This is a genomic window from Paenibacillus sp. LT-B23 (genome assembly GCF_059417685.1).
The window spans coordinates 1-114,778 of the sequence record NZ_JBSQBM010000021.1 but is presented as its reverse complement, the minus strand read 5'-3'; the positions used below and the strand labels follow the sequence as shown (position 1 = coordinate 114,778).

Sequence of the window (114,778 nt, the reverse complement as noted above, 5' to 3'; positions counted from 1 at the left end):
GCTGGATCGGAGCTGATCTGTCCCGAGTTAATCGCCCCGATGTTAGCGAGCTTGGCGGCATAGGACAAGCGTTGATCCACTTCGGGCTTGGATGAATAACGGCGTGTCCAGTCATCCATCGCGTAGCCTGCCAGCGAGGTGGTGTACTGGAAGTTCCACCAATTTTCCCCGGTAATCGTGACCGGATCGGCGTAGTAGTACCACACAGGCATATGTCCGCGTGCAGCGCGTGTTTTGGCGTTGATTTTACTCATCATCGTCGTATTGCTGTTCATTTTGGCGAGCGTATATACCGCTTCCTCGCCTGTATTGTCATAGTTATACTCGGAGCCGTAGGGATAGGTGGTGTTTTTGAAATTGTTGTACTTGGTAGCCATTTTGGCAATCAGGTCGTTAGCCTCGGTGGTCAAGCCTTCTTCCTGTAGCGCTTTAATGATATCTGGCGTGGTCAGTTCACCCATGAGCCCTGTGTTCCAGTTGTAGGCGACAGGGCCTTCATACAATGCCTTGAAAATACGATAAGCGCGCAGCAAATACGTGTTTTTGCTATTGCGGTAGCTAATCAGGTTCGGATACAGCTTGGTGAGCTTATACATGCTGAAAAACGTGTTGTAAATATGCGGATAGGCATAGCCCCGGTACGTCGGTGTTGTGTTGGGCTGCGGCATCAGGAAATCGGGAACCAGATAATCGGTATGATGGCCTTCCATCAGATTCGTCCAGACGGCAACCTCCAGATAATCATCGACCGCCTTGATCTCGGATGCGACGGGCTTCTGAACGTTTTTCTCAGCCAGGAACTGGCCATGGGTTAATCCCCAATCGTCACCCCACCCCCAGTAGCCTGCAAAGCTGTTGCGCTTGGCCTTATATTGCATCATCCAGTCGTCAAACACTTTGTCCCGCAGGTCGCCCGGCATGTTCCATTGGGTGCTGTTGACCATGAAGGTAGAGTGGCGCTGAAGTGCAGCGTCGACTGGCTCGATGGCATAGAATTGGAGAACAGTTTTTTCGCCGTTACCGTAGTTCACGGTAATATTGTTGTGCCCCAGTCGTCCCAGTGTAAGTTCATATATTTTATGGTTTGTAGGGGCTGTTTCCAGATAGCTGATGGTCGTTTCGGACGGGTATTGCGCTGTGACAGAGGTAATGGATTTGCTGGTATGCAGATCGAATTTAGCCTTGAGATTCGTCGGGAAAATCATGCCCGGAACCACGGTCACATCCACATGTCCCTCGCTGTACAGCCTGTCCTTCACGGCCTGCTCGTCCGCTACCTTGTAAAATTTAAAGGCATACGTTTTGCTTTCGCCTGGAGCCAGCGACAGACTGGTGTTGGAAAGATAGCCACGGTTGGTGCTCTTAATGACATTGGAGTGGATATAGAACACATTTAGTCCTTCGGACCAGCCGCCTTGATCCATAGCCCACGTGCTGCCCGGGTGCTCCTCGACCCTCCAATGGTCCTGATATTCAAGACCTGCGCCTGTAGAGGAATCAGGGACGAGCAGTAGATATGGCCCGATGCCGCTAGGCCGTCCAGCGGTAATAAAAGAACTGTTATGCCCTACAAAGGAGTGGGAAAGTACCCTTGTTTCATAGATTTGTTCGTTATTGCCGCCAGACCAATACTCGTTAAAAGGCAGCGGCAGCCCCCAATCTCCAATTTCGAGCGTTTGATTGGAAGTATTCGTTACTTTCATTTGCCAATGCAAGTAATCGTTAACCAGTGAATATGTTTCATTTAATGTGAAGTTACGTATTCCCTGATTGTTTGACGAATTTTGGTATGATACTTGAACACTACTGCCGGATGAAGTGGTTGTGCGTGCATCCGCAGAGTTGCTTGTCCATGCCCGAGTCCACGCCCCGTTACCGAGACGGTAGGTAAACATGAGTTCACCAAGCCACTGATGATCCGCCGTATTCTGTTTGGGTGCGTTGGAGCTGTTCATGACATAGTTCGTATTGAATGTGTCTCCTACCAGACGTAAGGAAGAGATATCGCCGTAATCTCCGACCGAGATGGAGAACACATTATTGGATAGCTGTACTGCCATGCTATCAACCTCCTAAAAAAAGTTCGTGAGTATACTCACAACGTTAATATATGTGACAGAAATGCTTTTGCTACGCTATGTGTGGAGATTGATAGAAAATAGATTCGTATATTAGGGTACAGGAACGACAGATTGTAATAGTGGCTAGGTTAGGTACGTGTATAAAGCCATTGTTACTGCGCTGCATCATCATATAAACTAGACATATGCCGGAATAAGCACTCAGAAGGTGGAGATAGCTATGGAAATTAAGATAGAGTTGCCGAAAATTCCTTCAGACTTACCTGTATTAACCGATGAAATGTACTCCTTACGATCCAAGGATGAATTTAACACGGGGTCTGTAGAGGATATGACCATGGATAATGTGGAAGCTACCAGAGTTTCGTTTGAGAAGATGACTTTTAAAAATGTTACGATTATGGAATCGTCATTGCCGGAAAGTGAATGGACAGATGTTATTTTCGATAAATGCGACCTGTCTAATATTAACTTTTCCGGTTCCTTTATTCACCGGGTAGAGTTTAGAAATTGCAAACTGCTCGGAACAGACTTCTCCAGAAGCAGACTCCAAAATGTTCGTTTTCTGGATTGCTTAGGGGATTATTCAATGTTTCGCTTTGCCAATTTCAAGCAGGTTGGTTTTGAGGATTGTTCATTGATAAGCTCCGACCTTTATCATTTGACGCTACAGAAAACCTTTTTTACCCGTTGCAATATGGATCAGGCCATGCTGTCGGGGTCCAAGCTCAAGGGGATTGATCTGAGCGATTGCGAATTTGATGGGCTACAGGTGGATATCGAAGACCTGGATGGGTGCATGATCTCTCCACATCAAGCTTCGTCTTTTGTGGGGCTGTTAGGGCTAGTGATTAAATAAGGGGGATCATTATGTTTCAGTATCAGGAGCAGCAATATAAGGGCATTGATTATAGCGGTAAAGATTTAAGGGATGGTGAACTTATTCGTTGCACCTTTGAACGTTGTACCTTTACGAACGGTTCGTTGGAGGAAATCATGACCAGCGAATGTCGTTTTATCGAATGTGATTTTCAAGGGGCACTGTTGAACGGTTCTATTCATACTGAATCGGCTTTTATAAATTGTAACTTTATTGAAGCCAATCTGTTCGTCTCCAAATTCAGCAATTGTAAAATGACGGGCTCGGACTTTTCAAAAGCAAAAATAGACGGCATTACGCTCGTTCAGGGGGATTGGTCTTATACCAATTTGCGGCAGGCCCGGCTGGAAAAGCAGGATTTGAGAGGAGTGCGCTTTTATGAAGCGGATCTCTCGGATGCCAATCTGCAGAAGGCAGACCTCAGAGATTGCGACCTGACCAGAGCTATTTTAGCTCATGCCAAGCTACAGGGAGCCGATTTGCGTGGTGCTACTATGGATGGAGTCGATTTTAAAGCACTTGTTGTCAAAGGTGCACGGATGGATCGAGACCAGGGGCTGGCGTTCTTGCGTTCATATGGTGCGAAGGTCGATTGAGGCGAAGGTTCCACTCATTTTTTAATACTATCCCAAGCCTGGCGCAGACGGTTAATGCCTTCAATCATTTGGTGTTCCGTTAAATGGGCAAAAATAAAACAGGCGGATGGGGGGCCTGGCGTCAGTTGGTAATCGGCTGCATCACGCCATGTGACTCCGAAAGACCGGGCCGCCTGCATCAATTGCTGATACTGAGCAGGCTCATGCTCCCAGACCGCATAGGCATGCAGGCCGCAGTCAGTCTGATGCCAGTGAAACAGTCCACTCAACTGCTGCATTTCGCGCTGGAACACCTCGTAACGTGATCTGTACATCCGGGTCATCCGGCGCAGATGGCGAACATAGTCGCCGCGTATCATAAATCGTGCCAGTGCGCGCTGTTCCAGACGGGCAGGCGGCAGCGGGTCATATAGCCGTTTGGCGGCTGTTAGCGCTTGAGCCAGTGCAGCGGGCAGAATAGCGTAGCCCAGTCGAAGACTGCTGAACATGCTTTTGGAAAAGGAACCGACATAGATGACACAATCCGCGCGATCCAGTGCTTTCAGCGGTTCAATCGGTCGTCCTGCCCAACGGAATTCGCTGTCATAATCATCTTCGATAATCCACGCGCCTCTGGACACCGCCCATTGCAAAATATGCTGACGGCGTGCTAATGGCAATACAGCTCCGGTTGGAAACTGTCGTCCCGGTGTAACAAATAGTAATCTGGAATCCCAATCCTGCGGAATAATTCCTTGTTGATCCAGCTCAGCAGCTTGCACCTGTCCGCCCGATGCGGTAACCGCACGGTGAATACCGGGATAACAGGGATTTTCCAGCACGATGGGATCTTGCTCATTAATAAGCAACTGGCATAATAACGTGATCACTTCCATGGAGCCACTGCATAATACGACTTGGTCCGGGTGGGCCATAATTCCCCGCGTTCTTCCAACATGCTGACAAATCGCTTCACGCAACCATTCATCGCCATTCACGGGTGCTGTCATCAAGGCAGACGAAGGCTTTTGCAAGTCTTTGCCAGCGGCAGCCATTGCGCTTTTCCATGCGGTCAGTGAATTGCCTTCCAACACCACTTCTCCTGCCTGAAAAGAAATCAGGGGTTGTTGAGCCGCATCTTCATTTACACCAGAAGCAGAAGATGGCTGTGACTCTCCTTCCATCTGCATAATCCGTTGTCCCCATGTGGACAAAGCTGGGGTTGTTTGTTTTACAGAAGGTGCTTGCCGGGTCTGCTTATCAATCGATGATGTGTTGGGTAGCAACGCGGTTTGTTCAATCACAAAAGTCCCTCTGCCTACCGCGGTTTCCACATACCCTTCTGCCAATAGCATATCGTAGGCTTCTGCAACACTGCCCCGCGAAATTCCATACATCACAGCCAGATCACGACTGGAAGGCAGGCGCGTACCGCTGGCAAGTGATCCGTTCAGAATTCCTTCCCGAAGAGCATGATACAAGGCCAAATATTTATGATGATACAGTTGAATAGCACGCTGATAAGCAATCGTAATATCCATAACCTTCTCCTTCCATTGGACTATTCATTTTCGATCATATTGGATCTATTCATTGATCCATTTTCAACATAATCTGAAATGTATCGCTGGTCAATAGACGAAAGGAGCATGATCCATGAGAAGAAAAGAATTTACGGTGGCAGAAGAAGAGGAAATAGAGCTATTTCTGAGCGAGGTCAGTTTCGGTTTTCTGGGCATGAACAGCGAGGATGGGTTCCCGCGGGTTGTACCCTTGAATTTTGCTTATGGAAATGGTGTTTTTTATATTCATGGCAGCCGTGCCGGAGAGAAGATGGAACGTATGATGGAGGACAACCGGGTCACGTTTTCCGCTGCCAAAGAGTATGCGCTCATCCCGTCTTATTTTACGGATGAACATATGGCATGTCCGGCAACATCATTTTTTAAAAGTATTACCGTGCGAGGTCATGCGGAACAGGTAGTGGAACTGGAAGAAAAGGCATCTGCCTTTTCCATTTTTATGAGTAAGCTGCAACCGGAGGGCGGCTATGAACCTATCGATGCCAGCGATCCCCGGTATGCTTCACGTCTGAAAGGAGTCGCACTGATCAAAATTGTACCGGATGAGTGGACCGCCAAATTCAAATTCGGGCAGAATGTTAAAGAGCAGGAACGTCAACAGATTATCGACGGTTTGCAAAACCGAGGGCGGGATGATGATCTGACAACCATTGAAATGATGCGCAAATATTGTCCTCACCACTGATCCGGCGTCATCATTCTTGCTTGCTCATGGTCTAATTGGTTAATACTACCTTAAAGAGAGAGGCCCTTATATTTTCAAAACCTTCATTTCTTCTGTATTAGGACTTTGGAAGGACAGGCATATATCATCCTCAAGCCCATTGTTCTTACCGCAAGGGAACTTTATAATACGATAGATTTGTGGAGTAAGGGGGCAGGGACCGTGACGAGAGCAGGAGTCAGAAGTCGGGAAGGTCGACGGTTGTTACTGGAGGCGGGGGCTGAGGAGTTCGCTCAGACCGGTTTTTATCAGACCAAGGTAAGTTCGATCGCGGCGCGTGCGGGATTGACGCAGCCGGATTTTTATATTCATTTTGAGAGTAAGGAACAAATGTATGAGGAGCTTGTTGAGAGCTTCCGGGTGTTGGTGAATGAGACGGTCCAATGCATGAAGGTGGAACCGGATCAAAGCCAAGCTGAAATTTTGAGCCGGGGGCTAGTGTTTCTGGAATCCATTTTTCGTATGTTATCCAATAATTCGGCGATAACCCGTGTCGGATTTTACCAGGCGTCGGACTCGGTGCGTATCAAGGCAGAAATGGCAGGTCATATTAAAAAACATCTGCTTGCGGCACAACGATGTGGTTCTTGCCGTGAGGAATTGGACCCGGAGCTGACGGCGGAATGCGTCGTTGGTTTGATTGAACGGTTGACGTTAACCAAATTGCTGACTGGACGCGAAAGTCCATCCGTGCTTGCCAAGCAGACGCGAAGCCTGCTGTATCACGGCATGCTAGCGCATGAAGGATAACGGAACCAAAGCGAAAGACCTACATTTGGGCGGGAGGCCCGGCATCTGTACCTATCATGGTTGGCAACATACGCATAAAATGCTTTTGTAAACCATGAAGGGAGGAATCAGTATGTCTGGAGTAGGCGCTGGTTATGGAGCTTTCACATCTACAGGAGCGATTCTGGTACTTTTCATTTTGCTCGTTATTATCACTAAAGCATTCTTTATCTAATTCGTTGCTAAACAATCTGCATTCGAGCGATTTGTTTGTAATCAACGGAGGGAGGAGGAATTTGAGATGGGTGAAGTAGACAGAGGTTATGGCGGTGGTGGCTACGGCATGTGGACTTCCACTGGTGTTATTCTGGTACTCTTCATTTTGCTGGTTATCATCACTCGCACTATTTTCATCTAAATTATATATTTCATGGGCTTGAGCGCCGATGCTTCGGGCTTATGAACATGCAAGTCGAAACAGGAACCGTCTCTAATAGGAGCGGTTTCTTTTTTTTCTCCAAAGTTAACGTTGACGTTAACGTTAGATAGGCGTAGTATTTATATATAAACTTTTTCATAAGGTGGGTGTCATGGTTACGTATAAAATTGACGAGGTCGCCAAGCAATGCGGTTTGACCAAGCGAACCATTCGTTATTATGAGGAAATCGGTCTCTTGCCCTCCCCGCAGCGCAGCGAAGGGAATATGCGGCTGTATACGCAGGAGGATGTGGATTTACTGAAAAAAATTGTGAGTGCCAAGGAAGTGCTTGGTTTCTCCCTGCAAGAGCTTCAGCGTTACATGTCCGCAGCAGAAATGCTCAAGGGTCAGCGGGAGGAATATCGTGAGCGAACGGATATCCTGCATCCTGTTGAGCGCCGGGCCATGTTGGAGGATATGGAGGTAACACTGAATGAACAGTTGGAGCTGATGGAGGGAAAAATCAACAGCATCCGTATGCTCCAGACCGAACTGGAGGAGCTGCGGGTCAGGGTTCGCGAACGAAAGGTTTTGCTTGATAAGGAGCTTGGCAGCGAACCATCATAAGCGAATCATTTTACATTTAGATTTGGAGGTTACATCCTATTATGAGTTCACAACACGCATTACCTGATGAGTTAAAAAAACAGGCAGGCTTGCTGTCTCAGCCCAAGGCGGTATGGGCGGTTGCTTTTGCCTGCGTTATTTCATTTATGGGACTGGGATTAGTCGATCCTATCCTTCCGGCCATCGCCGATCAGCTTCATGCCACCAAGAGTCAGGTGTCACTGCTGTTCACCAGCTATAATCTGGTGACAGGTGTAGCTATGCTGATTACGGGCGTAGTGTCCAGCCGATTGGGTGTCAAATGGACGCTGCTGACCGGGATATTGTTGATTATTGTGTTTGCCGGGTTGGGAGGTACAGCCGATACGGTTGGCGGGATTGTGGGCTACCGGGCAGGCTGGGGGCTGGGGAACGCACTGTTTATTGCAACGGCGCTATCCGCCATTGTTGGTCTGTCCACTTCGGGAACAGCCAAAGCCATTATTTTGTATGAGGCGGCCCTGGGTCTAGGGATTTCGGTCGGCCCGCTGCTTGGCGGTGAGCTAGGCTCCATTTCTTGGCGCGGTCCGTTCTTCGGTGTAGCTGCGCTGATGGTCGTGGGATTTTTGTTCATTACATTTATGCTGCCTTCGATTCCGAAGCCTAAAAAGCGTGGTTCGATTGCTGATCCGTTCAAAGCGCTCACTTATCCGGCCTTGCTAACGCTGGGCATTGTGGCTTTGTTGTATAATTTTGGATTTTTTACGCTGATGGCGTATTCTCCATACGTGATGCATCTGGACGAGCATGGTTTGGGCTATGTCTTTTTCGGCTGGGGGATTATGCTGGCCTTTACCTCAGTGTTTGTAGCACCGAAGATTCAAGCACGCTTTAGCGTGGTATCTTCCATTAGTGTCATGCTGACGCTGTTTGCCATTGATTTAGGCGTTATGGCGATAGGAACGGTCGCAGGCTCACCGAAGACTGTCATTGTTGCGGTGATCGTGGCTGGTATTTTTCTGGGGATTAACAATACATTGATCACAACGGCTGTGATGCAAGCAGCTCCGGTGGAGCGCTCCACGGCATCTGCGGCTTACAGCTTCATGCGCTTTTTGGGTGGGGCGATCTCGCCGTGGCTTGCAGGGAAGCTGTCCGAGTGGTATACGGCGGAGACTCCATTTTATTTTGGCGCATTGATGGTACTGCTGGGTGTAGTGGTACTGATCGTACGTCGTCGACATATGCAGGATATACAGATTGATGCTCACTAAGAATGAACTTCTGAGGAGGAAAAGAGTATGAGCGAATACAAGCATATTCTGGTCGCGATCGATGGTTCGGAACACGCTATGAAGGCGTTGGAGACAGCCAAAGCGCTGTCCAAACAGCTTCAGGGTGAACCGCGTCTGACCGTATTGCATGTGAATCCGGCTTTATCCATGAATGAGCCCCCGGTTGGGGTGGACGTGGATGAGCGAATTGAGGAGGAAGGGCGCCATATTTTGGAGCCAGCATCCGATTATTTGAAGGACGGGGGTATTTCTTACCGTATGCTGGCGGGTCATGGTGATCCGGCGAGTGTTATTTGCAAAAGTGCAGGGCAAGAGCAGGTGGATCTGATCATTATGGGAACACGGGGCAAAGGGCTGGTTTCCGAAATGATCCTGGGCAGCGTCAGCCATCATGTGATCCAGCATGCACCTTGCCCTGTGCTCACGGTAAAATAAACGGTAGAATAAACGTTAATATAGGGAGAAGGAGGCCATAAGTATGCAGCAGCATTTATTTATTGGCGGTGAATGGAAAGCAGCACAATCGTATACGGCACTGAAATCACCGTATTCCGGTGAGGTGATTGCTGAGGTGGCAGAGGCCACAGCAGAGGATGCCAAGGCTGCCATTCAGGCGGCATCTGATGCCCGCGCTGAAATGCGGGCTATGCCTGCGCATCAGCGGTCAGCCATTTTGGAGAAGCTGGCTGATTTGCTGGACGCGCGGCGTGATGATGCGGCGCGTATCATTGCACGCGAGGCGTCCAAACCGTGGAAGGCTGCGCTGGCAGAGGTTGACCGGACAGTGCAAACCTACAAGTTTGCAGCCGAGGAAGCCAAGCGGATTCACGGGGAAACGATCCCGATGGATGCCGCACCGGGGGGTGAGGGGCGTATGGCCTACGCCCTCAAGGAGCCTGTCGGCGTTGTGGGAGCCATCACGCCGTTTAACTTCCCGATGAACCTGGTCGCTCACAAGGTGGGTCCCGCTTTGGCGGCAGGCAATACGGTCGTATTGAAGCCAGCGGAGCAGACGCCGCTGTCGGCTTACTTGATCGCGGAGCTGCTGGAGCAGGCAGGATTGCCTGCAGGCGCTCTTAACGTGATCAGCGGCGACGGTAAAACGATCGGCGACGTTCTCGTTACCGATCCGCGCGTCAGCTATATCACCTTTACCGGTAGCCCGGCGGTAGGTACGGAAATCCGCTCCAAGGCGGGCTTGAAGCGGGTCACATTGGAGCTAGGCTCCAATGCAGCGGTCATCGTCGACAGCGATACGGACGTGGACGCAGTCATTGACCGCTGTGTGAGCGGAGCTTTTGCCAATCAGGGACAGGTATGTATCTCGGTTCAGCGTATTTACGTCGTGGACGAGCTGTATGATACTTTTGTATCCCGATTCGTAGAGGCGGCCCAACGCTTGAAAACAGGTGATCCCCTTGATCCGGACACGGATGTATCTGCGCTTATTTCAGCGAAGGACGTCAAACGTGTTCGTGAATGGCTGGATGAAGCCGTTCAGGCGGGCGCGAAGATCGCTCTGGGCGGTCAAGCCGAAGGCGGGATTTTGGAGCCGACCGTTCTGCTGAATGTGGACCCGACTTCCAAGGTATCCTGCCGTGAGGTGTTTGCCCCACTGGTGCTGATTCATTCGGTAAGCTCTATAGATGAAGCCATTCATCATGTGAATGATTCGATTTATGGCTTGCAGGCGGGGATTTACACCCGTAATATAACGACTGCGCTGGATGCGGCGGACAAGCTTCAGGTCGGCGGTGTGATGATCAATGATATTCCGAGCTTCCGCGTCGATCATATGCCGTATGGCGGTGTGAAGCAAAGCGGTACCGGACGCGAAGGCGTGAAGTACGCTATGGAAGAAATGCTGGAAGTGAAGCTGGTCGTGATTAAAAGATAAAAAAAGCCTGTCTGAGAAGGGAAGGAGATACACATAATGTGTACCTACCCAGATTCGGCGGGCTTTTTTAGTAAGGATCTTTAGCGCAAAATTTTCCGAACCCACTTGAGTTTATCGCTGTAAGGCGGGAATAGAAGCTTATTGTTGAACCTGGAGTTTTTTTTCATGATGCTTTTGGTGTGAGAAAAGAGATCAAAGCTATATTTTCCATGGTAACCGCCCATACCGGCTGCTCCAACGCCTCCGAAGGGCATGTGAGGATTAGCAATATGAGACACCGTATCGTTCACACATCCACCTCCAAAGGACAGGCGGGTAAGCACTTCATGTTCAACCTGTTTATCTTCTGTAAATAAATACAGTGCCAGTGGCTTCGGATGATCCATTACCGTCTGGATGGCCTCTTCCAACTGTTCAAATTCCAGCATCGGCAGGATCGGACCGAATATTTCATCCTGCATCGCAGCATCAGACCAGGATTGGGACTCCAGAAGGGTAGGCTCAATATAGAGGTCTTCCCGAATCGTTGTGCCCCCAAAGCGTATATTCTCTCGATCCTGCTCAATCATGGCAGCCAATCGGTCAAACTGGCGCTCATTAACGATACGGCCGTAATCGCTGCTTTGCTGAGCATCCTGACCATAAAAGCTTGTAATTGCAGCTTTCATCTGCTCCATTAGTTCCTGCTTAACCTCTTTATGCACAAGCACATAATCGGGGGCAATGCAGGTCTGCCCTGTATTCATCATTTTCCCCCAAATAATACGTTTGGCGGCCATTTCGATCTTTGCGGATCGATCTACAATGACCGGACTTTTTCCCCCAAGCTCCAGAGTGACAGGTACCAGATTTTTGGCCGCCGCCTCCATGACAATTTTGCCAACCCCCACGCTTCCTGTGAAGAAAATATAATCAAACGGGGCGTTAATCAACGCGGAAGTGACTTCCTTTTCGCCTTCAATCACCCGGATATAAGACTCATCGAAGGTTTCATGTATCAGCTTCTTGATGACGGCGGCAACGGCAGGCGTATTTTCGGATGGCTTCAGAACGACTCCGTTCCCTCCGGCGAGGGCACCAATGAGCGGCTCAATTAACAATTGAAATGGATAGTTAAACGGCCCGACAATCAGTACCGTTCCGTAAGGCTCCTTGTACATATAGCTTTTGGTTAGCGGATGATAAATAGGTGTTTTTACCTTTTGCGGCTTCATCCACTGCTTGAGGTGCTTTGTCATATAACGAATACTGTCCAGGGTAAAGCCGATTTCCGTAGTGTAGGCTTCAAATTCATTTTTGCGCAAATCCTGATTCAAGGCGATCATAATCAGTTGCTCGTATCGTTGGATGGCATGGGCCAGCTTCCGTAGCTGCTCCAAACGAAACTCAACACTGCGGGTCTGCCCACTGTGAAAAAATTGACGATGCTGCTGTAAAATGTGGCTGACCTGCTCTGATGTTAGCTGCTCCATAAAGTACGTATCCTCCTATTCATCCTTCTATTAAAGGCAATCCCGCTCCAGCACGGTGACCAGGTTTTTCAATAACTGTATCGAATCCTCCAAGGCTAAAAAATAATGATGCTCCGTGCCTCGTTGTTCCAGTTGGACGACTCCTGCATTTTTCAGAAGCTTCAAATGGTGGGAAACGGCAGGCCGTGACAAAACCAAATGCTCCGTAATATCGTTAACAGTCATCTTGCCATTCTCTGAAAGTAACAGCAGAATGTCCTGACGGTGCGGTTCGCTTAAAGTCTGAAAAGTAGGAATGCATTCTCGAAGCAGTTTCATTGCTTGTTTTCCCATATGTATAAGTTCTCCTTAAATGTTTAATCATTTAAACCTAATAGAAGGAGTATAGAGTTTTGGATAAGATTTTTCAAGTTGAAAAAGTTTTTGTTCTTACTCTTTAAAACTCAGGCTATAAAGATGAAATAGAAGGCCGAGGGAGGAATACGTTCTTATTAGCTTGAAAAACACTAGATATAAAAAAACCACCGGATACAGGTTATTCGCCTGAACATCGTCCGGTGGTTCTTTATGCCTAGTATGAAATTCTCGCCATGGTGGTCCATGGATTTTGTTGGTTAGCTAAGGTGCTGTGTATCATGGTTCAAACATAATTGTCCATGGAATTTGTGATGTATACCTATGTAGGGTAGCAAGCTGTAGTTATAGCAATTTTTTGAGCTGGGATATACGGGCTTGGGAAACCTCAAGTATCTTTGCATATTCGTGCTGTGCTGCATTGGGTTGCTTCTGCATCAATTCTTTTAGGCTTTCGATCATTTGTTGCGTCGAACGGCGCAGACGTTTGGAATGCTTCATTGGCCTTTCTCCGTTGGAGAAATTCGATTTGGACGGCCTTGTGATAGGGGTGGAATTTGTACCATTCTTCAAATTATGAATACATTCCCCACAAATAAAGCTGTCTCTAAAATAAGTCAATTGCTCCGTAGAACCACACATTTTACACGTCACCCCGGTATATTTTCGTAAGGCGAGAAGACCCATTTCCTCATCAGCAAAAATCTCAACTGGATCACCCATATTGTAATCCATTGAAATACGCATCTCTTTGGGAATGACGATACGACCTAACGAATCTAAGGGACGTGTCATACCTGTACTTTTCAAATGATAACCTCCTTTGTTTATATCCTTATAATACTAAATAAAGAGGAGAAAAAAAAATAGGCTTAGAGGAGCAATCGCATATATTAAGTAAACTGTTGAAAAGTATACAAGAAAATTCTATAAAATGGTATACTATTTTGTAGAAAAAACAATGATTCTAGTACAGCTTGCGTCTAATACCAGATTGTAATCGGATTTGTTGCCACAGAGCAGCATCGTAACTTTATCCTATGAACGTTAAAGGGGTTGTTTATTGTGAACCATACAACCACGATTCGAGCAGAGCTTGATACATACATGAAGACAAACGGACTGAACATTACCCGACTTGGACGAACAGCAGGACTAAATGCAGGTACGGTGAGTACCTTGGTAAATGGAAATCGTACGTTTTCCGTCGATCAACTGGATCGGATTACGGCAGTTATGGGACATCCCAGGGGGCATTATTACAAGCAATATATGCAGGAATATTTAACGGATATCACGCCTAACTGGCGGAGGGTCAGACCTTTTTTGTATAATTGCGCCGAGTTGGACAAGCTGGACTGTATCCAGCAAATGGCCGATTTGTTAATGGACAATCTGGTGTATTCCGTGTTGCTGTTTAATGTGGCAGAAGACTTCTTCAAAGACGGCAAACATGCGGCGGCAGCCATTCTTTACGAGAGCGTGGCGATCAGCGAGAGAAAGCAATATTCGGAACGACTGGCCCTTTGCCAGTATCGTTTGTTTACAATTAACATCGGAGATGACCAAAATCAAAATTTCGAAGCAGCATGCCATTTTCATCCCTTCGTAGAGCGGCTTGATGAAATAGACCAGCTTGATGCGCTGAAAGATCTGGCAAATGTGTATCGTTCCTTGCGTCAGTGGGGGAAGGTTGATAAGACAGTTCAAAAAATGCGGGATAAAGCCAAAATCCAATACTCCCTAGACCATCGTCAGCATAAGCGAAAGAAAAGGGACCTTCACAAAAAAGCGAGCCGACCCATGTTTGTATACATCGCTTACGCTGATTTGTTATGCGCAAGTGTTTGCGAAGCACAGGGAGATTATAGGCAGGCATTACAACATACTTACGCGTATGCTGATCTAAGTTGGGTTAAAGAGACGGATGAAGATACGCGGTATTGGATGGAATTATTTCAGCATTGGGCGCAGGGTAATATCTATGTAAACAAGCTTTTATCTGGAGATGTAAGTGTCCTCACTAATTATGTGGAGTATATTTGCGCACCCCCCGATAAATCGGAAAAAGAATTGGTTACAGAGCTTTTGAATATTATGATGGCGGCTAACCGCTATCAAATAGATGTGGATGATGTACTTCAACGATTTGAAACGGAGATTGATTCTATTACCCAACATCAACCATCTGCGGACATGTATACTTATCAAGTGATACCAGAACAATCAACGCGTTTTAAATATGAACTGGCTAAATATTATTTAAATAGAGGTACGTACGAACATGGTTTTAAATACTTACTGGACGTATTGTCTATATCATTTACGATAAATCACGAAGCCTTTTTTATCAGGTGTGTAAGATTATTTGAGAGTTTTCAAGATTTTGCAGATGATCAGACCTATTTAGACTTCGAAAGTCTAGTGAGGGAAGGGCAGAAAGAAAAATTATTTTATTATTAAAATGCTTCTCGTTGCTCATGCCCAAGTTTCTGGTAAAAAGGTTGTAATCTGGGTACAAAGGCGAACGCTAGCGCTTGTACAGCACCATTCCGTCTACTGCATTCTCGTTCTACTTGTTCTATATTTTTAGTTTATCTTAATATAGCGACATACTCTTAAACTAGATTTAGGTTCTGAGATAGGCTTTTCTGAGCAGGTCTTTTTTAATAGAACTGACTAAATAAAGTTCAACCAATTATAGTCATAACATACGATGATTGATTTAGAGAAGGAAAAGTTTAGCCGATTTGGGTTAAGTGTTGATTTTTTGTTGTAACTTAGGAAGAAATAAATTCTATATCTTTAATCTGTGATTATGAAGAATCTTCCGATTGATAATGTGACGTAATGAAGTTGTTTGATCTTCTGAGCGATGGCTCAAGCATCTGGTTGTGGTGGCGAAGGTTTTATAAATAAAGAGAAGGCAGGCTATTATCATGAAAAACAATAAAAAAATTTCTGTTCTTGCCATTTTGTCTTTAGCTGTCGCACTACCATTAACTGTTTCTGCTTCAGCTGCTACTGATGTTAAATCAGTTACAGCAGACCCAGGAGCAATAGTTCAACCTGCAAATGGATCGAGTGATGTAAATACGCCAAAAGCAGATGATCACGTCATCACTCCTCAATCTACACAGCCTGCGTTCGATACAACATTGTCTGGTCAACAAACAGTATCGTATTTCTCTATTCCCGCAGGTTTGGGTTATGTTAAATTGTGGGTAAGAAATACAGGGAGTGAAGCAATAAAATTCGCTGTACACAAAGGATCAGCTAGTGGTTCGGTTATGAGCGGAACTGATGTGAAGATAGCTCCTGGAGATACTTTTAGTTGGATAAGCAGTTCGGCTTGGTCTACAGGTGAGTTTTATGCTACTTTTAACACTAGTAACACTAAAATGTCAGGTCAGGCGTACGGTAAATTAGCTTCGTCAAGAAGTGAGCTGTAATCAACATGATACAAGCGCGGTAAACAGAATTATAATTACTAGGGAATTTAAAGATGGTTTATCAGTATATGAATTGGCTGTAGTGGGTTATTAAGCTTTAATTTTTTCTTCACTTGATCTGATTAATTAAATTGGCTATACGTCTTCTCTAGTCTTGACGGAAAAGATCAGCTCTCTGAGCTGGTCTTTTTCGTTGCAAATTAACAGAATTTCTGAATTAAACTTTCATCAAATATAGTCATAATATTCCAAAATGAGGTTAAATAAGGAGGGGAAAGGATGGAAAAACAAGAACTTTTGAAACTAAGATTAGAGAAGGCAAGACAAAAGCTCTACGATCTGCAAGCGAAATACGGATTAGAAGATGCACTTGTGCTCAATCAATCTATGATTCTGGATGAGTTGATTAATCAATACAATCGAACATTTTATAGGCGAGTCAAAAAGCCACCGGCTTAAAGTAATTGACTCTGGGGCGAGAAACCTTCGTGGGTCACTCGCTCTTTTTTAGTATATTTCTCATTACTTTGCACTCTTTTCTATGAAAACTTATACTTATAGTTAAAGCTGACTTTAAGAAGTACAACAATAACGAGGAGGGGAATGAGAATGTACTCCATCAGAGAAGTTCAAATCAAGAGCGGACTGCCTGCATCTACACTTCGTTATTATGAAAAAGAGGGGATATTACCTGAAGTGGGGCGGGATGAGGGTGGAAGAAGAGTATATACGGAAAAACAAATTGACTGGTTAAGGTTTGTTATGGCTATGAAAGATACGGGGATGACGATTGAAGAGATTAAGGCATACCTTGAGCTTAATGCAAAAGGCGAAGCCACCGTACATGAAAGAAGAGATCTTCTCGTAGCTCATAAGAAAAAGGTAGAAGAACATATGGCGCAAACGCAGCATAACTTAGAAAAAATCATTCAAAAGATAGCTTTTTACGATCATGTGGTTATGGGAAAAGGCTTCTCTTAAGGGACGATTTGGCTTGAAGCTTACTTTAAGATGTAGGATAAGAGTATCAACTTAAAGGAGTGATTGAATTGTCTCAAAACGAGAAGGTATGGTTTATTACAGGCAGCTCTACAGGTTTCGGACGTGACCAAGCCAGAGCAAATTACAAGCGCAGTCAGTAAAGCGATCGAGAAATTCGGCAGAATTGATTGATATGCTTGTGAATAATGCGGGGATTGGTTACTTCAGTTCTGTTGAAGAAAGTGTGGAAGAAGAAACACGTAAAATGTTCGAAATTAACTCCTGGGGCCTGATGAATGTCACCAATAAATTCACGAACCTGCTCTAAAGTATTGAAGAGTGGAAAGAAACTACGATCAACGCTGATTTCAAAAAATAATATCATATACTTTTTGAAAGAATACCTATATCTTTAATTTGTAGGTATTCTTCATTTTGCTTTTAAGGAGGCCAAGGCATGGATTATGTGAAACTTGGAAATACAGGATTGGATGTATCCAGAATTGCTCTGGGCTGTATGAGTTACGGTGATCCTGAGCGCGGCGTGCATAAGTGGACGTTAAATGAAGAACAAAGCCGTCCCTTTATCAAAAAGGCTCTCGATCTGGGCATTAATTTTTTTGATACAGCCAATGCTTACCAAGGTGGAAGTAGCGAGGAAATCGTTGGTAAGGCTCTAAAAGAGTATGCAAATCGCGATGACGTGGTGATTGCCACCAAAGTATTTATGACGACGCGTGAGGGGCAGAACGCCGGAGGTTTATCCCGCAAAGCCATTATGACCGAAATAGATCATAGCCTGCGTCGCCTCGGTACCGATTATATTGATCTGTATCAAATTCACCGTTGGGATTACAACACGCCGATTGAGGAGACAATGGAAGCTCTTCATGATGTAGTAAAGGCAGGCAAAGCACGATATATCGGGGCTTCCTCCATGTACACCTGGCAATTTCAAAAAGCGCTGTACACCGCCGAGCGTCATGGGTGGACTCGTTTTGTGAGTATGCAGAATTATCTGAATCTCCTGTATCGGGAAGAGGAAAGAGAGATGCTTCCTTTCTGCGCTGAGGAGAAGATCGGTGTGATCCCATGGAGTCCGCTGGCACGAGGTCGGTTAACCCGGGATTGGGAAACGACAAGTACACGCTCCGAAAATGATGCCTTTGGCAAATCGCTTTATGAGGCAACGGCTGAGACAGATCGAAAGGTCGTCGAGGCTGTTAAAGAAATTTCCGAACAGCGTGGTGTTTCTCGCGCTCAAGTAGCGTTAGCATGGGTGCTGCAAAAGCAACCTGTCTCCGCTCCGATTATTGGAGCAACAAAGGAGCACCATTTGACGGATGCAGTCGCTGCGCTGGATATTAAATTGACGCCTGACGAAATCGAACAGCTTGAAAAGCCCTACATCCCTCATGAGGTAAAGGGCTTTGTGTGATCTAATGATGCTTAACGCCTATTGCATCCTTAACCTTTTGGCTTAATCAGCAAGGCTGCCAAAAATGAGAAAATAATGGCTGCCGAAATACCTGCGCTGGTGACCTTGAATATGCCGGTAATGACTCCGATCCATCCGTCTTTCTGTAATTCCTCCAAAGCGCCGTGAACCAGAGAGTTTCCAAAACTAGTGATTGGAACGGAAGCTCCGGCTCCGGCAATTCTAACGAGCGGGTCATACAAGCCAAGTCCATCCGCGACTGCTCCCAGCACGACGAGTAACGTCATGGTATGGGCTGGAGTCAGTTTAAACACATCGAAACAAAGCTGTCCGAAGACGCAAATTGCGCCCCCTACAAGAAAGGCCCATAAAAAGATCATGTCAGATTCCCCCTCCTGATTCGATCGCTACAGCATGCGCGATACAAGGAATACTTTCTCCTTGTTGAAACGAAAGCGGCGATAAGAGCGCCCCTGTAGCAACAACAAGCATGCGTTTGATTTCTCCCATTCGCATACGTTTGATTAAATGACCGTACGTGACAACGGCCGAACAGCCGCAACCGCTTGCCCCCGCCTGTACCATCTGAGTATCATAGTCGTAAATCATCATGCCACAGTCGGCATACTCCGTTTGATGAATCGGAATGTTATGTTTTTCAAACAATTTGCAGGCAATCTCATAGCCTACCTTGGCCAGATCGCCTGTGACGATCAGATCATAATAACCGGGCTCGATTTGTAAATCTCGAAAATGAGCTTGAATGGTGTCAACCGCAGCAGGTGCCATGGCCGCCCCCATATTAAACGGATCCGTAATCCCCATATCGATAACTCGGCCAATTGTCGCTGACGTGACGACAGGTCCTTCCCCTTCCTGCGAAACGATCGCTGCACCGGCGCCGGTGACGGTGTATTGGGCAGTTGGCGGCTTTTGCGAACCGTATTCTGTCGGATACCGGAACTGCTTCTCTACGCTCGAATTATGACTGCAGGTCCCTGCCAGTATGAATTTCGCTGCTCCACCATTGACGAGTGCGGACGCAAGAGCCAAGCTTTCCATCGAGGTTGAACAGGCGCCGAACACGCCAAGATAGGGGATGGACAGAGTACGAGCGGCAAAGCTGGTGCTGATTATCTGATTCATCAAATCGCCGCCGATATGAAACTGAACTTGCTCCTTGGTTAACCCTGCTTTTTCAATCGCCAGTTTTGCAGCTTGCTCGATCAAAACTTTCTCAGCTTTTTCCCAGCTTTCTTCTTCCAGCATGGAGTCACCATGTATGATGTCAAAATCGGAGGCAAGGGGCCCCCTGCCTTCAAACGGGCCAACTACGGTAGCCGAAGCCCGAATCACCGGTTTATTTTCAAAGATCCAACTTTGATGCCCTTTTAGCATATCAATGTCCTCCTCCAGTACCCTTAAACACAAACGTGATGATACCCACGAAAAATGCCGCTACAGTTCCAAAAACAATAACCGACCCTGCAAGTTTAAACATTTTTCCGCCGACGCCTAAAACAAATCCTTCACTGCGATGTTCAATAGCGGCGGATGCCATTGAATTTGCAAAACCAGTAACGGGAACAGCCGAACCGGCACCCGCCCATTGCGCGAATTTGTCATATAAGCCGAGACTCGTTAAAATAACGGAAATGAGAATTAACACGGCCACAGTGGGATTAGCTGCTTTTTTCTCATCAAAGCCGGCCCAATGAACAAACATTTCCTGAATTGCTTGTCCAATCACACAAATCGTCCCCCCGGCAAGAAACGCACGCCAGCAGTTTTGGAATAAGGGCCGTTTTGGTTCAAGCTGCTTGGCGAGTTTTTGATACTCCTGTTGGACCGGCGTTGCTTTTTTCATCTTGTTATTGCTCATTTTTAATCCTCCTGATCATCTGATCTAACGAATGAGTAGCGGTTTGACTTCTTCAATGACTCGTTCCAGCTTTTTTGCACATTCTTCATACATTTTTTTTGCATTTGGCGCTTTTGTGGATAGGCTGAACATTTCAAGATCCGCTTCACATTTTTTTAAAGTCGACAGCAAAGAAGCTTTACTCTGAGGCTTAGGAACTTTGATCTGATCGTCAAATAAGTCAACATAAAGCTGGCCATAGGTATCTACCTGGCCAAGAAGCACGTTTTCAATTGCAACGCCTACCTTTTCGAGTTCTGTATCTAGCCAACCCCGGTTGAGTCCCATCATAGCTAATGGTTCATCCATGACATTTCCATCCATAATGACTACCTGCGGCTCCTTTTCAGGCCCCACTTTGATGCCTAGGTGCTTGGGTGTTAGGGATTGATTTTCTTTCGTTAGCAGGACGTTGATATCTCCATTCGGTTCCATAATCGCAAATTCGACATCCGTCGCTAGGAAAACATCTTTTTTTCGCAGCTGTTCCATCAGTTCGTCGGTGGTAAGCCGTTCCTTCTTAAGGTTATCCTCCAGAATTTTCCCGTCTTTAATTATGACCCTTGGTTTACCATCGATAAAATCCCTTGCTTTTTTACTCTTAATTTGTAAAAATTCGATTCCTAAAGAGACGCCTACCCATACAGACAATGAAATGACGCTTAAATGCCATTTTTGATCCATCTCTAATGAAGTATAGGCTGCCAAGCTTCCGATCGTGATCCCCGTTATGTACTCAAAAAAGGATAACTGGGAAACCTGTCTCTTTCCCAATAGCTTAGTCATTATAAAAAGTACGACAATCGCTAACAATGTCCGTAATGAAATAACTAACCAATCTGGCATCATTTAAGCCCCCTTTATTCTTTGTACCAAGTACATGTTTCCACTTGATGGTAAATCATATATAAGCAAGATCGTCAGTTTTTCGTCTTTTTATTCATTGAAATGCAAATGTTTACCTATTTGTTCCAGATCACTTTCCTTTTGATTTGGCTTTTTAACGCTTTTCTTCGTGTATGATTTCGAAAAAAAGGGATACATTATATATGTTACCTCGGCAGGAATAGCAGTATTTTCGTTCCTTACGCCTTTAATCCGTTAAAGGAGGTGAATCGAAATGACCGTAGCTTCTGATGTCAAAACGTGTGTTGCTTCATTAAAAAGCGCTCAGGCTAGCTTAGAACAATTCGCTTTGAGCACCCAAAGTCAAGAGGCAAAAACTCTTTTTACAAACGCGGCTCAGCAAACACAACAAGTTCTGCAGCAGGTCGAAGGTCGAGTACAGCAGTTAGAGAATGAAGAACCACAATACAAAGGTTTCTAAGAACCAGTAAACAAAAACAGCCATGTTCATAAGAGCAACAGCCATGTTCATAAGAGCATGGCTGTTCTTCTGTCCTAAAAAACATGAAGTGGGTGAACCAATCGTTGAAATATAAAGAGAAAGTTCGGCCTTTGGCTGGCTAAGCGGGAATTAAGCTAACAGAGACTGGCGAAAAGGCTGTAAAGAATATAAAAAGGGATGAACAGCAAGCTAATTTAATGGCTTGGTATTCATCCCTTTTGCGTGTAAAGCAGTTTTACATGCTGCTGTGTGTCGCTCTCATGCCTTGCTGGCTGTTGTTACCGTAGTGTTGCATGTTACCGCTGCCTGCATAATGCTGCCCAGTTGCACCCATGTGTTGCGGAAAGCTTTGATTCATGTGGCTTCCCATACCATAGGAGGATGGTTGCATACTACGGGAGGCGTAGTTATCGCCAAAGCCAGGTTGAGTCATCTGACTGCTGGAGCGGATGGTGTTTTCCAACTGACTACACAATTGAATGACTTGCTGGCATTGCTGCACAGCTTGTTGATGGTGCTGGATTGCGGTTTGGATCATTTGAGCTGCATTACGTTCACGTTGCACCAGATCCTCTAGATTGGATGCATTTTGTTGCTCCTGTTGCAGTAACTGCTGATACATGGCAGTTCCTTGCTGTGTTTGTTGTACCAATTGCTGCATAATTTGTTCACATTGACGAAGCTGCTGTTGTGGAGCCATGGTGTTGTTGTACATTGTCATCAATCTCCTTCACCGGATGGTTTTGGGTTCCAGACCCTCATATATTGTGGCGAAGGAAGACGATGATTATACGCGGATTTTGATTACAAACTGGTTACCAGAATAGCCGTAAATTCCTCTAGGAATACACGATCTTCGTGGTCAAAGCGGGCTTTTAGCGGGCTGTCAATGTCCAGCACTCCCAGCAGTTCCCCGTTCTTGATGAGGGGGATGACGATTTCGCTGTTGGAAGCCGCGTCACAGGCGATATGGCCCGGGAACGCATGGACATCTTCTACGACAAGGGTCCGTCGCTCTACTGCGGCTGTACCGCATACACCGCGTCCCAGCGGAATTCGTATACACGCAGGCTGACCCTGAAATGGACCGAGTACAAGCTCGGTTCCATCATAGAGATAGAAGCCGCTCCAGTTAATATCCGGCAGAAAATGACCAAGCAATGCAGAAGCGTTCGCCAGGTTTGCAATAGTATTGGGTTCATCATGAATGAGTGCCCGGAGTTGTCCAAGAACCGATTCAAATTGTTCGTGACGTGTGCCTTCGTAAGGGATAGCCTGAAACATGTAGTCCACGCTCCTATCAGTGAATTTTTTACCATTATCTGTTGTATATGTGGGCAGAAAAAGGTAATTCTGCAAGCTACTTTTACCATTGGTTAATTAATTTAAGATATAACGATTGTATATATTCAGTCAAGAGGAAAATACATCTGTAACCTTTTCAGCGACCTTCGTACTCTAATCTTTGTACAGCGTAATTTCAGGAGAAGAACAGGAGTTGTCAGGTATGAAAAAGGTACATAGTTCAATCAGCTCAGGGGTGGTGGTCAGTCTGATTCTGACGGTAGTCGTACATTTTATGAAAAGTGGATCGCCTTCGCTGCTTGGTTCCTACAATTCAAAAGGGTTGGCACTCATTTGTTTCCGGCTTGTTTCCTATGGGTAAAAACAATATAACAATGTTGGCCTCAAGCCGGGAAGGAGCTACAACCATGCATGCAGATGTTCAAAATTTGTTTATCCGTATACAGATGCTTTCCTATGCACATCAAAACGATTTGACGGTGAGAGATATTCAACCTGTACTCGAAGAACGCGGGTACCGCGTAGGAGAACGTGAGGTCAAGCAGGAGCTGGAGAACCTGACGCAGGAAAACTTCCTGACCCCGCATGAAGATTTGTTCAGCATTACAGGCGCAGGAATTGAAGAATTGAAAGAAATTCAGACGATGCTGGGCGTATTGTACAAGGATGTTGTGAAGAAACCGGCCCGAGCGGCTTCTCGTGCCTCCTCCTAAAGTGGCATTGGAATGCAGAGTATAGTCATCATTCATGTCTGCCTAACTACTTGGAAATGAGCGGCTCAAAACATACCCTCCTTTTCTCATGGATGCCGGATCGGCGCATTTGTGGAGCAGGGGGGTGTTTGCGTTTGTTGAAGGGGTATGCTTAAATGTAGCGTATATTTATTGTCACTTTGATGCTGGAAGGATGATTGAACATGTGTGCATATGCATGTAAGGGGCATATACCACCGCTGGAAAGCCCGCGTCTTCGGCTCCGAAAGATGGAAACCGGGGATGCGGCTACGATGTTTGCCTGCTGGTCTGATCCGGAGGTTCACCGTTATATGAACCTGACGGGGATGTCCGGACGTGAGGATGCGGAGGATATGATCGAGTTGTTGAATGAGCTGGCGAGGACGGAGGATGCGTTGCGCTGGGGCATAGAGCTGAAGGAGGACGGGAAGCTGATCGGCAGCTGTGGCTTTAATTATTGGCAGACCGAGGGAGCCTACAAAGCCGAAATCGGCTACGAGCTGGCTAAGCCCTATTGGAGAAAGGGCTATATGTCGGAGGCGCTGCGGCTGGTGCTGTCTTTCGGGTATGACACGATTCGGCTGAATCGGATGGAAGCGCTGGTGGACCCGCGAAATACGGGATCGCAAGCTCTATTGTCCTCTATGGGCTGGACGCAGGAAGGGCTGTTACGGCAAGTGCAGCATACGTCTACAGGCTTTAAGGATATGCTGATGTACTCCTTGCTACATGAAGAATGGCTCAGACTGGAGGCGAAGCGAAATGCTGTTTCAGTATAACGGAGGGGCGTCCCCGCTGCACAGGCTGGGGCCATTAAGTAAACTGATTCTGGTGGGATGCTTTAGCCTGTTGTCGATGGCATGGGATTCAACACTGCATGAAGCGGCACTGCTGGTTGTATTGATCATTGCGGCTTGGTTTGGGGCAGGCTTAACGTTGGCACGCCAGCTTCGGGCCATGTCATTTCTGATTGGTCTGGGTATTCCGTATTTTATATTATCTATTCTGGCGATTCGGGAAGGACATATCGTGGCAGCCTGGGGGCCGATTTGGATTACAGCGGAAGGACTGGATATTGCAGGGGCGTTGACGCTTCGCATTTTTGTGCTGTTTTTGGCCTCGTATATTTATTTGTCGACAACCGATCCCAGAGATTTTGTACAGGCTTTGAATCTGCGTTTGCATGTTCCTTATCGGTTTGCGTTCGGTATTTCTGTGGCGCTGACGTTTCTCCCCTTATTGGAAGAGGAAGGACGTACTATAATGGCGGCACGGCGTGTGCGTGGACAGGAACCGCCGCGAGGGCTGCGGAACCGGCTATTATGGTGGGGCGGGTATGTCGGTGCTATGCTGGTGAATGCCGTGAGGCGAGTTCAGCAGACGGCGCTGGCGATGGAGGGCAAAGGCTTTGGTGCTTATGCTGATCGTACCTATCTCCGTTCGCTGGAGAAGGGGCGCTCCGGTTATGTATGTGCTGTGGTTGCTGTATTAGGTACTGCTGTTTTATGGTGGAGCTTATAGGGAGCAGCCTCTTTTTTTGATCTTATTGTCAACCATAAAAATAAATATAGGTTGACAATAAGAACTTGTATGAATACATTTAGAATGTGCTAGTTTATATTTGGAGAGGAGATAGGGAATTACATATGAAGGAATCTCGTATTTTTGCAAAGTTTACGACGCTGGATATCGTATTGATGGCGATGCTGGCAACGCTGAATGGAGTCATGACCGTTTATTTGTCGATGATTAACAAAACATTAAACAGTCTGGGAGGGCCTATCGCGACTTCCTCCATTGTCGGCCTGTACATGATATATGGTTTGCTGGCCTATTATATTATTCGTAAGCCGGGGACGGCGGTAATTGCCTATTCATTAGGCGCAGTGGTGCAGTCCTTTATGGGTTCAGTCTACGGAATCGCATCTATCATCGCGGCTGCGGTCTGCTATATGATTGCCGCTGAACTGGTATTTGCTGTACTGCGCTATCGACGCTGGAATGCCGTTTCGCTGATGCTGGCAGGCGGGGCTATGGTGCCGTTATGGTTTATCGTGGCAGCCAATATGTTCGGATATATGCATTGGGGCTGGAAGGTGCTAACGATTGCACTGGTCGTGCGCATCCTGAGCGGTATCGTATTGTGCGGTCTGCTTACTAAGATGTTGGGCGATGCATTAAATCGGACAGGACTGTTAAAGCGTTTTGAGCTGGGTCGTGCTTCGCGTGCATAGCACTTGCCATGGCGAGACTGTATTCTTCAAGAACAGGGATAGAGGGTATTTCGGTTATGAATGAACATAGCGATAATGGTTCTGGATGTAAAATAGCTGTGTCTATGAAGGATTTTGGCTATCGATATGATGATCAGGAGGAACACGCGTTACATGGCTTGACGCTGGATATTGCGGTAGGCGAGCATGTTGCGATTGTCGGGGCCAGCGGAAGTGGAAAATCTACGCTGTGCCAGCTTCTCCACGGCGGATTGTCTCGTTCCGGTGAAGGAGAACGGGTTGGGGAGCTGACCGTGTACGGGATGGACCCGGACACGGCTGACCTGGCGGCTGTCGCTTCCACCGTCGGCGTCGTGCTTCAGGACCCGGATGCCCAACTGGTGCAGGGAATCGTCGAAGACGAGATTGCCTTTGGGCCGGAGAACCTGCGCGTGCCTCCGGCGGAAATAGCGCAGCGCCTGACGGCTGCGTTGGAGGCCGTCGGCCTTGCCTCCGAGAGCGGCTCCTTCGTGCGCCGCCTCTCGGGAGGCCAGCGCCAACGCACCGCTATCGCTGCGGTGCTGGCGCTGGAAGCGCCGCTCGTCGTGTTCGACGACGCAGCGGCGCAACTGGACCCGCCGGCCCAAAGCGACTTCGCCCTGCTATGCCGGCGGCTCCATGCCGCAGGCCGGACAGTGGTCACCGTGTCCGGCCGCATGGACGATGCCGCGCGTGCAGCGCAGCGCGTCATCGTGCTGGAGGGCGGGGCTGTGCAACTGCAAGGCCCGCCCGACAAGCTGCTGCGCGAGCATGGCGCGCAGCTTGCCGCCTTGGGGCTGCTGCCCTCTCCCGCAGGGAGGGGAGGCGTGCCCCAAGGGCCGGGGGCGAAGCCCGGCCTGCCGTTGCTGGAGGTGAAGGGGCTGGCCTTCACCTATCCCGGCAGTGGCCGGGCAGCACTGGCAGGCGTGAGCCTTGCCCTTGCGCCCGGCGAACGAGCCGTCCTGCTGGGCGAGAACGGCTCCGGCAAAACAACGCTCGGCAAGCTGCTGATGGGCCTCCTGCCTGCACCTAAGGGGTGCATGTGGTGGGAGGGTCAGGATATGGCGAAGCTGCCGATCCATCAACTGGCCGCCGGGATCGGCTACGTGTTCCAGCAGCCGGAGCATCAGTTTGCGGCTACAACGGTGTGGGACGAATGCTTGTACAGCGTTCGCGTCAAGCTTGGATTACGGGCTGGGGAGGCGATTCCTGCTGCGTATGAGAAACGGGCGCAGCGGTTGCTGACAGCCGCCCGACTGGATCACAGGCTGAATGCCTCTCCGTACCTGCTGAGTGGCGGTGAAAAAAGGCTCTTAAGCGTAGCCGCGCAGTTCATTCTGCCCAAAAAGCTTTACATTTTGGATGAGCCTACTGCTGGAACGGATTATGAAGGAGCGAACATCCTGCTTCGCATGTGCGCTGAACAAGCGGACCAGGGAGCAGCCTTTCTGATCATCACTCACGATATGCAGTTCGCTGAAAGCTTTTCCAGCCATATTCTGTACATGGAAAAGGGGCAGATCAAAGAAGCGTAGAGTGCCCGTGATTTACTATTCGATTACAGTTGACAAAATTTAAGTATGTGTAGACAATAATATATATACATCGTATAAAACAGGCGGCCTATATAGGCCGCCTGTTTACGATTATGCAGTGCGGGTAATACCCATTCTGTGCAATCGAATTGCATAGGTGCAACCAGTTTACACAAGGAAAGGATTTGTGATTTGCTTGGGAAAAGATAAACCCATGAAGCGCGGACTCGTGCTGACCGGTGTTCTGTTGGCCACCTTTCTGGCCGCGATTGAGGGAACCGTCATCGGTCCTGCCGGACCGACTATTGTTAGTGAACTGGGCAGCGTGAATTTGCTCAGCTGGATTTTTACGGCCTATTTGCTGACGATGGCTGTAACTACACCTATTTTCGGCAAGCTTAGCGATTTATTTGGTCGCAAACCGATTTTTCTGATCGGCTGTTCATTGTTTGTACTCGGTTCTTTGCTTTGTATGCTGGCTGGTAGTATGGAGCAGCTTATTTTGTACCGGGCTATTCAAGGGATTGGAGCGGGCGGCGTGATTCCCGTTACCTTTACCATTATCGGAGATATATACAAAATGGAGGAACGCGGAAAAGTTCAGGGAATGATCAGCTCGGTATGGGGGATTTCTTCCCTGATCGGGCCTTTGCTGGGCGGTTACGTGGTCACTTATTTTGGCTGGGAATGGATTTTCGGTTTTAACGTCCCTTTTGGACTGCTTGCAATGTTCTTCATCGCTCGTTACCTGCGGGAGCAGGTAGCCAAGCGTACCGCGCGCATCGACGTGCCGGGAGCTGTTACCTTTACCATTGGAATGACGTCCCTTTTGCTCGTATTGGCACTGGGCGGACAATATATCGGTTGGGCTTCTCCTGAACTCCTGGCCTTGGCAGCCGTTGCTATTTTATTCCTGATTCTGTTTTTGGTTATCGAAAAACGCGCTCAGGAACCGATGGTGCCACTAAAGCTGTTTCGGATACGGGATATCGCTTTTTCCTGCGCCGCAGCACTGCTGGTCAGTTCTCTGCTGATCGGGCTGACCAGCTACCTGCCGCTTTGGATTCAGGGCGTACACGGTGGAGATGCCGCTTCATCCGGTCTGGCGCTGGCTCCGATGTCAGTAGGATGGCTGTTCGGCTCCATGATCGGGGGACGCATTTTGCTGACTTTGGGTTCGCGTCGAACCTCATTAGTCGGACTGACCCTGATTGTACTGGGTGCCTTCGTGATGACCCTGATGGGCGAAACGGCGCCAATCGGGCTGCTGTTCCTATCCACATTATTGTATGGATTGGGCTTTGGCTTCTCCATGACCGTGTTTACCATTATTGCCCAGTCTTCGGTCGGGTTTCAGTTGCGTGGTGCATCTACAGCATTGAATACGTTCCTGCGAACATTGGGGCAAACCATTGGTGTGGCAGCCTTCGGTTCATGGCTGAATTATCGCATTGCTGCCCAGACAGCAGATGGACAGCTTACACAGCAGGGGGTTACGCAGGAGGATATTAACGGTTTGCTTGCACCTCATGCATCACAAAGTTTGAATCACAAGACCGCTGGCTTGCTCCGTTCCGTGCTGGAAAACAGTCTGCATTCCCTGTTCATCATCATGGTTGTTATTGCAGTCATTAGTTGGTTTGTCGTCCTCGGGTTGCGGAACCGTCCACCGGGTACGGAGGAAGAAGCAAGCAAGCCTGCAAAGGCGGCACAGGAAGGAACTGCATAGGAATAAAGGAATCGTAGATCGTTTCCTTGTTACATGTGGCGCTTGCCAACAGAATGTTTATTGCTTGTATAGCGGTATGAAAATACAGAATATACAGGGAAATAGCGGTAGCTTGGGACAGGGAAATAGCGTCCAGAGCTACTGCTATTTTTTTAATCGTCATTTCCTGATAGTTTAATAGGTTTAGTTTTTTTCTCACATAGATAAGCAGAAAGTTCAGTTTATATAGTTGGGCTAATGAGCATCAGAAGTGTATTTTTTATGTCAGAAATACCGTATGTGAATAATTACATAAGTAAATTAATGGTAGAATAGTCTTATTACACATGTATCTAATATTTTTCTCAAAAAATAAAGGGGCCCTAAAGTACCATTTTTCTGAATTCGTTTGCAAATGGATTTTTTGATGAATGTTTTTGAATGATTTTGAAGGAAAATGAAGCGACCTACCTAGCAAAATTGAATATGCAAAAAAAGCAAGGAACGAACTTATTTAAATGTAAATGAAATGAAAGAAATGGTATTTTCAGAAATTAAATAGGAAAATATGAGGATAGAGTTCGACGTGTCTCCTTCTTTTAGCCTTGAATAAAAGGGGATATCTAGTCTATATCAATCGTTAAGCATTAAATATAGAATGGCCCTACCAACATAAAAGTTGGGTATCTGATACAGGGAAGAATAATCAGAAAAGGGAGATGGCTTACTTGAAGTTTAACAAATGGTTCAGAAAAGCAGCTACCGTAACAGTAGCAACTACCTTGCTGTTAGGGGGCGGCTTTCAAGCTTTTGCGAAGGAAAAAGACAGTGCTGATCTCGAGGAAGACAGCAGATTTACTCAAATCACACGTCATGATATGCTGAACATTTTCAATCAGCAGGGCAAAGAAAAATTCGAAGTGCCATCCTTTGATGCATCTACCATCAAAAATATTCCTTCGGCAAAAGGCCGCGACGGGTTGGGCAAGCTCATTGATTTTGATGTGTGGGATACTTGGCCGCTACAAAATGCCGATGGTACGATAGCTAATTACAAGGGGTACAATATTGTTTTTGGGCTGGCGGGCGATCCTAAAAGAGCAGAGGATACATTTATTTATCTGTTCTATCAAAAAGCCGGCAATACCTCGCTGGAAGGCTGGAAAAATGCCGGAAGAGTATTTAAGGATAACGATAAAATCCTAGCCAATGATCCGATCCTGAAAAATCAGGCGGAGGAATGGTCCGGTTCTGCTACTTTAACATCGGATGGAGAAGTGCGTTTATTCTATACCAGCAGACAGCCTTATGAGCCGGAAAACAAACTATACGGCAAGCAAACTTTGGCTACGGCCCAAATTAATCTCTCTCAACCCGATGACGAAAGCTTAAAAGTGGACGGTGTAGAGGATCTCAAATCCATTTACGATGGTGGCGACGGAAAAATTTATCAGAATGTCCTGCAAAGCGTGGGAGTAAACCTGGATAACCACACATTCAGAGACCCTCATTATATTGAGGACCAAGGGAAGAAATACATCATATTTGAAGCGAACACAGGTACAGAGACGGGCTACCAGGGAGAGGATTCCCTTTATAAATCTGCGTATTATGGCGGGAATAACAAATTTTTCACGGAAGAGCTACATAATCTGCAGCAAAGTCCCAAGAAAAACGGGGCCGAAGTGGCGAACGGTGCTTTGGGAATCGTGGAATTAAATAATGACTATACGTTGAAAAAAGTTATGGACCCGCTAATTGCATCCAATCTGGTAACTGATGAGATTGAGCGGGCGAATGTTTTCAAAATGAATGGTTTGTGGTATTTGTTTACAAGCACCAGAGGTTCCAAAGTTACCGTTGATGCCATTGGAAGCGACGATATTTACATGCTAGGTTACGTATCGACTTCTTTGACAGGGCCTTATAAGCCCCTGAATGGAACCGGTCTCGTTCTTCACCAAAATCTGGATCGTGATGATATTACCTGGACGTATGCCCATTTTGCTATTCCGCAAGGCAAAGGAAATAACGTTGTAGTAACCAGCTATATGACAAACCGGGGGCTTTTCGCGGATCACAAATCCACTTTTGCGCCAAGCTTCCTGCTGAACATTAAAGGCTCCAAAACTTCTGTTGTGAAGAAAAGAATTCTGGAGCAAGGGCAAATCACGATTGACCCAACGGACGACAAGGAAGTTCCACCCTATGACTATGGGAAGAAGTAAGCAGGTATTCGCTTAAGCGAGAGAGTGCAGCAAAAAAAGAAAGTGAAGGAAAACTCGGCGCTCTATAGGCGTTTTTCTTCACTTAGTAAGTCCGGTGGGACGATATCGGGGACTGAGATTTGATTTACCGAGCCGTCCCATACCGGACGATACATATCGTGCAGTGAGAGGGTGGGAACCGACCGTTCCTGCATGCTCGTCTGACAATCCAGACAAAGAGAGTTGGGAGGATCGTCATGATGAAAAACATAGCTTCTAAGAGCATTTGGATACGATCCATCGTGGTCATCGTGGGCTTAAGTATTTTATTAGCGATAGGCTGGAGTCTTTATCACCCTGCTAAAAGTGAAAGTCTAGAAACACAGAAGAGACCAACCTACCGGGCTTCCTATCATTTTACCGTTCCGGATAAGTGGAAGAATGATCCTCAACGCCCCATTTATTTCGATGGAAAATATCATTATTACTATTTATATAATCGTGACTATCCCAAAAAGAACGGTACAGAATGGCGACATGCCACATCTACCGACCTGGTTCATTGGAAAGATGAAGGGGTGGCGATTCCCAAATATACTAACCCGAATGGAGATCCTTGGTCCGGTTCAGTCGTGATCGACGATAATAACACCGCAGGTTTTGGAAAAGGCACGCTGGTAGCCATTGTGACACAGCCCTCCGCAGATGGAGGAAAGCAGGAACAATTTTTGTGGTACAGTAAGGACAAAGGCAAGACGTTTACTTCTTACCGCAACAAGCCTGTGATGCCCAACCCCGGTACAAAAGACTTCAGAGATCCTAAAATCATCCGAGATATTCAACGTAATCAATGGGTGATGGTCATGGCGGAAGGAACAAAGATTGGCTTTTATGAGTCTGATAATTTAAAGGATTGGCGTTATACGAGCGGCTTTCAAACGAAAAATATCGGGCTTGTGGAATGTCCTGACCTTTACCAGATGCGGGCGGATGATGGAAGCTATCAATGGATTCTGGGCGTGAGCGCAAATAGCAAATCGACAGGTGGACCCAACACATATGCCTACTGGACGGGAGATTTTAATGGAGAAGCATTTCTCCCTGATCGCAGTGAGCCTGAGTGGCTGGATTATGGCTTTGACTGGTATGGTGCAGTTACGTTTGAGGATGGGAAAGACAAAGATAAATACAGTCACCGTTATGCTCTGGCCTGGATGAACAATTGGGATTATGCCCATAACACGCCTACCCTGAAGGAAGGCTTTAATGGAATGGATTCGATTGTTCGTCAAATTCGGCTGAAGCATACAGCAGATGCCGGCTATCGCTTGGTTTCACAGCCGATAAAAGCTTTGGAGCAATTCCAAACTTCAAAGAAATCATTTGGACAGATCAAGGTAGAGGGTGCTCACCCGCTTCCGGCAGCAGGCGATGCTTATCAGTTAGAGGCGGATGTATCTTGGTCAATGATCAAAAATGCGGGATTCAGGCTTCGAGAGTCAGCGGACGGCAAGCGTCATGTGGATGTGGGTGTTTCGGTGGATGGGCAATACTCCTACGTAAATAGAGCCAACACCGGGCAGCCGGATCAGAGTGGAAAATATATAGAGAGCAGGGCACCTTTTGATGCCACTAAGAAAAACGTTCACCTGAAAATTCTCGTCGATAAAACCAGTATTGAAGTCTTTGTAGATGACGGAGAAGTAGCGTATTCCAGTTTAATATTCCCGCGATTAGAGGATCAGGGAATTACTCTTTTTACCGATGGCGGCCCGGCTATTTTTAACAATGTAGTGATCAAGCATTTTAATCGTTAGCGGGTATCGTAGAAGTATAACGTTCCAGCACCACAATACCATGGGTATGACCCACAAAGGCTATCTTTTTAAAAGTGAAGAGAATTCTCTATAAAAAGAGGCAGTTCGGGCACCAAAATAAGGTCCGAGCTGCCTCTTTATTCAACTATTGTACTTTTCAGCCTTAACTAAATTATTTTCTGGATTTGCTCGGTAGAATAAAGTTCCTACTAGAATAATAACGATCATGGTCATAAAAAGTCCTATCCCACCTAACTGATTCAGCAAAAAACCACCTAGTATAGGACCAATAAATTTCCCGGTGTACAAAAAGGATTGGGCACCGTAATAAGTACCTCTCAAATGATCAGGAGCAATTTTATCGACCATAGAACTGGAAGCAGGGAAATAAAATATTTCTCCTATGGTAAATATAAACATGGATATAAGCAGAAGTATTAAATGTGGTGAAAAACAAAAACCTATAAATCCTATGGATATTAGTATATTCCCAAATACTACAGCGTTTAATGCCCCCTTTTTTTCAATCCAAGCTGTTAGAGGCATTTGTAGTATTACAACTAATAATGCATTCAAGCTCAACATTAACGCATAAAACTTAACCCCATCTGTAAAATTTTCAGATAGGAACTGTGGCAAAGTAGAATCTAATTGGGAGTAGGCAATCGTAACAATAATCCCGCCAATTAGCAGGTACCGGTAGATAGAATCCCTGAAAATAATACTAGCAGCAGCAGAAAAAGTGACATTTGGTTTTGAATTGCTTTCAATTTCTTTGATATTAAAGAAATTCAATAATAAAGATAAGAGAATTGCATAAACGAAATAAAATGTTCCGGTTATTAAGAAGGCAAAAGAACTTTGTTCTAATGCTATATATGCCCCCACTAGAGGCCCTATTGTAACGCCTACATTAATAGCAAGATAACGCAAAGAAAAAATTTTGACTCTTCTTTCACTTTCCGTTAGATCAGACATTAAGGCCTGAGCGACGGGTTCAAAAAAAGTTCTACATACACCATTTAAAATGTTCAATACCAGAAAGACCATGGCTAACTTTGTATAGAAGAAACCAACGAAAACAGCCCCCCACACATAAAGGGCAAAGAGCATAATTTTTTTTCGACCAAAACGATCTGATAGAACGCCACCAAAAAAACCTCCTAAAGCACTTGCAAGAGCACCTGATCCAACAATTAAACCAATTAAGGTTTTATCCATTTCAGTAGTTGTACTGAGATAAATCGCTAAAAACGGCATGCTCATTGCATTTGCAGCTCTTGCAAGTGCTGTACCAGCCAAAAGGATGTATACAATGGGGTGGAACCCTTTCAGATCCAGAATCCCTTTTTTTATATTGTTTATCATAGGTCTCTCCTTCATGTCTTGATAATATCTTAAAAGCTGTAGGGAGAAGGGAGAAGAGGTTTGTTAGTCTTCCCGCTAACTGTTAAAGGGAACTTATCCAGCCTAACAACATGGTTAGGAACCATAAAAGAAGGTAAAAATTGATTCAGAAACTCTTTTAAATGAAGGGAGTTTATCTCCGCTTCAGATAAATAATATGCACATAACTGGTCTTGATTTTGTGGGTTTTGAATAACTTTCACACAGGCGTCTAGAATATCAGGGTAGGTCTTGAGGTAGTGTTCTATTTCACCGATTTCAATACGATAGCCTCTAATTTTGACTTGATCATCTACTCGTCCTAAATAAAGTAGATTATCGTCATCTAATTTTTTTGCATGATCTCCTGTTTTATATAAATACATGTTTAAATGATTATTGAAGACAAATTTTTTCTTTGTCATTTCTTCATTATTAAGATATCCGATCGCTAGATTAACTCCTCCAATACATAACTCGCCTGATTGACCTCGAGGGACTTCATTGTGGTTTTCATCCATTACAAAAGCACTACAGTTTTGAATTGGTTTACCAATAGGTATAGAATCATATTGGTGAGATTTTTGATTTTTCCAGATCGTAGCGCAGATTGTTGTTTCGGTGGGGCCATAAGCATTTACATACTCAAAGTCCGACCATTTTTTCACTAACTCAGATGAAACTTGGGAACCTGCTGTTATTACCAGCCTTAGATTTCTAACCTTTGTAGGATCAAGATATGAAAGATATGTAGGACCAAGAGTAACAACAGTAATTTCATTAGTAGTTAAATATGTTTCAAAATGTTTTGGGTTCATTATAATATTCTGAGGGACAATAAATAAGCTGGCTCCGATAAAAAGAGCCATGAATATTTCCCATACAGATGCATCAAAAGAAATGCTAGCAAATTGCAAAATTTTATCTGTTCGATAAATATATAAGTCATTAGTAAAAACTGATTTTAAATTACATAGTCCTTTATGTTTTATTAGCACACCTTTAGGTGTACCTGTTGATCCTGAGGTATAAATTATATAAGCAGGATCGGAAGGATTAGCAGTAATTTTAATTTTTTCCTCGACTTTAGGTATATTTACGATATCATCTAATAATATTATCTTACTTGTTAATTCGTCATATATTTGCTGATGCTTATGCGAGGTTACGATAATTTTTGCCATGCTATCATTGATCATGTACTTAATTCTATTAATAGGGAGGGACGGATCTATAGGAAGAAATACTCCCCCACTTTTTAAAATGGCCAGCATTGCAATAATGGTTTCAATTGAACGATCATTAAGTATAGCAACTACTTGATTACTCTTGAGATTATGCGTATAGATCAAATGGTATGCCAAGCTATTTGCATTTTCATTCAATTCTTCATATGAAATCGACTTATCATAATCCTTTACTGCTAGGCTGGTCGAATATTTCAAGGCAATTTCTTCAAAAAGCGCATTAGTTAATGAGCCATTTGTTGATTCTGCTTCTCTCATTAAGTCCATTACATTTTCCCTCCAGCCTAAATTATTTATTAGAACAAACAGGACAATGAGGATTTCTAACGATATCTACTTTTCTAATCGTTGTCGATAATAAATCAAAATATATTAATTTATGATTTAATGATTCACCGATATTTAATAGATACTTTATAACTTCTGTAGCTTGAAGGACCCCAACTAAGCCGGGAGTTACACCTATTACTCCAAATTCTTGTTTTTTTAGATTTGTAGGAGCTTCAGGATACAAGCACCGATAGCAAGGCCCCTTACCAGGTTCTATAAGCATTATTTGTCCTTCAAAATGAAATATGCTGCCCTCAATTAGAGGCTTGCCTAATTCAACACAAACATCATTTAGCATATATCTGGTTTCGAGATTATCTACTGCATTAACAACAATATCGTAATCGGGAACAATTTCTAAGGCGATTTCTCTTACAAGTCTGTCTGTTGATATTTCTATAGAAATATTAGGATTCAATTCTGATAATGTTTCTTTTGCAGAATTCGCCTTTTTTTGATCAATGTTCTTATGACTATGAAGTATTTGTCTATTTAGGTTCGTTAATTCAACATGATCGTTATCAAAAACTTTTATATGGCCAATACCTGCTGCTGCTAGATAAAGAAGTAGGGGAGAACCGATACCTCCAGCTCCGACAACCAACACTTTTGAATGCTTCAGTATTTCCTGCCCTTTTTCTCCTATTTCAGGCAGTATAAGTTGTCTTCTATAACGTAATTTTTCTTCTTCAATTAACGTATTTAATGTGCTCATGCTTATGATCTCCTTTTAGGTATAATTAAATTTCATAAAATCTGAGTTTTAAAATTAACTTTTTTCAATCAGCTTTGATAAACTTGCAATATTATTTATAGAATTAACATCAAATTTCTCATAATCGAATTCGATGTGCAGCATTTGTTCAAGCTTTACAACTAAAGAAATAGTAGACATTGAATCAAAACCAAGTTGGTTTAAAGGAGTGTCACTGTATTTTGTATAATTATTATTGATATCTTGTAATACATCGTCAGGTATTAGATCAGTTAATAGCTCGATAATTTTATCTTTCATATATTTTTCCCCTTATTAACATATTTAATAAATTAGCATTGAGCTCTTGATAATTTTGCATAAGTAAAATTAACTGATCTAAGGATTTAAAGTATAATTCCAAAGACCGTTCACTTGGTTGCTTGACAACCATACTTGAGAAAAATTGCAATTTACTTATGGCTTCATCAATGTTCTTAATACTGACTTCCAGGTGAGTGCGAAATTCTTTATCAAGAAAAAAATTTTGATGCAGCACATATTTCAAAAAATGTTTAATTGGATGTAGTTTACTGTTTATTTGTTTGCAAAGAATTTGTTGGTCCAATTTAGATATAGAGGGAGATAAAAATTGTTCAGAATTTTTTTGAATATATTCTTTTAAATCGTAAAAGCCTGTTAAGGAAGTTGAAATTTTTTTTCCGGCTTTAATAAAATCATTTTCTCGGATATCCATTTGGTATAATTCATGAAAAATAAATTTTACAGATTCAAGTAAAGTGGTGTTTTTTAACTTATCTAGAATGGGTGAATAATTATAGATCGTTAAATTTATAGTATTTTCGTTATTATGAATTTTAGAATTGAATGTATTTATATCCATGTATAATTTTGTTGTTTTGTTCGCTTCGTTTATGTGGGTATATATAACTCTGTCTTGCTCAATTCTTTCTAATAGTACGGTTGTGTAATATTTAGAACCATCAAGATGTTCCATTTGCATTATTAGAGATACATAATAGCCTTCCTTAAAATGGTTATGGATAATTTTCTCTATATTTTGTACATCAGTTGAAATCTCTTGTTTTATATAATTATCAAGAAAAGTTTCTAAACCATTAACTAATGGAAGAAAAGGCTCTCCTGCTGTGTTGAATTTCCATCCTATAAATCGGTCTAAATAAAAAAGAGGGTAGGATTCAATTTGATAAATCTGGGTAAAAAGGTAGTGGTAAGTTCTTTCATAACAAACATACCCCAATGCTTCTTCTAGATATTGTTGGGGTAGCTCTTTGGAATCCGCTGTAACAAGTTTAGTCATATTAGCCTCCTGCAAATTGGAGAATAATATTTAGTTCATCATCTTTTTGAAAGTTAACTGTTTCGTAATTCTCATATTTAAGAAGCTCGTCATTTAAGACTAACAATACATTCCTTTTCACTTTTCCATCCTGATCCCAAAGTTTATCTTCTAAATCTGGAAAGCTCGTGATTAAGTTATTTTTAAGCTCATGAAAGTTGTTTGCTTTAACTAATAACTCTTGTTGGTTGTTAGCAAGGCTTGTTAAAAATTGCGGCAAGGTTAATGTAATCATTTGAAGTTCCTCCTTAGTGTTTAACTAATCTAAAACCAAGATCGTAACCGTAAAAAGCTGCAGGCTCATGATGACGAAAAGTACTTCTACACATGTCTATAAATGAATGAAAGCTTCCTCCACGACAAACTCTGTTCGAGGCCTCTGCTTCATTGACAGGATTTTTTTTATTTGAATAGTTATAAAAATTTGGGGCGTAGGTATCCAAACACCATTCCCATACATTTCCTTTCATATCGTATAAACCATATGGATTGGGTTTTAATTGAGCTATTTTATGCAATTTGCCCCCGGAGTTATCACTGAACCATGCATAGTTAGTTAGCATAGACTCTTCGCACGGAAAATTATCGTTTACTCCACCATTAGCTGCATTTTCCCACTGTGCTTCTGTAGGAAGTTGAGAATCACACCATAGCGAAAACATAAAAGCGTCATACCAGGTTATATTAACTGCTGGATAATCATGTTGATCAACTTGGTAAGTATGTTCAAATTCTTTATATAATTCTTTTGAAATAGTTTTTGACATTATAGAGTAGGTAGATAAGAATACTTCATGCTGAGGCTCTTCCCCGCAATATATATATTTAGCATCTGCTCTAGCTCCCATATTAAATGAACCTTCCGGTAACTCTACCAGTAATGGAGATATAAATTCCTTAAATCTTTTATCTTTATCCTTGTAAAATCTGGTATAAAGAATTTCCTGCTCAATATGTGAGGGCATTTTTTTTAATATTTGAAAACCTTGATACAGAATTTCATTGTTTGATACTCTAGGCTTTCCAAATCTGTCAGTATCAAATATGTTTCTAAGAAATTTAATCAGCTCATCAGTAGTAGGTCTATCTTCAGATTTAGTTAAATGCATAGCTTGGTTCACTTTCACTCTCCTCCTTTAAAATATGAATTTTAATCTCGCTAACTCTTTTTACAGGGCTTACTTCAAAAGCTCTTAATTGAGGATACTCGAAAGTTCTTAAAGAAATTAATAGATGCCAAACACTGGAGGAAGGATGCAAGTCGACATCTACTCTGGCTAATATTGCAGGATGTCGCTGATGACTGTGGAAAACGCCTACTTTAAAAAGCTTGTTTTTTCTTATATATTTTTCTACTTTTATAGTTTCTTCTGGTGAGGTTAAGAAACCAGCATCATGATGGTCCTTGTAATAATTACCGTAAATTGAGAAATAGTCCATAAACAAATCTTTTACATCTTCTTGCATAATTATATATTCTGTAGGGCTTCCGCTGGGTTCATTCGATAAGAAATAACCATATGCTTTCTTAGGAAATTGAGATTTAACATCCCTTACAAAGTTATCTAATATTTTTTTGGGAAAAGTTATATTTTTTTCATATTCAATCATTTAATATAATCACTCCTTATTTTGAATAATATCCGTAGAAAGTAATATAAAAATAATCCTTATTCAATTTAGCGTGATACTATCATCAAGAATAATCTTACACAAGTTGATAAATCATACATTGATTTAACCTTGAGTTAACAAAAGTTAACACAGAATTAACAATAGAATGATTTTTCTGGTTTTTTCGACATGATTAGATATAAAGCTACAGATTTCATCACTTTCATAGATATAATTGATAAAAAAAATTTCTCAAATCAAAAAAAATATTAATCAATATTTTCTCTGTGATTTATGCACATTTCTTAAATTTTAAAATATTTTGTTGATGCGTTTTTTCTATTCGCTAATTGGGTATGCATAATACCGCCTTTTCAGGTATATAAAAAGTCCACCCATTATAAAAGGGTGGACTTTCCTGGTGTAAATCAAATTTATTTTCAGCGAGCTATATGGTTGTTTGGTTCAACACAGTTGATAATTTTCTAAAATTACTATTCATTCTATTTGTGATAAGGTGACAGGTTGTCAGCGCTACGGCCTAGCTTTTTGAGCAGACCAATGAGCTGATCTCTTTCGGATTCACTGATTCCGCTAAAAGCACGTTCAATCTGACGTGTATAGTCCGGGTAAATTTCGTCCATGACGCGTTGTCCCTCGTCCGTCAATTCCGCATATATAATCCGACGATCCTGGTCGCACGGGTGACGGTGCAGATAACCGCGGCTCTCCAGTTTGTCAATAACATAGGTGACATTTCCGCTTTGCAGTAGCAGCTTTGCTCCAATTTGCTGGATCGGCTGCGCACCCTTGTGATATAAAACTTCCATCACGGCGAAGGCCGTTGGGTTAAAGCCCACCGTTTTGATGCCAGCAACCGCATGTTCATTTACACTTTTGAATGACTTGCCAAACACGCTATACAAATGCATGGATTGCTGTGTCACCAGTGTTCGGTAATCTATCATCTTCATTCCGCCTTTATGTATGGATTTGGGCATCCTTTGACCGCTCGGCTCGGATGACCGGGCAACCATACCCTTGTTACTAGCATAAAGGGATTTACGTAGGGAAAACATGCGTTTTGTCACAGTAGCTGTTTTTTTAACTATTTAATTTCAAAGCTTTAAAGTAAATTTTTGAAAAATAAAGGTTTTGAATGTAAAAATGCCGTCCCAGATGGTTATATTAAAAAATAATATATATTTTGGAACCAAAATAAGATACAGCAGAGGAGATGAGGCACATGGAGACGGGCTCTTTCCGTTTTCAATTTCGTGATCCGCAGCAGGCGGCCCATGCCTGTGAAACATTAAAAGAAATTGGGTACACCGCCAGCACAAACGGTGACACTGGTCTGAGTGTTCATATTGAGAATCAGGATGTACTGTCTGCACTGGAAATTTGCCAAGCCTATGAAGGTAGTATGATCGAGGCAGGGAACCTTTCTTCTGAACCGGGCGCAATCCCCGGCTTGCAGGGAAGTGTGAGCACACACAACCCAGGCTATAGCCCGGATGACTGGATTATCCCCGCACATACCATCAACGAAGATTGGAGCGAAGCCTATAAAAACGGCTCATCCTCAACGAACAGCATCCCGACAAAGGAGCACAACGTCAGCTCCGATCAACAACCCGAGGAAGATGTGGACGGCTTCTCTGGCAGCATCCATATCTGACCCCATGAATGAGCGTAATGACCAGCCAGGTGGATGCTTCTGATTGTTCATTGCGGCTAAAAGCGGAATCCAAAACTTTGTCCTTGCGCTGACAGTGTCAACCGGGCCCTTGGACAGTTTTAAGAAGTAAAAAGCACCAGCAAACCTTGAGAGAGTTTGCTGGTGCTATTTTATGGATAAAGAAGAGCTATGTTAATCACTCAGTATCACTAAACGACGGAAAGAATGGACAGCCACACGAAATGTAGTGGAAAGGGCAATCTAAAGAAGACACAAAAAAATCAAACATCCATAAAAAAGCTTTGATAAATGGGGTATCAAGCGCGATTTGAGTGTCGGCGTACCCTATCGGGAAGATGGCTATGATTCTGGACAACAGCCGGATTCATCATGCCACGGGGTTGTAACCTTTTTTTAAAGGAGCATCCGCGTCTGCAACTCGTCTTTCTGCCGCCTTACAGATCCAAACCTGAATCCGGTTGGAGGATTAGGGTTGTGGCTCAAATCCGATGTGGTCAACAACGTCTTTTTTGAGAAGTTTTATAAGATTAAGCTTCACGTCAGCCAGTTTATGAAGCGAATTAATAAGCAACCGATCGAAACGATTGATCGCCTGTTGATTAGGTTTTAATCTTAATTGCGGTTTATATAGTTGCTGTTATTTTTGCTGCTATTTCGGCAGCGGTGGGTATCTAATAAATCAAGCGCAGACCCCCTGTCTTTTAGAGACAAGGGGTCTTTCTGTGTCCAGAGAAGGAATGCCCCTCCCTGTATGTATGGATGAATGCTCACTTCTTTCCCATGTATAGTGCATAAGTTTACGTGGAAAATGAATAATATGGATAGCATTTTCCTAAGGAGGAAATAAACTTGATGCTTGCTGATAACAGATTACTCATTGCTGCTCTAGGCGGTGTTAATGAAATCGGGAAAAACATGTATTTCATCCAATACGATCAAGATATTGTTGTTATCGATTGTGGCTCCAAGTTTCCTGATGAAAATTTGCCTGGTATTGATCTCATTGTGCCGGATGTCACCTATCTACTGGAACATAAAGACAAAGTCAGAGCGCTCATCGTGACTCATGGGCATGAGGATCACATCGGAGGTATTCCTTATTTACTGAAACAGATCAACATTCCCGTTTATGGGACAAAGCTCACCATCGAATTGATTAAGATAAAGCTAAAGGAGCATAACCTTTTACGTGATGCCGAGCTTCATCTTATAGATGCGAATTCAATCGTTCAGGCTGGCACGATCCAGGCCTCCTTTTTTACCACCGTCCACAGCATCCCTGATTGCTTGGGAGTCTTTTTTCAGACACCGGAAGGAAATGTGGTTCATACCGGGGATTTCAAATTCGATATGTCTCCCGTGAGCGGACCCTTTCCGGATCTTCATCGAATGGCCGAAATTGGAAAACAGGGAGTTAAAGTGCTTCTTTCCGAAAGTACAAATGCCGAAAGACCAGGATTTACTCCATCAGAACGTTTGGTTGGCGGGCATATTTTAGACGCATTCGCCAGAGCCAAACAGCAAGTATTTATCTCTACGTTTGCTTCCAATGTTAACCGAGTCCAACAAGTCATTGACGCGGCTGTGGAAACAGGACGCAAACTGGTTTTACTCGGACGAAGTATGATAAATGTGGTATCGGTAGCTAAGGAACTGGGCTTCTTAAGCATGCCAGAAGATCTGCTGATCGAGGCGGGAGAAACAGAGCGGTTTCCTGCAGAAGAAATCGCCATTTTATGTACAGGAAGTCAGGGTGAACCGATGGCTGCACTGTCCCGGCTAGCCAATTCGATGCATTCAAAAATCGAAATTTTGCCCGGTGATACTGTAATCATTGCCGCAGGAGCCATACCTGGGAATGAACGGAATCTTGCCCAAGTAATTGACAATCTGTACGTACTGGGCGCCAACGTTATTTATGGATCAGGCAGCACCACAGGGATGCACGTATCCGGTCATGGCAGCCAGGAAGAGTTAAAATTAATGATGACCCTGATGAAACCCCAGTATTTGATCCCCATACATGGTGAATTCAGAATGCTGTATCAGCATCGTCAGCTAGCAGAGTCTGTGGGGATTCCTATAGAGAATGTATTTATTGTCCATAACGGTGACACTATTCAAATCGAAGAGGGAAGGACATCCCTGGGACCCAAAGTACCATCCGGCAATAGTCTAGTAGACGGTCTGGTAACAGGTGACGTAGGTAATATTGTACTGCGAGACCGTAAAAAGCTTTCTTCAGACGGAATGCTGATCATTGTTATGACTTTGAGCAAAAACGAGAAGCATATGCTCGCAACGCCAGAGGTCATTTCAAGGGGCTTTGTGTTTGTTAGGGATTCCGAAGCCCTCATGAATCAAATCCACGAGACGATCATGTCCACAGTGAACGAGTTAACAGAAATCGAAATGAGCCAGTGGGGTCTGATTAAGCAGATGTTAAAAGATGATGTTGGCCGGTTCATTTACAGTCAGACCAAGAGAAGACCCATGATTTTGCCTATCATTATTGAGGTTTAAGAAATGGCATGGATTTTGTTCATTACGCTTATCAAAAAAAGACTTAAATCAGTCGTATTACTGATTTAAGTCTTTTTTCATCTCCTTTTCCTACCTCCCCCAAAAAACGAGGATGCGGTGGCGGTATGCAGCGAAGCGGAGGATTTGAATCTGAAGAAGCGACAGCGTTCGCCTTTGCCACGGGATTCTTACCCTTAAATGTTTTATATAATCAAAAGAATCCCGTGGCAACAGCGATCGTAAGATCAAAGCCTACGCGTAGCGTCTCCACACTCCTAAAGCATTTCGTTTAAAGCCGCCTGTGTTCCCGCCGTATGCCCCGTGGTAAACGCCGCCGTAATATTATAGCCGCCCGTGTACCCGTGAATATCCAAAATCTCACCGCAGAAAAACAATCCCGGCATCAGCTTGGACTCCATCGTTTTCGGATTGATTTCCTTCAAATTTACACCGCCTCCGGTAACGAACGCCTCCTTCAGAGAGAGCGTACCGTTCACCCGAATCGGAAATGCCTTGATTCGATGGGCTAACTCCTGCCATTGCTGCTTCGGAATATGATCGTACGTCAAATCCTCACGCAGCTCGGTTTGCTGGAGCAGCAGCGGAATCAGGCGTTCCGGCAAATAAGGCTTGAGTACGTTTTTAATTGCTTTTTTGGCATCTGCTGCCGCCAGCTCCAGTGTTTCACGGTAGACTTCATCGGCATGCTTATGAGGCTGCAAATCCAGAGTCAGCAGTACCGTGCTGGTCTTATCCTTTTTCATCCCTTTAACGACAAACTGGCTGCATCGCAAGGCGGAGGGACCAGACAGGCCAAAGTGTGTGAAAATCATGTCTCCCTCGTGGACGACGACCTTTTTTTGCTTCGCATTCCACACGGTCAGGCTGATGTTGCGCAAGGATAGCCCCTGTAGCTCCTTCGTCTGAATAAAGGTCTCACCTGATGTCAGCGGTACCTCCGTTGGATACAGCTCGGTAATCGTATGTCCTGCTTGCTCAGCCCATGCGTAGCCGTCACCTTCCGAGCCTGTATGCGGAACAGATTTGCCGCCGACCGCGACAATAACGTTGCGGCTGCGAAGGGTTTCACCGGAACGCAGTCTTACCCCGGCAGTGTGGCCTTCTTTGTAAAGAACCTCCTGTACGGGACTTCCTGTTCGAATGTCCACTCCTTGAGAACGAACCTTGTTTACCAAAGCATCGACAACCGTTTTGGCCTTATCCGTCACGGGAAACATACGCCCGTTGTCTTCTTCCTTTAAGGCTATGCCCAGTTGTTCAAAAAAGGCGATGATGTCCCGGTTGCCAAAGGCAGCCAGCGCACTGTGCAGAAAACGGCCATTGCCGGGGATGTGCCGAATCAGCTCGTCCAGCTCTTTTGCATTCGTGACGTTGCAGCGCCCTCCACCGGAAATACCCAGCTTTCGTCCGAGTTTATTTCCCTTTTCCAGTAAAAGCACCTTGGCGCCCTCACCGCTGGCTGCCGCAGCGGCCATTAATCCGGCTGAGCCGCCTCCGATCACAATAACGTCGTATGTCATGAACCTCTTCCTTTTTGTAGAAAAATTTTTCGAAAACCCAAAATGGAGTAACAGGATTTTCATCATATCGTAATACCGTTATCTTAGATACACATTATCGCGGTATTTTTGTATAAAGATATAACATACCAAAATCTTGGGTATTCGATTTCATTTGCTCTAGAATGCAATATATAGATGAATAAAATTATCTCAGTCCATATATAGATAGTAGAAGCCATCTTCTCGATTTTCCCAGAAAATACGTAAAGCCGTCATCTTCATATCTATCTGGTGTTTCGCAGATTTTGTCGTTCTATACCGGGATTTTAACACATATATTGTAATATATTGTAGCCTGTGCTTTAATTCAACTAACGGCGTCAAGGAAAGATGATGAGGGGGAGAAGTCCTTGTTAATTGCGTTGAAGGAAAGTGTGCTTCAAGTTCTCCTTGCCGTGATGTCGGCGGGTTTTTTCTCTATATTAACGGATTGTGGGGATAAGAAAAAGGTTTGGGGTGGCAATCTGCTTCCCGGATCTAATCAAGGGATCCTTTATTTGTGTTGCTTGCCGGCCATACTGCTATGTTCGCTCTTTCAATATCAGTCTCCTTATGGCTTGCCTTCCAACCTGGGAATTATCCCTCTCGCTGTTGGCATCATGTACGGCAGACGGCGCACCGCATTTGTTCTTGCCGCTTCTGCGCTGGTCAGTGTTCTGATTATAGCGCAATCTACGGCAATGTCGCCAATGTATGTGGGTACGGGTTTTATTCTTTTTCCTTTTATGCTGCTGCACGTCAAGTTCTTTCAAAGAGGAACATTATTGGACAAAAAACTTCTGATTTCTGTCTATGTTGCGGCTGATATGCTGCTTAAGGCGTTATTCCCGCTATTGTGGGGCAAACAGGATGTCTGGGTATACGTCCCCGATCTCCTTACGACGCTGTGGAATATTGCAGCAGGTGTACTGGCAAGCTTTATAGTCGTCAGTCTGATGCAAAATGCCTTCGAGAAGATAGCGTTACGGCGGGATGTGACTGAGTTTACGAGCAAATATTTAATTGAAGCAGATAAGCTGCGTCAAGTTATGGATCTGATGCCGTTAGCTCTGGTCACTCTGGACAGCGAAGAACGGATTATACATATGAACAAAACGATGCTGGAACTCTATCGGGATCTCGATCCGTTTATTACGCTGCCTGAGGTGGTGGGTCGTCCTTTGACATCGCTGTTTGGTTTTAGCACTGCACCAGTGGTCAATGAGCGTGTTGCGAGGGCCCTTGAAGGAGAGGCGGGTGCTGATTTTATAAATGTGCCTCCCAAAGTGTTTTTCTCAAGCTTCCTTCCTATTCGTGATAAACATGCAAGCAAAACGACTGGTGTCATTATCGCTTTGCAGGACATTACAGAGCTGGAGACACTGCGCAGCGAACTGGGTAATTTCGAGAGGCTTAGTCTGGTCGGACAGATGGCGGCAGGCATTACTCATGAAATACGCAATCCAATGGCGGTTGTGCGCGGATTTTTACAGCTCATGCGCGAAAAGAGTCCCGATTCCCTCGGTCATTACTACCGTATTGTGATGGAGGAGCTGGATCGGGCGAATGGAATTATTAACGATTTCCTGTCACTTGCCCAGAACCGAATTGTCGAGAAGGAGCAATGCCATCTTCATGACATTATTCGTGAACTCACTCCTCTGCTGTGGGCAGATGCCAACCTGAGAGGACAGACGATTGAGCTGAAGCTGGAGGAGCATATCACCATGCTACATTTGAACCCTAAGGAAATGAAGCAATTGCTGCTTAATCTGTCGCGTAATGCGATGGAGGCTATGGGGGATAAAAGCGTGCTGACGATTTCGACTCATGAAGAGGGCGATTTTGTGGAGCTGGAAGTGAAGGATACGGGTCCCGGTATTCCGCAAAATCAGCTTGAAAAGCTGTTTCAGCCTTTTTACACGACCAAAACGAAAGGGACAGGTCTGGGCCTGGCCTTATGCCAAAGCATTGTGGAACGTCATCACGGTACCATTGCCGTAGATTCGGTGGAAGGAATGGGAACGCAGTTTAGGGTTCGATTGCGCAGAACCATTCCGGCTTACAGGGAACATTCTGAATCACCTTCCATGAATTCCATACAGAAATAATTGTACAAATATATGTCTGGATTTTTGCAAATTGCGTGAAAAAGATTGTATAATAAAGATTAGATGTCCATGTCTTTAACACGGCAGAGGCTGAAATTAAGCAACGTAATATACATGATTTTTCGAAAAGGAGTGAACGAATATGTCGATGTCTTTTGATCAATATATGAGAGATTCTGTTCAGCCGATGCGCGATGAACTGACGAGTCTCGGAATTCAGGAGCTGCGTACTCAGGAAGATGTGGAGGCCAAGCTGCCTGATGCCAAAGGTACAGTGTTGGTCGTTGTGAACTCGGTATGCGGTTGTGCCGCAGGTCAATGCCGTCCGGGTGTAGCCGAAGCGCTGAAGCATGATATTACACCGGATCACCTGTACACGGTTTTTGCTGGTCAGGATAAGGAAGCAACGGCGAAGGCACGCGAATTTTTCGCACCATATCCGCCATCTTCTCCTTCGATCGCGCTGTTGAAAGACGGCGAACTGGTTCACTTCATCGAGCGCCATCAGGTGGAGGATCGTTCGGCAGATCAAATCGCTGCTGATTTGACCAGTGCATTTGACCGTTTTTGCCGGTAAAACAGCTCAAGCTAGGCCCCGCATTTTTCGCTTGCGAAACTTGCCGGGGCTTTTGCATGTTGGCTTGTGAAGGAAATTCCTAAAAAAGAGGTGCTTATCTGATGAGTTTGCAGGAACAGATTATTGCTGAATTGGGAGTACAACCTACCATTAACGTAGAGGCTGAGGTCCGCAAGCGTGTGGATTTCCTCAAGACGTACGTCACGAAAACCGGAAGTAAGGGTCTGCTGATCGCCATCAGCGGCGGGATCGACAGTGCCGTAGCGGCTGCCTTGTGCAAACAGGCTACGGATGAGCTGACGCAGGAGCAGGGCGAAGAGTACAAAACGCTTGGAGTATTTCAGCCGTATGGCAAGCAGGAAGATATCGAGCACAGCTACGCGGTAGCCAAAGCGTTTGACCTGAAATATGCCGGGGAAACGAACATTCAGGAAGCGGTGGACAAGGTTGCCGTGGAAGTAGAGCATTCGTTGAAGGATATCGGTCTTGAGCGTTCCATTACCCCGCAAGTGAGAGGGAATGTGAAGGCGAGAACACGTATGGTGGTTCAGTACGCGCTTGCGAATGAGCTGAATCTGCTCGTTGTGGGTACGGATCATGCCTCGGAAGCCATCACAGGCTTTTATACTAAATGGGGCGATGGTGCCGTTGATATCACGCCGCTCAGCACGCTGAACAAACGTCAGGTGCGTTTGCTGGCGAGTTACCTGGGAGTTCCGCAGGCCATTCTGGACAAAGCGCCTACAGCGGGATTGTGGGAAGGCCAGACGGATGAAAAAGAACTGGGCATCTCTTATGAAGCGAACAGCGACTATCTGGAAGGCAAGGAAATTGACCCGGCGGCACGTGAAAAGCTGGAAAGCTTCTTCACACGCACAGCGCATAAGCGGACAAGCATTCCAGGCATTTAAACAGCGAACAATTATGGAATTGTAAAATAATAATGCGGCGATCCGCCCGGCGGATCGCCGTTTATTTTGGCGACAGGTTGTAGCTTAATTAGTGTTAATTAGTGATCCATTCAATAAAGCGACGGGTTTCGGTAATCGCCTGATCCAGCGGAAGGCTGCTTCCCTGGAACGGGTGAACGGTATTGAAGGTATGATTGCCCCCTTGAATTTGCACCCATTCAATATCAGGACGAACCGAGGTAAGCAGGGCAGAGCCTTCACGCAGGCGTTTGGAATCATCGGTACCCTGAATGAGTACGGCAGGCAGTTGGCTGTCTTTAAGCCTGTCCACGATGGCAAAGCGCTGGCGATTCTGTTCCATATCTTCCAAAATAACAAGGTCCAGCGGAAGCTGCTGTCCGGTTCTGGCGTTTTGCACGTAGCTGCGTCCCTTGGTCCGCATTTCTTCTTTTTGTGGCAAGGTGAACAGGTCCAGGTCAGTTACGCCATTCCATGAAATGACGCCGGATATTTCGCCGGGATGATCCAGACCGTATATGAAGCAGCTTCCCGCACCACGACTGTGTCCTAACAGAAACAACGGCAGCTCTCTGAACTCGTGGCGTGCTCGCAGATTTGTCAGCAATACGTCCAAGTCCTCTTGTTCCCGGCTGTAGGTATTCCGTGCGAACTTTTCCAGCTCGGTAAAATTCGTCAAATCCTCACCTATGCCATTATGTGAAAAGTTGAAGGTTATGACATGGTTGTCTATGCTCAAGGCTTCTGCTATATAGGGGAACATGCCCCAATCCTTAAAGCCCTTATAGCCATGAGCGATGACGAGCAAGCTTTTGGCTGTATTTTTGGCGGGAAACCAGGAAGCCCGGATTACCGCATCTGTACCTGCTTCCGTACCTGCTTCAAAAACGAGTGATTCTGACATCCTATCCTTCCTCTCTACGGGAATTTTAAATAGGCATATAAGCTAAATCAACATTTGCAAATAGCCTCTCTTATTTTAACATATTTTGGTGTCGCTTTTACGGCTTTGTGACTCGCCATGATGTGGACACGCTGTTACAATAGGGGCAGTAAAGTATAAAAGGACGGGGAATACCCAAATGATCTACGGAATCGGACATGATGTGCTGGAAATAAGCCGGATGGCTGACATATTGGCAGGCAAGCATGCAGACGCTTTTTTGAATCGGGTGTTGACCCCGGCTGAACGCGACCTTGCTGTGGAGCGAAGGGGCAGGCTGGCGGAGTTTGTAGCAGGGCGCTTTGCCGCGAAGGAAGCGATAACGAAAGCTTTCGGCTGCGGAATCGGGCAGATGATCGGGTTCGGCGATATGGATATTTTACCGGAGCCAGGGGGCAAGCCGGCGGTTTATTTATCTGCCCCTGCGTGGGACAGACTGGGGCTGTCGGGTGCGGGCGGCTCGGATTACAGCATTCACCTGAGTATTACACATCAACCCAACATTGCCTCTGCTTTTGTGATTGTTGAATATAAGGAGACATGATGTGATGACTACCCATACATTGGAACAAAAACGTTATTTCAGCTTCGAGCTGCTGAATTGGTATACACGAAGCAAGCGTGATTTGCCGTGGCGCCGTCACCGGAATCCTTTTTACATCTGGATTTCGGAAATTATGCTCCAGCAGACGCGTGTTGATACGGTGATTCCGTATTTTAACCGTTTTATTGCACGCTTTCCGACGATTGAGGCGCTGGCGGAAGCGCCTGAGGAGGATGTGCTTAAGCTGTGGGAAGGGCTAGGTTATTATTCACGAGCCCGGAATTTGCAAACGGCAGCGAAACAAGTGGTTGAGCTTCACGGCGGGGAAGTGCCGGATGATACGCAGGCTGTCGCTGCTCTGAAAGGCGTAGGCCCGTATACGACGGGAGCGATTATGAGCATTGCCTTCAATCGGCCGGAGCCTGCTGTGGATGGAAATGTGATGCGGGTGCTGTCGCGATATTTCCTGATTGAAGAGGATATCATGAAGGGCAGCACGCGAGCGCATATGGAAAGTCTGGTGCGGGAGCTGATCCCCGAAGGGAGAGCCTCCGACTTCAATCAGGCACTGATGGAGCTGGGTGCCCTGGTCTGCACGCCGAAGTCGCCCCAGTGCCTGACCTGCCCGGTCATGGAGCATTGCTCGGGCCGATTGGCAGGACGGGAGGAGACGCTCCCGGTCAAGACGAAGGCGAAGCCGCCGCGGCTGGAGCCGCGTTCCGTCGCCCTCATCGAGGGCAGCGGCGCGAATGCAGGCCGCCTGCTTGTGCGTCAGCGCCCGGCCAAGGGCCTGTTGGCCCGCATGTGGGAGCTGCCGCACGAGCTTGTCGGGCCGGAGGGCTACAACGGCCCGGTGCCGGATGAGCCAGCCATGGATCACCTGGCGGCTCATTTGCTGGCGGAGGGCGTGCTCGCGCGTCCGGTGCGGTTTGTACGTGAGGCGGAGCACACGTTCAGCCACATTCACTGGAACCTGCGTGTGTTCCAGTGTGAAGAGGTCGCCAGCCCTGCCGGAGAGGCTGGCGGACAGTCGCTGGCTGCCGAGCAGCGGGCAGGCTACAGCACCGGTGGTGCGAAGCCGGGTGCGCTGCTTGCGCTGGCGGAGCAGGAGGAGCGCACGGCGCCGCCTGCGGGGTACCGCTGGATCAGCGAGGCCGATATGGACACCTTGGCGTTTCCCAAGGTGTTCCTCGATCTGATCACTGAATATTTTGCAAAGCAAAAAGGGACCTTGATGTAGGCCCCCAAGCTGTCGGGAGAAGTCCCGGCAGTTTTTTTGTGTTCTTTTTTCATTAAGCCCGACATCTCATTTAAATAACGATACGTATAGGCAATACCTATCCATAGTCGTAGCCGAGGTTTTAGGCTAATTCTTTATTTACATCGCCTGTTCAAAAATGTTGATCACTTCTTGTTGCGTAGGCTGAATCGGATTCGTTGCACCGCAGGCATCTTTGAGTGCGTTAGCAGCGAGAACAGCGAAATCTTCGCGTTTGACGCCGAGTTCTTCCAGCCCGGAAGGGATGTTGACCCGTTTAGCCAGCTTTTCGATAGCGTGCAGGGCGAGGTTGGCACCTTGTTCCGGTGTAACACCGTCCGTTTTTTCGCCAAGTGTACGGGCAATGTCGGTGAGTCGTTGGGCGGAAGCCTTGGCATTATAGCGCTCTACATGCGGCAGCAAAATGGCGTTACAGACCCCGTGCGGCAGATTATAGAAGCCACCCAGTTGGTGCGCCATGGCGTGAACAAAGCCTAATCCGGCGTTATTGAACGCCATCCCTGCGAGGAACTCGGCGTAGGCCATTTGGCTACGGGCTTCCACATCATTTCCGTCATCGACGGCTTTGACCAGATGATCCCGAATCAGCTCAATTGCTTTAAGCGCGCAAGCATCTGTGATCGGTGTGGCATTTGTGGAAACATAAGCTTCAATAGAATGAGTGAGCGCATCCATCCCCGTTGCGGCAGTTAATGATTTGGGCATAGCCATCATCAGATCAGGATCATTGACGGCAATGAGTGGTGTCGTGTGCTTGTCGACAATCGCCATTTTGATATGACGCTCTTCATCCGTAATAATACAAAACATAGTCATTTCACTAGCTGTTCCTGCCGTGGTGTTAATGGCAATCAGTGGGAAGGAAGGCTTCCCGGATTTATCCACGCCTTCGTAGTCGCCGATCTGTCCGCCGTTGGAGGCCAAAAGCGCGATTCCCTTGGCACAATCATGCGGTGACCCGCCTCCGAGCGAAATAATAAAATCACACCCGGATTGTTTCAGCAGCGCCAAGCCCTCGTTGACATTGGAAACTGTGGGATTCGGCTGCGTGCCGCTGTATACGACGGATTTTACGTTATGACTGTCCAACATAGTTGTTACTTTTTTCACAATCCCAATATCAACTAAAGGCTTATCGGTTACGATCAATGCATTTTTAAAGCCCAATTTTCCGATTTCTGTACCTGCATCCGCCAGTGCGCCTGAGCCCATAAGACTCATACCCGGCATCATAAATTTTGAAGTTCCCGTCATAAACATGCATCCACCTTTGTTATTATTTTGAGGTAAATCAAGGTATAATGATGGAATTAAAGGATCTTACAACCATCCTTATATCCTTATCATACTGCCCTATATTGGCGGGAACTAACGCATTTTATTATAAAATATCGTGATTTTTAAAAGGGAGCATTTTGCATAAATCCAGAGAGCGGCCTTCAATCAGATTATGCAAAATGCTGAAGGGTGAAACGGATGGAACATTCCAAGACTTTAGGCGACTTTAATCGTTATAGCGAACTGCAATATGGATATGAAACCGATCTGATCAGAATTTTGTATTATGATCTTCCAGAAAATTATTACGAGAAATATGCTTCATATGAATGCCCGAAGCTGTGTACGATTTTGGAGGGGAGAAAAGAAGTCAAAATTAATGAAACGGAGCATTTTGAATACGATTCTCAGGAGATTATCCTGCTTCCTCCACAGTCCAGCGTTGAAATGAAAATCAAAGAACACACCAAGGCACTGGTCTTTGAATTAAGCGATCAGTTGATGGAACGGTTAAGGAACGTGGTAGAGGAGGAATTTCAGGTCCCGGAGAGTTGCCCGACCCATTCGGTGGTTCGCTGCGAGCTGAACGAAAAGGCGGACTCACTTACCGCATCGATGGAGCGGATCAAGCAATATATGGCACATCCCGCTGAAAGAAAAAATTTCCTGATTGATCTGAGCGCTCAGGAAATGGCCTATCATCTGCTACAGATGCAGGTGCTTGAGCAGAATCTGCTTACGAATCATCGGCATCCTGTGTTTCGGGCGATCCGGGATATTCAGGAGCAGTTGCCTGGCATTAGGCATGTGAAGGATTTGGCGGATAACTATAATATGTCACATGCGAATTTCACGAATCAGTTTAAAAAAATAACAGGATTAACTCCGCTTGACTATATAACGAATCAAAAAATGCAGCTCGCCAAGCAATGGCTCCAGCACCGGAACGTGACGGAAGTCGCTTTTGATTTGAATTATGAGAGCGTTTCCTATTTTATTGGACTTTTTAAAAAGAAGTATGGCGTTACGCCTAAGCAGTATCAGATGAGTGTGCAGCGGCAAGCAGTTCTTACGTAATGCGAAACATATCCAGAAAGTAAAAGGGTCCGTCCTCAGCAGTTAAAAACTACTGAGGACGGACCTGTTTCCACATGGATATACATTTACGCCGTTAAAGCTAATCGACACCACGATCACTCTCAATCAGCCCTTTGCCGATTACATTGGCCGAAACTGGAGGCTTGCCGAGCTCCCGGGACCATATGGACAACTGCCCAATATGGTGGATTTGGTGAGCAATGACATGGCGCATCACCTCGCCCCAGGCATCAATCACAATCCTGCCGTCCGGGAGGTGATCTTCAAACCTTTTTCGTTCCAGACCTTCATGCCAGGAGAGCACGAACGGCTCGACATCGATTCGAAACTTCGCATCCAGCTCGCGAACCTTGTCCAGCGTATCATACCGCGAGAAGTCCTCCTGAAAGTCGGGTTTGCCCTGAATCGTTTGAACCCAGCTCCACTCTACATCGACGACATGAAACAACGTCTTCAGAATGCCGCCAACCCCGCCAACGCGTTCTTTCAGAAGTTCCTCCTGCGGTACCTCTTCACACCAGCGGTACCATTGTTCCCGAATCATCCAGTTGTAACGAAAAAAAGTCTGCATCCATGAACCTCCAGAGATTGTATTTAAGAAACGTCTCCTCCAGTTAACCATGGAATGCCAATCCTTCTTCAGCTTCACTCTGGCGGCTCCAGTAGGGCTCAAATGGACAGAAACCTTTGTGCACCAATTTAAATTGAAAAGGGCTGTCTCACTCGTAGAAAATCTACTTTTGAGACAGCCCTTTATTATAGGGTAGAGATGTTGTTATTGGCTTATTTCTTCGCAGCCGCGTAACGTTTGTTCACTTCATCCCAGTTGATAACATTGTAGAATGCTGCAATGTAATCCGGGCGTTTGTTTTGATATTTCAGGTAGTAAGCATGCTCCCAAACGTCCAGTCCGAGTACCGGAGTCAGACCTTCAGACAGCGGGCTATCCTGGTTTGGCGTGCTAGTGATTGCCAATTTGCCGTCTTTGCCGACAACCAGCCAAGCCCAGCCGCTACCAAAGCGTGTTGTAGCTGCTTTAGTGAAGTCTTCTTTGAATTTGTCATAGCCGCCCAGCTCATTGCTGATTGCTTCAGCAATGGCACCAGTTGGTTGTCCGCCGCCGTTCGGGCCGATAACTTCCCAGAACAGGCTGTGGTTGTGGTGTCCACCACCATTATTGCGAACCGCAGTGCGGATGCTTTCAGGAACGCTGTCCAGATTGGAGATGAGATCCTCCAGACTTTTGCTTTGCAGTTCAGGAGCGTTTTCCAGAGCTGCGTTCAGGTTTGTTACGTATGTGTTATGGTGACGATCATGGTGAATTTCTACTGTGAGCGCGTCAATGTGCGGCTCCAGTGCGTCTTTCGCGTAAGGAAGTTCTGGTAATTGAAATGCCATAGTAAATCCCTCCTGATTATATGGTTGGGTAAGTTGTTCCTATGTAATAATACCCTCGTCAGTTATATTAAACCGCATTCAGCCTATTTTATCAACATTTTTGTTTGTAAAATAGGAAACTGGGCATTACGACCTGGTAGCTATCATGTCCAAAAACCCGCTTGGAATACATGGTGTATAGGTAATAAGAGGCAAATTATACAGCCCTAAAATGTAAACGCTTCATATATAGCGCTTACACGAGAAAAAGGGATGTATTCCATCTAAAAGTGTGGTTTAATGTTCAAGGAAGCAGAAATTTCGGCTTTTTTGTCGTCTGCTATATCTTGTCATGTCTGCGGATATGACGAACTTGAGGGCATATACCCTTCTCCTGTTCTTCAATTCATATATAGCAGATCGTATTTTTATCATAATGCCTTGTGATTAACACCATGCTAAGAATTTTAAGGATTTATGTAAAAATGACGGTGCTGTCTCAATTTGTCTTATTAAGCTTACGAAAAGGGAGATATTACTTATGCACGTTCGTTCCTTTCAATTGAGTGATGTGAATCCAGTAATGGAACTCATGCAGATTGCCTTGTCTGAGGAGTGCTACAAAGAGACGGTGGGAGCTTTTGCCCGTCAGCTTTCGTGGGATTCCGGCTTGATCGTCGTTGCGGAAGAAGATGAAGAGCTGGTTGGCGCTCTAATCGGCACGATTGATCAGAATCATGGTTGTTATTATCGTATTGCTATTCACCCGGATCATCGTCGGATGGGAATTGGCAAATCGCTTGTCGAGTCTATGGAGCAGCGTTTTCAGCAACGTAAGGTTAGCCGCATCTGGGTAGCCGGAGACAAGCATAACAGCGCAGCCATGCCTTTGTATGAAGCGATGGGCTATGGGGCAAGCCAGATATTACAGACTTTTCAGCAGCTCAGCATTTTGGCTCCTCATTAATCGGCAATGGATATAAAGAGAATCGAATATTTTCAAAGCTAATATTTCCATTTAGAGCATATCTGAGTAACCGTTGCAATCGGGTACGGGATATGCTTTTCTATTTATAACAGGGTTGAGGAGGTTTATTATGGACACACTGGCTCCTTCGTCAGGCCCGCTTCCTTCGCCGGAAACGTCCAAACATGCAGGTCGTTGGAGTTACATACGCGATTGGTTGGTGACTCTTCTGATCGCGATGACCGTCTTGCTGCTGCTGAACCTGTTCGTGTTTAATTTGTCTACGGTCAGGGGACATTCAATGCAGCCGACGCTGATGGAAAGCCAGCATTTGTTCGTTAACAAGCTGGTTTACAATTTTCATGATCCGGGCAGGGGTGATATCGTGATATTACAAGATCCTGACTCCAATCCGTCCAGTCCGAGATTTTTAGTGAAAAGAGTCATAGGCACTCCGGGGGATGTAATCCGGGTTGAGCATAATCATCTATATGTGAACGGTAAGCTGCAAAACGAGCCTTACACCGACTCTGAGATTGAGGACGGTGATTACGGTCCTTTTACAGTGGAGCCGGGGCACTTTTTTGTCATGGGCGATAACCGACACGCCGCGGGCAGCAAGGATAGCCGATATTTTGGCAGCATTAAATCTCAAGATTTGCTGGGGCGGGCGGAGCTTGTATTTTGGCCGTTATCCGAGTGGAAGTGGCTGTAGAGCAGCCATAGTCTGTATGCTGAAATTAATGGGGAACGTGTGCAAATCGTCAGGACCATGACGGGGCAGGCGGTGACCGATCAGGAAGGGAAGAGAAATATGAAAGAAGTGATGGTATATACCGACGGCGCTTGTTCGGGAAATCCCGGTCCTGGGGGCTGGGGCGTCGTTTTACTATATGGAGAGCATCGCAAGGAGTTGTCCGGGGCCGAAAAAATGACGACAAACAATCGCATGGAGATCAAGGCCGTGATCGAAGCGCTCAAGCTGCTCAAGGAGCCTTGCCATGTAAAGGTACACAGTGACTCCGCCTATGTTGTAAACTGCTTCAAACAGGGCTGGATTAAGAATTGGCTTCGTAACGGCTGGCGTAACAGTAAAAATCAGCCAGTTGAAAACAAGGAGTTATGGGAAGAACTGTGGGAACTGATGAGCAAGCATGAGGTTGAGTATGTGAAGGTCAAAGGTCACAGTGACAACGAGCTGAACAATCATTGTGATTTCTTGGCGACCAGCGCTGTTAAAAATTTACGGTAGCATCTGCTGCTATATTCTGTTGAAATTTGAGATATGGGGATTTTACAGAAATCCTCATATAAGTGATATGAAAGAGAGGTGAGTATCGGATGCAACGCGGACAGACACCAACGGCTGCTGGAACCGCTTTGACTTGGGCCTCGCTCAAGCAGGAGATTATCGAAGCGGCTCCGGGGCTGGGCATCGACTCCATCGGGTTCGCATCCGCCGATCCCTTTCTGTCTCTGAAAGCAATATTGGAAGAGCATCGCGCCAAAGGCTATGAATCCGGTTTTGAGGAGCCGGACATTGATAAACGGATCTACCCGGAATTGTACGGTTCGCAGCCTGCATCCCTGATTGCCATTGCGGTGGCTTATCCTTCCAAAATGAAGGACCCGCCGAAGTCGGACAAAGGCAAGTACCGTGGCATTTTGGCGCGTTCCGCTTGGGGTAAGGACTACCACTTGGTGCTGCGCGAGGCGATGGAAAAGCTGGAGGCTTTTATAGGTGAACGGGTTCCCGACGCGATTATGAAAAACATGGTGGATACCGGAGAACTGTCGGACCGGGCCGTAGCGGAACGGGCGGGTATTGGCTTTAGCGGCAAAAACACGATGATGATTTCACCAACACTGGGATCATGGATTTATCTTGGTGAGCTGCTGACGAATATCCCTTTTCAGCCGGATGAGCCAGTGACGGACGGTTGCGGGGAGTGTACGAAATGCCTGGATGCGTGCCCTACGGGGGCGCTTGTCGGACCGGGGCAGCTTAATGCCCAGCGGTGTGTGTCTTTTTTGACGCAAACGAAAGGTTTTCTGGATGAGGAATTTATGCTAAAAATCGGGAATCGGTTGTACGGATGTGATACCTGCCAAATCGTATGCCCCAAAAATCGGGGCCTCAACTGGGATCATCATCCTGAGCTTACACCCGATCCCGAGATTGTGAAGCCATTGCTGCTGCCGTTACTGGATTTGAGCAATCGTGAATTCAAAGAGAGATTTGGTCAAAGTGCGGCAGCCTGGCGAGGAAAGAAGCCGATTCAGCGCAATGCGGTTATTGCGCTCGGCAATTTCAAGGATATTAGCGCCGTGCCCAAGCTGACGGAGGTTCTGTTGGATGATCCGCGTCCTGAGCTTCGGGGTACGGCAGCATGGGCTTTGAGCCGAATTGGAGGAAAACACGCAATGACAGCGATCGAGCAAGCATCTGAGAAGGAACAACATGAGCAAGTACGCGAAATGGTCGCGCAGGCGCATTCCAAACTTGAGGAACGAGAACAGGCTGAACAGCAAAAGGTTTCAGAAGGACCGACTACGATTTATTATGATGAAATGGAGACACCGATTGGCATTTTGACGCTGTGTGCGACGGACCGGGGGCTATGCCGGATTGATTTTGGCGTTTTTTATGCGAAGGAGGCACTGCTTCAGCAATGGGCCCGTACATGGATCGGGGAATATGTTTATGTGCAGGAGCCGGAAAAGCTGCGCGAGGCTGCGGATCAACTGCGTGAATATTTTGCCGGAGACCGACGGGATTTCACTGTGCCCTATGATTTGAGGGGTACTCCTTTTCAGGAGCAGGTATGGCGTGCGCTACAAAATATTCCGTATGGGCAAAGCGTGTCTTACAAGGATATCGCGGAGTCGATTGGCCGGGCCAAGGCGGTACGTGCGGTCGGCGGAGCGAACAACAAAAATCCGTTACCCATTCTGATTCCATGTCACCGGGTATCAGGTGCAAACGGGAGCTTGGTTGGGTATGCCGGGGGCCTGCCAACCAAGATGAAGCTGCTGGATTTGGAGAAGCAATGAGGACATACGTTTGCAAATTGTGATTTGCTAGCTGCCCCATGTTTTGCTATGATAGGTTCGTGTATAATTCAAGAGGTTTCATATAAATATACAGAGGTGACGACTTCGTGGTGTGGAATATTGTCATTCCGATCATTACCCTGATTGTTGGTTTGGTCGGGGGATTTTTCATCGGTGCTTATTATCTTCGCAAACAGCTTGAAAAGATGCAAAACGATCCTGATACGCTGCAAAAAATGGCCAAACAGATGGGTTACAACCTGAATGGGAAGCAAATGCAGAAGGCTCAGCAGATGATGAAGAACCAGCAGTTCTCCAAAAATCAGCCAGGTCCGCGTAAAAATCAGGGCCGTCGGAAATAATGAGCAACATAAGCACGGATGCCGCATGAGGTTGCACAGAGGAGGATTACTGTGGCTGGCGTAAAAGATTATATTAACCGCAAAGCTGCGGATAACCGGGATAAAATCGAGTACCATGTGGAACAAATTCTACAATTGATCGGTGAGGACCCCAAGCGTGAAGGCTTGCTGGAAACACCGGCACGCGTAGCGCGCATGTATGAGGAGATATTCGCAGGTTATGAGGTTGATCCCCGGGATGCGCTGGGTGTAACCTTCGACGAAAATCACGAGGAGCTTGTGATCGTGAAGGACATCGTTTATTACAGCCAGTGTGAGCACCATATGGCTCCTTTCTTCGGAAAAGTGCATATCGGTTATGTACCCAGCGGCAAAATTGTAGGGCTAAGCAAGCTTGCCCGTTTGGTTGAGGCTGTAACGCGCAGATTGCAGGTGCAGGAGCGCATTACGGCACAGATCGCAGATATTTTGAATGAAGCGGTCTCCGCTCACGGGGTTATGGTGGTCGTGGAAGGCGAGCACTTGTGCATGTGTTCAAGGGGCGTCAAAAAGCCTGGCAGCAAAACGGTAACTTCTGCGGTACGCGGAACGTTTCGTGATGATGCTGCGCAGCGTGCAGAGTTCCTCTCGCTGCTCAAGGATTAACCGAACAGGCGTGACGATGATGGGATGAATAAAAAAGGGTGGTTTACGCATAGGCGTAGCCACCCTTTTTTGCTAACATTAGATATAGATACGACGGGATAGCTGCTGTGAAGAAGGATGAAATGAAAAAATAGCAGCATAGCTGCCTTGAAAATTACGATTAGCCTATGGATAACAGTTATTTTTAAGATAGGGGATAACGTATGGAGAATGTACATATGTCAGCAGCCAAAACAACGGTTTTGCCTGATCTGCAATGGTTTGAAGTGCCACTCGCAACTACACAGACGAATGTTTTGTCTCCACTGGCGTGGGAGGAACTGGCCTGTCGGCAAGTAGGGCAAGGAGCTGCGCCTGTTTTGCATCTATGGCGGCACCCGGCTGCGTTGGTGATCGGCCACCGGGACCGCAGGCTTCCGTACGCGCCGCAGGCGATGGAGCGTGTGCGGAATGCGGGAACCTCGGTATGCGTGCGTCCCTCGGGCGGAGCGGCCGTCATGCTGGACAGGGGGGTATTGAACCTGTCCCTGATCCTGCCGAATCCGCAGCGGGCAATCAGCCTGCATGAAGATTTTCGGCTTATGGCGGGGCTGATTGCCGATGCGCTGGCCCCGTGGTCCGCCGAGGCGCAGACCGGGGAAATCGCCGGGTCCTTCTGTCCCGGCGATTACGATGTCAGCGTCCGAGGCCGCAAGTTTTGCGGCATTGCGCAGCGGCGGCAGGCCAAGGCCTATATCATCACGGCTTTTGTGATGATTGAGGGCAGTGGCGTGGAGCGCGCACAGGCGGTGCAGCGGTTCTATGCGGAGGCAGCCGGAGCTGCGCCGACGGGCGTGCCGAAGCCGGATTATCCGCAGGTGAATCCGGAAACGATGGGCAGCCTGAGGGAGCTGGCCGGGGTGCCGTCTGTTGAGGCGTATACGGCATCGCTGCGCCGTGTAGTCGAAAGTCGGGCGGCGATTTTGCCTGCCGATGGCTCACTGGTGCAGCCGCAGGGACTGACGGAGCAAATGGCAGCGCTCAGAGAGCGATACGATTCACAGGTGTAGTGGAAAGCATATTCTTGGTACAGATGAGTCTTGGTTTAGAACGGCTGCCATCTCAGCTTCGAGGCTTGGGTGTAGCGTTTTTCGACCTCAGGCCAGTTGACGACATGCCACCAGTCCTCGATGTATTTGTTGCGCTCGTTCTGATGCTTTAAGTAATAGGCATGCTCCCACACATCAATCGCCAGCAACGGAATGGACTCCCATTGAGTCAGGTTCTGGTGCTTTTCGGCCTGCAAAATTTCAAGCCGCCCTGCACGTGGACTCCACGTCAGGATGGCCCAGCCGCCACCCTCGACCTTCTCGGCTGCTGAGCTGAATTGCTTCTTGAATGCATCGAAGCTGCCAAAATCCTTTTTAATCTGTTCTGCTAGTGGCCCGCTTGGTGTTCCGCCGCCCTGAGGACTCATAATCGTCCAGAAAAGGGTGTGCAGATAATGGCCCGCGCCATTAAACGCCAGTTCGCGTTCCCAATGCTTCACAAGGTCAAAATCACCCGTTCTCCGGGCTTCCTCCAGCTTTTTCTCCGCTTTGTTCAAATCATTTACATAGCTTAGATGATGCTTGTCATGGTGGATACGCATCGTTTTTTCATCAATGTACGGTTCAAGCGCATTATAGGGATAAGGAAGCGGAGGTAAACGATGTCCCCCGATGGGAACAGGTCGGCCGGGGGAATTTTTTTCCGTAGCCGAAGGTTCTGTCTGGCTGGACTGAACGCCTTTGTCTTTATTCGCCCACGGGCCTTCCCACCTCGAACCGCCTGTCTGTCCTGTCTGACGCTCTCGTAGCGCATCCTCAGGGTAATTCTCACCTTCTGCCGCCACATGATACAATGCACTGGCCCGCGCAATGGAGCCGGGCTCCTGAAAGGGATTGGTGGAGATCAGGAAATACTGACTCTCATGTGCTGCGTGCAGCACAACTCCGGTGGATTTCGGCTGCTGCCGTAACGCATGGCTGTGCTCGGTCAGCAGACTGAGCTGCCGTACATACTCCTGTGACTGGCGGTTTGCGGTTTGCAGCAATTTGTCCAGACGACGATTCAGCTCTTGTGAGACAGGCTGTGAATCTGATGTCATTCCTGCCGTTGCCTTAGCTGATTGTAACTCTTCTGGCGCTGATCCTGACCCCAAATCTCTCGACTGCGATTGCCTGGCTTGTGCTTGTGCAGCAGCCGACGTTTGCTCCCATTGACGATGCCACGCCTGATCTGCCGGATCGAGGGCGCTTCGCTGCTCTTCTAGTAGCTCTATAGCGGTGCGTTCCGTCTGTTCGAATACTGTCCTCCAGTCATCCAGCAGCCGTACGTAAGCAGGCTCCAGGCCCTCTGTAGCGGACTTAATCACTTCCACATGCCAGCTTTCCTGCTGCTTCCAATGCCGGATTTCCTCCAGCACACGCAAGGGCAGGAAAGACCCGTAAGTACTCAGCATCATTTTTACCTCCCGTATCCCACTATGGCTATCCGGGCTGGTCCCAAGAACCTGACCCGGATGCATACGTACCCAGTATATTCGCCGTCTCATCGGGAATATGTCTACAAACTCCCCGGCTCCGGCGCGATATGTAATGTGGGGCAATGAATACATAGCTGGATGCAAAAAAGAAGCCGCGTTGCGGCACGGGTTAAGTGTCCACAGACGGGCTTCTCCAGGTTGAAAGGAGTATGGCTACTAAAATAGAACCATTACTGCGTAGTCGTTTGTTTACTGGCATTAGCGATAGTTTTCTTGTCCTCCAACTCTTGTACACCGCTTAAAAACGTCGATACCCGCCGCAAATACTCACGTGGATGCTCTCTGAAAATAAGCTCATGCAGCCCGTTTTTGACAATCCACACACTGGAAAGGGGGTTGGTTTGATTGGCAGCGAGCTTTTCCGCAATTGGGTAAGGAGCTTTTTCATCCTGCGTCCCATGCACGAACATGATCGGGAACGGATAGTTTTCTGCTTTGACCTCTTGATATGGAATCTGATGCAGGCTGGTACCGTTCAAGACTGGAAACAGCAGCTCCAGAATTTCCAGAGATGGATGGCGCGGCAGATCAATTTGATTATGAATGTTATGGTACAGCGTATCCGGCTCCAGCAGGAAGGTGCTGTCCAAAATCATGGCGTCCACATCCTTGGTTTGCAAGCCCGCCTGAAGGGCGGTTCCTGCTCCCATCGAGAAGCCCCATACGATAATCTCCGAGGAGCCGCGTTGCTTCGCAAGCTGGATGGCCCCGAGAAGCTGCTGGGATTCCGCTTTGCCTCCGGTTGCGACGGCTTTGCTATTTTGTGATGCGAATCCGTAATCGAACATGACAACGTTAAAATTCAAACGGTGGGCATAATGCGCCAGATCATACATCGGAATCCAGCTTTCTTCGCGGTTGGCCCCATAACCGTGGCTGAAAATAATCGTTTTCTTCGATTGATCTGCGGGGATATACCAGCCCTGCACCATCCGGCTACCGTCCTTGGCGGGGAAGCTGACTTCCTCGTAGGGCATGCCTTTGGCCTGCATCGGGTTCGAGTACAGTGGCGCGACGGTTGGATTCGTCAGTACCCATGCGATATAGGCGTGCAGGGTAATAAAGCAAAACAACAGAAAAAATACGACCGACAGCAGCAAGGCAATGACAACATGCTTGATCCGCAGCAGCCGGGGGTTGATCAGTGGGGTGGACGGCTCCTGGACAGCATGCTGTAGCTGAGAGCTGCGCTGGGATGTCGAAATCATGTAAGAGCCTCCTTATATAAAAATGAACTTCGTTTCATAGAATTCTAGGTACAATTCCACTTGAAAATGATAGTTTATGTCCGTATAGATACCTATTATCGTATGATGCGTGTTATCCAAAGTCAACGGCTGAACCGGAAAAGTAAAAATGATGCAAAGATTTGTCGATGTTTGTTCTCGTTCTGTAATATGGCTGTCACAAAAACATTGGTTTACAGTAGCCGCGACTATTCTATATAATTTATGTAACCATGTTTCATGGTGTGAAACGAATATGGAACAAAGAGGAGCGGTTCACAATGGAAGACCGTAAATTAACGGTTCGCGCCGTGGAGCGTGCGCTTGATATACTGATGTGTTTTACCGGAGATTCCGATCTGGGTCTAACAGAGATTGCTTCCAAAATTGGTTTACATAAAAGTACCGTTTATCGGCTGCTGACCACGCTGGAGGATCGGGGTTTTGTCGTTCGGAATCCTGCAACGGAAAAATACCGGCTCGGCATTCGGATATGGGAGCTATCCACCCATCTGTCACAAAGCGACGAGCCGGCGATCCTATTACAGCCAGCGATGGAAGGATTGCGTGACCGTCTGGGCGAAACGGTCAGCCTATACCTGCGCGATGGCAGCATGCGTATCCGCATTCAGGCCGTGCAGAGCAATCAGGCGATCCGCCGCGTTGCGCCAGTAGGTGCAAGCATGCCGCTGGCTGTAGGAGCCTCCAGCAAGGTGCTGGCGGCCTTTATGCCGCCGCAGGAGTTGGAAGCCCTGCTAAGCGGGGATGAATGGCCGCCCTTGGTAGACCCGGAGGTCTATAAGGCTCAATTGCAGGATATTCGTGAAAAGGGCTATGCGACCAGCTATGAGGAGCGGGAGCCGGGCGCTGCTGCTGTGGCTGCGCCTATCGTGAATCGGAAGGGACAGGTCGCTGCGGCCTTGTCTGTATCCGGCCCGGTCAGCCGACTAGCACCCGAGACGCTGCATGATTTTGCACCGATTTTGATCGAGGCGGCAAAGGAAATGGGGCTTATGCTTCCATAATCCTTGGGAAAAGGGACCAGAGAAGGGTTGCCAAAGCCGTAAATTTGAAGTAATCTGATGGGGATGGCGGGTTGTCAACTATAGCCGCCTCATGCGAATAGAATTATCACAGTTACTGGGGGAGCCTGTAATGCTGGGCTGAGATGGAATCGCACTAGATTCCGGACCCTTTGCACCTGATCTGGATCATACCAGCGTAGGGAAGTAATCGGCCATTGAAATGTATACGTAGCCGCTGTCTATGGCAATGCATCGGAGTATGATTCCGCGTGCGTAGCCGTCTGCATAGCTGTTTCGTTAGATTAGCCGGTTCCCTGGGGAACCGGCTTTTTTGCATAGATAGCCAGCCTGGGGATGGTTCCGGATCGGTGTGTCATTTCATCGAAACGGGAGGAATGGACAATGAAACCGACAGAAACAGAAGGAACAGCAGGGAACGCAGTGGATGAACAGACAGGAGGAGTGAAGCCCTTTCCGGGGAGCCGCAAGGTATATATTCAAGGCTCGCGGCCGGACATTGCCGTACCGGAGCGTGAAATCGCCCTGCATCCCACACATACGCCGCAGGGCACGGAGCATCATGAGCCGTTGCGTGTGTACGATACGAGCGGTCCCATGACCGATGAAGCCTATCAGGTTGATATCCGTAAGGGCTTGCCTCCATTACGGCGAGCCTGGGCACTGGAACGGGGGGATGTGGAGGTTTACGAGGGGCGCGCCGTCAAGCCGGAGGATAACGGGTTGAAGCCCGGCTCCAAACGGGAGACGGCTGAATTTCCCGGCGTCACCAACCTTCCGCTCCGTGCGCGGCAAGGGCATAGTGTAACGCAAATGCATTATGCGCGGCAAGGGATCATTACGCCCGAAATGGAATTTGCGGCCATCCGCGAAGGGGTGGAGCCTGAGTTTGTGCGGCAGGAGTTGGCGGCAGGACGAGCTATTTTGCCTTCAAATATCAATCACCCGGAAAGTGAGCCGATGGTGATTGGTCGTCATTTTCACGTGAAGATTAATGCGAACATTGGTAATTCTGCGGTTACGTCCTCCATCGAGGAGGAAGTGGAGAAAATGACCTGGGCTGTACGCTGGGGCTCGGATACGGTCATGGACCTGTCCACAGGCCGTAACATCCATACGACGCGTGAATGGATCATCCGTAACTCTCCTGTGCCGATTGGGACTGTACCGCTATATCAGGCACTTGAAAAGGTGAACGGCGAAGCCGAGGCGCTAACATGGGAGCTGTATCGTGACACGCTGATTGAGCAGGCGGAGCAGGGCGTGGACTATTTTACCATTCATGCGGGCGTGCTGCTTAGGTATATTCCGATGACGGCAAGCAGAATGACGGGAATTGTGTCCCGTGGAGGGTCGATCATGGCGGCTTGGTGTCTTGCGCACCATCGGGAGAACTTTTTGTACACACATTTTGAAGAAATATGCGAAATTATGAAAGCCTACGATGTGGCCTTTTCCCTCGGAGACGGTCTACGTCCAGGCAGTATCTATGATGCGAATGATGAAGCACAGTTTGCTGAGCTGGATACGTTGGGCGAGTTAACGCAAATTGCCTGGAAGCATGATGTTCAGGTTATGATTGAAGGGCCGGGACATGTCCCGATGCACAAAATCAAGGAGAATGTGGACCTGCAAATGGAGATTTGCAAGGAAGCTCCCTTTTATACACTGGGACCGCTCACGACGGATATTGCACCTGGCTATGATCATATTACCTCGGCTATCGGGGCAGCGATGATTGGTTGGTTCGGGACGTCCATGCTGTGCTATGTTACGCCGAAGGAGCATTTGGGTCTGCCGAACAAGGATGACGTTCGTGAAGGTGTTATTACGTACAAAATTGCGGCACATGCTGCCGATCTGGCAAAAGGCCATCCACGGGCGCAGCAGCGGGACGATGCTTTGTCCAAGGCACGCTTTGAATTCCGCTGGCGCGACCAGTTCAATCTTTCGCTCGACCCTGAGCGGGCCTTGTCCTACCATGATGAGACGCTGCCAGCAGAGGGAGCCAAGGAAGCACACTTTTGCTCGATGTGCGGTCCCAAGTTTTGCAGTATGCGTATCACGCAGGACATTCGCGCCTATGCGGCGGATAAGGGGCTGAACACCGAAGAAGCGGTAGCTGCCGGGATGCGTGAGAAGGCAGAGCAGTATCGGGATGCCGGACAGTAAAAAACGCATAAATAACAAAAGCCGTGGTTCTCTACAGATGATGTAGAAAGCCACGGCTTTTTAGCTTATGTAAAGCGAGATCATGCAACCGGATAAACGGATACTTTATTTTTTACCCATTTTCTCATTCAAAATGTCCTGAAAGCTGAGCTTCTTCTCCGAGCTGTCTTCTTTCTTCTGCATACTCACTGCGTTGGCACGTTGGTATTGGTGATGGAAAGGCATCAAGGTGTGTACAGTTAAATTCATTGTATTCATGTGGGTTGTTCCTCCAATTCCATTTTGTCAAATTCAGATTAAGTTGCTTAGGACGTCTGTATAGGACTATTCGTATGTACTTGATGTCGTAATACCGGGTAGACTGCTTGGTAATGTTTCAATCATTATAAACGCATTTTTTCAAATTAAAACGCTTTTGACATAAAACAGGAAGATGGTCATATGTGTCCAAAATGAGGATTAGGTGTATGGTCATTCTGAGGGAAAATGTGCCTAGGTCCAGAACAAGGGCCAGAGGCCCGTTTTCATAGTTTAGTAGTCGGGACCGTGTTTTTTTGTCGAATACCCTTATATAAGTGACATTTTGCAAAAATCCAATAAGCGACTTTCAATGAACAATATATAGATCGAAATGTTCCAGTTCGTCTATATATTGCACTAGGGAGCGACTGGAATCGAATTTTGCAAAATCCTGAAGTCAATATGAAGTCAGTCTGGTGGCGAATTAAAGTGTCAAAGTTGTATTGACTTTATGTTTGGGAGTGGATACCATGAACTGGTTGTAAGCGTGTTTTAGCTATAGAATCAGCCAATCCATCTGGCGATTCATCCGTTGAAATGTTTGAGAAAGGACCAGGACATATATGAAAAAAAGAATTGCAGACATCGCATTTATTATTCTGGGTGCGTTTTTTTTCGCGCTGGCTGTTAATCTGTTTGTTATCCCGAATGAGTTTGGCGAGGGGGGCGTTACAGGGGTCACGATTATTTTGTACTACCTGTTTCAGTGGTCCCCCTCGATCGTCAATCTGGTGATCAATGGCTTGCTGCTGATTGTCGGGTATAAATTTTTGGACAAGAGAACGACCCTGTACACCGTGATTGCGGTTGCTTTTAACTCGTTGTTTTTACATTTAACGGCCAACTGGCGGATTGATTCGCATGAGCCGACGATTAATGCCGTATTTGCCGGGGTATTGGTGGGTATCGGGATTGGTTTGATCGTGCGGGTAGGCGGAACAACGGCGGGAACGGTCATTTTGGCCCGGATCGCCAACAAATATCTGGATTGGAACATCAGCTATGGCTTGCTGTTTTTTGATCTGATTGTTGCGTTTTCGTCCTATTTTATTATTGGCCCGGAAAAGCTCATGCTGACTATCGTTATTTTGTATGTCGGTACGAAGGTTATGGATTTTATGATCGAGGGTCTGAATCCGAAAAAAGCGGTCATGATTATTTCGGAGCATCAAAACAAAATTGCCGAGATGGTCATTACCCAAATGGATCGGGGGGTTACAGTCCTGTCAGGCCACGGGTACTACACGAAAAATCCGAAAGAAGTTCTGTATATCGTTATTAGTAAACAAGAAGTGTCGGCGCTTAAAAAGATTGTGAAGGCTATCGACACAGCAGCGTTTATCACCATTCATGACGTGCGGGACGTGTTCGGGGAAGGGTTTTTGGATATTTCGAAGTAACTGGCGTGCGAAGGTAAGGTTATATGTAAAAATGGTTGGAAGTCGGTCCTGAGGGAGCGGCTTTTTTTGTTTTATATAGATAAGCTGAACTTGAAAAATGAACATCAAAACGGAGTAGGCGGAATGGTGCTGTACAAGCGAAGCAACATCCGTCTGCGCAGTGGCGCTTTAGGTAACTCTTAAGTTCGGTTTATATAAATAAAAAAATACCCCCGATTGCAGCTTTATCTGCAAATCAGGGGTTCTTCACATATGAAGTTCAAAAACTTAGCTTTCGATCATCTGACGCAATACGGTTTGCAGAATGCCACCGTTATGGTAGTAGTCAATATCGACGGTGCTGTCCAGACGGGCAGTTACCGGGAACTCGAACTTTGTGCCATCCTCGCGTTTGGCTACAACGGTAAGCTCTTGACCCGGCTTCACGTCATTGTCGATGCCAAGAATGTCAAACGTTTCACGACCGTTCAGACCCAGGCTGGACCAGCCGTAGCCTTCCTGGAATTGCAGTGGAAGCACGCCCATGCCGACCAGGTTACTGCGATGAATCCGCTCGAAGCTTTCTGCAATGACGGCTTTGACACCCAGCAGAAGCGTACCCTTCGCTGCCCAGTCACGGGAGCTGCCTGTGCCGTATTCCTTGCCGGCAATAACGATCAGGTTTTGATCGGCTGCCTGATATTTCATAGATGCATCGTAGATGGACATTTCCTCATCTGTCGGCAAGTATTTGGTCACGCCGCCCTCGGTGCCGGGAGCTACGTTGTTGCGGATACGAATGTTGGCGAATGTACCGCGCATCATGACCTCATGGTTACCACGACGGGAGCCGTAGGAGTTGAAGTCCTTGCGTTCCACGCCATGCTCCTTCAAGTACAATCCTGCCGGGCTGGAAGGGGCGATGTTGCCTGCTGGTGAGATATGGTCCGTTGTGACCGAATCATTCAACAGGGCAAGCACACGGGCATTACGGATTTCCTTGATATCCTGCACGCCATCCTGAAGTTTTTCAAAGAATGGTGGATTTTGAATATAAGTTGATTTTTCATCCCATTCATACAGTTCGCCTTCAGGAACCGGAATGGAGTTCCACTTTTCGTTGGCAGTAAATACATTCTCATATTTACGACGGAACATATCCGGGCTGAGAGACAGGCTGATCGCTTCTTTAATTTCCTCGGAAGTTGGCCAGATGTCTTTCAGATAGACCGGCTGATTGTCCTGATCGTAACCGAGCGGATCATTCACCAAATCAATGTTCACCGTACCTGCCAGCGCATAAGCAACAACCAGTGGCGGTGAGCCGAGATAGTTGGCTTTGACTTGCGCATGCACGCGGCCCTCAAAGTTCCGGTTACCGGAAATGACCGCACCAACCGTCAGATCATTGTCTGTGATAGCCTGACTAACTTCGTCAGGAAGCGGACCGGAGTTACCGATGCAGGTCGCGCAGCCGTAGCCGGCCACGTGGAAGCCGAGTGCTTCCAGCGGACCGATTAGTCCTGCTTTTTGCAGGTATTCCGTCACGACAAGGGAGCCCGGCGTCAAGCTGGTTTTCACATAGCCCGGCTTTTTGAGCCCGCGTTGTACTGCCTTTTTGGCGAGCAAGCCTGCGCCCAGCATAACGCTAGGGTTGGAAGTGTTTGTGCAGCTTGTGATAGCCGCAATCACGACTGCGCCAGTACCCAGCTCGCTGGTGGAGCCGTCCGGGTGGGTCAGCGGAATCTTCTGCGCGATCTTTTCATCACTCAGTCCGTAGCCGCCGTTGTCCACAGGGGTACGGATAATGCCTTCAAAGGTTTCCTTCATGCGGCTAAGCTCAACACGGTCTTGCGGACGTTTGGGACCCGCGAGACTTGGTACAACCGAAGCCAGATCCAGCTCAATCGTATCACTGAACACAGGGTCCGGCGTGTCGGATGTGCGGAACATGCCTTGCGCTTTGTAATATTCCTCTACAAGACTCACTTGCTCATCAGAACGTCCGGTGCTGCGCAGGTAGGCCAGCGTTTCCGCATCGACCGGGAAGAAGCCAACCGTTGCGCCGTATTCCGGTGCCATATTGGCAACCGTTGCACGGTCAGCCAAGCTGATGTTAGCCAGGCCGGGTCCGTAAAATTCCACGAATTTGCCGACTACGCCTTTTTTACGCAGCATTTGGGTTACAGTGAGTGCCAGATCGGTGGCGGTAGAGCCCTCCGTCAGACTGCCTGTCAGCTTGAAGCCGATAACATCGGGAGTGACAAAATACAGCGGTTGCCCCAGCATACCCGCCTCTGCTTCAATCCCGCCGACGCCCCAGCCTACAACACCCAGACCGTTAATCATCGTCGTATGGGAATCCGTTCCGACGAGGGAATCCGGGAAGACGACGGTTTCGCCGTCAATGGTTTTGGTGGCGGCCACGGATGCGAGATACTCCAGATTGACCTGATGGACGATACCGGTGGACGGTGGCACTGCACGGAAGTTGTTGAACGCCGTTTGTGCCCAGCGCAGAAAACGGTACCGTTCCTCGTTACGCTCAAATTCTACATTAATATTATAGTCCAGCGCTTCGCTGGTACCGAAAGCATCGACCATAACCGAGTGGTCGATAACGAGATCGACGGGTACGAGCGGGTTGATTTGTTTCGGGTCGCCGCCCGCTTTTTTCACAGTATCGCGCATGGCTGCCAAATCGACAACCACCGGAACACCGGTGAAATCCTGAAGTACGATGCGTGCAGGGATGAACGGAATTTCCTTGTTGGTGTCACGATCCTCAGCCCAGCCTGTAAGCTGTTGTACATGCTCCTCAGTAATTGCGCGTCCATCGAATTGGCGCACAGCGGCTTCCAGCAACACTTTAATGGAGAAAGGCAACTTGGCGATACCGCCTTTTCCTTGTTCCTCCAGTGCCTTGAGACTGTAATAACGGTAAGGCTTGCCGTTAACTTCGAGACTGCGGGCAATGGAGAATTGATCTTTTCCTGACATAAGTATTACCTCCTTGAAGTGGATGCTTGGGGAAAAATAGGGATGTCGTTTTTTCGACGTCTTGCACAGTTGGTTTAATTTGGTTACGCTCTCATGAAAGCAGCATGGCTGATTTGAAGAATAACCGATTAACCTATGGATAACCGTTATTTTCATAATGAGGAGAAGATGATTTTAATTAGTTTCATTAGATGAAACCTGATTTCAAAATATTGTTTCTGAATTAAGTATACCGTTTTCAATCGATTACGTAAAGTTTTTTTGGCCTAATTTGTACACCGATGCCTGGAAAATAAAACGTTCTTCTTTCTCGTGTTTCCGTGTTCATACCAAGCTTTAGAGATTCATACTTATAGATAGAGAGCCATATCAGGCTATAGAGGGAAGTAAGAAAGTTATTTAGTATCCCGGCTATTCCCAAACAGGGATGGCGGGACGGAAATGGAGGGACAGGGATGGGGGAGCGGGAATGGAAGCAGGCCCTTTTTGCTTATGTGAACCAATATAACCGGAGTGAGGTGAACAGTGCTCCACAGCCGGATGAATATCTGGAGGTAGGTCAGCGGATGGAGCGTGCGGCCCGTACGGCCAGATTGGAACAGTGGTATAACGAGCGGAACGCCGTTCCATTACGTAGCGAAACACGCGCCAAGCCGCTGCGAATTGTTCAGGATACGTCGGATGAGGCTGTGGTGGATGTACAACTGCATGTCCGGCTCTTTTATGAAAAAGGCGGAATGACCCACCGGGAGGATCGTATTGAACGGGAACGTCTGACGTTCACGCGCGAGGGTGAAGCCTGGCAGGTGGCAAGAATCGAGCGTGATCCGGCAGAACGAAAGCCAGCGGGGGGAGAGGTTCCTTTTGAACAGGCGTCGTTTAATCAGGGAGGGAATCTACCGCTGCTAAATCGCGGTGTACTGGGTTTTGGCTCATCAGCACGCCCCAGCCGATATCGCCGGGAAGAGGCGGCAGCCTATGCGGATCAGTGGTGGGATAGCTTCAACCCGGAGTTTGAAGGTTTTGATGTGGATTGTACCAATTATATCTCGCAATGCCTCTTTGCAGGGGGCGCACCGATCCACTATACTGGTAAAAGAGAATCGGGCTGGTGGTACAAAGGACGGGTCGCTGGACGTGAGCTGTGGAGCTACAGTTGGGCGGTTTCCAACAGTCTGGAGCGGTATTTGGGCTCCAGCTCGTGGGGGTTGACCGCCGAGCAGGTGAGTCGTCCGGAGCAGCTAATGCTGGGGGACGTCATTTTTTATGATTGGGATGGTGACGGCATCTTTCAGCACAGCACGGTGGTAACGGCCTTTGATGCGGGCGGGATGCCGCTTGTCAATGCGCATACAGTAAGCTCCAGACATCGTTATTGGGACTACAAAAATTCGTATGCGTGGACGGACAACACGGTGTATCGCTTTTATCATATCGCCGACTATTTTTAAATGAAATGTTTATAACAGGTACAGTGACGTAAATCAGGCACAATGACGAAAGCAGGAAAGCGGAGGATAGGCATGGCAAAACAAAAATTGACCGTAGGGCTGGTGTACGGCGGCAAATCGGGCGAACATGAGGTTTCGCTGCAAACGGCGTATGCGGTACTGAACGCTTTTGATTATGAGAAATACGAGATTATTCCTTTTTATATTACGAAGGCTGGCGATTGGCGCAGAGGGTCGCTGCTTGACGCGCCTTTGGCTTCCGTAGAGCAATTGAAGCTGGAGCGCGCAGAGGGCGGTACGAAAGCGGCATTAGATACGTTGTTTGGCAAGTTGTACGGAGAGCAGACGCTGGATGTACTGTTCCCGCTGCTGCACGGCACCTTTGGTGAGGACGGAACGATTCAGGGCTTGTTCGAAATGGCAGATATGCCTTATGTCGGTGCAGGTGTGCTGGCTTCTGCCGCAGGGATGGACAAAGGCGTCATGAAGAAGCTGTTTGAGCATGCAGGATTGCCGCAAGTGAAATACTGTTATTTTAACAGTACACAGTGGTCACAAACCAGTCATGATTTGGTGCGCAACATGGAAACCGAGTTAGGGTACCCGTGCTTCGTCAAACCGGCGAATCTGGGATCAAGTGTCGGTATTTCCAAAGCCAATAACCGGGAAGAGCTGGAAAAAGCAGTCGAGCTGGCTTTGCAATTTGATTTGAAGGTCATTGTGGAGGAATATGTCGATGCCCGCGAGGTCGAGGTCAGTGTACTCGGTAACGACGAGCCGATTGCTTCGGTACCGGGCGAAATTGTATCGTCCAGCGACTATTACGATTATGCTGCCAAATACACGGACGGCCAATCGGAAATGCTCATTCCGGCACCGTTGGACGAGGAAGTAGCAGATCGTATCCGTGAAGCTGCATTGCAGGCATTCCGCGCTCTGGAGGGCTGCGGGATTTCCCGAGCCGATTTCTTCATCAGACGTTCAGACGGACATATTCTAATTAATGAAGTAAACACGATGCCGGGCTTTACGCCGTTCAGTATGTATCCATTGCTGTGGAGAGAAACGGGCGTATCCTATCAAAGCTTGCTGGACCGCATGATTTCGCTCGCACTGGAGCGTTATGAACGCAGGTCTGCGCTGCACTATGAGAACTCATAAATTCGAACTAGGGGGGAGCTGATCACTCCCCTTTTTGTTCATATACACGGTTTACAATTAGAATTTGCAAATCCTTAATCACGAAAGGTGTCGGCTAAACATGGGCTTTCAAACGGAATTTAACTCGGTGTGCAAATTCAAGAGCGAACAGGAATTGTACGAACTGCTGGAATACGGACGCGGCAAAATGGTTAAATCCGGCCTGCGTGTGTTCCCCACAGGTCAGAAGGTCATTGCTTACAGCGTGGACAACGTGGCAGTTGCCATCGTGCAGATTGTCGGCTGTATTGCCGAAATCAATTTTCAGGGCGACGAAGTGACCGAGGTTGAAATGATCCTCATTCGCAAGCTGAATGAAGAGGAAGCAAGAATTCAGACCGCCTTGGCGGATGAAATGTTTTTTGGAGCGCAATAGGCAGGACAAGAACTGGTTCACGCCGAATCAGAGGGAGCTTTTCCGGGTATGATCAGTAGAAAAGGGATTGAGGTCACAGAACGAAAGCGGTCTTGCCATCTACTGCGATCTGCTGAAAGGAAGGACACCCTATGATAGTAAGGTTCGGCTATGTAGCCATGTCAGTCACCGTACAAAATGCGTCGCCCTCCAAAACGATGACGCTCGCCAGCTTTAACAAAATTGGAGATCGAGAGGCCGCGATTCGCAAGCTGGAGCGGATTGCAGCCGAAAATCTGCATAATACACTGCGGCTGCTGCGTCATAATCGGGCGAGCGATATCAAGGTGTACCGTTTTTCATCCAAGCTGATTCCGCTGGCGACTCATCAGGATTTGCGTGACTGGGACCCCTTTCAGGCACTTGCCGCTGATTTTGCAGAGGTCGGGAATGTTGTCAAAGCGAACGGGATGAGGGTATCGTTTCACCCGGATCATTTTACAGTGCTGAGCACTCCCCGCCCGGAAGTGCTGCAAAGCTCCATTAACGATCTCAGGCATCATAAAGCGATGCTGGAGGCGATGGGACTCGGTGCGGATGCCAAGAACAACATTCATATCGGCGGCGCGTATGGAGACAAGGTGACGTCGAGTCAGCGCTTTGTAGAGCAAGTGGGTGCGCTGGAGCTATCGTTAAGGGAACGAATGACGCTGGAAAATGATGATAAAACGTTTAATGCGGTGGAAACGCTGGAAGCGTGCAAGCGGACGGGGCTGCCGATGGTTCTCGACATTCATCATCAATGGGTGAATAATGAGGGCGAGAAGCCGTGGGAGCTGTGGCCTGGCATTTTGGATACCTGGAAAGGGGAACTGGCTCAAACGGGATCTTCTCCCGGTCATCCACTGCCACCCAAAATCCATGCATCCAGCCCCAAAAGTGAAAAGGACCTTCGAGGTCATGCCGACGGTGTTCAGGTGGAGCCGTTGCTTACTTTTTTGCGCAACATTGCCGGATATACGTATCAGATTGATGTCATGCTTGAAGCCAAACGCAAGGATGAAGCGTTGTTCAGACTGATGGACGAACTGCGTGCACGGGAAGGTGACGGAGTGAAGGTGCTGGATGGGGCTTCGGTAGAAATTACGCCTTAAAGAATAGTGTACCGCGGATAATTCCCCCATTTAGAGAAACTTTATGAAGCTTATTGTGTATACTAGAATGTGTAAACTAGCATGTGTACCTTTAATAGAGATGGTTAAGAAACTGTGCTGTAATGCAGCTTCGTAAACCACGTAACAATGATATAGAAAGTAGAGTGAACACGTTGAATGAACATGAAAACGAAAAGGTTCCCTATATCGTATCAGGAAAAAGTTATACCGCTGTCGCCATTAACGCAGCATCCAAAGCCGGGGAATGGATCAAAAGCAGACTGGGTACTGTTGAGCAGTTAAGCACCAAGCATTCTTCGACGGACCTTGTGACCGAAGTGGATAAAGGTGCGGAGCAAATGATCCGCAGACTGATTCTTACCCATTTTCCCGACCATGCCATTCTGGGCGAAGAGAGTGTAGAGCCGGGGGCTGAGGCTTCGGCCCGTGCGTTGGAGGCTGCTCGTGAAGAGGAATATTTGTGGATTATTGATCCGGTAGATGGCACAACCAATTTTGTACACAGCCTGCCGTACTACAGTGTATCTATCGCCTTGGCCCACCGTGGAGAGGTGATTGTCGGTGTTATTTATGATCCGTCCCGTGACGAAATGTTTGTAGCTGAAAAAGGTAAGGGCGCGTATGTGCATGGCAATCCGATGAGAGCATCCAGAGAAGAAACACTGGGAGACAGTCTGGTGTGCATCGGCTTCCCGCCGGACCGTACTTTTGCACAGCCGCTAAATATGAAGATTACACAGGCACTTACACCTCAGGTGAGAGGCATTCGGGCGCTTGGCTCGGCAGCATTGCATTTGGCCTATGTGGCTTCAGGACGGCTTACAGCTTACTGTGAAATCGGTCTCAATGCTTGGGATGTGGCAGCGGGCGCTTTGCTGGTGCAGGAATCGGGGGGAACGATCACAGATACGCTCGGTAGACCTTATGACCTGAGTGTGCGACATATTGCAGCGACCAATACGGCTATTCATTCTCAACTCATTCAAGTGCTGAAAGAAGCAGATGCAACCGGGTTATAATAAAACGCAGATCATTCTGAAGGAGGGTAGCGTGATGAGCCAATCCGAAGAATTGGAACGCGAGCTCAGTGAAATGCTGATGGAAGGCGAAATTCGTGAGAATGAGGCCAAAAAACGCGAACGGCTCACTCCTAAATATGAGGTGCGGATCCAAACCCATATCGACCCTATTGTGGAGGAGACGCGTAAATACCGCAGCATGGCACGGGAGCTGGACGACCGATACGATGAATATATGAGCAAGGCGGACCCATCGGAACCAACCGACAAACGCTAAGCAAACACAAATACCTCTTGCCGAATGACCAAGGCTTGGGGTATTTTGTATGATGTACAGCTTTATCAGGCAATCTCCATTCCAGACTGGACCGGACAGGACGAGCGAAGGAGGCGACATCCACTGATAACCTATTTTAAAAGCGCTTTCAAAAATGCCGGAATCCATCATAAAATGGTGCTGTTGATTACAGTGCTCATGCTGGTTAATTTTGCGGTTGTTGCAGTCATACTTAAATACGTATTTCATATTTATGATAATCAAATGTATAAAAAGACATCCGAAGTGCTCAATATTTCCTCAATCGGTATTGAAAATGAGCTGAAGGATGTTGAAAAAGTTACTTTCAAGGTGACAACAGATGAGCAGCTTCAGCGGTATTTGCTACAATTGGAAAAGGAAACCTCACCTTATGCCAAAATGGTGCTGCGTAAAAAAATAACGAACAGGCTTATCGCCTTCGCCGGCTCTGAAACCTATATCTACTCCATGATGGTGATCGACAAAGAGGGGCAAGTCATGAGTGCGGGCAACCGCGAGGGCATTCCTCAGGAGCTTCGCTCCACCCTGTCGATGCTGGCAGACGAACGTGACGGCTCCAATGCATGGTATGTGGCGGGTCACTCCTCCCTGCTGGCTGCGAGGCAGTTCAAATCCTTTACGGATTCCAACTTTACCCTGAACGGACTCGGAACGCTGGCGATTCGTGTAAGGATTGACCGGATTGTAGCCGACCGTGTGCAGACTTCTGGGGGTGACGGACAGCTAATGATCACCGATGGAAGACGTATGATCTATCCCGAAACACTGCTGTTGAGTGACAGCGATATTCAGGCCGAGCTTGGGCGAAAGCAGCCTTATGGTATTGCAACCTACACAGGCGGAACCTTTTTTGCAGCTCAAACCAAATCCTCCTATACGGGCTGGACGTATTTGCATATGACCCCTTTCGACGACATGTTTCGCAGTATTACGATCATCAAAGAAATTGTAAGCGCTATTTTTGTCATTATGCTTCTGATCGCGCTGGCACTGGGAGCCCGACTATCTGGCAGTATTACGAAGCCGATCGTTCAATTAATCCAGAACATGCGTAAAATTGAAAAAGGCGATCTGGATCGTCTGGAGGAGGAAGCTCTCGGCGCGGTTCCGCTTTCCACACAGGATGAGGTGGGCTTGCTGCACCGTACCTATAAGAAGATGATCCGCCGTATCCGTGAGCTGATTAATGAGAATGTGGCAAAGCAGCTATTGCTGCGGGAAACGGAGCTTAAAGCGCTTCAGGCGCAGATTAATCCGCATTTTTTGTATAACACGCTGGAGTCCGTGAACTGGCTCGCCAAGGCGAATAAGCAGGATCGGATTTCAGAAATGGTGGAGGCGCTGGCCTTTCTGCTACGCAGTGCCGTCAGTTTTGAAGAACAGCTCATTCCACTTCGAAAAGAGCTGGATATTGTGCGAAGTTATGTAACGATCCAAAAAACACGCTTCGACGAGCGACTCATTTTCCATCTGGATGTACCGGAAGAACTGATGGACGCTCAAATTCCGAAGTTAACGCTCCAGCCTTTGGTAGAGAATGCGATTCATTACGCGCTGGAGCCGCGAATTGAGCCATGTCGGATTGCTATCATTGCCCGGGAGCAAGAAGGTGCGTTGTTGCTGCGGGTCGAGGATGACGGGCCGAGCATGACTCAGGATTTTTTGGAGCAGCTGCGGAGCGGGCAAGTCGCTACACGGGGGCAGGGTATTGGGCTTGCGAACATTCAGGAGCGGATTGACCTGACGTTTGGTACACCGTGGGGCATAGAGCTGCATAGCGAGTCAGGAACAGGAACGTCGATTCATGTCTGTATTCCATATGTGAAAGGGGATCAGGATCATGTACAAGGTGCTGCTGGTTGATGATGAGCGTATGATTTTGGAAGGTATATCACAGGTAGTCGATTGGGGCAAAGCGGGTACGAGGCTGGTCGGTACGGCACGTAATGGGATTGAGGCGTATGATCAGATTCAGGCCAGCCCGCCTGATTTTGTCATTAGCGATATCTCTATGCCCGGACTGGACGGAATCGGACTGGTGGCGAGAACGACGGAGCATTTTCCGGACGTTCGTTTCATTCTGTTGTCTGGTTATAAGGATTTTGATTATGCCTGTCGGGCCATGCAATACGGGGTAAAGCACTATTTGTTGAAGCCCTGCAACGAGCGGCAAATCCATGAGGCGCTGACCGAGTTGGGGCAGGAGCGGGAGGAACAGGACGAACGCAAGCAGTTCGTGAACCGGATGAAGCTTGATTTTCAGCGTATGCTGCCTCATGTGAAGGAGCATTTTTTGAAAGAGTTTATTTCCTATAAAACTTACGGCAGTCGGGATATCGCTTTTTATGAGCGGTTATTCAGTCTGGAGCTGCAAGATAAGCAGGTTCGGATGCTCCTACTGCGGGTCGAGGAATCCCATGAGCCGGAGCATCTGTTTGCGCTGCAAAATATTGCGGCGGATTTAATGGACGATGTATTGCTAGGGACGACCATGCAAGGACAACTGCTCATCGTGCTGGAGAGCGGGGATGACACGTCACGGCTGATGAAGCAGATTGAGGCGGTGCGTGCGACGTTTCGTCGCTTTTACAAGCTGGAGGTAACGGTCGCGGTTAGTGAGTCGGATAGTATGCAGCATTCACGCGGAATGTATCGGGAGACGTTGCATTGTATGAATCACCGTTTTTACACCGGGGAGGGCAGTCTGATCACCAAGGAGGATCTGGCAGCCGAAGAACCCCGGGAGATGGCAGACTTGGAACTGGACGAAGAGAAGTTCGGCCTGCTGATTAAGGCGGGGAACACGGAGGAGGTAGCGCAGGAGATAGATCGGCTATTCGGCATCCTGTCCCGTATGAAGCTGGAAATTTCCGTGACCCGCTCCTATGTGCTTCAACTGTATGCAGCCATGATTCGCATATGTCCCGAGGAGGAACGCGCGGCATTCACCAGCCGAATGGTCGTGCTGGCTGAGCAAAAAACACTCGCTTGCCTCAAATCTTTCGTACAGGAAGCCGCCGGACGAATGACCGGGATCTACTATAAAAGCAATGTGTCCCGGCAGTCCTCCACCGTTGATAAAATGATCACTATCATCGAGCAAAACTACAGAAAATCCGATTTGTCACTGAACGGAGTGGCGGGCCAAATGCTGTACATGAATTCCGACTACTTAGGGAAAATTTTCAAAAAAGTGACGGGTGAAAACTTTTCGCATTACGTCAATCGCTACCGCATCGAGCGTTCAGCAGAGCATATTCGGGAGACGGGAGACGTAAAGGTGTTCGAGCTGGCCGAATGGTTCGGCTTCGGCGGAAACGCCCAATATTTCAGCCAAGTATTCAAAAAATGGGCGGGCATGACCCCATCGGAGTATATTAAATCACAGGAGCGGGGATGAGTGTTCCTGCTAAAAGCACCCATAAAGGGTGCTTTCATTAAATTTGTACGATACTAAAAACAATTCAAGGAGTGTCCATCAAAAATGCAGTACTTTATAGGCATCGTTCCTCCGGATAATTACTTGGATCAAATTACTGCATTCCAAAGTAGATGGCCAAACAATGCTCTGCCAAAAGTTGCAGAACCACATATCACAGTCAAAGCACGTTGGTTTCTTCCCACATTTGACTTTAGGACAAGTAAACTGGGGTATGACCGAAGTAGAAATCTTTTATCTATATGATTTGAAATAAGAATTAGAAAACAAGTATGAGGAACTCACGGCTGGGTACAAGCAAGCCCTCTGTTTTTTAAACCCAGGAAACCTGATTTGTGTATTCCAATGTTTCGCTGCTTTTGGGAAAATAACAACAGGAGCAAATGTAAACGCTATCAAATTAGCGTAAATACGTTGTCACTTGTATTAAGGCTCCTTTCAAGAACAGCGAAAAGGGGAGAGATAGGTGGGCAAAAAAGGATGGTTTCTGATCATAGCCATGCTGCTCGTTTTGACGACGGCATGCAGCGGTGCAAATGGCGGCGGCAATTCGGGCACAAGTGCAGACGGGAAGGTAAAGTTGCGGATCGCTTGGTGGGGATCGGATACGCGTCATGAATATACGCAGAAGGTCGTCGACCTGTATAAGCAGAAAAATCCGAATGTGACGATTGATGTGGAATACGCCTCTTTTGATGACTATTGGAAAAAGCTCGCCCCGCAGGCTGCGGCAAACCAACTGCCGGACATTGTACAAATGGACATTTCGTACATTAGCCAATATGCGAAGAATGGCCAACTGGAGGATCTTGCGCCTTACTTGAATCAAAAAATCCAGGTCGCTGATGTGAACGAAAATGTACTCAAAACCGGCGTAATTGCTGGAAAGCAATATGGTATTCCAACAGGTGTCAATGTTCTGGGCTTCCAGTATGACCCGGCGTTGCTCAAAAAAGCGGGCATAGACAAAATTCCTGACAACTGGACATGGGAACAATACAAAGAGCTTGCTTTGAAGGCAGGATCCAATAAAGTTCACTTCGATAGCACTATGGCTGCCGATATTTTCTTCCACTACTATTTGCGTACACATGGAAAGTCTCTCTACAATGCGGAAGGAACAGGATTGGGGTATGACGATGACAAGCTGTTTGTCGATTTCTTCGGCGGATTGGCTGATCTGATCAAGAAGGGGGCGACCCCGTCTCCTGAAATTATGAACCAAACGAAGGGTATTCTTGAGGAATCCGATATCGTAAAAGGAACGGGCATCGGCATTTGGCAGTGGTCCAATCAGTATGTGGGCTTACAGCAGGTCGTTAACCGTCCGATGGCGCTGGCACCGATGTTTGGACCGAATATGGAAAAAGGCATCTACATGCAGCCTACGATGTACTGGACGGTCGCTGCCCGTTCTCAGGTAAAGGATGAGGCCGCTAAGTTTATTGATTTCTGGATGAACGATGTAGAAGCGAATAAGTTGATTAAAGGCGAGCGGGGCGTACCAATTTCCGCTAAAATCAAGGAAGCTGTAGCGCCTGAGTTGAGCGAGGCTACGAAGCAGGTGTTTGATTTTGTGGCTTCCATGGAGCCAAAGGCTTCTCCAATGAGCCCACCGCCGCCAGTCGGATCACCGGAAGTGATTGCGACCCTGACCGATTATATTGAGCAGGTCAATTTCGGACAGATGACAGCGGAGGATGCAGCGGCTAAATTCCGGGCTGATGCGAATACCATCCTTGCGAATAACAAGCAGTAGGCGGTGCAATGGAATCTTATCTTTGAGTGCCTGAACCAACTTTAGTATTTGGGCGAATGCAAGTTTCGTTAAGTTAACCGTGCGTAGTGATAGCTTGATTGCGTACGGTTAACCCGACGAGCAAACTGCATAAGCTACCTTTGTATTATCATAATAGAATACACGTAACAACGAATATATAATATTTTTAATCCGATCTATTTAGGAAATTGTAACAGAAGGGAGGCTTGATGAGCTTGCGAAATCATCAGAGCTTGAGAGCCAATATGACCGGATATGCGTTTATCAGCCCGTTTATTGTGGGCTTTCTCGCGTTTACGTTAATTCCGATGTTTATTTCACTGTATCTGTCCTTTACAAGCTACAATCTGTTCACCCCGCCCAAATGGATTGGTCTGGGGAATTTCGAGAAAATGTTCACAGGCGACCCGAAATACTGGAATTCAATCCGAGTCACGTTTACGTATGTACTGGTTGGCGTACCGCTGCGACTGATTTTTGCACTGTTCGTGGCTATGATTTTGAATACCAAATCGCGAATGGTCGGCACGTATCGGACGATGTATTATCTGCCGTCCATTATCGGAGGCAGCGTTGCAGTGTCCATCATGTGGCGGAACATTTTCAGCAATGAGGGCATTGTTAACAGCTTGCTTTCAGCCTTGGGGGCGACTCCCGTAAAATGGTTTGGTGATCCGAATGCTTCGCTTACGATGCTGATCACTCTGTCCGTATGGCAATTTGGTTCCTCCATGCTGATCTTTCTGGCAGGATTGAAGAATATTCCTGTTGAATTGTACGAGGCGTCCGGCGTAGATGGGGCTTCGCCAGTGCGGAAATTTTTCAGTATTACGCTGCCGCTGCTTAGTCCAATTATTCTATTTAACCTGATTATGCAGACGATCAGTGCCTTTATGACCTTCGTTCCGGCATATGTTATTTCCAAGGGCGAGGGCGGTCCAATGGATGGAACGATGCTGCATTCACTGTATCTGTTCCGGCAGGCGTTTATGTTCAGCAATATGGGATATGCGGCGGCCATGGCCTGGGTCATGCTCATTATGATTGCGATCCTGACAGCGATATTATTTATATCCTCCAAATACTGGGTATTCTATGAAACGGAAAAGGGGCGCTGATACCGATGGCATGGAAAACGTTCAAATGGCCAATTTATCACATTCTGGTCGCTGCACTGGCGCTCCTGATGCTGTATCCCGTGTTCTGGATGCTGTTCAGCTCGTTTAAAGAAAGTCGGACGATATTCGTCACGGCATCCTCGCTTTTCCCTACAGAATGGATCTGGCAAAACTATGTGACAGGCTGGAAAGGAACGACTGGCTACAACTTTGGCACGTACATCATGAACTCGCTCACGATTGTAGTGATTTCAACGATTGGAGCCGTGATTTCATCTTCATTAATCGCTTTCGGCTTCGCACGCTTGAAATTCAAGGGGCGTAACTTTTGGTTTGCCCTGATGATGGTAACGCTTATGCTGCCGGGGGATGTGGTTCTGGTGCCACAATATATTATTTTCACCAAGCTCGGCTGGATTAACACGATTTTGCCGCTGGTGGTGCCGTCCTTTTTCGGAATGCCGTTCTTCATCTTCCTGATGGTTCAGTTTATACGGACGATACCGGCAGAGCTGGATGAAGCGGCTACGATAGATGGATGCGGCAAATTCCGGCTGTATTTTCGAATTATTTTGCCCTTGCTTAAATCGTCACTGGCTACGGCGGCAATCTTCTCTTTCTACTGGAAGTGGGAGGATCTGCTCGGTCCGGTACTGTATCTGAACTCTCCGGAGAAATATACCGTTTCTATTGCACTCAAAATGTTCCTCGACAGCGAGTCTGCCTCCAACTGGGGTGGGATGTTCGCTATGTCCATCTTAAGCTTGCTACCGGTTATCGCTGTATTCTTCGCATTCCAGAAGCAGATTGTTGAAGGAATGAGTACGAGTGGATTGAAGGGATAGGGTAGGGCTAAGGACTATTGCGGAGAGGTGAGTGGAATGTGGAAGTTCGATTTTGGTCCGGGTGAGCCTGCGGATAGCTACACGGGAGTACCCCCGGATTGCCTGTATACTGCCGAGCAGGGCTACGGGTTTGAAGACGTAGACCATGTGTATGGTCGGGAAAGGCGGATGTCCGACGTATCCGCACCCAAGGATACGCTCGCACGGCTGCGAAGCAGCTTTTGCATCCCGCTGGGGACTGCGTTTGTCGCCGATGTACCGGAGGACGGGACGTATCTCGTCACCGTGCTGCTTGGCGATCCGCTCGCGGAGACGCTCACGCGGCTCAAAGCCGGCGAGGGCAAGCATGTGCTGCCCCCGTTACACACGCAGCCGGGCCAGTTCACAGAGGCCCGGTTTGCGGTGCCCAACAGGGGCGGCAAGCTGAGCCTCGCCGTATCGGGCACCGCGCCGAGGCTCAATGCGCTGGAGATAGCACCAGCGCCACAGACCCTCCGGCTATTCCTTGCCGGAGATTCCACCGTTACGGATCAGGACGCGTCCGGCTATCCGTATACAGGCTGGGGCCAGGCTTTGCCAGCCCTGTTCAAGCATGATGTGTGCGTGGATAATCACGCCGTATCGGGAAGAAGCTCCAAAAGCTTCGTGGACGAAGGGCGGCTGGACGTCATTTTGGCCGAAATGAAGGCAGGAGACTTCCTGTTCATCCAGTTCGGTCATAATGATCAGAAGCCGGACCCGGAACGGGCTACAGAGCCTTTTACAACCTATAAGGAGCATCTGCGCCTCTATATCGACGGAGCCAGAAGCCGTGGGGCTACTCCAGTGCTGGTTACGCCTGTACACCGCCGTTATTTTAACGGGGACGGTACACTGTCCGACACACATGGTGACTATGTAACAGCGGTTCGTGAGCTGGCGGAAGAGGCGAACGTGCCGTTGATTGACTTGGCTGCCCGCACGCAGGAGTTATATGAGCGGCTAGGTCCCGAGGCAAGCAAAGAGCTCTTTATGTGGCTGCTGCCCGGTGAATACTTGAACTTTTCCAGTGGCTTGGAGGATAATACACATTTTCATGAGAACGGTGCGGTCTGTATTGCAGACATGGTGGTGGATGCTGTGAAGGAGCTGGATTTGCAGCCCTTACGCATGTATTTGCGATAGACGGACAGATTGTTCTCGAACAGGTGTCAAGGAGGCAGTTAACGTGAAACTTACTAAAGGGGGAGACGAGGAAATGCCTGCATTGATTTTTGATGAGGAACAAATTAAACAGGTGATCGACCGGGTGGTGGAACGCACATTTCAAATGGACTATAGCTGGGATTGGCCGGGTGGTGTGGCCTTTTACGGGGTGTGTGAAGCCTATGAAGCAACCGGGAACGAGAAGTATTTGATCAAATTAAAGGAATGGGTCGATGAAAATATTGCGGATGGACTTCCACCGCTCTCGGTGAACGGTGTGTCTGTGGGACACTGCTTGCTGACGCTGTATCAGGCTACAGGAGAGCAAAAGTACCTGGATATCGCCACTGAAATGGCGGAATTTCTGGCGAAGAAAGCCGAGCGGTTTGCCGAAGGTATTTTCCAGCATACGGTGAATTCACTTCATGACGTATTTCCGCAGCAGGCGTGGGTGGATACGATGTTTATGGCAGGTTATTATTTGCTGCGCATCGGTCATTTGCTGGGTAACAAGGAATATTGGGAGGACGGTATCCGGCAATATCACGGGCATGAGGAATTTTTGCAGGACCCGGATACGAATTTGTATTATCACGGCTGGGATCATGCGAACCAAAGCCGGATGTCAGGTATTTACTGGGCGCGGGGAAATTCGTGGGCTGCACTCACAATGGCAAAAGCGCTGAAATTCGTGGAGGTGCAGCATCCATCCTACATGATCATCGACGGTTCGCTACGTGACCAGCTCAGTGCGCTGGTGCGGCTGCAATCCTCGGAAGGGCTGTGGCATACGGTGTTGAATGATGAAACCTCCTATCTGGAAACCTCAGGCTCCGCAGGCATTGCGACGGCTTTGCTTATGCAGGGGCGACTGTTTAACAAATACACGCAAAAGGCAATCGACGGTATTCTTTCCCGAATCAAGGAGGATGGCACTGTGACGGGTGTATCCGCTGGAACCGCCGTAATGAACGATATTGATGGCTACCGCAACGTACCATACAAACGCATTCAGGGCTGGGGACAGGGACTGGCGCTCGCTTTTCTGGCCCAACTGCTGCGTACCAAAGAGAATCCATTTGGATAGTTTGTGAATAGCATAGGGATGCAAAAGTATTATAGGTGAAAGGAGCCGGATAGCATGGAAAATACTGAGCTTTCTAAGGAAAAAGTAAACCAGCCGCGGGGCAGTTTATTCTGGGTCATTCCCGATGGCTATATTCCACCTGAAAGCCGGGGAGAGCTGCTTAGTCATGAGAGTATATGTGTGCTGAACTGCGGAACCCGTGCGGCAAAGCTGAGTATAGATATCTATTTTGAGGACCGCGAGCCGTTGGAGGGATTGATCGAGGTGGTGGAAGGAAGGCGAACCCGCCATATCCGCACGGCCTCCTTGGAGAGGGATGGTGAACGGATTCCGGCAGGCATTCCCTATGCGATTACGGTCACCAGCGATGTGCCGGTGATTGTGCAATATAGTAGACTGGACACGACACAGCCGGAACTGGCGTTAATGAGCGTCATAGCGTACCCGGTTGAAGGGTGAGATATTGGCTTGAGCGGGATATTTAATCTTAAGTGAACCATTCTAAGTAAAATAGATGAAATGAAAAAGAAATCCTCAAGATGGTCATTTATTCCAACTAAGGGATTTCTTTTTTTTTGTGTTACAGCCGTGAGTATTTATGTTAATTCAGTCCACTTTTAGTGGCTTTGCAGCAGACGCTTTTCGCGGATCGAAGCTTCTCCGACCTCCAAAATTGGTGCCCAATACCCCGATAATGATAATAACTGCCCCGACAATATGATAGTATGCGAGCTGCTCCTTCAAAATATAAGCACCCGCGATCATGGATATGAGAGTGGACAAATTACCGATGACACTCATTTTGGACGCCTCAATTCGCTTCAACGCATAGCTCGATAGCAGCGAGGTTATAAGCGTTGACAGAATGCCCAGATAAGCCAGCGCCAGCCAGTAATCAGGCTTCACCAGTGGGGCGGAATAAGCGCTCAAGGAACCATCTATCGTATGATATCCCAGTGCCACCAAGTTAAAAACGACACATCCCAGAATGGAGGTAACGTAGGTTAGCTCCATCGGATTGTATTTTTGCGTTAATGGACGTGCCAGTACATTATAGCCGGAGAGGCATATCGCAGAGAGCACGAGCAGAAGAATACCTCCGAAGCTGTTCGAAGCCAGTGGCGCTCCACTTTTCATCAAGAATATAAAAATAACGCCTGCTACAGAGAGCAGCAAGGAAAGCTTTTGGACAACCGTTGTACGCTCTTTAATAAAATAGGACGCCAGCAGCAGCGTGAAGATAGGAACGGTCGCCTGAATAATGCCGCCTTCCGATGAAGAGGTGCTCATCAGTCCAAAGGCTTGCAGTGGAAAATACACTAAAGGCGAGAGCAGGGCCAGCGGTAAAATACGCAGGATATCGCGCCGCGTGATGTTAATCTTGATCCAGCCCAACAGTACTGGAACCGTCAAAGCGATAAAAGACAACGCAAAGCGGTGGGCGATTACATCCAGCGGGCTGGCCTCTGTAACCGTCAGCTTCACAAACAAAAATGAAAAACCGAGTATAGCGGCATAGCCGAGAGCAGCCAGGTAGGCGGCTCCCATTTTGGAACGACTTTGCATGATAAACCTCCGTAATGAATGGCTCAGGTATTTTTTTAATTAGCCTGCGCTGAATGATTTCAACATGTTGCTCCTCCCAATATACCCAGATGGCGTCACTTGATACAATCCATAAAACGTACAACTGTACGGGTACAGTTTGCAAAATAAAAAAGCCGGAAGGCAATCTCAAAGGTGGGATATCCCAGTCCTTAAAGCTGCTTCCGGCTCTTATCCTATCAACATTCTGTCATTTATTGATCTGCTTACTTGCCCTGCGCCATCGCACGGAAAGAATCGTCAGCCGCTTCCAGCGTAGCATCCACGTCTTCATCTGTGTGCGCCGTTGTGAGGAACCACGCTTCGTACTTCGATGGGGCCAGATGAATACCGCGATCCAGCATATGGCGGAAGAAGGAAGCGAACGCTTCGCCGTCTGTATCCTGCGCCTCATCGTAGTTCGTGATCGGATGATCACAGAAATGCGTCGAGAATGCCCCACGGATGCGGTTAATTGTCAACGGCACGCCATGACGTGCGGCTGAGGAAGCAATACCATCCGTCAGTCTCACAGCGAGACGTTCCATCTCTTCATACACGCCTTCGCCTTGAAGTACTTCAAGACATGCAATGCCTGACGAGATGGAAGCCGGGTTGCCCGCCATGGTGCCCGCCTGATAAGCAGGGCCGAGTGGAGCAACCTGCTCCATAACATGCTTGCTGCCGCCATAGGCACCGATCGGCAGGCCACCGCCCATGATTTTACCCAGCGCGGTCAAATCCGGCTGAATCGTATCATGATTGTTCAATCCGGCGTACGTTTGGGTGGAGCCATAGTGGAAGCGGAACGCGGTAATGACCTCGTCATAGATGACGAGCGAACCGTTTGCCCGTGCCATCGAGCATAGCCCTTCCAGAAAACCGGGCTGCGGCATCACCATACCGAAATTGCCGACAATCGGTTCGACCATGACCGCTGCCACATCGTCACTCCAACGCTCCAAGGCTTGGCGCAACGCGTCCAGATCATTGAAAGGCACGGTAATAACCTCGCTCGCAATGTTGGTCGTAATTCCTGCGCTGTCCGGTATGCCCAGCGTGGACGGGCCGGAGCCTGCGGCTACGAGCACCAGATCCGAGTGACCGTGGTAACAGCCTGCAAATTTGATGATCTTATTTCGCTTTGTATAGGCCCGTGCAACACGGATCGTCGTCATGACCGCTTCTGTGCCGGAATTCACAAACCGTACCTTGTCCATGGAAGGAATGGCTTCCTTTAGCATCTTGGCGAGCTTGATTTCCAATACCGTAGAGGTTCCGTACAATACCCCGTTCGCCGCCGCCTCACTAATGGCCTTGGTAATATGAGGGTGGGCATGTCCGGTAATAATAGGGCCGTAAGCCGCTAAATAATCAATGTACCGATTATCATCCTCGTCCCAGAAATGAGCGCCTTTGGCTCGTTTCATAAATACCGGAGCACCGCCGCCCACAGCCTTGAAAGAGCGTGAAGGACTGTTTACGCCCCCGACAATATGCTCCAGTGCTTCTTTATATAATGCTTCGGAGGTTTCCCGTTTCATCATCCAAAACTTCCTTTCCGTTCATAAAAATAGGATATACACACGCCAAAGGGCAGCGTTCACGGCTGCCCCTGCATACATCATTATAGCTCTTTTTGTCCTGTCTTTGTTGTCGATTGTGTGGCAGCAGCATCACTACTGGTTTTGCTGCCACCCGTGAAAGAAGCCTTATCCGTCTTGGACGATGATGCACTGTCCGGTTGCTTCGTTTTGTTTTGATCCTTATTTTGTTCCTGTGTCTGTACAGGAGGATTGTTGAATATATCCTGCACGTACTTTTTCAATTCTTCCGGATCGCGGACGGTAAGAACCTGCGCGCCGCCTACATTTTCTTCCCCAAGCAGCTTCATCGGCGGAACCTGCTCACTGCCAGCAAAGTTGCTTTGGTAGCCGACGTTTGCCAGCCTCCACATATCGTTGACACTAAGATTCGTATCAATAAACGGGTTTACCTGCTGCAAAATGCTGGGCAAATTGGCAATGGAGGTCGTGCTCTGCATTTTCTGTGCTATAGCCTCCAAAAATGCACGCTGACGTCCCGACCGGGAGAAGTCCGACATGGCGTCATGACGGAAGCGCACATATTGAAGCGCCGTGTTGCCGTCCAAATGCTGCATGCCTTTTTTCAGATTAATATCGTATTCATGCTTATCAGCATTACTTGTATAATGCATATCTTTTTCGACTTCAAAATCAATACCGCCTACGGCATCCACCAGCTTAATGAACCCCTGAAAATCGGTATACACATAATATTGCACCGGAATGCCCAGCAGATCACCAGCCGTCTTCATGGCCGTGTTAGGACCGTGAGTAATGGCGGTGTTAATCCGATTTTTATCGTAGCCGGGAATATCCACGTACGTATCACGCAAAATAGAGAAGAGGTGAATCTTTTTCTTGACGGGATCAAGCGATACGACCATCATGCTGTCCGACCGAGGAACTTCCCCTTTTTGGATACCACGACCATCGACACCCATCAGCAAAATGTTGACCGGATCCGTACCTTCCCACTTGGGCGGGTCTGGTGTGCGCACCTGATCGACCTGCTTTACATTTTTGAATGGGGAGTTTGCACCCTCTTTATGCAGATTGTCCAGTTGATTATAAATGGATGAAAAATAATACACGGCAAAGCCGACAATCGCGACGATAATCACGGCTAGAACCGACCATATCGTCCTTTTGGTTCTGCTTGTCATGGATGCTCTCCCTTTCGCTTTTCAATTCATTACATTATAATTTCTTTTTGGAGCACAATCAATTTAACTATGGATTTTTCAAAATCCTGAATGTGAGGTATGACATGCTGGCAATTGATGTGCAGGATCTGCGCAAAACATTTAAAGTGCAAAAAAACCGCGAAGGCCTGAAAGGAGCCTTCCTTGATTTATTCGCCCGCGAATACAACGAGGTGGCCGCGGTCAAAGATATTTCCTTTGGTATTCCTCAGGGAGAAATATGTGGCTATATTGGTGAAAACGGAGCTGGAAAGTCTACTACGATCAAGATGCTGACCGGCATTCTCGTGCCGACCTCGGGACATCTCAAAGTGGGCGGCTATGTTCCTTACGAGGAACGCGAGAAATTCGTAAGTAATATCGGCGTTGTTTTCGGACAGCGCAGCCAGCTATGGTGGGACATCGGCGTGATTGAGTCCTTTCAACTGCTGCGCAAAGTATATCAGGTTCCGGCTATAGACTTCAAACGCAGGCTGGATGAGCTGGTAGAGCGGCTCCAATTACAGGACCTGTTAAGCCGTCCGGTGCGCAAGCTTAGTCTTGGGCAGCGGATGCGCTGTGAATTGGTGGCTGCGTTGCTTCACAATCCGTCCATCGTTTTTCTGGACGAACCGACCATTGGACTCGATATTATGGTGAAGTCTGAAATCCGTGAGTTCCTAAAGGACATGAACCGGGATTACGGGACGACGATTTTGCTGACGACCCATGATTTGCAGGATATTGAAGCGCTGTGCTCGCGCGTCATTATGCTGGATGACGGGAACATCATCTATGACGGTGGTCTGGAGGATTTGAAAGCACGTTGGGGTACAGGACGGGAAGTACAGTTTCAGTTCGGCGTGCCCACCCAGCTTGAGCAATTACAAGCGTGGACAGCGGACATGCCGCTGGCTTGGACGGCGGATAATGATTTGGCTGCCAAGGTGTGGATTCCGCTTCATATTAACGTATCGGATGTCTTGGCCAGCGTAGTCGGGCGTACGGACATTACGGATATCAAAATCATTGAAACGAACACCGATGATATCGTGCGTAGCATCTACCAATCCGGCTCGGCGGAACGCAAGGGCAATCCCGTGCTTCCGGCAGTGGAGGCCAAAGTCCATGCTTAGCGTATATACCGATTTTATTCGTATCCGGTTTCTCACCATGCTCGCTTATCGTGTAAACTATTATACGGGCATATTAATTTATTCCATGAATATTGGTGTATATTATTTCACGTATAAAGCGATTTATGGAGATGCGGGCAGCATCGGTGGCTTTTCCGCAGCCCAAATGACGACCTATGTAGCAGTATCGTGGATGGCGAGGGCCTTTTATTTCAACAATCTGGATCGTGAAATTTCGACAGAGATTCGTGATGGCAGCATTGCCATCCAGATGATCCGGCCGTATAACTATGTGCTGGTCAAAGTCATGCAGGGGCTTGGCGAGGGGATGTTCCGTTTCCTGCTGTTTATGATCCCGGGCATGGCGATTGCGATGCTGCTGTTTCCAGTGACGTTGCCGACGGACCCTGTAGCATGGATCAGTTTCCTCGTGATGCTGTTTTTCAGCTTTCTGATCAATACCCAAATCAATATTATTACGGGGCTGACGGCCTTTTTTGTTGAAAATAACGAGGGAATGATGCGCATGAAGCGGGTGGTAGTAGACCTGTTCTCCGGCTTGATTCTGCCCATCAGCCTGTTTCCGGGCTGGCTGGCGACCTTTGCCCAGTGGCTGCCATTTCAGGCGATTACGTATTTGCCCGGCTCCGTATTTACCGGACGAGTAAAAGGCGTTGGTATTTGGAATGTGCTGGGTATCCAAATCATTTGGCTGGTCGTTCTGCTCGTGCCGATGATCATCATTTGGCGACTGGCGCGCAGACGTCTATTCGTGCAGGGAGGGTAGGCCGATGATGTACTATTTGGGACTCATTAGCGAATATTTGAAGAATTATATGAAATCGCGGCTAACCTACCGCGCTGATTTTTGGGTAGAGGTCGTTTCGGATCTGCTATTTCAGGCCACTAATCTCATTTTTATTTTGGTCATTTTTATGCACACGGACAGTTTGGGCGGCTGGAGCGAAAATGAAGTCGTATTTGTCTATGGCTTTTTCATGGTACCTTACGGACTATTCAGCTGTTTCGTCAATCTGTGGAACTTTAGCGAGCGCTATATTGTAAAAGGAGAGCTGGATCGGGTCATGACCCGTCCTGCGCATAATCTGTTCCAGATTTTCCTTGAAAATGTAGACCCGCCCGCGTTGGTCGGATCGGCGATTGGTCTGGTTATTATGGGAATCAGCGGGGCGCAAATGGACTTGTATATGGCGTGGTGGTTCATCCCGGCTCTAATCATCATGAGCCTAAGTGCCGTAGCGATTTATACGGGAATCTATACCATATTGACTTCTATTTCGTTCTTTTCGGACGCGCCAACAGGAATTATTCCACTCATGTACAATATGCAGAGCTATGGACGTTATCCGGTGACGATTTATAACCGTGCGATTCAAGTTGTGCTGACCTGGATTCTGCCGTTTGCTTTTGTTGGCGTATATCCGGCATCCCTTTTCCTTCATCGGGAGGATATGCAGCATATGGCGCTTTTGACTCCGGTCATGGGAGCTGTATTTCTAACCTTGGGCTTACTGGCATGGAATTTTGGTATTCGGCGTTACAGAGGTGCAGGTTCTTAGGTCGGATCACATGAGAGCCCCACAAGATAGGAGATGATGAGATGTCCACGACATCTACCGCTATTGGACAACCCGCGCCGGACTTTGAATTGCCGGGAAGTGAAGGGAAAAACGTCAAGCTGTCTGATTTTAGAGGCAGCAGGGTTTTACTGTATTTCTATCCGAAGGATTTGACGTCCAGTTGCTCGACACAGGCTTGTGATTTTCGGGATAAACACGGGGAGTTCGAGGGTTTGAACACCGTCATTCTGGGGGTAAGTTCTGATCCACTCAAGCAGCATGACAAGTTTATTACCAAGTACGGACTACCTTTTCAACTGTTATCCGATGAAGAGCATCAGGTGGCTGAAACGTACGGGGTGTGGCAGCAGAAACAGATGTATGGCAAGCAGTACATGGGCATCGTTCGCTCCACATTCCTTATCGATGAGGACGGTATTTTAATTCATGAATGGCGTGGCTTGAGAGTCAAAGGGCATATCGATGCTGCGCTGGAGTACATTCGGGAGCAGGCGTAAATCATAAACATTCTTACACCCTTGGGGACGCTGGTTGTTTTTCAGTCCCAGAGGGTGTTTTTACTATGTAATCTCCAACTTTTTTACCTCAGGATGTTATAAAATCCCTCATTACGATTGTTTGCTTTTCTGCCTGATCACGTAAATGCCCCACAAGCTCAAGGGAATAATGACTGAGTTGGTCAAATCCCAATCCACCCAGAAGGGAACAAGGGTATCAAAATAGTAGATGATATTGGGTGCAACCATGCTGCTCAAGCCGTAGACAAGCATTGCCGCAGGCATGTTGAAAGGGCGGTAATCTTTTAGACGAAATGTCTGTGCTGTCCCCAATATGAACGCGTAAAAAAAAAGGAAGCTCTTGAAAAAGAGCGACAATCCCCATATAGCTGCTATAAAGGCCTCCATACGTTGGAAAAAATTGAACACGTTTATTTTGGCAGTGAGCATATACGAAGGATACACGCTATATTCAGTTAGAAAAGGGCCGAGAACAAAAAGAGACATAATCACAAACAGACTGAGCAGAATTCCGCCTATAAGGCTTCCTAAAAGGATGCTTCTTTTAAAATGTGCTGAATGCTTCACATAGGGGAAAAGCATGAGAAATACGACTAATTCTCCAAATGGATAACTAACCCCAAGAAGCGTACCATGAATAGTAGGGAGAATCCCGGTTTCCATAATTGGCTTTAATTTAGAAAAATCAATCTCGGGAATAAGGCAAGCCACTACAGTAATAGTCACGATTACAAAGAAAGGCAAGCATAGCTCGCTGGCACGGGCAAGGGTTTCAATTCCGGTAAAAAAAGCGTATACCAGCATGAGTATTGCCAGCAGCATTAATATCCTTAACGGGGTTAGCACATAAGTTTGTGTAGTATAAAAGTCACCAAATTCCCTAATATATATGGCATCGGACATCAAGAAATAGAAAAGATACCATATCGAGACGACAGGAGCCAACCATTTCCCTAGAATTTTCCTTATAGCTTCAATCAAAGTAAGGCTGGGATACAGCTCATGTACACGCAGCAAAAGCCATACAAGCGCCATACCTGCCGGTATGCTCAGTAGGGTACTGATCCATGCATCCTGTTTAGCGATATGGGTGCAGATGCTGGGGATGATCAGTATCATATCACCCATTGTGCAAAAAATAATGAGAACCGTTACTTGTCCAACACTAATACGGCCTTTTTCCAACGCTGGTGGCCCCCTTTTTTACAAATTGAATAGATGTGAAAACAGGCTATTTACCGGCTTATATATCATCTCAATCAAGATTAGTGGGCTCGATGTTTCCTTTGCCTGAGCAGCGATCGTGCTGAACCACGCCCCGAATGCGAGCATCAAGATGTATACAACCATGTCCTTAAAGCGATGCTTGCGGTATAAGCCGGGCAAGTCCTTGATTGCAATCAATAGAGCAATACACAAAACCGGAATGACGGCCTTCATAGGGATGCTCCTTCCGTAATCGTGCTCGTTTCGGGATGATATAAAGCCTCGAACAGTTATTTGGCTTACTCCTTCATTTTCTTTTGAAAGGACTGGAAAATAGCTCCCATTTTCTTAATTTCCGTATTTGCCTTATATTCAATCTGTAAATTCATAAATGTGTGATTCCAATCTTTTTTAAGTTCTTTCCAGACCTTGGGATCAGTTTGATGAATTAATTGTCCAAACCCAAAAATGTCTACTTTAAAGTTGCGACGTACAGTTTCTACGGAATGCTTCATAATCTCGATCAATTTGGCATTACTCTCCATCTCGATTTTTTTAATATCTTCCAGACTTTTAAGCTCCATTTTTTTACAGCTATTCTCTCTAATCGTACTTATGTTTTCTACGGATATCTGGATTATAGGCTCACCGTTGTGTATTAACACTTTAGTTTTCGTATAACTTCTCAAAGTCAGCAGAGCGATCTTGCCACCTTCCGGGCAGTCCGTATGTCCTGTCGTTGTATCCACGTTATCCCGGATATAGTTGTATCCTTTGCTATCGTTTTCATCAAGCCAGCCGATTAAACGGTCCTTTTTAAACACACCCAGGCTGGAAAGAGCCAGAACTGTCGTTGGTTCAATGGTTTTGATATTGTCCGTACCTTCCTCTATCCCTTTGGGTAAATCTCCTTTAGCTTCGAGGGCGGGCAGAGTAGCATGTATTTCGGAACTGACGAGCTCCTCCATCAGCTGCTCTATAGTCACTTTGCTGACAGGAGCCCAAGTTTTAGATAAGACATCCATAGAAGCAAACATTTTGTTCGCCGGAATTTTCTCCAATGTCGTGGCTACCTGAAGCATTTTGGAGGCAGACGTACCTCTCGCAACACAGATGTAAAAGTCGGTTCTGGCAAAAGGTTCTCTCATCAGGGATTCCACGACGTCGGCGATTCCCTGTCTGGCGAATTCCTCGCCAAATATCAGCATACGGATATGTGATAAATAGATGATTCGCGGGCTGATTTCTGTCATTTTTTGGATAGCTTCATAAAGAGTAGGGGCTGTTACCTCATAGGTAGTTACCGTAGGAGCTCCTTTACTTGATCTTGATTTGGAGGCCACCTCCGAAGGAACAACCACCTGTGCCGACACACGGATTTGATCGCCGTCCTTATCCACACCCAGTCCTACGGTAATTCCGATCTCGTTAAGCTCTCTGCGGTCCCAACAGCCGGTCAGAAGGGAAGCGAGCAGACTGAGTATGAGAATCGTGCTGATCACTGCTTTCATGTACGGTCACTTCCCAATTATTTTTTCTTACCCGCCCGCTTTCTCTGTTTTTTTTGCCGGATCGTATTCTGAACTTGATTCACATTCGGACGGGTAGCCATCCACGGCCAAGGCAGGCGAAAGATCGTATCCTTCATATCACTTTGCACATAAGGGCCGAACGGACTCATGTAAGACACTCCGAAAGATCTTAGACTGGTCAGATGAAGCAACAGGGCCATCAAGCCCATTAATATACCTAGAAATCCGAAGGCGGCGGCCAGCATCATGAGGGCGAACCGGATAATCCGTACCGCAACGGACAGCCCGTTTTCAGGGATGACATAGCTGGAGATCGCGGTGATGGATACGATAATAACCATGGCGGCCGACACGACGCCTGCATCCACAGCAGCTTGCCCAATGACCAGCGTACCTACAATGGATACCGCTTGTCCGACCGTCTTTGGAATACGCACCCCGGCCTCACGCAAAATTTCATAGGTAATTTCCATCAGCATCGCTTCCACAAAGGCCGGAAACGGAACACCCTCCCGTTGCGCTGCCAAACTGATCAACAGGTTGGTAGGAAGCATTTCTTGGTGAAAGGTAGATACCGCAATATAGAAGGCTGGTGCCAGCAGAGCGATGAAAAAAGCCAAAAATCGCAGCATCCTCAACAAAGTACTGATATCCGCGCGTTGATAATAATCCTCGGCCGCCTGGAAAAATTGGACAAACAACGCAGGAATCAGAAGTACAAACGGAGTCCCGTCCACTAATATGGCCACTTTTCCCTCCAGCAAACTGGCTGCTACCGAATCCGGGCGTTCACTGTTGTATATCGTAGGGAAGGGGGTAAAGGTGGCGTCCTGAATTTGCTCCTCGATGTAGCCACTTTCCATAATCCCGTCAATATCAATTCGGTCCAGACGTTCTCTCAACTCCTGAATAACGCCTTCGTCCGCGACTCCTTTGATAAACATCACGGCCACATTGGTATGTGTGACCTCTCCGATCTGCCTTGTTTCCATCCAAAGACGCGGGTCGCGAATTCGCTTGCGAACCAGAGCTGTATTGGTACGCAGATTCTCAGTAAAACCCTCCATGGGTCCACGTACAACCGTCTGCGATTGGGGTTCACTAACATTTCGATCCTCCCAGCCGACAGCATCAATCCAAATGCTTTTCGCGTAACCCTCCAGCAAAATGATAATTCCGCCGGATAGCATCCGGTTGAATAACGCATCCATTTCATCCAAAGTGCCTGAATGCCCTGCGATCAACACCTGATCCTTTAAATAATCGAACGGTTCAGCACCTTCCGGTACATGATGAATTTCCATCCGCATAAATGAGCGCAGTACAGAATCATGCAGCAATTGAGTGTTGATCAGACCATCAATATAAAACACGGCTGCTGGCCATTTCTGCATCCACAGTAGCTCTTTGACAATCAAATCCCCGCTATTTCCAATCGAGCTTTGGATATGATTCACATTATCCCGTAGGCAAGAGGATACGTGAGTGAGTGGACAGCTTTTATTCTCATTTTGCATACGTAAAATCCTCCGATATTGGAGTTAGTTGGTTTAGTGTGCTCTGAATATATGAATTTATGCTTGACGTTTGTATAATCACTCCTTTAAATTAGTTATATAACTAATTAGATTAATATATAATTAGTGGATCATATCGACTTGGAGCTGAAGCACATGGTATACAAGCAATACAGAAAGTTATTCGTGGCTGGCATCATTAACGGAATTGGAGACCGCTTCTGCCAAATCGCTTTGTTGGCCCTGATTTATCAGCTTACTGGCTCGGGACTCAGCGTGGGGATTATGCTGGGATTAAGGGTGATTCCTTTTTTAATTCTTTCACCCGTGTCAGGTGTGCTTATCAGCCGCATGTCCAGACGCACATTTATGATGACCACGGATCTGCTGAGAGGTGGAGTAGCCCTTGTCTTTTTAAGTGTTCACAGCAATGAGGATATGTGGATTGTTTATGGAGTCAGTACCCTGTTAGCCTGTGGGGAAGCGCTGTACGCTCCAGCCCGTAAGTCGTCCATCCCGCTGCTGGTTCGACCGTCGGATTTGTTGCGGGTGAACAGTCTGGAGCAGGTGATGAGCGGACTGGTATTGGTGATTGGCGCCGCTGCTGGAGGCATCGTATCCGCGCTTTTTGGTCCACAGGCCGCATTTATGCTCAATTCCGCCAGCTTTTTCGTTGCAGGTCTGATCGTCTGCAATATTGCATTCCCATCCGTCACCAAGGAGGAAGTAAATAGGGAGGATGCTCATACTGAATCACGTGGAAGTCGGACGTCTTTCGATGATCGAATCCTCGGTAGGTCACAAATACTGCAATGCATCCGTATGTCGCTTCCGCTCCAAGTCGTAATTGCATTCGAGCTACTGGTTCCATTCCTCAATGGGATTGATAATGTGCTGATCAGTGTATATGCCGTGCAGGAGTTTAAGCTGGGGGATGCCGGGATTGGACTGTTTTACGCCGCTTTGGGTGCGGGCCTGGTTGCCAGTTATGCACTGGGGCGCCTATTCAGCCGTTCTTTATTGAGCGGAGGACTGGTATGTCTACTATTGGAGGGAATTTTGCTCATGGAGTTAAGTGGAATTAAACATGCATGGGCGGCGGTCGCCATTTACTTTTTCATTTCGTTGGCAGGCGGGGTGGGAGCAATCTGTTTGGATACACTATTCATGCGAGAGACTCCGCTGCATGTACAGGGGCCATTATTGGGCATGCTGACAGCGTGGAGTCAAGGAATTATCGGCTTATCCATGTTTGGAGCCGGGGTGGCGGTGGAAATCATAGAGCCGCGTATGTTAGGTTTGATTGGCGGCGCTGGATTTATCTTGATATCTATCATGATATCAATTTACTATATAAGGGCTCGCAGCCGTAAGGCAGCGGGAATCTAATTATTCCGTATCGTTTTTGCTACTGGTTTTTACTGATTTATCGGACTTGCGGAAAGAACCAAACAGGAAGGATCTCCAGCGGTAAACGATATATAGCAGAAGGATAATGCCGATGATGGCGACGATTCGCAGCGCATACAGCTCCACCAAATGGAACATGGCATCCCATTGCGGACCGAACACCTTACCGATACCTAGAAACAGGATAACCCAGAACAGGGCGCCGCTGTACGCATACATGGCAAATTTACGCAGGGGAAGGGCAATAATACCCGCAAAATAGCCGGTAAAATGCCGGACGCCAGGAATGAAATATCCGAGAAAAATGAGCCAGTACCCGTAACGTTGAAACCATTTTTGCGTCTTTTCAAGCTTGTCCGGCGATAACAAAACCCATTTGCCGTATTTCTGGATAAAGGGGAGTCCGGCCCATTTCCCGATAAAGTAGGTAATGGTCATTCCGATGGTTGTGCCTAAAAAGGCCAGCAGCACCAGCTTTCCAAAATCCAGCCTACCCAAATAGGAGAGATATCCCGCATAAGCCATTGTGGTTTCCCCGGGAAAAGGTAAAGCAATAAATTCCAGCAGCAAGCCGAAAAAAAGGACGCCGTATCCGTATTCTTCGAACAATTGCGCGATCCATTTCAGCACATCCATCGTTTACACTCCTACGAACAGATTCATAATTTAGAATTAATTCATTTTAACAATCTTTTCATGTCCGCTCAACTCCGGTTGATTTCTTGACGTCTTGTTTTATCGTTGCGTATAATGAAACGAACAATTGAGGGAGGCACGGTAATGAATAAGCCTAATGAAATCGTTGTAGTTCTCGACTTTGGAGGACAATACAACCAGTTAATCGCAAGAAGAATACGGGACCTCGGCGTGTACAGCGAGCTCCTTCCATACAATACGCCTGCGGAGAAGCTGAGAGAACTGGCACCGAAAGGGATTGTTTTCTCAGGTGGACCTTCCAGCGTATATGCAGAAAATGCCCCTCAAGTCGACCGGGCAATCTATGATCTGGGAATTCCTATTTTCGGTATTTGCTATGGTATGCAGTTGATGGCTCACCAACTAGACGGTAAGGTAGAACGTGCAGGCAAGCGTGAGTACGGAAAAGCAGACGTGCAATTCAATGAGGATACAAGATTGGCCAAAGGGCTGGAATCTCGTCAAACCGTATGGATGAGCCACGGAGACCATGTTACGGATCTGCCATCCGGCTTTAAACTGGATGCAGGAACGGAAAGTGCGCCGATTGCAGCAATGAGCCATCCGGAGCGGAATCTGTACGCGGTACAATTCCATCCAGAGGTGCGTCATTCCATCCATGGTAATGAGATGATTAGCAACTTCCTCTATGAAGTATGCGGTTGTGAAGGCAAATGGACGATGGAGTCGTTCATCGAGGACCAGATCCGTGAAATCCGCCAGCAGGTAGGCGACAAAAAAGTATTGTGCGCTTTAAGTGGCGGTGTGGATTCTTCCGTTGTAGCAATGCTCATTCATAAAGCGATTGGTGATCAACTGACATGTATGTTCATTGACCATGGACTGCTGCGCAAGGGCGAAGCTGAAAGTGTAATGGAGACGTTCGTTGGTAAATTTGATATGAAGGTTGTCAAAATTGACGCACGTGAGCGTTTCCTGTCCAAGCTGGCAGGAGTCGATGATCCGGAACAAAAACGTAAAATCATCGGTAACGAGTTCATCTATGTGTTCGAGGAAGAATCCAAGCAATTCGACGATTTTACATTCCTGGCACAAGGCACACTGTATACGGATATTGTAGAGAGTGGAACAGCCACGGCACAGACGATCAAATCGCACCATAACGTAGGTGGCTTGCCGGAAGACATGAAGTTCAAGTTGATCGAGCCACTAAATGCGTTATTCAAGGACGAAGTGCGTAAAGTCGGGGAAGAATGCGGACTGCCACCTGAGATTGTATGGCGTCAGCCATTCCCGGGTCCGGGTCTTGCCATTCGCGTGCTGGGTGAAGTCACAGAGGACAAGCTTACCATTGTTCGTGAATCAGATTATATTTTGCGCGAGGAGATTGCCAAAGCCGGTCTGGACCGGGAAATCTGGCAATACTTCACCGCTTTGCCGAATATGAAGAGTGTTGGCGTTATGGGCGACGCTCGTACGTATTCTTACACTGTGGGCATTCGTGCAGTAACCTCTATCGACGGTATGACCGCCGACTGGGCGCGTATCCCTTGGGATGTGTTGGAGAAGATTTCGGTACGTATCGTCAATGAGGTCGACAACGTCAATCGCATCGTGTACGATATCACCTCCAAACCACCAGCTACCATTGAGTGGGAATAGGCAGGGATGATGGATGGTGTTAATCGCTCGTAAATCCTGATGTTCTACGCACACCTGCAACAATAGAGTACAAAAAAATTACTCTCTTTTATCTGCGTTATTTAGCAAATAGAAGGGAGTATTTTTTATGATCAAAATCAATGAGATAATCGAGGATTTCAGGCTTACTCAAAAATTCTAGGTCGGGAAGGGTGTCTGAAACTGAGGATGTGACACCCCTTCATATCAAAAAATATATTCAGGAGTTTTATTAGATATTCATATAATCAGCTATGCAGTGTACTTAGTCCGTTACCTTTGTCTACTCTTCAATATTTGATGCTTTTTAAGCATAATAAGGTGAACTACTAATTTAAAATGCCTAATAAACAGAAATTATTCTCCCAAAATAATTATTTCCGTCTCCAAATAAATATTAAATTTATCGTGTACTCTATTTTTTATTAATTTTATTAATTCTAAATAATCCTCGGCGGTAGCATTATTTGCATTAATGATAAAACCCGCATGCTTAGTAGAGATTTCAGCTCCTCCAATGCGAGTTCCTTGTAAGTTACATTCTTGAATGAGTTTTCCTACATAATGTCCCTCTGGACGTTTAAATACACTTCCGCAAGAGGGATACTGGAGAGGTTGTTTAGCTTCTCTTTTCAAAGTTAATTTCTTCATCTTACTGGAAATTACATCCTTGTTCCCTTTTTCGAGTTTAAACTCGACCTCAAGTATTATATATTTATCCGTTTTGAAGATACTATTTCTATAACCAAGTTTCATTTCTTCTCGGGTTATATTCATAATTTCTCCATCTTTAGTAATAACACTCGCACTTTGGACAACATCCGCAATCTGACCGCCATAAGCACCCGCATTCATATATAAGGCGCCTCCTGTACTACCTGGTATTCCACATGCAAACTCTAGACCAGTTAAGGTGTTATCCAAAGCGATCCTTGAGACATCTATAATATTTGCACCGCTTTGTGCAATAATCTTGTGCTCGCTGACTTTAATTTGATGGAAATGGCTCAGAGAAAGAGTTACTCCTCTTATTCCACTATCTTTAATAATTATATTTGATCCTTTTCCAATGACAGTCAGAGGTATTTGATGTATTTTGGCAATTTCCAAGATTTTTATAATTTCTTCTTTCACTGTTGGATGGATAAGCATGTCTGCTTTACCACCTATCCTTACATAAGTGTAGTTTTTTAATGGCTCATTTAATTTTAACTTTTCCAAAGGTATTTGATTCTCAAAAATCTTCATGAAATTCTCTCCCTAAGTTACTCACATGTAAGATTTAAAAGAAAAGCTAGAAAAGTTCGTCCTATATAGTCTCAACATGAGATTTTATTTAAAAATATACCTTCTTCATTACTATCAATTTTAAGAAATTCGTCCTTCAAAATCCAAGCATCAGTTTTTTCAATAAAGAAATAAAATCCACCAATAGATTTAACTAAAGCTGGATCAATTGGTGTAGCGCTTGAATTTATACCAATAGAGAATGCTTCTGAGCCTCCACCTGCATATTTCGCATAAATTCTTATATATTGGCCCTCTTCTAAATCCCAGTCATTTTTAAAAGAATGGATAGCTTTTTCAGATACTACAAATGACATAAATAATCTATTCCCCTTTCCAATTTTTTTCAATCGCATTTTTTAACTTCGCCACGATAATTTTCCATTCTGAAACTAGCTCCACATCCACATGAAGCTCTTGCATTAGGGTTATTCAAGGTGAAACCGCCTAACATACCGCTTTCTTCATAGTCAATTTGAAGACCTTCAATATATTTAATACTATTAGTGTGAACCAAGATACTAAATTCACCTTTATTTAATAAGATATCACCTTCTGTTTTCTGCTCATCCACGATAAGAGAATAGGATAGACCACTGCATCCCCCCTCATCAACGCCTATTCTAAGGAAAGAATTTAGGGCATTAGCACTTGATAAGATTTCGACGATTTTTTCGAATGCTGCTTCACTGACCTGTATCATCGTAGTAATTCCTCCTTGGAACTTCATTTTTTTTAGCTGCATTGTTAACCCAGTCTATTAAACAGGGTATGAATGTAGCAAGAGCAGATCCTTTTGGTGTTAATTCATAAATAGTTTGTATGGGGCGTGTCAAACTTACAGTTCTTTTAACCAAATTATCGTTTTGAAGCTCTTTTAAACGCTTAGAGAGGATGCTTTCCGAAATGGAAGGAACATTTTCGGAAATTTCGCTAAATTGCTTTGGACCTTGAGAAAGGGAAAATAGTATATGAATAATCCATTTAGTCCCGATTATACGATAAGCTGTAAAAAGTTTCTCAGTATCTGTAGTCAACATATTATTGATATACCCTCCTTCTCATGATCAGCTTAGATAGACAGAAGACTGATTCCTTTTGTTCTAATTACGTAGCCGTTCCATGTCTTAAAGGACAAGGAACGGTTACGTCAATACTCGATTTTAAAGTGGTAAACATTGTGGATTCCTCATCTGTTTATTAGTTCAGTTTGCTGGTGTAATCCGAGTGCTAGCGAATAAACTCATTACGATTAACAAAAGATGAAAACCCATCGTTACAATTAATCCTGATTGCAGTGACATCCCAGCAGATTGACAAACAACAAGGATGGAACCGCCTATTCCGATAACCACGCCCGGTGTAAAAGAATCCGCAAATTGCAAATTTGCCGAAGTTTTTCCAACACCTTCTTCCCCTGTTTGGGAAAATGCCACAACGCCGCTAATAGGATGTGCCAATCCGATTCCGATTCCAGCTATGATTTGTCCAATAACCGCAACGGCAACAGTTACAACAGGTACCCAAAATACGAAGGCAATCCCAAATGCAAGCAGTAGCACACCCAGTATAATTCTTGTATGACGTCCACGACCTTGGTCTGCCGAATCCCAACGTCCTTGCAGATAAGCAATGACGCACCAACTCAGTGCAGCACTCGCTACAATTAATCCGGCCTGAGAAGGAGTAATACCTTTCACATCTATTAAAGCCAATACCAAGAAATTCTGTGTGCTGGTATAGGCAGCGAAGAACAGCCCACGTGTTGCTAGAATAGCTGGCATGCCTTTTCGGAAAGCAAGAGTTCCCTTGGGTAGCAGTTTGCCCAGCGGATATACCATTAGCACTAAGCCGATAATGACTAAAACAAACCCTGTAATTATCGGCAGCATGCTAAGACCAATTAAGAAAATCCCCGTACCTATCGTTAATAGTAACGCCAACCATGTAGCTTTAGCTCCGTTGTCCCCTTGTGTTCTCTCTGTCTTTAATTTCCTAAAAGCAGGTAAACTTAGCAATGCTGAAACAACCAAGATCGGTAATATTCCCCAGAAAACAAACCGCCAGGACCACTGATCTGCGATAAGACCGGCAACGTATGGACCAAGCATGGACGGAAGAACGTAGGCAGTACCGAATGCTCCGAGTATTTTGGCACGTAATTCATCGGGATAACTTAAGGATATTGCAGTGTACACGCAAGTCATCATAGCGCCGGCACCTAAACCCTGCATGGCTCGTGACCCTATCATGGTATACATATCGCCTGCTGTTGCGGCAGCGATCAGCCCGACGATAAACAAAAGAAGTGCGAAAGTGAACGGTGCTGCAGGTCCTCTTCTATCAATGATCCGACCGACGACCAGGGTCCCGATAATCTGCGCAAGCAGATATGTGCTGAATATCCAGCCAAATAGGTCAAGGCCGTTCAAGTCGCCAGCAATGGAAGGGGCAATTGTGGTTACCGATAAGCCCTCGAATCCAACTGCCATCACCGACAGGATAATTCCTATGGACAGTGCAATATAACGCGGGCTGAAAATACTTTGAGGATTAGACGACATGAAATGTGACCTCCAAGAAATTTTTTATGTATACTTCATATCCGGATACTTAGTAAACATTTTTGTTTATAAAGTTCAAACTACAGTTTAACTTTGACTTTGTCAACATTTTTATTTAAAATGTAGAGAGTGTTGTAGATCCAGTCGCTTTCAAAAGGAGGTTCACCATGAGCCGCAATCAAACGAATAAGGATTCATCAACTGGTACCCGGAGAGGGATCATTGATCTGCTAAAGCAGCAAGGTGGAATGGATGTTGCGACACTATCCTCCAAATTTTTGTTATCTGGTATGGCTATTCGTCAACATTTAAATGCTCTCAAAGAAGAAGGATTGGTTACTTACGAAGAAGAGGCCCGTCCCATGGGACGACCCACAAAGCTCTGGAGATTAACGCCTGAGGCTGATCGTTTTTTTCCAAACGGATATTCTGAGTTGTCAGTCAGTCTGATCAATTCGATGAGAGAGGCTTTCGGAAACGAGGGGCTAGAAAAGCTGTTGTCTGTGAGGAATAAGAATATGCAAGAGCAATATCTTCAGCATCTTGGTAACGCATCGGGCGTAAGAGAGAAGCTGGAGAAACTAGCCGATATTCGAACAAGCGAAGGCTATATGGCCGAGGTCAAGGAGCAAGGCGATGGGAGTCTTTTGTTTATCGAAAAGCATTGTCCGATCTGTGAAGCTGCTGCTGCTTGTACCGGGTTATGTAAGAATGAGTTACATTTATTTGAAACCATTCTTGGAGATAATGTTCATATCGAACGGGTAGAGTATATTTTGGCGGGGGGAAGAAACTGTGTTTACAGGGTTAGGGAAGGCGGACAAGCACATTGATGCTTGCATGAATGACATCGGTAACAAGACAACAAAACCGTCAACTCCACATCCTTCGTGGTTTTGAAGGTTCTTTTGTTTAAAGGTTTTGTTGTTCTAATGATATCCTTTTTACCACATGATCTTTTTTCCAGTCGTTGCCGATTCTTCAATGCGGTCCAGTAGCTGATGCAGCTTTAAGGCATGGTTGAAATCGGGAGCGAGACGGGTGTCAGTCAAAATATCCTCGACAAATACATGGTGAGCCTGGGCTACATTCAGAGTTACCCCTTCTTTAGGGAAATCCAGGCCGCTAACAGGCTCATGAACTAAATTGATTGGTTCAAAATGGCCATTAGGCGCATGACTCTGCTTACTGTTTGGATCATACACAAGTTTTTCGAGCGTTAGATTGCCAAATTGAACATGCCCAAGCGAAGGATGCTGAGCCAAACGCAAAACGCCCTTTTTTCCCTGAATCTCCAGCTCGAATTTTGGATTCACTCCCCCCTGAATGTGAACTGATATGGGGCTCCCTTTTCCGACAATCCGTGAATCAAAATCTGATCGGCTGTATCCTTGGGAATGACTTCACCCGTTTCCTGAATAGTGGCTTGGTTGTAACGGGATGCTGTAAGAGCCGATAGCTCACGAAATTCACCAACGATGTATTGCAGCGCGTCCAGGGCGTGCCCACCGTTAATCGTCAGCAGATTGGCGCCATTGGCTCTATTCAGCAAATAAGCCGTATCCTGATCTGTTCGTCCTCCTTTACCTCGAGTAGCTACTTGCATATGACAGGACACAATTTCACCAATCGTTCCGTCTTCCACCAGCTTTTTCATCGTTTGCACTTCAAGATCCTGTCGTGCCTGCAAGCCGACGGTATGATGAATGCCCGCCTGTTCCGCCGCCTTAGCCATTTCGGTAGCTTCCGCAGTATTTGCCCCCAAGGGCCATTCACAGAAAATATGCTTTCTCTCTTGAATCGCCGCCATGACTGGCCGGTAATGATGGGGAACCTTGACGCTCACCACCACCATGTCCACGTCTTCGGAAGCTGCAAGTTTTTGAGCATCATCAAAGGCCAGTACCGCACCTATTTCATCCGCACTTTTTCGTGCACTCTCTATACGAGAAGTACCAATGGCTGTGATAACAAGGTTCGGATGCTTTAGCAAAGCCGGAATGTGAGTTTGACTGGCCCATTTGTTATTCATTGATCCCCCGACCACTCCTGCACGTATCTTCTTTTTCATCATGCTGCGGAACCCTCCTAAATTTTAAATGTGGCTGGAAAATAGTGCCCAAGGCCAATATAATACACTTAACACATAAATAATAATGCTTGTTTGTGATATAGCTATCATTTTATTTGATGGGAGGTGGAGACGTGGATATTGAGAACATGCAGGCATTCGTTTCAGTAGCAGAATTGAGGAGCCTTACGGAAGCAGCCAAAAAGCTGAATCACCTGCAATCGAATATGACGGCCAAAATAAAAAAGCTGGAGGCCCATTACGGCACAGCGTTATTTTACCGAAAACCTCGTGGAATGGAGCTGACCCCCGCAGGAGAAACCTTGTACGCTCAGTTCAAGCAAATTTTGTTGCTATGGCAAGACACAGAGATGAAAATGAGACCGCAGGAGGAAAAGCTGCGCATTGGCACGATGCAGTCCATCGTGGCGGGGGAAACAACAAGAGCGCTTACGAAGGTATATGAGCTGTACCCACAGGCTTCTGTGACATTAAAAACGGGCACTACCACGGAAATAGAGCAGTTGATCCTCGAAGGTGAACTCGATATTGCCTTCGTCACAGGTTATTCCACCAGCCCGTATATTCATTATCAAAAATGTTGTCGTGAAGATCTGGTACTGGTGGGGAAGGGCATCCATGAAGGCTCAGAGCTCAGACAGGTGCTGCAAGGAGCCACTATTATCGTGCTATCGGATGGCTGCCTGTATCTTACGCAATTGGAGAAGATGTATCAGGACATGCAATTGACTCATGGCGAGGTTGTGGAGGTAGGGGTGTTTGATACGATGGTGCAGTTTGTTTTGATGGGAATGGGAATCACCTTGATGTCCAAAAAGCTGGCACGGCAATTTAATGTAAAATCCTATTTGTCCACCCCCCCAACCTTCGGCTACATAGATACATATTTAATAACCCGTCCCAACCACAAGATGACATCAATTGAACATAAATTTATTGAAATCAATAATACGATCTAAGGGATAGGAGAGGATCAAATGACTACTGATCAGGACAAGTACCAGGGAAGCCATGCAGTATTTTTGGGGGATAGCATTACTTTTGGTTATGAATTAAAGGATGGGGAAAAGCCTTACCCACACATCGTCAGCGACGCCTTGGGCTTTCAAAGCTTTGAGAATCACGGCATATCCGGTAGCAGTGTAACCAGCGGGGGCTTTGAGCCGATGTGTGAGCGATATGAAAAAATGAATGCTCACGCGGATGTGATCTTTTTTATGGGTGGAAGAAATGATTTTTCCATGGGAGAAACGCCGTTCGGTCATTTAGGCATAACATCGACGGAAACGCGAACATTTTATGGCGCGCTCAAGCATATTGCCGAGGGATTAATTAACCGTTACCCGGACAAGCTGATCATCTTTTTGACACCGCCCCACGGATCAAGTGATGCGGTTCCCGAACATTTGCCCAATGCAGTCACGGGACAAGTGTATAGCGCGTATGCGCAGGCTGTGAGAGATGTGGCTTCGCTGTATTCTTTTCCGTGCTGCGACCTGTGGAACATCGCCGGAATTCAACCCCTGCTGCCTGTTCACAAACAGATGTATTTTACCGGGGAAAACGGTATTCCTGACGGTCTGCATCCAAATCAGGTAGGTCATGAGCGGCTGGCAGCTCGTATTATTGGATTTATGAACACGCTATAACCTATAGAGATCATTGCAGCTGTGAACAGATACACCACGACTCTTTTTCAATTGTATTACTCCGAACTATAGCGGGACACCGAAGTGAAAATACTCAGGCGGGTCGTTTAGCTTGAGTATTTTCTATTATTGTCTGAGTGTTTTCTATAAACCACTGACACAGAAAACCACTCATCACAAAGCTTGAATATTTTCAATAGAGGTGTATAATAATTGACATATCAATTGATAAGTCAAGTAATTGCGAGGAGGAGCTACCATCGAACATTGCTCTGAAAAAAGCCAATTGTTTTACCGCATGCATCTTTTGTGTAAAGAAATGAATACAGCTTTTGAAGCGCAGTTAAAAACGAGCTTTACCAAGGTTGAGATTTTGTATCACATTGATCAACGTCAGGAATTGAGTCAGTTGGAGCTTCAGCATTTGCTGGTTCTGGACGGAGCGGCGGTAACCCGGCATCTGAAAAGGCTGGAGGAGGAAGGTCTGATTATCCGCAGCAAAAAAGAACAGGATAAGCGTGTGACCTATATTTGTCTAACAGAATCAGGGGTTCGAGAGTTGCAAGTTTTGTCAGAGGAAAGACAAGCCTTTCAGGACAAGCTGCTACGTGAGTTTGCGGATGAGGAGATTGTTTCTTTGACAAATGTATTACAGCGCATGTCTACCAATGTGAAGAATATGTAAAATATGCGAGGAGGAACTGAATATGAAAGCTATCGTCATTGAACGCTACGGAAGCAAGGATGAACTGAAGGAAAGAGATGTACCCAATCCTAAGCCACAGGCCCATCAGGTCGTTGTGAAAGTAGCAGCTACCTCCATTAACCCGATTGACTGGAAGCTGCGTGAAGGTTATTTGAAGCAAATGATGGATTGGGAGTTTCCGATTATCCTGGGCTGGGATGTTGCCGGGACCATCTCGGAAGTAGGCAGCCAGGTAACTGATTGGAAAGTGGGAGACGAGGTATTTGCTCGTCCGGACACGACACGCTTTGGTACTTATGCGGAGTATACCTTAGTGGATGACCATTTGCTGGCGCGTAAACCTGCCTCGATCTCATGGGAGGAAGCCGCATCTGTTCCGTTAGCGGGACTGACAGCCTGGCAGGCACTCTTTACACATGGTCAACTGGCCAAAGGTGAAAAGGTATTGATCCACGCAGGCGCAGGCGGTGTCGGCATGTTCGCTATCCAGTTTGCCAAACAAGCTGGTGCCTATGTCATTACGACAGCCAGCGAGCGCAATCATGAGCTGCTTGCTTCATTAGGAGCCGATCAAATTATTGACTACCGTACGACCCGTTTCGAGGATGTATTGTCCGATGTGGACGTTGTATTCGATACGATGGGTGGAGATGTTCAGAAAAACAGCTTTAAAGTTCTGAAAAAACACACCGGACGGATCATATCCATCGTTAGTAATTTTGACGAAGAATTGGTCAAGGAGCAAGACGTAACGGCCAAAAATATATGGCTGGAGCCCAACGGACAGCAGCTACAGGAAATTGCTGACCTGTTAGAGCAGAAAAAAGTAAGGTCGGTGGTAGGAGCTACGTTTCCATTTTCGCAAAAAGGTCTGTATGAAGCACATGCTCTAAGCGAAACCCACCATGCTGTCGGTAAAATTGCCATTACCTTTTCATAAGAACACATATAACGAGGCGCAACACGAAAGGAATTATACAACACGATGAAGATCCTGGAAGATTATTTTTACTATTATGATTTGGCAAGAGATGATGAGAAAAGCAAAGCGCAATTAATCAGCCTTTTCTCCAACGAAATTGAGTTCGTGCTGAACGGTGACCGGAAACAAGGTATGGATAGCTGGAAAAGCTTCTTGGACATGTTCTTTGAAGGAACACTCGACATCAAGCATATGTATGAGGGCTGGAAGCCGGTTCCCGGAGAATCGGGTGCCTATGAAACCAAATGGGCGGTATGCGGCAAAAGAGCAACAGGCGAAGTGTATACACTTACAGGAGTGGACAAAGCTCGGCTGGATGCAGAAGGGAAGATCGTTTATCTGGAAAATATACCGGACACCGCGAATGCCTTTGATAAGTACAAAAATATCTGATTCGCCTAATTGATAACCCGTCAGCTATATAACAGCTTGGCGGGATTTCTATTTTCCGAACAATACATATGTGATTAAATTGCAACATTCGCTTTTTGTGTTGACAAGCAGTAGGGGACGGCCTAAAATAACGGATGTAATATAGCGCTTATGAATGCGAATATTACAGCAAATGAACGATAACAATACGAGTATGCTTTGCGTAGGAGGAATTACGACTCATGGAGCGTTTCTTTAAATTAAAGGAACATGGAACGAACGTCCGCACAGAAATTATTGCGGGGATTACTACTTTTATGACCATGGCTTACATTTTGGTGGTCAACAATACCTTTTTGGGGCCGACTGGAGCAGGGATGCCCAGCGAAGCCGTCTTTTTTGCCACTGCGGTAGGTGCAGGACTAATCACTATTCTGATGGGATTGTTCGTTAATGTGCCCATCGGCATGGCTCCGGGTATGGGCTTGAATGCTTATTTTATGACCGTAGTCTTGAGTTCCAACGGTATGATTACTTGGCAAGCGGCACTTGGCGCTGTATTTATATCCGGTATCGTCTTTCTGATTTTAACCGTGACACGAGTGAGACAGATGTTGCTTGTTGCAGTTCCGGAAAATCTAAAGACTGCTATTACAGTGGGGATCGGCTTGTTTATTACCATTGTTGGTTTTAAGCTGTGTAATCTGGTTATGGTAAGTATCGTTCCAGGGACGGATGTAGGTCAGCCGGTTCCGGGTCATGCTTTTAATCTGATTCTGGGTAGTCTGGTTCATCAAAAGGATGCGCTTCTGGCGCTGATCGGTTTGCTCATTATCGCAGCGCTGATGGTTGTTCGGGTCAAAGGTGCTTTGTTGATTGGTATCGTAGCTACTACATTGATTGGTATTCCAATGGGCGTAACGAATTTGAGCAGTTTGACAACAGGTCACTGGATTCCTGATTTTAGTAATCTGGCAGTGGGCCAGTTGGATTTGAAGGCTGCTTTGCATATCGGTCTGTTTGATATCATTTTCATTTTCACATTTGTAGAGCTGTTTGATACGTTTGGTACACTGGTGGGCACGGCTACCCGAGCAGGTATAATGAAGGATAAGAAAAAAGGCGAGAAAATCATCGGTAAAGCTATGCTGGTGGATGCTGTTGGTGTAAGTACCGGTGCAGTATTGGGTACAAGTACTATTACAGCATTCGTGGAAAGCTCCGCAGGGGTAGAAGAAGGCGGGCGTACGGGTCTGACTGCTGTAACGACAGGCATTTTATTCCTGCTCGCTCTCTTTATCGCACCGCTGGCACTGGTTGTGCCTTCCGCTGCTACTGCTCCAGCGTTGATTATCGTTGGTGTGCTGATGATGAGCCAGGTTCGTAACATCGATTGGGATAATTTCCTGCTGGCGTTCCCGGCGTTCCTGACCATCGTTCTGATGCCTTTTACAGGCGGAATCGCTAATGGTATTTCTGCTGGCATTTTGTCTTACGTGGTTCTGGCTGTATTCAGTAACCTGTTTACCAGCAACAAAGTTAAAGTTCACTGGCTCATGTGGGTGCTTGCTGTTATTGTTGTGATCCGTTTTGCCTTTATGGGCTCGGAATAGCAACTAGATATCACCTGAAAAAGCTCTTGGCAGTACAGAACCTCCTTCCCTGTTGTTTCAGGGAGCGAGGTTCTTTTTTGTTCTGGTTATTCATGATGCGAAAGAGGGTGGAGAGTATAATAGAAGAAGAATGAATAACAAATAGAGATTTTCGAGAATTAATGAAATAAATGCTTGCAAACTTATTTGGTCTATGATATATTCTAATTCCGGCCAAGAAATACAATATTGCGAGCGAATGTTACAAAAAAAGATTTAAAAAAATGCTTGCAAAGTTGGTTCGGACATGATAAGATATAAGAGTTGGTAAGGCGACAAGCTGAGTCAACG

112 protein-coding genes, 2 pseudogenes and 1 riboswitch (1 of these 115 cut by a window edge) are annotated in these 114,778 nt (G+C 46.8%); of the genes and pseudogenes, 71 read left to right on the top strand and 43 right to left on the bottom strand.

The features are described from left to right. Window positions 1-2,060, bottom strand: the 5' portion of a protein-coding gene (locus ACWXW9_RS22890) for a DUF5695 domain-containing protein (protein WP_494931305.1). 1,240 nt of this gene lie to the left of the window's left edge; 2,060 of the gene's 3,300 nt are visible here — the first part of the coding sequence; the start codon lies at window positions 2,058-2,060; the stop codon falls past the left edge of the window. Between the two features lie 241 nt (window positions 2,061-2,301). Here ACWXW9_RS22890 and ACWXW9_RS22885 point away from each other — a divergent pair, with 241 nt between their 5' ends. Together ACWXW9_RS22885 and ACWXW9_RS22880 are read left to right on the top strand one after the other, a co-directional pair. Then, complete coding sequence (locus ACWXW9_RS22885; RefSeq protein WP_134911259.1) at window positions 2,302-2,940, top strand: pentapeptide repeat-containing protein; 639 nt, start codon at window positions 2,302-2,304, stop codon at window positions 2,938-2,940. 11 nt (window positions 2,941-2,951) lie between these two features. Then, window positions 2,952-3,557 carry a pentapeptide repeat-containing protein gene (locus ACWXW9_RS22880; RefSeq protein ID WP_494931304.1) on the top strand — a complete coding sequence of 202 codons (606 nt, stop codon included), beginning with the start codon at window positions 2,952-2,954 and terminating at the stop codon, window positions 3,555-3,557. Between the two features lie 14 nt (window positions 3,558-3,571). On the opposite strand, the gene pdxR is transcribed toward ACWXW9_RS22880, so the two are convergent. Further along, window positions 3,572-5,077, bottom strand: coding sequence for a MocR-like pyridoxine biosynthesis transcription factor PdxR (pdxR, locus tag ACWXW9_RS22875; protein WP_494931303.1), 1,506 nt, complete (start codon window positions 5,075-5,077; stop codon window positions 3,572-3,574). A gap of 115 nt (window positions 5,078-5,192) precedes the next feature. On the opposite strand from pdxR, the gene ACWXW9_RS22870 reads away from it, so the two are divergent. From ACWXW9_RS22870 to ACWXW9_RS22840, 7 genes are all read left to right on the top strand, one after another. Next, entirely contained in the window at window positions 5,193-5,804 is a 612-nt protein-coding gene (locus tag ACWXW9_RS22870) for a pyridoxamine 5'-phosphate oxidase family protein (protein ID WP_283654600.1), read from the top strand. A gap of 201 nt (window positions 5,805-6,005) precedes the next feature. Next, the gene (locus tag ACWXW9_RS22865) at window positions 6,006-6,593 is read left to right on the top strand and encodes a TetR family transcriptional regulator (protein WP_494931302.1); all 588 of its coding nucleotides are present in this window, start codon (window positions 6,006-6,008) and stop codon (window positions 6,591-6,593) included. A 112-nt stretch (window positions 6,594-6,705) separates the two neighbouring features. Then, entirely contained in the window at window positions 6,706-6,807 is a 102-nt protein-coding gene (locus tag ACWXW9_RS22860; protein WP_014279728.1) for a hypothetical protein, read from the top strand. Window positions 6,808-7,162: 355 nt separating this feature from the next. Next, window positions 7,163-7,618, top strand: a complete 456-nt coding sequence (locus tag ACWXW9_RS22855; RefSeq protein ID WP_476127296.1) for a MerR family transcriptional regulator — start codon at window positions 7,163-7,165, stop codon at window positions 7,616-7,618. A 41-nt stretch (window positions 7,619-7,659) separates the two neighbouring features. Beyond that, window positions 7,660-8,871 carry an MFS transporter gene (locus tag ACWXW9_RS22850; protein ID WP_044645298.1) on the top strand — a complete coding sequence of 404 codons (1,212 nt, stop codon included), beginning with the start codon at window positions 7,660-7,662 and terminating at the stop codon, window positions 8,869-8,871. Window positions 8,872-8,898: 27 nt separating this feature from the next. Further along, a complete protein-coding gene (locus tag ACWXW9_RS22845; protein WP_494931301.1) occupies window positions 8,899-9,327 on the top strand; it encodes a universal stress protein in 429 nt (142 codons plus the stop codon). Window positions 9,328-9,370: 43 nt separating this feature from the next. Further along, window positions 9,371-10,789 (top strand): aldehyde dehydrogenase family protein, encoded by a 1,419-nt coding sequence (locus ACWXW9_RS22840; RefSeq protein WP_494931300.1) that lies wholly within the window; start codon window positions 9,371-9,373, stop codon window positions 10,787-10,789. A gap of 80 nt (window positions 10,790-10,869) precedes the next feature. On the opposite strand, the gene ACWXW9_RS22835 is transcribed toward ACWXW9_RS22840, so the two are convergent. The 3 genes from ACWXW9_RS22835 to ACWXW9_RS22825 form a co-directional block, all read right to left on the bottom strand. Continuing rightward, window positions 10,870-12,261: an aldehyde dehydrogenase gene (locus ACWXW9_RS22835; protein WP_494931299.1), complete on the bottom strand. Its 1,392-nt coding sequence runs from the start codon at window positions 12,259-12,261 to the stop codon at window positions 10,870-10,872. A 30-nt stretch (window positions 12,262-12,291) separates the two neighbouring features. Beyond that, complete coding sequence (locus tag ACWXW9_RS22830; protein ID WP_494931298.1) at window positions 12,292-12,594, bottom strand: ArsR/SmtB family transcription factor; 303 nt, start codon at window positions 12,592-12,594, stop codon at window positions 12,292-12,294. 366 nt (window positions 12,595-12,960) lie between these two features. Then, window positions 12,961-13,425 (bottom strand): AbrB/MazE/SpoVT family DNA-binding domain-containing protein, encoded by a 465-nt coding sequence (locus ACWXW9_RS22825; protein WP_494931297.1) that lies wholly within the window; start codon window positions 13,423-13,425, stop codon window positions 12,961-12,963. 255 nt (window positions 13,426-13,680) lie between these two features. Here ACWXW9_RS22825 and ACWXW9_RS22820 point away from each other — a divergent pair, with 255 nt between their 5' ends. The 6 genes from ACWXW9_RS22820 to ACWXW9_RS22795 all read left to right on the top strand — a co-directional run bounded on the left by ACWXW9_RS22820 (window position 13,681) and on the right by ACWXW9_RS22795 (window position 18,486). Next, a complete protein-coding gene (locus ACWXW9_RS22820) occupies window positions 13,681-15,078 on the top strand; it encodes a helix-turn-helix domain-containing protein (RefSeq protein ID WP_494931296.1) in 1,398 nt (465 codons plus the stop codon). Between the two features lie 476 nt (window positions 15,079-15,554). Continuing rightward, window positions 15,555-16,067, top strand: a complete 513-nt coding sequence (locus ACWXW9_RS22815; RefSeq protein ID WP_494931295.1) for a hypothetical protein — start codon at window positions 15,555-15,557, stop codon at window positions 16,065-16,067. Between the two features lie 279 nt (window positions 16,068-16,346). Beyond that, window positions 16,347-16,526 carry an aspartyl-phosphate phosphatase Spo0E family protein gene (locus tag ACWXW9_RS22810; RefSeq protein ID WP_494931294.1) on the top strand — a complete coding sequence of 60 codons (180 nt, stop codon included), beginning with the start codon at window positions 16,347-16,349 and terminating at the stop codon, window positions 16,524-16,526. A 150-nt stretch (window positions 16,527-16,676) separates the two neighbouring features. Continuing rightward, window positions 16,677-17,048 (top strand): MerR family transcriptional regulator, encoded by a 372-nt coding sequence (locus ACWXW9_RS22805; RefSeq protein WP_494931293.1) that lies wholly within the window; start codon window positions 16,677-16,679, stop codon window positions 17,046-17,048. Between the two features lie 193 nt (window positions 17,049-17,241). Then, window positions 17,242-17,376: an SDR family NAD(P)-dependent oxidoreductase gene (locus tag ACWXW9_RS22800; RefSeq protein WP_494931317.1), complete on the top strand. Its 135-nt coding sequence runs from the start codon at window positions 17,242-17,244 to the stop codon at window positions 17,374-17,376. 129 nt (window positions 17,377-17,505) lie between these two features. Then, the gene (locus ACWXW9_RS22795; RefSeq protein WP_494931292.1) at window positions 17,506-18,486 is read left to right on the top strand and encodes an aldo/keto reductase; all 981 of its coding nucleotides are present in this window, start codon (window positions 17,506-17,508) and stop codon (window positions 18,484-18,486) included. Between the two features lie 29 nt (window positions 18,487-18,515). Here the strand turns inward: ACWXW9_RS22795 and spoVAE are convergent, their stop codons facing one another. From spoVAE to ACWXW9_RS22775, 4 genes are read right to left on the bottom strand one after another with little or no spacing between them, the layout of a single operon-like run. Further along, on the bottom strand, window positions 18,516-18,866 hold the full coding sequence (gene spoVAE / locus ACWXW9_RS22790; protein WP_025715908.1) for a stage V sporulation protein AE: 351 nt from the start codon (window positions 18,864-18,866) through the stop codon (window positions 18,516-18,518). 1 nt (window position 18,867) lies between these two features. Further along, complete coding sequence (gene spoVAD, locus ACWXW9_RS22785; RefSeq protein ID WP_494931316.1) at window positions 18,868-19,884, bottom strand: stage V sporulation protein AD; 1,017 nt, start codon at window positions 19,882-19,884, stop codon at window positions 18,868-18,870. A gap of 1 nt (window position 19,885) precedes the next feature. Continuing rightward, window positions 19,886-20,368 (bottom strand): stage V sporulation protein AC, encoded by a 483-nt coding sequence (gene spoVAC, locus ACWXW9_RS22780; RefSeq protein WP_494931291.1) that lies wholly within the window; start codon window positions 20,366-20,368, stop codon window positions 19,886-19,888. Window positions 20,369-20,392: 24 nt separating this feature from the next. Then, a complete protein-coding gene (locus ACWXW9_RS22775; RefSeq protein WP_494931315.1) occupies window positions 20,393-21,253 on the bottom strand; it encodes a DUF421 domain-containing protein in 861 nt (286 codons plus the stop codon). A 274-nt stretch (window positions 21,254-21,527) separates the two neighbouring features. On the opposite strand from ACWXW9_RS22775, the gene ACWXW9_RS22770 reads away from it, so the two are divergent. Continuing rightward, window positions 21,528-21,734 (top strand): DUF1657 domain-containing protein, encoded by a 207-nt coding sequence (locus ACWXW9_RS22770; protein ID WP_494931290.1) that lies wholly within the window; start codon window positions 21,528-21,530, stop codon window positions 21,732-21,734. 256 nt (window positions 21,735-21,990) lie between these two features. On the opposite strand, the gene ACWXW9_RS22765 is transcribed toward ACWXW9_RS22770, so the two are convergent. Then, window positions 21,991-22,470 carry a hypothetical protein gene (locus tag ACWXW9_RS22765; RefSeq protein WP_044646143.1) on the bottom strand — a complete coding sequence of 160 codons (480 nt, stop codon included), beginning with the start codon at window positions 22,468-22,470 and terminating at the stop codon, window positions 21,991-21,993. Window positions 22,471-22,559: 89 nt separating this feature from the next. Further along, window positions 22,560-23,039, bottom strand: coding sequence for a GAF domain-containing protein (locus ACWXW9_RS22760; protein ID WP_494931289.1), 480 nt, complete (start codon window positions 23,037-23,039; stop codon window positions 22,560-22,562). A 223-nt stretch (window positions 23,040-23,262) separates the two neighbouring features. On the opposite strand from ACWXW9_RS22760, the gene ACWXW9_RS22755 reads away from it, so the two are divergent. The 9 genes and pseudogenes from ACWXW9_RS22755 to ACWXW9_RS22715 all read left to right on the top strand — a co-directional run bounded on the left by ACWXW9_RS22755 (window position 23,263) and on the right by ACWXW9_RS22715 (window position 33,313). Next, entirely contained in the window at window positions 23,263-23,421 is a 159-nt protein-coding gene (locus tag ACWXW9_RS22755) for a hypothetical protein (protein WP_494931288.1), read from the top strand. 46 nt (window positions 23,422-23,467) lie between these two features. Beyond that, complete coding sequence (locus tag ACWXW9_RS22750) at window positions 23,468-23,773, top strand: hypothetical protein (RefSeq protein ID WP_494931314.1); 306 nt, start codon at window positions 23,468-23,470, stop codon at window positions 23,771-23,773. Window positions 23,774-23,976: 203 nt separating this feature from the next. Next, on the top strand, window positions 23,977-24,573 hold the full coding sequence (locus ACWXW9_RS22745) for a GNAT family N-acetyltransferase (RefSeq protein ID WP_494931287.1): 597 nt from the start codon (window positions 23,977-23,979) through the stop codon (window positions 24,571-24,573). Continuing rightward, entirely contained in the window at window positions 24,557-25,315 is a 759-nt protein-coding gene (locus tag ACWXW9_RS22740) for an energy-coupling factor transporter transmembrane component T family protein (RefSeq protein ID WP_494931286.1), read from the top strand. The genes ACWXW9_RS22745 and ACWXW9_RS22740 overlap by 17 nt, the downstream gene beginning before the upstream one ends. A gap of 125 nt (window positions 25,316-25,440) precedes the next feature. Beyond that, window positions 25,441-26,028 carry an ECF transporter S component gene (locus ACWXW9_RS22735; RefSeq protein ID WP_494931285.1) on the top strand — a complete coding sequence of 196 codons (588 nt, stop codon included), beginning with the start codon at window positions 25,441-25,443 and terminating at the stop codon, window positions 26,026-26,028. Window positions 26,029-26,084: 56 nt separating this feature from the next. Next, a pseudogene (locus ACWXW9_RS22730) lies at window positions 26,085-27,624 on the top strand (ABC transporter ATP-binding protein). Window positions 27,625-27,795: 171 nt separating this feature from the next. Further along, on the top strand, window positions 27,796-29,310 hold the full coding sequence (locus ACWXW9_RS22725) for an MDR family MFS transporter (protein WP_494931284.1): 1,515 nt from the start codon (window positions 27,796-27,798) through the stop codon (window positions 29,308-29,310). Window positions 29,311-30,017: 707 nt separating this feature from the next. Continuing rightward, window positions 30,018-31,517 carry a glycoside hydrolase family 68 protein gene (locus ACWXW9_RS22720; protein WP_494931283.1) on the top strand — a complete coding sequence of 500 codons (1,500 nt, stop codon included), beginning with the start codon at window positions 30,018-30,020 and terminating at the stop codon, window positions 31,515-31,517. A gap of 239 nt (window positions 31,518-31,756) precedes the next feature. Beyond that, window positions 31,757-33,313: a glycoside hydrolase family 32 protein gene (locus tag ACWXW9_RS22715; RefSeq protein ID WP_494931313.1), complete on the top strand. Its 1,557-nt coding sequence runs from the start codon at window positions 31,757-31,759 to the stop codon at window positions 33,311-33,313. A 141-nt stretch (window positions 33,314-33,454) separates the two neighbouring features. Here the strand turns inward: ACWXW9_RS22715 and ACWXW9_RS22710 are convergent, their stop codons facing one another. From ACWXW9_RS22710 to ACWXW9_RS22670, 9 genes are all read right to left on the bottom strand, one after another. Beyond that, complete coding sequence (locus ACWXW9_RS22710) at window positions 33,455-34,681, bottom strand: MDR family MFS transporter (protein ID WP_494931282.1); 1,227 nt, start codon at window positions 34,679-34,681, stop codon at window positions 33,455-33,457. Between the two features lie 29 nt (window positions 34,682-34,710). After that, entirely contained in the window at window positions 34,711-36,213 is a 1,503-nt protein-coding gene (locus ACWXW9_RS22705) for an amino acid adenylation domain-containing protein (protein ID WP_494931281.1), read from the bottom strand. Between the two features lie 22 nt (window positions 36,214-36,235). Beyond that, window positions 36,236-36,991, bottom strand: a complete 756-nt coding sequence (locus ACWXW9_RS22700) for a HesA/MoeB/ThiF family protein (protein WP_494931280.1) — start codon at window positions 36,989-36,991, stop codon at window positions 36,236-36,238. 54 nt (window positions 36,992-37,045) lie between these two features. Further along, window positions 37,046-37,291, bottom strand: a complete 246-nt coding sequence (locus ACWXW9_RS22695) for a phosphopantetheine-binding protein (protein ID WP_494931279.1) — start codon at window positions 37,289-37,291, stop codon at window positions 37,046-37,048. After that, a complete protein-coding gene (locus ACWXW9_RS22690; RefSeq protein WP_494931278.1) occupies window positions 37,281-38,312 on the bottom strand; it encodes a hypothetical protein in 1,032 nt (343 codons plus the stop codon). The genes ACWXW9_RS22695 and ACWXW9_RS22690 overlap by 11 nt, the downstream gene beginning before the upstream one ends. A gap of 1 nt (window position 38,313) precedes the next feature. Next, window positions 38,314-38,586, bottom strand: coding sequence for a ubiquitin family protein (locus ACWXW9_RS22685; RefSeq protein WP_494931277.1), 273 nt, complete (start codon window positions 38,584-38,586; stop codon window positions 38,314-38,316). A 13-nt stretch (window positions 38,587-38,599) separates the two neighbouring features. Beyond that, window positions 38,600-39,472, bottom strand: a complete 873-nt coding sequence (locus tag ACWXW9_RS22680; protein WP_494931276.1) for a formylglycine-generating enzyme family protein — start codon at window positions 39,470-39,472, stop codon at window positions 38,600-38,602. Continuing rightward, complete coding sequence (locus ACWXW9_RS22675; protein WP_494931275.1) at window positions 39,447-39,962, bottom strand: hypothetical protein; 516 nt, start codon at window positions 39,960-39,962, stop codon at window positions 39,447-39,449. The genes ACWXW9_RS22680 and ACWXW9_RS22675 overlap by 26 nt, the downstream gene beginning before the upstream one ends. Window positions 39,963-40,468: 506 nt before the next feature. Next, a complete protein-coding gene (locus ACWXW9_RS22670; RefSeq protein WP_494931312.1) occupies window positions 40,469-40,933 on the bottom strand; it encodes a MarR family winged helix-turn-helix transcriptional regulator in 465 nt (154 codons plus the stop codon). A 278-nt stretch (window positions 40,934-41,211) separates the two neighbouring features. Between ACWXW9_RS22670 and ACWXW9_RS22665 the strand changes: the two genes are divergently transcribed. The 3 genes from ACWXW9_RS22665 to ACWXW9_RS22655 all read left to right on the top strand — a co-directional run bounded on the left by ACWXW9_RS22665 (window position 41,212) and on the right by ACWXW9_RS22655 (window position 44,190). Then, window positions 41,212-41,646 (top strand): hypothetical protein, encoded by a 435-nt coding sequence (locus tag ACWXW9_RS22665; RefSeq protein WP_494931274.1) that lies wholly within the window; start codon window positions 41,212-41,214, stop codon window positions 41,644-41,646. A 493-nt stretch (window positions 41,647-42,139) separates the two neighbouring features. Next, the gene (locus ACWXW9_RS22660; RefSeq protein ID WP_494931273.1) at window positions 42,140-42,277 is read left to right on the top strand and encodes a hypothetical protein; all 138 of its coding nucleotides are present in this window, start codon (window positions 42,140-42,142) and stop codon (window positions 42,275-42,277) included. A gap of 242 nt (window positions 42,278-42,519) precedes the next feature. Beyond that, complete coding sequence (locus ACWXW9_RS22655; protein ID WP_494931311.1) at window positions 42,520-44,190, top strand: ribonuclease J; 1,671 nt, start codon at window positions 42,520-42,522, stop codon at window positions 44,188-44,190. 275 nt (window positions 44,191-44,465) lie between these two features. Here ACWXW9_RS22655 and ACWXW9_RS22650 read toward each other — a convergent pair whose 3' ends face one another. Continuing rightward, entirely contained in the window at window positions 44,466-45,731 is a 1,266-nt protein-coding gene (locus tag ACWXW9_RS22650) for a BaiN/RdsA family NAD(P)/FAD-dependent oxidoreductase (protein ID WP_494931272.1), read from the bottom strand. A 392-nt stretch (window positions 45,732-46,123) separates the two neighbouring features. On the opposite strand from ACWXW9_RS22650, the gene ACWXW9_RS22645 reads away from it, so the two are divergent. From ACWXW9_RS22645 to nadE, 3 genes are all read left to right on the top strand, one after another. Then, window positions 46,124-47,863 (top strand): two-component system sensor histidine kinase NtrB, encoded by a 1,740-nt coding sequence (locus ACWXW9_RS22645; RefSeq protein ID WP_494931271.1) that lies wholly within the window; start codon window positions 46,124-46,126, stop codon window positions 47,861-47,863. A 142-nt stretch (window positions 47,864-48,005) separates the two neighbouring features. Next, window positions 48,006-48,440, top strand: coding sequence for a BrxA/BrxB family bacilliredoxin (locus ACWXW9_RS22640; RefSeq protein WP_494931270.1), 435 nt, complete (start codon window positions 48,006-48,008; stop codon window positions 48,438-48,440). Window positions 48,441-48,541: 101 nt separating this feature from the next. Continuing rightward, window positions 48,542-49,351, top strand: coding sequence for an NAD(+) synthase (gene nadE / locus ACWXW9_RS22635; RefSeq protein ID WP_044646127.1), 810 nt, complete (start codon window positions 48,542-48,544; stop codon window positions 49,349-49,351). A gap of 94 nt (window positions 49,352-49,445) precedes the next feature. Here nadE and ACWXW9_RS22630 read toward each other — a convergent pair whose 3' ends face one another. Next, window positions 49,446-50,273 (bottom strand): alpha/beta hydrolase family protein, encoded by an 828-nt coding sequence (locus tag ACWXW9_RS22630; protein WP_494931269.1) that lies wholly within the window; start codon window positions 50,271-50,273, stop codon window positions 49,446-49,448. A 178-nt stretch (window positions 50,274-50,451) separates the two neighbouring features. On the opposite strand from ACWXW9_RS22630, the gene acpS reads away from it, so the two are divergent. Continuing rightward, the gene (gene acpS, locus ACWXW9_RS22625) at window positions 50,452-50,856 is read left to right on the top strand and encodes a holo-ACP synthase (protein WP_494931268.1); all 405 of its coding nucleotides are present in this window, start codon (window positions 50,452-50,454) and stop codon (window positions 50,854-50,856) included. A gap of 4 nt (window positions 50,857-50,860) precedes the next feature. Beyond that, entirely contained in the window at window positions 50,861-52,096 is a 1,236-nt protein-coding gene (mutY, locus tag ACWXW9_RS22620; protein WP_494931310.1) for an A/G-specific adenine glycosylase, read from the top strand. A 138-nt stretch (window positions 52,097-52,234) separates the two neighbouring features. Here the strand turns inward: mutY and yiaY are convergent, their stop codons facing one another. Then, window positions 52,235-53,389: an L-threonine dehydrogenase gene (gene yiaY, locus ACWXW9_RS22615; RefSeq protein ID WP_494931267.1), complete on the bottom strand. Its 1,155-nt coding sequence runs from the start codon at window positions 53,387-53,389 to the stop codon at window positions 52,235-52,237. 222 nt (window positions 53,390-53,611) lie between these two features. Between yiaY and ACWXW9_RS22610 the strand changes: the two genes are divergently transcribed. Next, window positions 53,612-54,490 carry an AraC family transcriptional regulator gene (locus ACWXW9_RS22610; protein ID WP_494931266.1) on the top strand — a complete coding sequence of 293 codons (879 nt, stop codon included), beginning with the start codon at window positions 53,612-53,614 and terminating at the stop codon, window positions 54,488-54,490. 100 nt (window positions 54,491-54,590) lie between these two features. Here ACWXW9_RS22610 and ACWXW9_RS22605 read toward each other — a convergent pair whose 3' ends face one another. Both ACWXW9_RS22605 and ACWXW9_RS22600 read right to left on the bottom strand, forming a co-directional pair. Continuing rightward, entirely contained in the window at window positions 54,591-55,082 is a 492-nt protein-coding gene (locus ACWXW9_RS22605) for a DinB family protein (RefSeq protein WP_025681914.1), read from the bottom strand. Window positions 55,083-55,294: 212 nt separating this feature from the next. Continuing rightward, window positions 55,295-55,909: a superoxide dismutase gene (locus ACWXW9_RS22600; protein ID WP_025681915.1), complete on the bottom strand. Its 615-nt coding sequence runs from the start codon at window positions 55,907-55,909 to the stop codon at window positions 55,295-55,297. Window positions 55,910-56,429: 520 nt separating this feature from the next. On the opposite strand from ACWXW9_RS22600, the gene ACWXW9_RS22595 reads away from it, so the two are divergent. The 7 genes from ACWXW9_RS22595 (at window position 56,430) to ACWXW9_RS22565 (ending at window position 61,965) form a co-directional block, all read left to right on the top strand. Next, entirely contained in the window at window positions 56,430-56,855 is a 426-nt protein-coding gene (locus ACWXW9_RS22595; RefSeq protein WP_283654638.1) for a GNAT family N-acetyltransferase, read from the top strand. Window positions 56,856-56,985: 130 nt separating this feature from the next. Further along, a complete protein-coding gene (gene lepB, locus ACWXW9_RS22590; RefSeq protein WP_494931265.1) occupies window positions 56,986-57,570 on the top strand; it encodes a signal peptidase I in 585 nt (194 codons plus the stop codon). Between the two features lie 99 nt (window positions 57,571-57,669). Further along, window positions 57,670-58,107: a ribonuclease HI gene (gene rnhA, locus ACWXW9_RS22585; RefSeq protein ID WP_025681918.1), complete on the top strand. Its 438-nt coding sequence runs from the start codon at window positions 57,670-57,672 to the stop codon at window positions 58,105-58,107. An 89-nt stretch (window positions 58,108-58,196) separates the two neighbouring features. Next, window positions 58,197-59,909 (top strand): tRNA epoxyqueuosine(34) reductase QueG, encoded by a 1,713-nt coding sequence (queG, locus tag ACWXW9_RS22580; RefSeq protein ID WP_494931264.1) that lies wholly within the window; start codon window positions 58,197-58,199, stop codon window positions 59,907-59,909. A 107-nt stretch (window positions 59,910-60,016) separates the two neighbouring features. Further along, the gene (locus ACWXW9_RS22575) at window positions 60,017-60,271 is read left to right on the top strand and encodes a YneF family protein (protein WP_025681920.1); all 255 of its coding nucleotides are present in this window, start codon (window positions 60,017-60,019) and stop codon (window positions 60,269-60,271) included. Between the two features lie 51 nt (window positions 60,272-60,322). After that, complete coding sequence (gene folE / locus ACWXW9_RS22570) at window positions 60,323-60,916, top strand: GTP cyclohydrolase I FolE (RefSeq protein ID WP_014279779.1); 594 nt, start codon at window positions 60,323-60,325, stop codon at window positions 60,914-60,916. 203 nt (window positions 60,917-61,119) lie between these two features. Next, complete coding sequence (locus tag ACWXW9_RS22565; RefSeq protein WP_494931263.1) at window positions 61,120-61,965, top strand: lipoate--protein ligase family protein; 846 nt, start codon at window positions 61,120-61,122, stop codon at window positions 61,963-61,965. 35 nt (window positions 61,966-62,000) lie between these two features. On the opposite strand, the gene ACWXW9_RS22560 is transcribed toward ACWXW9_RS22565, so the two are convergent. After that, window positions 62,001-63,398 carry a Fe-Mn family superoxide dismutase gene (locus ACWXW9_RS22560; RefSeq protein WP_494931309.1) on the bottom strand — a complete coding sequence of 466 codons (1,398 nt, stop codon included), beginning with the start codon at window positions 63,396-63,398 and terminating at the stop codon, window positions 62,001-62,003. Window positions 63,399-63,652: 254 nt separating this feature from the next. Then, window positions 63,653-64,690, bottom strand: coding sequence for an alpha/beta hydrolase (locus ACWXW9_RS22555; protein WP_494931262.1), 1,038 nt, complete (start codon window positions 64,688-64,690; stop codon window positions 63,653-63,655). Between the two features lie 299 nt (window positions 64,691-64,989). Here ACWXW9_RS22555 and ACWXW9_RS22550 point away from each other — a divergent pair, with 299 nt between their 5' ends. After that, window positions 64,990-65,733, top strand: a complete 744-nt coding sequence (locus ACWXW9_RS22550) for an IclR family transcriptional regulator (protein WP_494931261.1) — start codon at window positions 64,990-64,992, stop codon at window positions 65,731-65,733. 107 nt (window positions 65,734-65,840) lie between these two features. Continuing rightward, window positions 65,841-65,953: riboswitch (TPP riboswitch) on the top strand. 182 nt (window positions 65,954-66,135) lie between these two features. Further along, window positions 66,136-67,923, top strand: a complete 1,788-nt coding sequence (gene thiC, locus ACWXW9_RS22545) for a phosphomethylpyrimidine synthase ThiC (protein ID WP_494931260.1) — start codon at window positions 66,136-66,138, stop codon at window positions 67,921-67,923. A gap of 105 nt (window positions 67,924-68,028) precedes the next feature. Here the strand turns inward: thiC and ACWXW9_RS22540 are convergent, their stop codons facing one another. Further along, a complete protein-coding gene (locus tag ACWXW9_RS22540) occupies window positions 68,029-68,181 on the bottom strand; it encodes a hypothetical protein (RefSeq protein WP_010348453.1) in 153 nt (50 codons plus the stop codon). A gap of 605 nt (window positions 68,182-68,786) precedes the next feature. Between ACWXW9_RS22540 and ACWXW9_RS22535 the strand changes: the two genes are divergently transcribed. Then, window positions 68,787-69,623, top strand: a complete 837-nt coding sequence (locus ACWXW9_RS22535; protein WP_044646111.1) for a YitT family protein — start codon at window positions 68,787-68,789, stop codon at window positions 69,621-69,623. A 267-nt stretch (window positions 69,624-69,890) separates the two neighbouring features. Here ACWXW9_RS22535 and acnA read toward each other — a convergent pair whose 3' ends face one another. After that, window positions 69,891-72,602 (bottom strand): aconitate hydratase AcnA, encoded by a 2,712-nt coding sequence (gene acnA, locus ACWXW9_RS22530; protein ID WP_494931259.1) that lies wholly within the window; start codon window positions 72,600-72,602, stop codon window positions 69,891-69,893. Between the two features lie 455 nt (window positions 72,603-73,057). Between acnA and ACWXW9_RS22525 the strand changes: the two genes are divergently transcribed. From ACWXW9_RS22525 to ACWXW9_RS22460, 14 genes are all read left to right on the top strand, one after another. Next, on the top strand, window positions 73,058-74,053 hold the full coding sequence (locus tag ACWXW9_RS22525) for an amidase domain-containing protein (RefSeq protein WP_494931258.1): 996 nt from the start codon (window positions 73,058-73,060) through the stop codon (window positions 74,051-74,053). 72 nt (window positions 74,054-74,125) lie between these two features. Further along, window positions 74,126-75,214 (top strand): D-alanine--D-alanine ligase, encoded by a 1,089-nt coding sequence (locus ACWXW9_RS22520; protein ID WP_494931257.1) that lies wholly within the window; start codon window positions 74,126-74,128, stop codon window positions 75,212-75,214. A 100-nt stretch (window positions 75,215-75,314) separates the two neighbouring features. Beyond that, on the top strand, window positions 75,315-75,629 hold the full coding sequence (locus ACWXW9_RS22515) for a hypothetical protein (protein WP_014279799.1): 315 nt from the start codon (window positions 75,315-75,317) through the stop codon (window positions 75,627-75,629). A gap of 131 nt (window positions 75,630-75,760) precedes the next feature. Further along, a complete protein-coding gene (uvsE, locus tag ACWXW9_RS22510) occupies window positions 75,761-76,762 on the top strand; it encodes a UV DNA damage repair endonuclease UvsE (protein ID WP_494931256.1) in 1,002 nt (333 codons plus the stop codon). A 173-nt stretch (window positions 76,763-76,935) separates the two neighbouring features. Beyond that, window positions 76,936-77,802, top strand: a complete 867-nt coding sequence (locus ACWXW9_RS22505; RefSeq protein ID WP_494931255.1) for an inositol monophosphatase family protein — start codon at window positions 76,936-76,938, stop codon at window positions 77,800-77,802. A 34-nt stretch (window positions 77,803-77,836) separates the two neighbouring features. Beyond that, on the top strand, window positions 77,837-78,079 hold the full coding sequence (locus tag ACWXW9_RS22500; RefSeq protein WP_134911212.1) for a hypothetical protein: 243 nt from the start codon (window positions 77,837-77,839) through the stop codon (window positions 78,077-78,079). 174 nt (window positions 78,080-78,253) lie between these two features. Then, a complete protein-coding gene (locus ACWXW9_RS22495; RefSeq protein WP_494931308.1) occupies window positions 78,254-79,984 on the top strand; it encodes a sensor histidine kinase in 1,731 nt (576 codons plus the stop codon). Beyond that, complete coding sequence (locus ACWXW9_RS22490; RefSeq protein WP_494931254.1) at window positions 79,962-81,521, top strand: response regulator transcription factor; 1,560 nt, start codon at window positions 79,962-79,964, stop codon at window positions 81,519-81,521. The genes ACWXW9_RS22495 and ACWXW9_RS22490 overlap by 23 nt, the downstream gene beginning before the upstream one ends. Window positions 81,522-82,026: 505 nt before the next feature. After that, entirely contained in the window at window positions 82,027-83,319 is a 1,293-nt protein-coding gene (locus ACWXW9_RS22485) for an ABC transporter substrate-binding protein (protein ID WP_494931253.1), read from the top strand. A gap of 230 nt (window positions 83,320-83,549) precedes the next feature. After that, window positions 83,550-84,458, top strand: coding sequence for a carbohydrate ABC transporter permease (locus ACWXW9_RS22480; protein ID WP_137061559.1), 909 nt, complete (start codon window positions 83,550-83,552; stop codon window positions 84,456-84,458). Between the two features lie 5 nt (window positions 84,459-84,463). Next, complete coding sequence (locus tag ACWXW9_RS22475; protein WP_494931252.1) at window positions 84,464-85,303, top strand: carbohydrate ABC transporter permease; 840 nt, start codon at window positions 84,464-84,466, stop codon at window positions 85,301-85,303. A gap of 36 nt (window positions 85,304-85,339) precedes the next feature. Then, entirely contained in the window at window positions 85,340-86,467 is a 1,128-nt protein-coding gene (locus tag ACWXW9_RS22470; RefSeq protein ID WP_494931251.1) for a rhamnogalacturonan acetylesterase, read from the top strand. Window positions 86,468-86,540: 73 nt separating this feature from the next. Beyond that, the gene (locus ACWXW9_RS22465) at window positions 86,541-87,575 is read left to right on the top strand and encodes a glycoside hydrolase family 88/105 protein (RefSeq protein ID WP_342417867.1); all 1,035 of its coding nucleotides are present in this window, start codon (window positions 86,541-86,543) and stop codon (window positions 87,573-87,575) included. 54 nt (window positions 87,576-87,629) lie between these two features. After that, window positions 87,630-88,034 (top strand): sensory rhodopsin transducer, encoded by a 405-nt coding sequence (locus ACWXW9_RS22460; protein WP_494931250.1) that lies wholly within the window; start codon window positions 87,630-87,632, stop codon window positions 88,032-88,034. A gap of 147 nt (window positions 88,035-88,181) precedes the next feature. Here the strand turns inward: ACWXW9_RS22460 and ACWXW9_RS22455 are convergent, their stop codons facing one another. From ACWXW9_RS22455 to ACWXW9_RS22445, 3 genes are all read right to left on the bottom strand, one after another. Further along, window positions 88,182-89,141, bottom strand: coding sequence for a DMT family transporter (locus ACWXW9_RS22455; protein ID WP_494931249.1), 960 nt, complete (start codon window positions 89,139-89,141; stop codon window positions 88,182-88,184). Between the two features lie 245 nt (window positions 89,142-89,386). Continuing rightward, window positions 89,387-90,703: a glutamate-1-semialdehyde 2,1-aminomutase gene (locus ACWXW9_RS22450; protein ID WP_494931307.1), complete on the bottom strand. Its 1,317-nt coding sequence runs from the start codon at window positions 90,701-90,703 to the stop codon at window positions 89,387-89,389. An 83-nt stretch (window positions 90,704-90,786) separates the two neighbouring features. Next, entirely contained in the window at window positions 90,787-91,908 is a 1,122-nt protein-coding gene (locus tag ACWXW9_RS22445; protein ID WP_494931248.1) for an LCP family protein, read from the bottom strand. Window positions 91,909-92,012: 104 nt separating this feature from the next. Between ACWXW9_RS22445 and ACWXW9_RS22440 the strand changes: the two genes are divergently transcribed. From ACWXW9_RS22440 to bcp, 4 genes are read left to right on the top strand one after another with little or no spacing between them, the layout of a single operon-like run. After that, a complete protein-coding gene (locus tag ACWXW9_RS22440; RefSeq protein ID WP_494931247.1) occupies window positions 92,013-93,062 on the top strand; it encodes an ABC transporter ATP-binding protein in 1,050 nt (349 codons plus the stop codon). Then, on the top strand, window positions 93,055-93,849 hold the full coding sequence (locus ACWXW9_RS22435; RefSeq protein ID WP_044646090.1) for an ABC transporter permease: 795 nt from the start codon (window positions 93,055-93,057) through the stop codon (window positions 93,847-93,849). The genes ACWXW9_RS22440 and ACWXW9_RS22435 overlap by 8 nt, the downstream gene beginning before the upstream one ends. A 4-nt stretch (window positions 93,850-93,853) precedes the next feature. Then, a complete protein-coding gene (locus tag ACWXW9_RS22430) occupies window positions 93,854-94,642 on the top strand; it encodes an ABC transporter permease (RefSeq protein WP_082067160.1) in 789 nt (262 codons plus the stop codon). A gap of 41 nt (window positions 94,643-94,683) precedes the next feature. Further along, a complete protein-coding gene (bcp, locus tag ACWXW9_RS22425) occupies window positions 94,684-95,160 on the top strand; it encodes a thioredoxin-dependent thiol peroxidase (protein ID WP_494931246.1) in 477 nt (158 codons plus the stop codon). A 111-nt stretch (window positions 95,161-95,271) separates the two neighbouring features. Here the strand turns inward: bcp and ACWXW9_RS22420 are convergent, their stop codons facing one another. The 4 genes from ACWXW9_RS22420 to ACWXW9_RS22405 all read right to left on the bottom strand — a co-directional run bounded on the left by ACWXW9_RS22420 (window position 95,272) and on the right by ACWXW9_RS22405 (window position 99,436). Continuing rightward, window positions 95,272-96,366 carry a GerAB/ArcD/ProY family transporter gene (locus ACWXW9_RS22420; protein ID WP_494931245.1) on the bottom strand — a complete coding sequence of 365 codons (1,095 nt, stop codon included), beginning with the start codon at window positions 96,364-96,366 and terminating at the stop codon, window positions 95,272-95,274. Window positions 96,367-96,384: 18 nt separating this feature from the next. Then, entirely contained in the window at window positions 96,385-96,621 is a 237-nt protein-coding gene (locus ACWXW9_RS22415; RefSeq protein WP_494931244.1) for a hypothetical protein, read from the bottom strand. 65 nt (window positions 96,622-96,686) lie between these two features. Further along, window positions 96,687-97,898, bottom strand: a complete 1,212-nt coding sequence (locus ACWXW9_RS22410; protein ID WP_494931243.1) for a Ger(x)C family spore germination protein — start codon at window positions 97,896-97,898, stop codon at window positions 96,687-96,689. Window positions 97,899-97,915: 17 nt separating this feature from the next. Next, window positions 97,916-99,436, bottom strand: coding sequence for a spore germination protein (locus ACWXW9_RS22405; protein WP_494931242.1), 1,521 nt, complete (start codon window positions 99,434-99,436; stop codon window positions 97,916-97,918). Between the two features lie 156 nt (window positions 99,437-99,592). On the opposite strand from ACWXW9_RS22405, the gene ACWXW9_RS22400 reads away from it, so the two are divergent. After that, window positions 99,593-100,825, top strand: a complete 1,233-nt coding sequence (locus tag ACWXW9_RS22400) for an MFS transporter (RefSeq protein WP_494931241.1) — start codon at window positions 99,593-99,595, stop codon at window positions 100,823-100,825. Here the strand turns inward: ACWXW9_RS22400 and ACWXW9_RS22395 are convergent, their stop codons facing one another. Further along, on the bottom strand, window positions 100,826-101,482 hold the full coding sequence (locus ACWXW9_RS22395) for a DedA family protein (protein WP_494931240.1): 657 nt from the start codon (window positions 101,480-101,482) through the stop codon (window positions 100,826-100,828). Window positions 101,483-101,626: 144 nt separating this feature from the next. Between ACWXW9_RS22395 and guaA the strand changes: the two genes are divergently transcribed. Beyond that, window positions 101,627-103,165, top strand: coding sequence for a glutamine-hydrolyzing GMP synthase (guaA, locus tag ACWXW9_RS22390; protein WP_137061574.1), 1,539 nt, complete (start codon window positions 101,627-101,629; stop codon window positions 103,163-103,165). A 375-nt stretch (window positions 103,166-103,540) separates the two neighbouring features. On the opposite strand, the gene murB is transcribed toward guaA, so the two are convergent. The 5 genes from murB to ACWXW9_RS22365 all read right to left on the bottom strand — a co-directional run bounded on the left by murB (window position 103,541) and on the right by ACWXW9_RS22365 (window position 107,034). After that, window positions 103,541-104,431: a UDP-N-acetylmuramate dehydrogenase gene (gene murB / locus ACWXW9_RS22385; protein WP_404581349.1), complete on the bottom strand. Its 891-nt coding sequence runs from the start codon at window positions 104,429-104,431 to the stop codon at window positions 103,541-103,543. Window positions 104,432-104,502: 71 nt separating this feature from the next. Continuing rightward, complete coding sequence (locus ACWXW9_RS22380) at window positions 104,503-104,787, bottom strand: HesB/YadR/YfhF family protein (RefSeq protein ID WP_044646081.1); 285 nt, start codon at window positions 104,785-104,787, stop codon at window positions 104,503-104,505. A gap of 29 nt (window positions 104,788-104,816) precedes the next feature. Beyond that, complete coding sequence (locus tag ACWXW9_RS22375; RefSeq protein WP_283654670.1) at window positions 104,817-105,173, bottom strand: HesB/IscA family protein; 357 nt, start codon at window positions 105,171-105,173, stop codon at window positions 104,817-104,819. Beyond that, a complete protein-coding gene (locus tag ACWXW9_RS22370) occupies window positions 105,157-105,510 on the bottom strand; it encodes a winged helix-turn-helix transcriptional regulator (RefSeq protein WP_494931239.1) in 354 nt (117 codons plus the stop codon). Before ACWXW9_RS22370 ends, ACWXW9_RS22375 begins: the two co-directional genes overlap by 17 nt. 165 nt (window positions 105,511-105,675) lie before the next feature. Then, the gene (locus ACWXW9_RS22365) at window positions 105,676-107,034 is read right to left on the bottom strand and encodes an MFS transporter (protein WP_494931238.1); all 1,359 of its coding nucleotides are present in this window, start codon (window positions 107,032-107,034) and stop codon (window positions 105,676-105,678) included. 167 nt (window positions 107,035-107,201) lie between these two features. On the opposite strand from ACWXW9_RS22365, the gene ACWXW9_RS22360 reads away from it, so the two are divergent. Next, entirely contained in the window at window positions 107,202-107,867 is a 666-nt protein-coding gene (locus ACWXW9_RS22360; protein WP_137061579.1) for a helix-turn-helix transcriptional regulator, read from the top strand. 111 nt (window positions 107,868-107,978) lie between these two features. On the opposite strand, the pseudogene ACWXW9_RS22355 reads toward ACWXW9_RS22360, so the two are convergent. Then, window positions 107,979-109,108 (bottom strand): annotated as a pseudogene (locus ACWXW9_RS22355) (Gfo/Idh/MocA family protein). 131 nt (window positions 109,109-109,239) lie between these two features. Here ACWXW9_RS22355 and ACWXW9_RS22350 point away from each other — a divergent pair. The 6 genes from ACWXW9_RS22350 (at window position 109,240) to ACWXW9_RS22325 (ending at window position 114,448) form a co-directional block, all read left to right on the top strand. Further along, window positions 109,240-110,085, top strand: a complete 846-nt coding sequence (locus ACWXW9_RS22350) for a LysR family transcriptional regulator (RefSeq protein ID WP_404592370.1) — start codon at window positions 109,240-109,242, stop codon at window positions 110,083-110,085. A gap of 18 nt (window positions 110,086-110,103) precedes the next feature. Further along, a complete protein-coding gene (locus ACWXW9_RS22345) occupies window positions 110,104-110,775 on the top strand; it encodes an SGNH/GDSL hydrolase family protein (protein WP_494931237.1) in 672 nt (223 codons plus the stop codon). A gap of 319 nt (window positions 110,776-111,094) precedes the next feature. Further along, window positions 111,095-111,460: a MarR family winged helix-turn-helix transcriptional regulator gene (locus tag ACWXW9_RS22340; RefSeq protein ID WP_223264251.1), complete on the top strand. Its 366-nt coding sequence runs from the start codon at window positions 111,095-111,097 to the stop codon at window positions 111,458-111,460. A 22-nt stretch (window positions 111,461-111,482) separates the two neighbouring features. Then, entirely contained in the window at window positions 111,483-112,421 is a 939-nt protein-coding gene (locus ACWXW9_RS22335) for an NADP-dependent oxidoreductase (protein ID WP_494931236.1), read from the top strand. Window positions 112,422-112,466: 45 nt separating this feature from the next. After that, a complete protein-coding gene (locus tag ACWXW9_RS22330) occupies window positions 112,467-112,856 on the top strand; it encodes a hypothetical protein (protein ID WP_494931235.1) in 390 nt (129 codons plus the stop codon). Between the two features lie 221 nt (window positions 112,857-113,077). After that, window positions 113,078-114,448, top strand: a complete 1,371-nt coding sequence (locus tag ACWXW9_RS22325) for an NCS2 family permease (protein WP_431090443.1) — start codon at window positions 113,078-113,080, stop codon at window positions 114,446-114,448. Window positions 114,449-114,778 lie beyond the last annotated feature (330 nt).

What these genes read in the sequence shown, in the direction of transcription:
- ACWXW9_RS22885 (WP_134911259.1), top strand. Translation starts at nt 2,302, where the DNA reads ATGGAAATTAAGATAGAGTTGCCGAAAATTCCTTCAGACTTACCTGTA.
- ACWXW9_RS22880 (WP_494931304.1), top strand. Translation starts at nt 2,952, where the DNA reads ATGTTTCAGTATCAGGAGCAGCAATATAAGGGCATTGATTATAGCGGT.
- pdxR (WP_494931303.1), bottom strand. Translation starts at nt 5,077, where the DNA reads ATGGATATTACGATTGCTTATCAGCGTGCTATTCAACTGTATCATCAT.
- ACWXW9_RS22870 (WP_283654600.1), top strand. Translation starts at nt 5,193, where the DNA reads ATGAGAAGAAAAGAATTTACGGTGGCAGAAGAAGAGGAAATAGAGCTA.
- ACWXW9_RS22860 (WP_014279728.1), top strand. Translation starts at nt 6,706, where the DNA reads ATGTCTGGAGTAGGCGCTGGTTATGGAGCTTTCACATCTACAGGAGCG.
- ACWXW9_RS22855 (WP_476127296.1), top strand. Translation starts at nt 7,163, where the DNA reads ATGGTTACGTATAAAATTGACGAGGTCGCCAAGCAATGCGGTTTGACC.
- ACWXW9_RS22850 (WP_044645298.1), top strand. Translation starts at nt 7,660, where the DNA reads ATGAGTTCACAACACGCATTACCTGATGAGTTAAAAAAACAGGCAGGC.
- ACWXW9_RS22845 (WP_494931301.1), top strand. Translation starts at nt 8,899, where the DNA reads ATGAGCGAATACAAGCATATTCTGGTCGCGATCGATGGTTCGGAACAC.
- ACWXW9_RS22840 (WP_494931300.1), top strand. Translation starts at nt 9,371, where the DNA reads ATGCAGCAGCATTTATTTATTGGCGGTGAATGGAAAGCAGCACAATCG.
- ACWXW9_RS22835 (WP_494931299.1), bottom strand. Translation starts at nt 12,261, where the DNA reads ATGGAGCAGCTAACATCAGAGCAGGTCAGCCACATTTTACAGCAGCAT.
- ACWXW9_RS22830 (WP_494931298.1), bottom strand. Translation starts at nt 12,594, where the DNA reads ATGGGAAAACAAGCAATGAAACTGCTTCGAGAATGCATTCCTACTTTT.
- ACWXW9_RS22815 (WP_494931295.1), top strand. Translation starts at nt 15,555, where the DNA reads ATGAAAAACAATAAAAAAATTTCTGTTCTTGCCATTTTGTCTTTAGCT.
- ACWXW9_RS22810 (WP_494931294.1), top strand. Translation starts at nt 16,347, where the DNA reads ATGGAAAAACAAGAACTTTTGAAACTAAGATTAGAGAAGGCAAGACAA.
- ACWXW9_RS22805 (WP_494931293.1), top strand. Translation starts at nt 16,677, where the DNA reads ATGTACTCCATCAGAGAAGTTCAAATCAAGAGCGGACTGCCTGCATCT.
- ACWXW9_RS22800 (WP_494931317.1), top strand. Translation starts at nt 17,242, where the DNA reads ATGCTTGTGAATAATGCGGGGATTGGTTACTTCAGTTCTGTTGAAGAA.
- ACWXW9_RS22795 (WP_494931292.1), top strand. Translation starts at nt 17,506, where the DNA reads ATGGATTATGTGAAACTTGGAAATACAGGATTGGATGTATCCAGAATT.
- spoVAE (WP_025715908.1), bottom strand. Translation starts at nt 18,866, where the DNA reads ATGATCTTTTTATGGGCCTTTCTTGTAGGGGGCGCAATTTGCGTCTTC.
- spoVAD (WP_494931316.1), bottom strand. Translation starts at nt 19,884, where the DNA reads ATGCTAAAAGGGCATCAAAGTTGGATCTTTGAAAATAAACCGGTGATT.
- spoVAC (WP_494931291.1), bottom strand. Translation starts at nt 20,368, where the DNA reads ATGAGCAATAACAAGATGAAAAAAGCAACGCCGGTCCAACAGGAGTAT.
- ACWXW9_RS22775 (WP_494931315.1), bottom strand. Translation starts at nt 21,253, where the DNA reads ATGCCAGATTGGTTAGTTATTTCATTACGGACATTGTTAGCGATTGTC.
- ACWXW9_RS22770 (WP_494931290.1), top strand. Translation starts at nt 21,528, where the DNA reads ATGACCGTAGCTTCTGATGTCAAAACGTGTGTTGCTTCATTAAAAAGC.
- ACWXW9_RS22765 (WP_044646143.1), bottom strand. Translation starts at nt 22,470, where the DNA reads ATGTACAACAACACCATGGCTCCACAACAGCAGCTTCGTCAATGTGAA.
- ACWXW9_RS22760 (WP_494931289.1), bottom strand. Translation starts at nt 23,039, where the DNA reads ATGTTTCAGGCTATCCCTTACGAAGGCACACGTCACGAACAATTTGAA.
- ACWXW9_RS22755 (WP_494931288.1), top strand. Translation starts at nt 23,263, where the DNA reads ATGAAAAAGGTACATAGTTCAATCAGCTCAGGGGTGGTGGTCAGTCTG.
- ACWXW9_RS22750 (WP_494931314.1), top strand. Translation starts at nt 23,468, where the DNA reads ATGCATGCAGATGTTCAAAATTTGTTTATCCGTATACAGATGCTTTCC.
- ACWXW9_RS22745 (WP_494931287.1), top strand. Translation starts at nt 23,977, where the DNA reads ATGTGTGCATATGCATGTAAGGGGCATATACCACCGCTGGAAAGCCCG.
- ACWXW9_RS22740 (WP_494931286.1), top strand. Translation starts at nt 24,557, where the DNA reads ATGCTGTTTCAGTATAACGGAGGGGCGTCCCCGCTGCACAGGCTGGGG.
- ACWXW9_RS22735 (WP_494931285.1), top strand. Translation starts at nt 25,441, where the DNA reads ATGAAGGAATCTCGTATTTTTGCAAAGTTTACGACGCTGGATATCGTA.
- ACWXW9_RS22725 (WP_494931284.1), top strand. Translation starts at nt 27,796, where the DNA reads ATGAAGCGCGGACTCGTGCTGACCGGTGTTCTGTTGGCCACCTTTCTG.
- ACWXW9_RS22715 (WP_494931313.1), top strand. Translation starts at nt 31,757, where the DNA reads ATGAAAAACATAGCTTCTAAGAGCATTTGGATACGATCCATCGTGGTC.
- ACWXW9_RS22710 (WP_494931282.1), bottom strand. Translation starts at nt 34,681, where the DNA reads ATGATAAACAATATAAAAAAAGGGATTCTGGATCTGAAAGGGTTCCAC.
- ACWXW9_RS22705 (WP_494931281.1), bottom strand. Translation starts at nt 36,213, where the DNA reads ATGGACTTAATGAGAGAAGCAGAATCAACAAATGGCTCATTAACTAAT.
- ACWXW9_RS22700 (WP_494931280.1), bottom strand. Translation starts at nt 36,991, where the DNA reads ATGAGCACATTAAATACGTTAATTGAAGAAGAAAAATTACGTTATAGA.
- ACWXW9_RS22695 (WP_494931279.1), bottom strand. Translation starts at nt 37,291, where the DNA reads ATGAAAGATAAAATTATCGAGCTATTAACTGATCTAATACCTGACGAT.
- ACWXW9_RS22690 (WP_494931278.1), bottom strand. Translation starts at nt 38,312, where the DNA reads ATGACTAAACTTGTTACAGCGGATTCCAAAGAGCTACCCCAACAATAT.
- ACWXW9_RS22685 (WP_494931277.1), bottom strand. Translation starts at nt 38,586, where the DNA reads ATGATTACATTAACCTTGCCGCAATTTTTAACAAGCCTTGCTAACAAC.
- ACWXW9_RS22675 (WP_494931275.1), bottom strand. Translation starts at nt 39,962, where the DNA reads ATGATTGAATATGAAAAAAATATAACTTTTCCCAAAAAAATATTAGAT.
- ACWXW9_RS22670 (WP_494931312.1), bottom strand. Translation starts at nt 40,933, where the DNA reads ATGATAGATTACCGAACACTGGTGACACAGCAATCCATGCATTTGTAT.
- ACWXW9_RS22665 (WP_494931274.1), top strand. Translation starts at nt 41,212, where the DNA reads ATGGAGACGGGCTCTTTCCGTTTTCAATTTCGTGATCCGCAGCAGGCG.
- ACWXW9_RS22655 (WP_494931311.1), top strand. Translation starts at nt 42,520, where the DNA reads ATGCTTGCTGATAACAGATTACTCATTGCTGCTCTAGGCGGTGTTAAT.
- ACWXW9_RS22650 (WP_494931272.1), bottom strand. Translation starts at nt 45,731, where the DNA reads ATGACATACGACGTTATTGTGATCGGAGGCGGCTCAGCCGGATTAATG.
- ACWXW9_RS22640 (WP_494931270.1), top strand. Translation starts at nt 48,006, where the DNA reads ATGTCGATGTCTTTTGATCAATATATGAGAGATTCTGTTCAGCCGATG.
- nadE (WP_044646127.1), top strand. Translation starts at nt 48,542, where the DNA reads ATGAGTTTGCAGGAACAGATTATTGCTGAATTGGGAGTACAACCTACC.
- ACWXW9_RS22630 (WP_494931269.1), bottom strand. Translation starts at nt 50,273, where the DNA reads ATGTCAGAATCACTCGTTTTTGAAGCAGGTACGGAAGCAGGTACAGAT.
- acpS (WP_494931268.1), top strand. Translation starts at nt 50,452, where the DNA reads ATGATCTACGGAATCGGACATGATGTGCTGGAAATAAGCCGGATGGCT.
- mutY (WP_494931310.1), top strand. Translation starts at nt 50,861, where the DNA reads ATGACTACCCATACATTGGAACAAAAACGTTATTTCAGCTTCGAGCTG.
- yiaY (WP_494931267.1), bottom strand. Translation starts at nt 53,389, where the DNA reads ATGACGGGAACTTCAAAATTTATGATGCCGGGTATGAGTCTTATGGGC.
- ACWXW9_RS22610 (WP_494931266.1), top strand. Translation starts at nt 53,612, where the DNA reads ATGGAACATTCCAAGACTTTAGGCGACTTTAATCGTTATAGCGAACTG.
- ACWXW9_RS22605 (WP_025681914.1), bottom strand. Translation starts at nt 55,082, where the DNA reads ATGCAGACTTTTTTTCGTTACAACTGGATGATTCGGGAACAATGGTAC.
- ACWXW9_RS22600 (WP_025681915.1), bottom strand. Translation starts at nt 55,909, where the DNA reads ATGGCATTTCAATTACCAGAACTTCCTTACGCGAAAGACGCACTGGAG.
- ACWXW9_RS22595 (WP_283654638.1), top strand. Translation starts at nt 56,430, where the DNA reads ATGCACGTTCGTTCCTTTCAATTGAGTGATGTGAATCCAGTAATGGAA.
- lepB (WP_494931265.1), top strand. Translation starts at nt 56,986, where the DNA reads ATGGACACACTGGCTCCTTCGTCAGGCCCGCTTCCTTCGCCGGAAACG.
- rnhA (WP_025681918.1), top strand. Translation starts at nt 57,670, where the DNA reads ATGAAAGAAGTGATGGTATATACCGACGGCGCTTGTTCGGGAAATCCC.
- queG (WP_494931264.1), top strand. Translation starts at nt 58,197, where the DNA reads ATGCAACGCGGACAGACACCAACGGCTGCTGGAACCGCTTTGACTTGG.
- ACWXW9_RS22565 (WP_494931263.1), top strand. Translation starts at nt 61,120, where the DNA reads ATGGAGAATGTACATATGTCAGCAGCCAAAACAACGGTTTTGCCTGAT.
- ACWXW9_RS22560 (WP_494931309.1), bottom strand. Translation starts at nt 63,398, where the DNA reads ATGCTGAGTACTTACGGGTCTTTCCTGCCCTTGCGTGTGCTGGAGGAA.
- ACWXW9_RS22555 (WP_494931262.1), bottom strand. Translation starts at nt 64,690, where the DNA reads ATGATTTCGACATCCCAGCGCAGCTCTCAGCTACAGCATGCTGTCCAG.
- ACWXW9_RS22550 (WP_494931261.1), top strand. Translation starts at nt 64,990, where the DNA reads ATGGAAGACCGTAAATTAACGGTTCGCGCCGTGGAGCGTGCGCTTGAT.
- thiC (WP_494931260.1), top strand. Translation starts at nt 66,136, where the DNA reads ATGAAACCGACAGAAACAGAAGGAACAGCAGGGAACGCAGTGGATGAA.
- ACWXW9_RS22540 (WP_010348453.1), bottom strand. Translation starts at nt 68,181, where the DNA reads ATGAATACAATGAATTTAACTGTACACACCTTGATGCCTTTCCATCAC.
- ACWXW9_RS22535 (WP_044646111.1), top strand. Translation starts at nt 68,787, where the DNA reads ATGAAAAAAAGAATTGCAGACATCGCATTTATTATTCTGGGTGCGTTT.
- acnA (WP_494931259.1), bottom strand. Translation starts at nt 72,602, where the DNA reads ATGTCAGGAAAAGATCAATTCTCCATTGCCCGCAGTCTCGAAGTTAAC.
- ACWXW9_RS22525 (WP_494931258.1), top strand. Translation starts at nt 73,058, where the DNA reads ATGGGGGAGCGGGAATGGAAGCAGGCCCTTTTTGCTTATGTGAACCAA.
- ACWXW9_RS22520 (WP_494931257.1), top strand. Translation starts at nt 74,126, where the DNA reads ATGGCAAAACAAAAATTGACCGTAGGGCTGGTGTACGGCGGCAAATCG.
- ACWXW9_RS22515 (WP_014279799.1), top strand. Translation starts at nt 75,315, where the DNA reads ATGGGCTTTCAAACGGAATTTAACTCGGTGTGCAAATTCAAGAGCGAA.
- uvsE (WP_494931256.1), top strand. Translation starts at nt 75,761, where the DNA reads ATGATAGTAAGGTTCGGCTATGTAGCCATGTCAGTCACCGTACAAAAT.
- ACWXW9_RS22500 (WP_134911212.1), top strand. Translation starts at nt 77,837, where the DNA reads ATGAGCCAATCCGAAGAATTGGAACGCGAGCTCAGTGAAATGCTGATG.
- ACWXW9_RS22495 (WP_494931308.1), top strand. Translation starts at nt 78,254, where the DNA reads ATGGTGCTGTTGATTACAGTGCTCATGCTGGTTAATTTTGCGGTTGTT.
- ACWXW9_RS22490 (WP_494931254.1), top strand. Translation starts at nt 79,962, where the DNA reads ATGTACAAGGTGCTGCTGGTTGATGATGAGCGTATGATTTTGGAAGGT.
- ACWXW9_RS22480 (WP_137061559.1), top strand. Translation starts at nt 83,550, where the DNA reads ATGAGCTTGCGAAATCATCAGAGCTTGAGAGCCAATATGACCGGATAT.
- ACWXW9_RS22475 (WP_494931252.1), top strand. Translation starts at nt 84,464, where the DNA reads ATGGCATGGAAAACGTTCAAATGGCCAATTTATCACATTCTGGTCGCT.
- ACWXW9_RS22470 (WP_494931251.1), top strand. Translation starts at nt 85,340, where the DNA reads ATGTGGAAGTTCGATTTTGGTCCGGGTGAGCCTGCGGATAGCTACACG.
- ACWXW9_RS22465 (WP_342417867.1), top strand. Translation starts at nt 86,541, where the DNA reads ATGCCTGCATTGATTTTTGATGAGGAACAAATTAAACAGGTGATCGAC.
- ACWXW9_RS22460 (WP_494931250.1), top strand. Translation starts at nt 87,630, where the DNA reads ATGGAAAATACTGAGCTTTCTAAGGAAAAAGTAAACCAGCCGCGGGGC.
- ACWXW9_RS22455 (WP_494931249.1), bottom strand. Translation starts at nt 89,141, where the DNA reads ATGCAAAGTCGTTCCAAAATGGGAGCCGCCTACCTGGCTGCTCTCGGC.
- ACWXW9_RS22450 (WP_494931307.1), bottom strand. Translation starts at nt 90,703, where the DNA reads ATGAAACGGGAAACCTCCGAAGCATTATATAAAGAAGCACTGGAGCAT.
- ACWXW9_RS22445 (WP_494931248.1), bottom strand. Translation starts at nt 91,908, where the DNA reads ATGACAAGCAGAACCAAAAGGACGATATGGTCGGTTCTAGCCGTGATT.
- ACWXW9_RS22440 (WP_494931247.1), top strand. Translation starts at nt 92,013, where the DNA reads ATGCTGGCAATTGATGTGCAGGATCTGCGCAAAACATTTAAAGTGCAA.
- ACWXW9_RS22435 (WP_044646090.1), top strand. Translation starts at nt 93,055, where the DNA reads ATGCTTAGCGTATATACCGATTTTATTCGTATCCGGTTTCTCACCATG.
- ACWXW9_RS22430 (WP_082067160.1), top strand. Translation starts at nt 93,854, where the DNA reads ATGATGTACTATTTGGGACTCATTAGCGAATATTTGAAGAATTATATG.
- bcp (WP_494931246.1), top strand. Translation starts at nt 94,684, where the DNA reads ATGTCCACGACATCTACCGCTATTGGACAACCCGCGCCGGACTTTGAA.
- ACWXW9_RS22415 (WP_494931244.1), bottom strand. Translation starts at nt 96,621, where the DNA reads ATGAAGGCCGTCATTCCGGTTTTGTGTATTGCTCTATTGATTGCAATC.
- ACWXW9_RS22410 (WP_494931243.1), bottom strand. Translation starts at nt 97,898, where the DNA reads ATGAAAGCAGTGATCAGCACGATTCTCATACTCAGTCTGCTCGCTTCC.
- ACWXW9_RS22405 (WP_494931242.1), bottom strand. Translation starts at nt 99,436, where the DNA reads ATGCAAAATGAGAATAAAAGCTGTCCACTCACTCACGTATCCTCTTGC.
- ACWXW9_RS22400 (WP_494931241.1), top strand. Translation starts at nt 99,593, where the DNA reads ATGGTATACAAGCAATACAGAAAGTTATTCGTGGCTGGCATCATTAAC.
- ACWXW9_RS22395 (WP_494931240.1), bottom strand. Translation starts at nt 101,482, where the DNA reads ATGGATGTGCTGAAATGGATCGCGCAATTGTTCGAAGAATACGGATAC.
- guaA (WP_137061574.1), top strand. Translation starts at nt 101,627, where the DNA reads ATGAATAAGCCTAATGAAATCGTTGTAGTTCTCGACTTTGGAGGACAA.
- murB (WP_404581349.1), bottom strand. Translation starts at nt 104,431, where the DNA reads ATGAAGATTTTTGAGAATCAAATACCTTTGGAAAAGTTAAAATTAAAT.
- ACWXW9_RS22380 (WP_044646081.1), bottom strand. Translation starts at nt 104,787, where the DNA reads ATGTCATTTGTAGTATCTGAAAAAGCTATCCATTCTTTTAAAAATGAC.
- ACWXW9_RS22375 (WP_283654670.1), bottom strand. Translation starts at nt 105,173, where the DNA reads ATGATACAGGTCAGTGAAGCAGCATTCGAAAAAATCGTCGAAATCTTA.
- ACWXW9_RS22370 (WP_494931239.1), bottom strand. Translation starts at nt 105,510, where the DNA reads ATGTTGACTACAGATACTGAGAAACTTTTTACAGCTTATCGTATAATC.
- ACWXW9_RS22365 (WP_494931238.1), bottom strand. Translation starts at nt 107,034, where the DNA reads ATGTCGTCTAATCCTCAAAGTATTTTCAGCCCGCGTTATATTGCACTG.
- ACWXW9_RS22360 (WP_137061579.1), top strand. Translation starts at nt 107,202, where the DNA reads ATGAGCCGCAATCAAACGAATAAGGATTCATCAACTGGTACCCGGAGA.
- ACWXW9_RS22345 (WP_494931237.1), top strand. Translation starts at nt 110,104, where the DNA reads ATGACTACTGATCAGGACAAGTACCAGGGAAGCCATGCAGTATTTTTG.
- ACWXW9_RS22340 (WP_223264251.1), top strand. Translation starts at nt 111,095, where the DNA reads ATGAATACAGCTTTTGAAGCGCAGTTAAAAACGAGCTTTACCAAGGTT.
- ACWXW9_RS22335 (WP_494931236.1), top strand. Translation starts at nt 111,483, where the DNA reads ATGAAAGCTATCGTCATTGAACGCTACGGAAGCAAGGATGAACTGAAG.
- ACWXW9_RS22330 (WP_494931235.1), top strand. Translation starts at nt 112,467, where the DNA reads ATGAAGATCCTGGAAGATTATTTTTACTATTATGATTTGGCAAGAGAT.
- ACWXW9_RS22325 (WP_431090443.1), top strand. Translation starts at nt 113,078, where the DNA reads ATGGAGCGTTTCTTTAAATTAAAGGAACATGGAACGAACGTCCGCACA.